The sequence below is a fragment of the Pseudomonas sp. FBCC-B1667 genome (genome assembly GCF_059133255.1).
Genome location: NZ_CP101437.1, coordinates 5620476 through 5733648, shown reverse-complemented (window position 1 = coordinate 5733648; position 113173 = coordinate 5620476). Strand labels below are relative to the sequence as shown.

Here is a 113173-nt window from a genome sequence, read left to right as displayed (position 1 = left end):
GGCAGGTGAGTGGGGCTAAATGAAGAAATTCATCAGCGCATTCAGACCAGGTTGTTAGCGTTGTATAGCCGAAGTGTTGTTTTGAGTTTTCGCGAAGCAGTAGTGTGTCAATGCTTTTTATCGCGATGTTTTCACTTATAAGCTCTTGGATTTTTGCATGCCTATCATTTGTGATGATAGTGGTGGGCACTGAGAATCCTAACTTTGCCGCTCTGCGTAATTGATAGGGTTTCGATTCTGCTTGATATGTTGCAGCGGGGTGGTTGTACCATGCTGCCTCATCAAAAAGCATTAAGCCTCGCATAAATGCACCCCACTGTGATTGCTTCAGTTGCTCCTCTGGGGGCAACGCTTTGTTTGGGGTGTTTCTAAGGAAGGTCGGTTGTCGCCACCATACTGTTTTTAGAGAGCTATCAATATGCCAAGAGTGCTGGTTATGATGGCATGTCATAGTGGCTTTTATAGGGTCTACTGTAATCGAGAGGTCGTCCAGCGCATCACGATTTATTCGCAGAAATGATATGCCCTGATTGGTGAGGTTGTGGCAAATACGATCAGTAGGAAAATCTAACAGAGAGGAAAGAATCAGAACGCTTGGCTTGTTGTTTGACATAAAACTATTGGCCTTTCTGATCTTCGCCGGTTTCTATATCGTTTTTCTTAGTGCTCTGTGCATGTCGTGGGTCGTACGCAACAAGCCCTGTTGCGTTGCGCCAAACGCCTGAATCAAAATCGTAGGTTGCGTCTTCTGGCCCAGAAATATCCCGGTGTTCAGTGGTTTTTGCTTTACGTTGTAGGATGTGCATTTTTCGATATCCTTATTCATGTTTTAAATAGTCATATGGTGTGTTTTGCTCAAACAACTACGTCGCCATATCAGGACGTAGTTGTTTGCTGCTATCGGCATTTATCGTATGGTTTCGTTTTTTATGCAAGCGAGCGCCCTCATCATTCAAGCCGCTGCTCGAAATGACTCGTCATCCTCCTGCGTTAATGCCCTTGCATTTACGACATAAGCGCGGCCTTTAGGCATGCCAGGTAAAGTCACGGACTGAGCGGCCTTGCCATCGGCGCTAGGCTCCAGAATCCCCCGTGCGACCAGCTCCCGGTTCACGTTGCGAAGGTTCATCCCCTTGAACACTTCATCGCGCCACGTGGTGCTAAGGAAATAGTAAGTCACAGAGGTATATAGGGTGTCGCCAAAGCCGTGTTCCATCGTTCGACGGAACCCAAGACGATCAGCGGTGCGCGGGGCGTGATCGTCTGTCTTCGCTGCGATGGCGTCCCAACGAGTGAACCGACTTTCACCGTAGCGTTCCACCATGCCGCGCAGCCTGGCAATAATCGCGTCACCTTCCAGATTGCCCGCGCCACCACGTTCAGCCAGCCAGGCGTCAAGGCACGCACGGGCGGCGGTCGTGGCGGTGCCGTCCGGCCAGCCTGTAACACCTAGCGCGGTGGCCAGTTCGCCAGCGGCAGCGGCCAACCCGAAGCGAGCGGCTGCGCGTTGTGCCTGGCCACTGGCGTTGGCAGGGAGCGCACGGCTAACTAAGCTTTCCAGCGTATGACGGAGTATCACCCGGAACCCTTCCAGCTTTCCGGGCTCACAGAGGGCCGACAGGAAAGCGACCAGCGGGGTGCCATAGTGTTTTCCCACTCTGGCCTTGAGGGCATCAGACAGGGCCGCTGCATCTTCAAAGCCATGCAGGGCCTCAAACAATCCCATCCCTTTCCCCGCGTCAGCCGGCACGGCCAGCAAGCGTACTTCCATACCGGCTTTCAGTTCCTTATGTGCCTCGGCCATGTGTTGCGCCAACGTCTTTTCCCCGGTCGAGAGAAACAACAAACGCCACTCTTGAACCTGTCGGCCCGCCTGGCCTCGGTCATTGGCACGAGCTTTCCCTGTACCGTTGCCCAGCATGTAAACCGTTTCGCCGATGATCCGAGGGTCACACATGCCAATTTCATCAAGCACCAGCAGCCCGTCCGAGTGGGCGGCGGCGATGGACTCCAGGGCATTGTCTGTCGAGCGCCAAGAACGCACCAAGCGTGGCCCGCCATACACCGAGGCAGCGACCTGCAAGTGTGTGGTCTTGCCGCCTGAGCTGTCGCCGTACAGATGGAAGCCGCCCGACTCTTGACCCAGCAAGTGCAGCAAGGGGCCAGCGAAGGCAACGCACGTGACAAAGGTCAACCGATTGTTCCCGACACAGAGCGCGCCAATCTGTTGTTGCCATTGCTCCAAGGTGCCTGACTGTTCTATTGGCGGCATCTGAGCTCCCGCCTCATAGAAGTGAAGGTGTTCCGCACTGGTGCCGACCTGCTCACCTGGCAACAGGTAGGCGTTTCCATGCCAGCCGAGGCGTGTAACCAAGCGTGCTCGTTCGGTGCTGTCGAAGCCTTGCAGGTAGCTTTGCAAATCGTTGCGGGCGTTCCGGCCTGAACGGCTCCCCGCCAGGCGAAGGCCCATGTCTACCAATGGCCCTAGCACGTCCTTGCCGAAGTCGCCCGCCATGCTGCGCTGGGGAATATTCCAGCGTTTCTTATCGTTGTCCGGGTCGTCAAACTCAACCAGCAATCCCCAGTTTTGGCCCTTGTCATCACGGGTGCGGGCCAGAATTTCCAAGCGAGAACACACCGGGCGTGCTTCACCATCGTCGCCAGCATAGAACACGCCCTCGGGTGTAAGTCGGAATCCGCCCGGCAAAGTTTCTGCTTTCGGTTTACGGAAGGGCTTGCGGTTGCTGGAGGGCTCGGCTTTTGTTGCCTTGGTGCTGGTGCTGGTGCTGGTGCTGGTGCTGGTGCTGGTCGCCGTTGGCGCCAGGGCGAACAGCTCCCCCGTGCGCTCCAGTTCGGCCAGGTGAGCAGGTGTCCAGCCCTTTGTTTGTGCGTCGGCGGCATCGTCGCCTTCGGCCCATTCACCACCTTCGGAGAAGGTAGGCCGCTCACCATCAAGGCCAGGACGTTTACTAAAAACGGTCAATGCCAGCATCCGAACAGAGCGCGCGCCTAGCTTGTGAAGGTGCTCGGCCAGTTCATCCATGCAACCAAGCCCCGGTGCGTCGTTATCAGGCCAGAGCAGCACGTCACGCCCGGTCAGCGGTCTAAAATCAGCTTTGCGCCAGGAGTTCGTGCCGTTGGGCCAGCAGGTAGCAACGTGCTCGGGAAGTAGCTGAGCGGCGGCGTCAGAGGACTTCTCGCCCTCGACCACGACGACAGGTGCGCTAGGGCGTTGCGCCAACTGATCGAGGTGTAACAGGGGGCGCGGATCTGGCAAGCCTTGCCAGCGCCACTGATGAGTGCCGGGCGTACCCTTGCACCAGGTCAGCGGCGCGAACACTTTTCGCGGGGTGCCGCTTTCATCTGGCCCCAGATCAAAGCGATAGAGCACCATCAGGGGAAGGGACTCGGCGCTTTTATAAATCCACACCTTTGACGGTGCCCCATGCTGACGATGCTTGGCCGGAACTTTGCGCATCGCTTCATCAGGGATCGGTAGCACCGGCACCCACTCGGGCGCCTTGGCTTTGCTGGAGGCGACTGGATCGGGGCCGCTACTCGCGGTCACGCTGAGGAAGTCCGCGAGCTTATTGCAGGCCTCTACGTCGGTGCCACCATCCAGATAGCGCACCAGGTCAATCAGGTCGCCACCTTTATCACCGGTTGCGAAGTCCGACCATGTGCCTTTGCTCAGGTTCACCTTGAACGATCCGGCGTGTTTGTCTGCGCGGGTTGGGTTTGGGGCGGTGTATTCCTTGCCGCCGTCTTCGCGTTTTCCGTTGGGCAGCCAGCGAGCCAATACCTGGTCAATGGCCCTCAGGGAGGCGGCTTTCACATCTGCGAAGCTGGGGCGCTTATTCTTCATTTGGCACCTTTGCTAGCGATAAAAACACTGGTCGTCACATCATCAACAAGGGCTTTAGCCATCTCATTCAAATAGTGTACGGCCCATAATGCGGCCCCCGGATCCTCCAGTTCGCAAGCGGCCATGACGGCTAGCTTGTTTGCGCAGTCCATCAGGCAAGACGCATGCTCTAAGGCATCACTGACAGGCACCTCAGGGTTTACTTTGAACAGACTCTGTCCATCAAGATTGCAGCCTGAGAAGCTTGTGACCCCGGCTGTTTCGGGTTCAGCTCTAAGCTGTTTCATTGCGCACCCCCGGCGATTTCCAAGGCTCGCGCCTTGCTCATGTGCTGGTTGTAGCGAGCCAGTCGAGTGGCTAGGCTCGAGTTTGCGTGAAGGGCAGACATAGCCATGGCCCGGTGCGCTGCGGCTCGACTGGAGTTGCTGGACGGTTTGAGGGCGTGCATGGGTGGAGCTCCTTCTTAAGTGGGAGCTGCCACGGTTCGTCGCCAAACGAATTAGGGTGGCAGCTGTGCGCAGGTTGGCGAACCGGGTAAGAAGGAACCCGGCAGACCCGAAGGTCTCCCGCGCACAGCCGCCATAGAGCGAAAATGCGGGCACAAAAAAAGCGCCTGCAATCGATATGGTGGCGCCTGTGCGCCTTCTTAAACTCGGGTCGCCAAACCCGGTCGCTGAATTTGCAGCGACGTGCAGAGAGTAGCGCGACGATTGATTGCGCGCAACCACAGACAAAGCTTGCGCTGCCGTTCGGCACGGCCTAAATTTAATCGACATATTGATTCACCTCTAACGCCTCCGGTTGCAGCCGGGGGCGTTTTCGTTAGTGCAGGGTGACAGGGCGAGTCAGAGACAACCAGCTCAGGTGCTGGCCTTCACGGGACTCTGAGCGCATGTGCTCCAGGGCGATGGGGTTAGCCAGCAGGTTGGGAATAAGCTGTTGCGCATCCTCGATCATTACACCCGCTGGCACCTCGACGGCCAGCAACACCCATTCCAATGTCGGCCAGGCCAACAGCAGAACATGGGCGCCTTCGGCAATCGCTCGGTCACGAAGGGCGCGCAGGCGTTCCCGCCCCTTGGCTGCCATCACTGGTAGGGCCGGAATAGCAGCGCCTTCGGGCTCATCAAGGACGTTATGAGGTAGGAATATCGGCATCATGCGGCCCCCTGCATCAGAGTTAACAATGGTGGGTCGCCAGCTTCGCCACGTAGCCAGGCGCCAATCCGTCGATCTTCTGCGTACTGGCGGGCATATTCGTCCTGCAGGAAGCTGCGCCGGGCCGCAACGTTTTCCAGTATATGTTTCGGCAATTCGTCGGTCGGCGTCTCCACTTGTAGGTCTTGCTCATTCCAAGGCCGTTCAATGGATTGCACTGTACGTGAGCAAAGGTCTTGGGCTGCGGCATAGCTGGCCTCCGCAGCTTGACGCTCGGCCTGCAAATCAGTCTCCATATAGGCGGCCCAGTTAGCTAAGTCATTGGCATAACCTGCTTCGAAATCAACCAGCCAGTACGTCACCCATTCACCAAGCCCTGTCGCGGTGAGGGCGTTTCGCTGCGCCTTCTTCATTGCGAACATGCCGGAGCCGACCACCGTGGCGAATTCACGCTGGATCGCATGGCGTTCTAACAGTGGCGGCAGTTCCCATGGATTGGCCTCAATGGGCAACACCAGGCCGTCAGGATTGAAAAAGAAGGCTTCACGCTCCCGACCATTCCAGCTCACTCCGGCAATGGTGCGCTGACGCCAGTTGTTTTGATTCGGTTGATACAGGTTGAAGCCGATGCGGTAGGCATCGAAGAAAGGGCCCTTGAACGGAGCGCGACGGTAAGTCATGCGGCCACCCCACGGGCGGCGATGCGCCCACGAATCCAGTTCTGCACCTCACTGAGTACGAATGCCACTGGGGCGCCACGGGCGGTGCTGTTGCTCAGTGGTACTGGTTTTGGAAAGCTTGGATCATCTTTCAAGCGTTTGTAGACAGTGGCGCGAGCTAGTCCCGTCAATGCCTCAAGTTCCGGCATGCGAATGAGCGTAGTCGCGGGATCGAACGCATGGGCAGGAGAGGCAGCTCCTATGCCGGAGTAGGTGCGCAACGGCTCGACGTTGGCTGGCAGACTGGAGGCAGCAGAGGATGCCGATGGCATCTGGTGTTGGCTTGTCTCAGGCATCACACCACCCCCGGCTGATTCGTCGTGGTGCGCGTGCACTGCCTATCTTGAAGCCATTGAGCCAGATCGTTGCGATGGTAGCGTATGCGGGCACCACAGCGAATGAAGGGCAGCGAATGCCGCCCCGTGCTGCGCCAGGTAGCCAGGGTTTTGGCGGACAGCCCCAACACCAATGCTGCTTGCTCTGGCGTGAGTAGATCGGCAGGGTTCAGAGTTACGTCAACGCTGGCTCGCGGGTGCTGCATCGCTGCCATGGGCGTTGTGAGTGGCTGGGATTGCATGTAGTGCCTCCGGGTTTGCTGTAAGTCCACGGGGCACACGTTATTTTTCCAGCCGGAAGCGTGCTTAGTTCACTTCCCTTTTTTTGCTCAAAGCAGGCACGACTCCGCCAACCCTTAGAATTGTTCTAACCTGTTTGGCGCTCAACCCCTCAGCGGCAGCGGTGTCGCTGATAATTCCTGCAAGGCTACGAAGTGCGCGACCTTCTGCAATTAGGCGTTTACCAGCGTCACAAATTGCCTTATCGCGGTCAGCGTTTTCTGCGCGCCGGGACTCTCCTGACTTAACACCACCTTTGACTTGAAGGGACAGCAGCGCCGCCTTGAGTGAGTCACTGCCTAGTGCCACCAATGTTGTCAGGTGCCAGCCCAGTGCATTCAACTCCGCTTCACTCAAAGGCCCGACGCTGGCCTTTTCTGCAAGATCATGCGCAGTTCGCGCCGCCATACGTTTGATACCTGCTCGCATAAGCGGCTGATCACCGGAATCAGGTAGCTGTTCATGACTTAAGTCACGCAGTACCCGGACAAACCCTGTGATAGGGAATGGCATCAAAGCTGGGTTTTTCAAAGCCGCTCTACGGAAGAACTCATCATCCTTCAAGCTCTCACCCATGAGATTGATTAACCATGGCAGATAGAATGGGGCGGGCTCGAAGCCCAATGGGGCATAGGGTGTGTTCAGGTAATCCCAGTGCCACCTAATCCCGTCGATCAGCACACCAATGTACTCAAGCTCGGGCAACAGGCTGTCGTCCATTTACGCCCCCTCGCCCCGGAGTCCACGCGCCAAGCCCGCGCTGTAACTCGCTGCCCAATGCTGGTGATGGTCGTGTGAACAGCGGCCTACAGGGGAGAGCTGGGGCTGTGTTGTGGTCTCGCTGGCACGAAGTATGTGCCGGTTGGGCCAGGCCACAGCGCCGGTTTGGTAGGTCGCTCGTTCGGAACACCATTGGTGATCTTGCAGCTTGGTGTTCCGGCTTTTTTCAATTGGTGTTCCATGGCTGTACGCCTTGTTTTGCGGGGCTTGCAGCGATTTAAGAACACGAAGAACACCTAGAACACCGGTTTTCTTAGGGGTATGAAAATGCATGTTTATACCGCCTTGCCGAATTGGCCTTGCACTACATTGCCCTTTTCCAGTCTTTCAAGGTGGTCGGCGTACCACTGCATCATCGTCGTGCGTTGAGCGAGGTATTGGGCCTTGTTATAGATCCCTCGTACACCAGGTGCTTTGTGGCTGAGTTGGGCCTCAATATGGTCGGCATCAAACTCGTGTTCGTTCAGGATGGTACTGGCGATATGACGGAAGCCGTGGCCGGTTTGTCGCCCCTCATATCCCAGACGACGCAGAGCCATCAGAAACACCGTATCGCTACGGGGTTTGGTGCGGTCGCTTCTTCCAGGGAACAGCAATGGGTAGGCGCCGGTCAGGATATGAAGTTCTTTCAATACGTCGACGACCTGACGGCTGAGCGGCACCAGGTGTTCAAGTCCTTTCTTGCGGCCCTTGCGCTCTACTGGGATTGTCCACAGCTTCTTATCAAGGTCGAATTCTTCCCAGCGAGCCTCTCGCAGTTCGCTGGGGCGGACAGCCATAAGGGTCAGCAGACGAAGGCCAAGCTGAACGTCCAGTGCGTGGGGGTATGAGCGAATAGCCCGGAGCAGGGCGGGCAACTCATCAATGCTAACGTGCGCGTAGTTCTCTGCCTTGCCGGATGCCAGAAACTTATGCACCCCTTCGAGCGGGTTGTTCACTGCTCTGCCTGTCACGCGGGCCAGGTCGTACACATCTTTGCAGTAGGCCCGCACTCTGCTCATCTGCTCAAGGATGCCCTGCCGTTCAAGACCACGTAACAGCTCCATCCACTCCATTGACAGAATGCCGGTGTAGAGCCGCTTGCCGAAGGTGGGGAACACGTGACGCTCCAAGGCTCCCATAACTCGTTTGGCGGTGCCAGCATCCCAAGAGTTGAGCCGAGAGGTGTGCCATTCCCGCGCCAGCGATTCAAAGGTGTTATTGCTGGCCGCCAGATCGGCAGCCTGACGGGCCTGTTTGGTTGCTATCGGATTCTTGCCCTCAGCCGCATCGGCGCGCAGTTCGGCAGCCTTCTGTCTGGCCAGCGCCCCACCGACCTCTGGATAACCACCTAGCCCAAGCCAACTCCACTTGCCTGCCGGCGTCTTGTAGCGCAGTTGCCAGGACTTCTGGCCGTCAGGCTTCACACGGAAATAAAGGCCGTTACCATCCTGCTCCCGGTACTCCTTGGTGTCGGGCTCCAGGCCCGCTAGGGCGGTATCAGACAGCGGGCGGCGCTTGATTTCGGAGCGCTTCATTGGCTTGTATCCCCTCGGTTCGATTTTTCATCAAGGATACACAGGGGGATACACGACGGGAAGGTATAGGGGTAGATAAGGAGATACAGCCAGAAACAAGAAAGCCCGCACTAGGCGGGCTTCTTGAGATTGTTTATAGACTCATGGAGACATCTGTAAACAGGTACTTGGTGGCTACACAGGGACTTGAACCCCGGACCCCAGCATTATGAATGCTATGCTCTAACCAACTGAGCTATGTAGCCAAGTGGCGCGCATTATTGGCTTGGAACGATGATGTGTCAAGCGTAAATCTAAAATATTTCTCTACGCTTTCAACTGCTTATCCTCCTGACCCGAAAAATCGGGCCGGAGGAGGGCATCAACTGAGCTGAAATCTCCCGGTATTCGCGCTCAGGGCCTTGCTGCCCTGGCTCAAGGTGTCTGCTGCCAGGTTCACCGCCCGCGCGCCTTCCAGCAACCTGACCGCCGCTTGATCGACCTGCTGAATGTTGCCGCTGACTTCATCGGCGGTGCTGGCCTGTTCTTCCACGGCGGTCGCGATGTGCGCCAGGGTGTCGGTCACGCCTTGCACCGCGAGGGCAATTTCCCCCAGGCGTTCGCCCAGGCCGGTGACGCATTGAGCGTCACTTTGTGCCTGACTACACGCCGCTTCCATCAGGCTGACCGCCTCATTCACGGTGTTGCGCAGGCTGTCGACCGTGCCGGCAATTTGCGCGGTGGAGGATTGGGTGCGTTGCGACAGGCTGCGCACTTCATCGGCCACCACGGCAAAACCGCGGCCTTGTTCGCCGGCACGAGCAGCCTCGATAGCAGCATTGAGCGCCAACAGGTTGGTTTGCTCGGCGACCCCGCGAATGGTGTCGACCACCAGCTGAATCTGTTGCCCTTGCTCACTGACCCGGCCCAGTGCCGCGGCCGTGTCGTTCAAGCGCTGATTGAGCTGCTGAATGCTTGCCGTAGTGCGCTGACTGTCTCGGCTGCTGTCGGCGGCAATACGTTGGGTGTGCTGAGCGCTGCCTGAGGCCTGTTCGCAACTCTGGGCGACCCCTTGAGAAGTCGCCGCCAGTTGTGTGGCCGCCGCGGCGATCTGGCTGATTTGCAATTGCTGTGCTTCGACTTCACCGAGTGCGCCACTGGAATGATGGTTGAGCGTGCGCACCGCGTTGCTCACCTGCAAGGTTTCGTGATCGACCCCCTGCAAGCTGTTGCGCAATTGCACCACAGCGACGTTCAGGGCGGTGCTGATGGCCGCCAATTCGTCACGGCCCTGTACAGGCGCTTGCAGGCTCAGATTGCCGTCACGCAGCGCCTCGGCCAGCAGCGTGATGCCGCTGGCGCTGCGCCGGATCGAGGCTTGCAGGCAAATGAACAGGTACAGCGCGGCCAGCAGGAGGCAGCCAAAAATTGTCGCCACCAGAATGAATTGGCGAATTGCCGAGTCGTGGTAGTAATCCAGACGCTGATCCAGCGACATCAACGATTGCTGGCGCAGAGTTGCAAGGTCCGAGAGCAAAGCGTCGAGGTTGCGTTCGAATTCTTCCGGCTTGAGGCTGATGCTGCCGCCAAACACGCCGTCATCCAGCACCTTCAGGCTCGCGTCGAGGTGTTTGAGGTTGTCATGGTATTGCCCGGCCCAACTTTGCAAAGCGCTGGGCAGTCGCGCTTCCAGGAGCGTGGCGGTTTTCACCAGTTGCTCGCGGGCATCGCCGATACGGCCGCGCAAGTCACGCAGTTGCAGGCGGCTTTGCAGGGTGAACTGGCCCGACACCACGGACGCTTGGCCGACAGCGGCCAGGCGGCCGACCCGTTCGATCAGGTCTGGAGCGTGCTGGGTGGATATCTGCGTCAGCAGATAGGTTTCCAGCCACGGTGCGAGCGTCAGGCGATTGTCCATGGCGATCTGTTCGCGCAGGGCTTGCAGGGCGCTCAAGGCGTTGGTGAAACGGTCGTAACCGTCCGGCCACCAGCCGACGCCGCTGAGGCTTTTCGAATCCAGGCCATTGAGGGCAGTTTGCAGGGCTTGATAGCGGGCCAGCGTTTCGCCCTCGGCGCCTTCGACTTTCAACGCGTTGCCGAGGTCTGAGGTGGCTTGCGCGACGGCAGGCTGCACCGCATCAAATGCGCCCATGGCAGCGAGGGTCGCGGGCGTTGGCTGACGATTGGTTTCCGTGGCGCGCCAGCGAGCCGCGCGATCACGCTGGGCGGCGAGCAGGTTATCCAGAGCATCCAGAGCAAGCAGCTGCCGGACCCCTGCACGTTCGCCGGAGATGAGGCTGAGTTTGGCGCGATAATCCTGACCGATCATTAACAGGCTGCCGGCCAGCGGCAGGATAAACAGCAGGAACAACAGCTGAAATTTTCGTGCGAAGCCAAAACGCCCCAGCAACCCGATCCCCGGTGATAAAAACGACATGCCCCATGACTCCTCTGGACACCACGCACCATCGGCGTGCGTCGAGGTCGTTGCGACCGCGACTCGTGCCCTTTTAAAAGGCCTCGAAAGTTCACCCTCGCCGGCTCTGTAGGCCGACTCTGTAGCGAAACTTCCCATTCTCGGTCCCCTTTGTAAGAGGCCCGCGTTGAAGGTGTTAAACAAGGCAAGATTCAGACCATGGCGTTGCGCTATCACCTCTCGGGCGATGAAAGATTAGTTCGTTAGCTGGCTAAGGGGATGGCGCTCTCGCACCGAAAAATGGCACATTGACGCACTTGCCCGCGTGCACCCATCTGCTGTACGGAAATATTCATGGCTATCAGCAACGCTCAGACCGGCGCGACGTCGGCACCCGCGACCCCACAAAGCAGCCCGTTGGTCATGCGCATCATTGGCGCAGTGGCGCTGGCGCACCTTATCAATGACCTGATCCAGTCAGTGCTGCCGTCGATTTATCCGATGCTCAAGGCCAACTATGGCCTGACCTTTACCCAGGTCGGCTTGATCACGCTGACCTTTCAGCTGACCGCTTCGCTGTTGCAGCCGTGGGTCGGTTACTACACCGACAGGCACCCAAAACCCTGGCTGCTTCCCGCCGGGACGGTGTGCACGCTGATCGGCATTGTGATGATGTCGATGGTCGGCACCTTTCCGTTGATTCTGTTGGCGGCGGGGCTGATTGGCATCGGCTCGTCGACCTTTCACCCGGAGGCTTCTCGCGTGGCGCGACTGGCATCGGGTGGACGATTTGGTCTGGCGCAATCAACCTTTCAGGTCGGCGGTAATGCCGGGTCGGCGTTCGGTCCGTTGCTCGCGGCTGCGATCATCATCCCGTACGGTCAGGGGAATGTGGCCTGGTTCGGGCTCTTCGCCGTGTTCGCGCTGTTCGTGCTCTACCGGATCAGCCGCTGGTACGCCAATCACTTGAACCTGTTCAAGCTCAAACAAGGCCAGGCGGCGACTCACGGTTTGTCGAAGGGCAGGGTGATCAGTGCCTTGGTGGTGCTGGGTTTGCTGGTGTTCTCCAAGTACTTCTACATGTCCAGCCTCACCAGTTACTTCACGTTCTACCTGATCGAGAAGTTCGACCTGTCTGTGGCCAGTTCGCAGTTGCACCTGTTCCTGTTTCTGGGGGCGGTTGCGGCGGGGACCTTCTTCGGTGGACCGATCGGCGACAAGATCGGGCGTAAGGCGGTGATCTGGTTCTCGATCCTCGGTGTCGCGCCGTTCACGTTGCTGCTGCCGCACGTCGACTTGTTCTGGACCAGTGTCCTGAGCGTGATTATCGGCTTCATCCTCGCCTCGGCGTTTTCGGCGATTGTGGTGTACGCGCAGGAGTTGGTACCGGGGAATGTCGGGATGATTGCCGGGGTGTTCTTTGGCTTGATGTTCGGTTTTGGCGGGATTGGTGCGGCGCTGCTGGGCCATCTGGCGGATGTGCATGGCATTGAATACGTGTACTTCCTGTGCTCTTTCCTGCCGCTGTTGGGTGTGTTGGCAATCTTCCTGCCAAGAACCAAAAAGGCCTGATCCAACACTCCTACAGTAGTTTTTTGGTGTGACGAGGGATTATTTCAGGCACAAAAAAGCCGCGTCTAAACGCGGCTTTTTCTTGGGCGGGTGCTTCGTCAAATAACTTAGACGTTGAAACGGAAGTGCATTACGTCGCCGTCTTTAACGATGTAATCCTTGCCTTCCAGACGCCATTTTCCGGCTTCTTTGGTGCCGGCTTCGCCTTTGTACTGGATGAAGTCGTCGTACGCGATCACTTCGGCGCGGATGAAGCCTTTTTCGAAGTCGGTGTGGATCACGCCAGCGGCTTGTGGTGCGGTGGCACCGACACGCACGGTCCAGGCGCGGACTTCTTCAACACCGGCGGTGAAGTAGGTCTGCAGGTGCAGCATCTCGTAGCCAGCACGGATCACGCGATTCAGGCCAGGCTCTTCGAGGCCCAGGGCTTCGAGGAACATGTCTTTCTCTTCACCGTCTTCGAGTTCGGCGATTTCGGCTTCGATCTTGTTACAGACCGGAACCACCATGGCGCCTTCTTCTTCGGCGATGGCCATGACGATGTCCAGCAGCGGGTTGTTCTCGAAACCGTCTTCAGCAACGTTGGCGATGTACATGACCGGCTTGGTGGTCAGCAAGTGGAAGCCACGAATCACGGCCTTGTCGTCGGCGCCCATGTTCTTCATCAGCGTGCGCGCAGGCTTGCCGAGGGTGAAGTGAGCGATCAATTGCTCGAGCAGGCCTTTCTGGACCACGGCGTCCTTGTCGCCACCCTTGGCGTTGCGAGCGACTTTCTGCAGTTGCTTTTCGCAGCTGTCGAGGTCGGCGAAGATCAGTTCCAGGTCGATGATCTCGATGTCGCGCTTCGGGTCGACGCTGTTGGAGACGTGAATCACGTTCTCGTCTTCAAAGCAGCGGACCACGTGTGCGATGGCATCGGTTTCACGGATGTTGGCGAGGAACTTGTTGCCCAGGCCTTCACCTTTCGAAGCGCCGGCTACCAGGCCTGCGATGTCGACGAATTCCATGGTGGTCGGCAGGATGCGCTTTGGGTTGACGATGGCCGCCAGGGCATCCAGACGCGGGTCCGGCATCGGCACGATACCGGTGTTCGGCTCGATGGTGCAGAAGGGGAAGTTCTCCGCCGCGATCCCGGATTTGGTCAGGGCGTTGAACAGGGTGGACTTGCCGACGTTAGGCAGGCCGACGATGCCGCAATTGAATCCCATGGTGTTTCCCCTCGGAGTAGAGTCAGGCCTTCTGGCTGTGCAGGTTTTTCATCGCGCGGTTCCATTCCCCGGCGAGGATATCCGGCAGCACGCCGAGGGCAAAGTCGATGCTGGCATCGAGTTTTTCCTGTTCGGCGCGTGGCGCACGACCCAGGACGAAATTTGAAACCATACTGGCAACGCCCGGGTGGCCAATGCCAAGCCGCAAGCGGTGAAAGGTATTCTGATTGCCCAGTTGCGCAATGATGTCGCGCAACCCGTTGTGACCGCCATGGCCGCCGCCCTGCTTGAGCTTGGCAACGCCCGGAGGCAGATCGAGTTCGTCGTGCGCCACAAGGATTTCTTCGGGCTTGATGCGGAAGAAACCCGCCAGAGCTGCGACGGCCTGGCCGCTACGGTTCATGTACGTGGTGGGAATCAGCAGACGAACATCCTGACCCTGATGCGAATAGCGCCCGGTCAGGCCAAAATATTTGCGATCGGCGACAAGGTTGACCCCTTGTGCGTTCGCGATGCGCTCAACAAAAAGGGCCCCTGCGTTATGCCGGGTCTGTTCGTATTCAGCGCCTGGATTTCCCAGGCCAACGATCAGTTTAATGGCAGTCACGATAGGGGCCCTTCCTTGGAGTGGTGGATGACATCGCCGCAATCAGTGTGTGCGGCGAAAGTGGACGAAAATTGCTCATTTACCATTATGTAAACTCCGCGTTCTCGCCCGCTTTCTCGCTACGTTCCAGTCCGCGATGTTCCAATCACTCCGGCGTACAGAGTGAAATTACTCTGCAGCGCCTTCTGCAGCTTCTGGAGCAACACGTGGAGCGTGAACGTTGGCAACAGCCAGGTCGTTACCGTGAGCCAGAGCAACAAATTCAACGCCTTTAGGGGCGGTGATGTCGGACAGGTGAATGATCGAGCCGACTTCGGCGTTAGCCAGGTCAACTTCGATGAATTCAGGCAGGTCTTTTGGCAGGCAGGTCACTTCGATTTCAGCAACAACGTGCGAGATCTCGCCGCCTTTCTTCACTGGAGCAGCTTCGTTGACGAAGTGCACTGGAACGATAGCGGTCAGCTTTTGGCCGGCTACTACACGTACGAAGTCAGCGTGCAACACGTGGCCTTTGGCCGGGTGACGCTGCAGAGCCTTGATGATTACGTTTTGCTTGGTGCCACCAACGTTCAGCTCGATGATGTGGCTGTAAGCCGCTTCGTTTTCGAGCAGTTTGGCAACTTCTTTAGCCAGCATGCTGATGGATTCAGGGGCTTTTTCGCCACCGTAAACTACAGCGGGTACCAGGCTTGCGAGACGACGCAGGCGGCGGCTCGCACCTTTCCCCAGGTCGGAACGCACTTCAGCATTCAGAGTAAAATCGTTCATGTTGTATCTCCAAAATAACCACATTCGCCCCAGCGTTTGCGACCAGCGCTAAAGGCGATATGGGCAAAAAAGCCCCGCCCCGACAGGAATGCCGGGGCGGGGCGCTTTTCGTCAACGAGACATTCGAGAAGGGCAGGGCCCTTAGCGGAACATCGCGCTGATCGATTCTTCATTGCTGATGCGGCGGACCGCCTCGGCAACTACCGGCGCGATATCCAGTTGACGGATACGCGAGCAGGCTTGTGCAGCAGCGGACAACGGGATGGTGTTAGTCACCACCAGTTCGTCCAGCATGGAATTTTCGATGTTTTCGATCGCCCGACCGGACAGCACAGGGTGTGTGCAGTAGGCGAAAACCTTGGCAGCGCCATGCTCTTTCAAAGCCTTTGCCGCGTGGCACAGGGTGCCGGCGGTATCGACCATGTCATCGACCAGAATACAGGTACGCCCTTCGACATCACCGATGATATGCATCACTTCAGAGTGATTGGCTTTCTCACGGCGTTTGTCGATGATCCCGAGATCCACGCCCAGGGATTTGGCAACAGCACGTGCACGCACGACGCCACCAATGTCCGGGGACACGATCATCAGGTTTTCGAAGCGCTGATCTTCAATGTCATCCACCAATACAGGGGAGCCGTAGATGTTATCTACCGGAATATCGAAGAAACCCTGGATTTGGTCAGCATGCAGATCAACCGTGAGAACACGGTCGATGCCGACTACGGTAAGCATGTCAGCAACGACTTTCGCGCTGATAGCCACACGTGCGGAACGCGGACGGCGATCCTGACGGGCATAACCAAAGTAAGGAATAACAGCAGTGATACGAGTAGCCGAGGAGCGGCGGAAGGCGTCAGCCATCACTACCAGTTCCATCAGGTTATCGTTGGTCGGAGCGCAAGTCGGCTGAATAATGAAGACATCTTTACCGCGGACGTTTTCATTGATCTCGGCTGTAATTTCGCCGTCGGAAAACTTACCGACAGAAATGTCACCGAGAGGGATATGCAGCTGACGTACGACACGCCGAGCCAGATCGGGGTTGGCGTTCCCCGTAAAGACCATCATCTTGGACACGCGCAGTACCTGAAGGCTGAGGGTAACCTGGATGAGTATAGGAAAATGGCAGGGGCGGCTGGATTCGAACCAACGCATGGCAGGATCAAAACCTGCTGCCTTACCGCTTGGCGACGCCCCTGTATCTGTTGCAACGATTACCCAGTAATCGGTTCTTTTAGAGCAGACTTCGCAGCTTGCGATGCAACATCGAAACGTTGCTTCCTTTTGCTACAAACCCTGTAAGGGTCTCTGTAAGAAGGGCCGAGACTTTATCAGCTTCAGCTTTGCTTGGGAAGCCCCCAAACACACAACTTCCAGTGCCGGTAAGTTTTGCCTCGGTAAATTTACCTAACAAATTCAATGCGTTACGTACCTCTGGATAACGCCTTGCTACTACCGGCAAGCAGTCATTACGACTGTTTCCCTTGGGAACGGGGCGCACTTTAATGGGAGGAGAGTTACGTGTCAACAGCGGATCGGAAAAAATTTCTGCTGTACTTACAGATACTTGCGGTACCAGCACGACATACCACGGTTCTTCGGGGTCTACGGGGGTCAGTTTCTCCCCTACGCCTTCGGCAAAAGCGGCGTGGCCACGCACGAAAACCGGAACGTCGGCGCCCAGCTTCAGGCCCAGCGCAGCCAGTCGATCCTCGTCCCAGCCCAGTTGCCACAGATGATTCAGGCCCAGCAACGTGGTCGCGGCATTGGAACTGCCGCCGCCGATGCCGCCGCCCATGGGCAGGATTTTTTCGATCCAGATATCGATGCCGAGCGCACAGCCGGATTGTTCCTGAAGTTGCTTCGCAGCCTTGACGATCAGATTGCTGTCGTGGGGAACGCCGTCGAATTCGGTGTGCAAGCGGATCACGCCGTCGTCGCGCACGGCGAAGGTAATTTCATCGCCGTAATCGAGGAACTGGAAAATCGTCTGCAGCTCGTGATAACCGTCTTCACGGCGACCGAGGATGTGCAGCATCAGATTGAGTTTGGCCGGGGAAGGTAACGTCAAGCGGGGTACGGTCATGTTCACTGCCCCAGCTTGCGTGGTTGCCATTCCTTGATCACCAGCGTGACGTCAAGGTCGGTGCCGTGCAGCTTGATCTTTTCAGGCAGCCAGAAACCGTTTTGTTGCGTGTAACTGGTGTATTCGACTTGCCAGCCGTCCTGTTCCAGGCTGGCCAGGCGGCTGTCGGCATCCAGGTTCAGCTTGCTTTTGCTGTCCGGCGCCGGAAGCCCGCGGACCCACCAGGCCAAGTTGGACACCGGCAATTTCCAGCCCAGTTGTTCTTCCAGCAGGACTTCCGGGTTCGGTGCGTCAAAGCGCCCCTGATTGGCCACTTCCAGCGAGACCTTGCCAGGTCGGCCGGTCAGGCGCGCGGCGCCGCGACCCAGCGGGCCGGACAGGCGGATATCGTAGTAATCCTGACGTTGCAGCCAGAACAGGGTGCCGCTGCCCGAATCCTTGGGGGCGCGGATGCCGATCTTGCCGTTGATCTGCCAACCATCGAGGGCGGTCAATTGCTGTTTGTGTTCACGCCATTGGGCCGGGTTGCCGTGACCTTCGACGGATTCGCGAGCACCGAAGCCCGCACAACCGGCGAGCAGGGCGATAAAGCTGAAAACGATGATGTGGCGCAAAAACATAATCTTAAAGAGTCTCTGATCCGGTCAGGCGCTTGATGGTGCCGCGCAGGGTAGGGCTATCGGGTTGTTCCTTGAGGAATTTGCCCCAGACTTGTTTGGCTTCGCGCTGTTTGCCATTGGCCCACAGCACTTCACCCAAGTGGGCGGCCACTTCCTGATCGGGGAAGCGCTCCAGTGCCTGGCGCAAGTAGCGCTCGGCTTCATCGAGATTACCCAGGCGGAAGTTCACCCAGCCGAGGCTGTCGAGCACCGCCGGGTCTTCCGGATTGATCTGATGAGCCTGCTCAATCAAGGTCTTGGCTTCGGCGTAGCGCGTGGTGCGGTCGGACAACGTGTAGCCAAGCGCATTGAGTGCCATGGCATTGTCCGGGTCGCGCTTGATGATCAGGCGCAGGTCTTTTTCCATCTGCGCCAGGTCATTGCGTTTTTCCGCCTGCATGGCGCGGGTGTACAACAGATTCAGATCGTCCGGGTATTGCTGCAACGCTTTGTCCAGGACAGCCCAGGCCTTGTCGCCCTGATTATTGGCGGACAGTGTTTCGGCTTCGATCAGGTACAACTGAATCGCGTAATCCGGCTGCTCGTCGCGCTCGGCGGCCAGGCGGCGCTGGGCTTCGGCGGTCTTGCCGTTGTTGATCAGAATGTCGGTCTGGCGCAATTGGGCCGGCAGGTAGTCGTTACCCGGGCCGACTTTGGCGTACTCGATCAGCGCACCTTGAGGATCGTTGCGTTCTTCGGCGATACGGCCGAGGTTCAGGTGGGCAGAGTCGACGTGGCTTTCGCGGGCAATCAGGTCTTCAAGCAGGCTCTTGGCCTCGTCCCAGTCCTTGGCTTCCAGGCAGACCAGTGCCAGGGAATAACGCAACTCGTCGTCTTCAGGGTATTGCTGCACCAGGCTGGAAAACTCGGTTTTGGCGTCTGCCATGCGGTCCTGCTCAACCAGCATCCGCGCGTAAGTCAGGCGCAGGCGCTTGTCGTCCGGGTATTTCTTGATGCTTTTTTGCAGCAGCGGCAAGGCTTCGTCGCCGCGATTGAGCACTTGCAGCAGGCGCGCGCGCAACAGGATCGGGGCGATTTCGCCGTCGTCTGGCGGATTGTCTTCCAGCAGGGTCAGTGCACCTTTGGCGTCACCGTCCTGTTGCATCAACAGGGCCTTGCCAAATATCAGCTGGCTGTTTTTCGGATGGCGCTGCAACAAACGGTCGAAACTTTTCATCAAGCCGTTGCGCGTGTCCTGGTCGGTGTCGGCAGCGGACAGGGCAAGGAAGTCGAAATGCGTGTCGCCTTTGCCTTGCAGGACTTTCTCCATGTAGACCATGGAGTCGTCATAACGCCCGGCGCGCGCCAGTTGCACGGCCGCCGCGCGTTGCGCTTCGAGGTCGTTCGGGGCGTTTTTTGCCCAGATCAGCGCGGTGTCCAGGGCGGCCTGGTCGGCGCCCAGGTACTCGGCAATGCGAAATGCCCGCTCGGAGATGCCCGGGTCCTGGGTGTTGATGGCCTGGGTCACGTAGTTGTCCAGCGCAATGTCGAAACGATTGCGTTGGCCAGCCAGTTCGGCGCTCAACAGGCTGAAGACGGTTTCTTCACTGAATGAGCTGTAAACCTTGGGCTTTTCAGGGGCCGGAGTGCTGTCTTCAACCGGCGAGGTACCGTCCGGCGACACGGGTGCCAAGGCCTGGCAGCCGCTGAGGAAGACAAAAGCGAGGAGCAACGCGGAAGATCTATTCATATAGGAAGAGGACGACTAACCTGCGGTCGGATCATCATGACACAAGCCTTCGGCCAAACATAACCGAGTCTCAATCGAGGCCTTTATAGAGGCAGGACATTGGGACAATAGTCAGCGGTAGTTGTTCTGGCTGTGGCGAAGTAGGACAATTGCCGGCTTCACGTCACCATCAGCGACCTTGAATGGCCTTCCTTGCACTCGGTATCAACCACAAGACTGCGTCAGTAGACGTCCGCGAGCGCGTGGCCTTTACCCCTGAGCAACTGGTGGAGGCCTTGCAGCAGCTCTGCCGCCTCACCGACAGCCGCGAAGCTGCGATCCTTTCTACGTGCAATCGCAGTGAACTCTATATAGAACAGGATCACCTTTCGGCGGACATCGTGTTGCGCTGGCTGGCCGATTATCACCATTTGAGCCTCGACGAGCTGCGTGCGAGCAGTTATGTGCACGAAGATGATGCGGCAGTTCGTCACATGATGCGGGTCGCCTCCGGGCTCGATTCGCTGGTGTTGGGCGAACCGCAGATCCTCGGGCAGATGAAGTCCGCGTACGCCGTGGCGCGTGAGGCGGGCACCATCGGTCCATTGCTCGGGCGTTTGTTTCAGGCGACCTTTAACGCGGCCAAGCAGGTGCGTACCGACACCGCTATCGGCGAGAACCCGGTGTCCGTGGCGTTTGCCGCGGTCAGCCTGGCCAAACAGATTTTCAGCGACCTGCAACGCAGCCAGGCCTTGCTGATTGGCGCCGGCGAAACCATCACCCTGGTCGCCCGCCATCTGCATGAATTGGGCGTGAAACGCATCGTCGTCGCCAACCGCACGCTGGAACGCGCGAGCATTCTGGCCGAGCAGTTCGGTGCTCACGCCGTGTTGCTTTCGGACATCCCGGCTGAGCTGGTGCGCAGCGACATCGTCATCAGCTCTACCGCCAGCCAGTTGCCGATCCTTGGCAAGGGCGCGGTGGAAAGCGCGCTGAAGCTGCGCAAGCACAAGCCGATCTTCATGGTGGACATCGCCGTTCCGCGCGATATCGAGCCGGAAGTCGGCGAACTCGACGACGTTTACCTGTACAGCGTCGACGATCTCCACGAAGTGGTCGCCGAGAACCTCAAGAGTCGTCAGGGCGCCGCCCAGGCGGCGGAAGAGATGGTCTCGGTCGGTGCCGAAGATTTCATGGTGCGCCTGCGCGAACTGGCGGCGGTGGATGTGCTCAAGGCTTATCGTCAGCAAAGCGAGCGCATGCGCGACGAAGAATTACAAAAGGCCCAACGCCTGCTGGCCAACGGCACCAGCGCCGAAGACGTGCTGGTGCAACTGGCGCGCGGCCTGACCAACAAACTGTTGCACGCGCCTAGCGTGCAATTGAAAAAGCTCTCTGCCGAAGGCCGCCTCGATGCGCTGGCCATGGCTCAAGAGCTCTTTGCCCTGAATGAGGGCTCATCGGATAGCTTTTCGGATAAAAAAACGCAATGAAAGCGTCACTGCTCAATAAGCTGGACATCCTCCAGGACCGTTTCGAGGAATTGACCGCGTTGCTTGGCGATGGCGAAGTCATTTCCGATCAGACCAAATTCCGCACCTATTCCAAGGAGTACGCGGAAGTCGAGCCAATTGTCGGCACCTATAAACAGTTGCTCAAAGTGCAAGGCGACCTCGAAGGCGCCCAGGCACTGCTCAAGGACAGTGACCCGGACATGCGTGAAATGGCCGTGGAAGAAGTCCGCGAAGCCAAGGAGCAATTGATCGAGCTCGAAGCCAGCCTGCAACGCATGCTGCTGCCGAAAGACCCGAACGACGGGCGCAACGTGTTCCTTGAAATCCGTGCCGGCACCGGCGGTGACGAGGCGGCGATCTTCTCCGGTGACCTGTTCCGCATGTATTCGCGTTACGCCGAGCGTCGCGGCTGGCGGGTGGAAATCCTCTCCGAAAACGAGGGCGAACACGGTGGCTATAAAGAAGTCATTGCCCGGGTTGAAGGCGACAACGTTTACGGCAAGCTGAAATTCGAATCCGGCGCGCACCGCGTGCAACGGGTGCCGGCCACTGAATCCCAGGGCCGCATCCACACCTCGGCCTGCACCGTGGCGGTGTTGCCCGAGCCGGACGAGCAGGAAGCGATCGAGATCAACCCGGCGGACCTGCGGGTCGATACTTACCGCTCCTCCGGCGCCGGTGGCCAGCACGTCAACAAGACCGACTCGGCGATCCGTATCACCCACTTGCCGTCCGGTATTGTCGTGGAGTGCCAGGAAGAACGTTCCCAGCACAAGAACCGCGCCCGGGCGATGTCCTGGCTGTCGGCCAAACTCAACGATCAGCAGACCAGCGCCGCGGCCAATGCCATCGCCAGCGAGCGTAAGTTGCTGGTCGGTTCCGGTGATCGCTCGGAGCGGATTCGTACCTACAACTTTGCCCAGGGCCGGGTCACCGACCACCGGGTCAACCTGACGCTGTACTCGCTCGACGAAATTCTCGCCGGCGGGGTCGATGCGGTGATCGAGCCGTTACTGGCCGAATACCAGGCCGATCAATTGGCGGCGATAGGTGAGTAAATGACGATTATTGCCAGTTTATTGCGCGCCGCCGACTTGCCCGACTCGCCCACCGCGCGTCTGGATGCCGAGTTGTTGCTGGCTGCCGCATTGGGCAAGCCGCGCAGTTTTCTCCACACCTGGCCGGAGCGCATCGTTCCCAGTGAAGCGGCGCTGACGTTCGCCAGCTACTTGCAGCGTCGCCGTGTCGGCGAGCCGGTGGCTTACATTCTGGGGCAGCAAGGGTTCTGGAAGCTGGACCTGGAAGTGGCATCGCACACGCTGATCCCGCGCCCGGACACTGAATTGCTGGTGGAAGCCGCGCTTGAGCTATTGTCGGCCACACCCGCGCAGGTCCTTGACCTGGGCACCGGCAGCGGCGCGATCGCCCTGGCCCTGGCCAGCGAGCGCCCGGCCTGGCAGGTCACGGCGGTGGATCGTGTGCTGGAAGCCGTGGCCCTGGCCGAGCGCAACCGCCAGCGCCTGCACCTCAATAACGCCACGGTGCTGAGCAGTCATTGGTTTAGCGCACTGGAAGGTCAGCGTTTCCAGCTGATCATCAGCAACCCGCCTTACATCCCTTCTTCCGATCCGCATCTGGTGGAAGGCGATGTGCGCTTCGAACCGGCCAGTGCCTTGGTGGCCGGTGACGACGGGCTCGACGATCTGCGCTTGATCGTCGCCCAGGCGCCGGATTATCTGGAAGCGGGTGGCTGGCTGATGCTCGAACACGGCTACGATCAAGCGAGTGCCGTGCGCGATTTACTGCTGACCCGCGGCTTTGAAAACGTCCACAGCCGAATCGATCTGGGTGGACACGAACGTATCAGCCTGGGGCGCGTGCCGTGCTGAATGATCAGGAATTGTTGCGCTACAGTCGGCAGATTCTGTTGCAGCATGTCGACATCGACGGCCAGTTGCGACTCAAAGAAAGTCGCGTGTTGATCGTCGGCCTCGGCGGGCTCGGTTCGCCGGTTGCGCTGTACTTGGCCGCGGCGGGTGTGGGTGAGTTGCACCTCGCCGACTTCGACACGGTCGACCTGACGAACCTGCAACGCCAGATCGTTCACGACACCGACAGCGTCGGCCTGAGCAAGGTTGATTCGGCAATTCGTCGTCTGACCGCCATCAATCCCGAGATCCAGTTGATCGCCCACCGCACTGCGCTGGACGAAGATTCTCTGGTCGCCGCCGTGACAGCGGTGGATCTGGTGCTGGACTGCTCGGACAACTTCTCCACCCGCGAAGCGGTCAATGCGGCGTGTATCGCCGCCCGCAAACCGCTGGTCAGTGGCGCGGCGATTCGCCTCGAAGGCCAATTGTCGGTGTTCGACCCGCGTCGCCCAGAAAGCCCGTGCTACCACTGTTTATACGGGCATGGCAGCGAAGCTGAACTGACGTGCAGCGAAGCTGGCGTCGTCGGGCCGTTGGTGGGGCTGGTGGGGAGCCTTCAGGCGCTGGAAGCCATGAAGCTGCTGGTCGGTTTCGGCGAGCCGCTGGTGGGGCGTCTGTTGCTGATCGATGCGCTGGGCTCGCGCTTCCGTGAATTGCGGGTCAAGCGTGATCCGGGCTGCAGCGTCTGTGGGTCGACACATGCGTGAAGCGCCGATTGGCGTGTTCGACTCCGGCGTCGGAGGGCTCTCGGTGCTGGCCGAGATCCAGCGGTTGCTGCCCAATGAGTCGCTGCTCTACGTCGCCGACTGCGGGAACATTCCCTACGGCGAGAAAACCCCGGAATTCATCCGCCAGCGCTGCAGCGTCATGGCTGATTTTTTCCAGCAGCAGGGCGCCAAAGCCCTGGTGCTGGCGTGCAACACCGCGACCGTCGCGGGCGTTGCCGACTTGCGTCGCGATTATCCGCAGTGGCCGATTGTTGGCATGGAGCCGGCGGTCAAGCCGGCGGCCGCCGCAACCCGCAGCGGCGTGGTTGGCGTGCTCGCCACCACCGGCACCTTGCAGAGTGCCAAGTTCGCCGCCTTGCTCGACCGTTTCGCCACCGATGTGCGCGTCATCACTCAGCCGTGTCCCGGCCTGGTAGAGCTGATTGAAAACGGCGACTTGCACAGCGAGGCATTGCGCCAGTTGCTGACCAGTTATGTCGAACCGCTGCTTGGCGCCGGGTGCGACACCTTGATTCTCGGCTGTACGCACTATCCCTTTCTGAAGCCTTTGCTAAAGCAGATGATCCCGGATGACATCAGCCTCATCGACACCGGGGCGGCTGTTGCGCGGCAACTTCAGCGTCTGCTGGCCGAGCGTGAATTGCTCGCTGACGGGCCGGCGCGTGCGGCCGAATTCTGGACGAGTGCCGATCCGGTTCATTTCAGAAATATCTTGCCGATACTGTGGAATACGGCCGGCGTTGTGAGAAGCTTCGGGCGTTAACAAAAAAATTGGGGCAGTGCGGGTAATTTGGATGAACTTCTAATTAAGCGTCGACTTCTATAGCCTTGAGTTACCAAAAAACCATACGAAATCGTTCGGAAAAGGATGTTTCTAGTGAAGCGACTATTCTGCTTGGCCGCGATTGCGGCCGCTTTGATGGGGCAAAGTTTTACTGCACAAGCGGCAGGCGTGGAGTTCGGGGTCGGTCAGACCACTGAATCAACCATGACCTATCGACTGGGCATGCAATTCGATTGGGATCAGAGCTGGTGGCAAAGCGACGTGGGTCGCCTGACCGGTTACTGGAGTGGCGCCTATACCTATTGGGATGGCGACAAGAGCTCCGGCAACAACAGCCTGTCGTTCTCGCCGGTGTTCGTTTACGAGTTTGCCGGCCAGTCGATCAAACCTTACCTCGAGGCGGGGATTGGTGTGGCGGTGTTCTCCCACACTCAAGTTGAAGACAACAACCTTGGCCAGGCCTTCCAGTTTGAAGACCGATTCGGCTTTGGCCTGCGCTTTACCGGCGGGCATGAGGTCGGGATTCGTGCGACGCACTATTCCAATGCCGGTATGAGCAGTCACAACGACGGTGTAGAAAGCTACTCGCTGCACTACACAATGCCGTTGTAAACACTGTCAATGTGGGAGCGGGCTTGCTCGCGAATGCGCGGTGTATCAGTCAGCATCAATATTGACTGACAGTCCGCTATCGCCAGCAAGCTGGCTCCCACAGCTGCTCTTCACTGGTCTGGGTGTCAGCGATACGCCGTGCTGATCCCCTGGCGCTCTTCGATGCACTCCGGTGCGCCCATCTCGAATTCCCGGCAGATCAACGGGCGTTTCTCGTAGATCGTGCACATCATGCTGTTGCGGTCCAGCGCCGCACACCAGCCGTCGTCCAGACGCAGCATGACTTCCCCGCCCCAATCGTCGGTATCGATAAAACGTTCGGGCACGCCCGTATCGGTGATCAGCATCACTTCAAGCTGACAGCAGCAAGCCGCGCAGGTCGAGCATGTCACGGCCGGCTCGGCGATTTGCGTGTGGGGAATGGTTTTCATGGCGCGCAGTGTAAGGCAGTGGGGCGATGCTGTGTGAAAGGCCGGACGGACGCTAGTGCTGTGTGTTCGAGGCTAACCGATGGGCCATGAAGTGTAGGGCGGGAAATAGCACAGACCACAGTAGCCCGATACCGATCAGGGTTGGCCATTGTCCATAAGGAAACTGCACGCCCGCCAGTTGTCCGCCTGCGTAATAAGACAGTGGCCCGCCGACCGCGCCCAGCACGCTACCGAGCCACCAAGGTGTGGCGGTCCACGCCAGGCAATGGCGCAAAGTCGTTGCCAGCAGCGCCCACAGCAGCATCAGCCACAACGGAATCAATGGCGCGGCGTCGTTGAAATCGAATGCGCCCAGCCAGCGCAATGTACTGTCGACGGTGGTGCCGAGCAGCACAACGCTGAGGATCAATCGACCTTCATCGGCCCAGCGACTTATCCACAGCAGATGAATCAACAGCACCGCCAATGCCACCAGCAACCACAGACTGCTGCCACCGGCCACACAGGCAAACCAGCCGAGCTGAAACAATACGGCATTAGCCACGCGTTCAAGCATCGAAACGGCCCAACAGCGGTGCGGTGATCGCCGAGGGTTTGGCCAACAGCAATTGCGCCGTGCCGATGGTGCGCTCAAGAAAGCCGCCCTCGCAGTAGCACAGGTAAAACTCCCACAGTCGCAGGAAATAGTCGTCGTACCCCAACTCGCTCAAGCGACTGTGGGCCCGTCGAAAATTCTCATGCCACAGGCGCAGGGTTCGCGCGTAGTGCAAGCCAAAATCCTCCATGTGCAGCAAGTTCATGTCGGTGTCACGACTGACGATCTCGAGCATTTTCTGCACGCAGGGCAAGGCGCCGCCGGGGAAAATGTAGCGCTGTATAAAGTCGACGTTGCCCTTGGCCTGTTCGTAGCGTTGTTCGCGAATGGTGATGGCTTGCAACAGCATCAAGCCGTTGCTTTTGAGTAAGTGCGCGCATTGCTTGAAGTAAGTCGGCAGAAAGCGGTGACCGACCGCTTCGATCATCTCGATCGATACCAGTTTGTCGTACTGGCCGGTGAGGTCGCGGTAATCCTTGAGCAGCAGCGTGACCCGGCCTTGCAGGCCAAGGGTTTCGATTCGTTGAGCGGTAAACGCGAACTGCTCTTTGGAGAGCGTGGTGGTGGTGACCTTGCACCCGTAATGCTGTGCCGCGTAAAGCGCCATGCTGCCCCAGCCGGTGCCGATTTCCAGCAGGTGATCGCTGGGTTTCAAGGCAAGTTTCTGGCAGATCCGTTCGAGTTTGTTCAACTGCGCCTGTTCGAGGCTGTCTTCGGGGCTAAGAAATTGCGCCGCGGAATACATCATGGTCGGATCGAGAAACTGCTCGAACAGGTCATTGCCCAGGTCGTAATGGGCGGCGATGTTTTTCTGCGAACCCTTGCGGGTGTTGCGATTGAGCCAGTGCAGTGCTTTAACGAAAGGTCGGCCGAGTTTTGCCAGGCCACCTTCCAGCGCATCCAGTACATCGAGGTTGCTGACTAAGACGCGCACCACGGCGGTCAGGTCCGGCGAACTCCAGTAACCATGGATGAACGCTTCGCCCGCGCCAATTGAACCGTTGCTCGCCACGCAGCCCCATGCTGCGGCGTCGAGAATATGAATCTCCCCGATCAAATGGCTGCCGGCCGTGCCGAAGACATGCCGCTCGCTGTCTTCGACAACCACCAGTTGCCCGTGTCTGAGTGCTGCAAGCTGCCGGAGCACGCCACGGCGCAGCAACGCGCTCGTCAAGCCGTGGGTGACGGGTAGTGTGGCTTTGGCCAAAATGCTAGAGGACTTCATGACGGCGATCCTTGGAGGGAACTGTGGCGGTTCGAAAGCTTCGATCGGCAGCCCGATGAGCAAAGATCGGGGCACGTTTGAGCAAAAGACGCAGCGCCTGCCAGTAAATCGCCAGGCAGGTTTTCGCAGTCATCCAGGGAAACTGCCGCAGGTAACGGTGCAGGCTTGTGCGGTTTAACGCTTCGCGATGCAGGTTAAGCGTGGCGTCGAAGAGTTTCAGTTCGCCCTGCCAGTCCGCCATGTGCACGCCCAGTGAGTTGGCGACTGGGCTGAAACTCATTCGGTATTCCAGATCCCGTGGCAGAAACGGCGATACATCAAATGCCTTGGTCACCACGAAATGCTGATGAAAATCGAACCGGTTCTCGGGTGACCGCGCTGGCAACACATAGAGAAAGCGCTCTCGCCACGGCGTGTTAGTGACTTCGCAGACAATCGCAGCCAGTTGCCCGTCGGCTTCATGGCAATAGAAGAAACTCACCGGGTTGAACGACAGGCCCCAACTGCGGGCCTGTGTCAGCAGGCAGATCGGCCCTTGCGGGGCATGGCCGATGGCTTCGCTGACTTGCAGGCGGACCGCGTCAATCAGGCGCATGCCCTTGCCGGTAAACGTTTTCAGGTAGTCCGTTTCGCGAAACGAGAAGGGCGCGAAGCGGCTGCTGCCGCACAGGGGCGACAAGCCGAGCACGGTGTCTTGCTCGTCGAGGTCCAGGTACAGCAGGCCGATCCGATAGCGGAATGCGTGGTGCCTTGGGGCAAATCTCCGATGGGCAATCCAGCCGCTGTAGAGAGCGCTGTTCACAGCACTTCCCCAAAGGAGCGGGCGACTCGCAGGGCGCTGACCACTCCGTCCTCATGGAAACCGTTGGCCCAATAAGCGCCGCAAAAATGGCTGTGCTGCGCGCCATCCAGTTCATCCCAGCGCTGTTGAGCGGCGGCGGCGGCCAGGCTGTATTGCGGATGGGCGTAGGTGAAGGTGCCGAGCACCTTGTCAGGGCTGATGCCGGCGCTTTGGTTGAGGCTGACGCAGAACGTGCTATCGCTCTGCAAACCTTGCAGGATGTTCATGTCGTAGGTGACTGCGGCGAGTGTGTGACCGGCGCCCCCGAGGCGATAATTCCAGCTGGCCCAGGCCCGTTTGCGCACGGGCAGCAAGCGCGTGTCAGTGTGCAGCACCACTTCGTTATCGGCGTAGGGCAGGGCGCCGAGGATTGACCGTTCGGCATCGCTCGGCCGGGCCAACAGTTTCAATGCCTGATCGCTGTGGCAAGCGAACACGACTTTATCGAAGCGTTCGCTGCCAGCGGCACTGTGGATAACCACGCCCGCGTCATCACGCTCGACGCGCGTCACGGGGCAGTTGAGACGAATCTTTTCGCGAAATGAGGCGGTCAGTGGTCCGACGTAGGCATTGGAGCCGCCTTCAATCACGCACCATTGCGGGCGATCGCTGATGGACAGCAGCCCGTGGTTCTTGAAAAAGCGGACAAAAAATTGCAACGGGAAACCGAGCATGTCCGCCATGGACATCGACCAGATCGCCGCCCCCATTGGCACGATGTAATGCAGGATAAAGCGCTCGCCGTAGTGTCCGGCCTTCAGGTAATCGTCCAGCGTGGTGTCGGCGGTAATGAGCCCTTGCGCCAGGTCGCGCTGGGCTTCTTTATTGAAGCGCAGAATGTCGCGCAACATGCCCCAGAATCCTGGCGACAACAGGTTACGGCGTTGGGCGAACAGGCTGTTCAGGTTATTGCCGTTGTACTCAAGGCCGGTGTCCGGGTCCGTCACCGAGAAACTCATTTCAGTCGGTTTGAAACCCACCCCGAGCTGGCTCAGCAGGCGGATGAAATTCGGGTAGGTCCTGTCGTTGAAGACAATGAAACCTGTGTCTACCGCATAGCGCTGGCCATCGACCGACACGTCAACCGTGTGGGTGTGACCGCCCGGCCGGTCTCCGGCCTCGAACAAGGTGATCTCATGCCTGCGATTAAGCAGGTACGCGCAGGTCAACCCCGAGATGCCGCTGCCGATGATGGCGATGTTCATGGTAGATCCTGGATCGGCGGAGAGCTGCGTACCATGCGTTTGCCGATGGCCAGTTGCACCGCGTTGGGCATTTTCGACAGCGGCCACAGCGCCGCCATGAACAGGCCCGGAAATGCGATCTCCAATGGCCGGTTCTTGAGTTTGGCGAAGATGTGCCGTGCCGCTTTACCCACTGGCCAACTGAGCGGCATCGGGAAGTCATTCTTGGCCGTCAGCGGTGTCTCGACGAAGCCCGGACTGACGATAGTGACTTCGATGCCTTCCTGCGCGAGATCAATGCGCAGCGATTCAAACAGGTAACGCAGCCCTGCCTTCGATGCGCCATAGGCTTCGGCGCGCGGCAGTGGCAAGTACGTTACGGAGCTCGCGACGGCCACCAGATGAGGGGCGGTGCCTTTGCGCAGCAACGGTAGCGCTGCCTCGATGCAATAGGCGCTGGCGAGCAAATTGGTGCGCACCACGTGTTCGACGATCGATGAATCAAATTGCTTCACGTCCACGTATTCGCAGGTGCCGGCGTTGAGAATAACTGTGTCCAGCGAGCCCCAGTCTTGCGCAATCTGCTCACCGATTTCACGCACCCGTTGGCTGTTGGTCAGGTCACCGGGCACCACAAGCACTTGCCCGGGATAGCGCTGGGACAAGACCTTCAACACGGCTGTCGAGCGTGAACTGACGGCCACGTGAGCGCCGCTCTTGAGTATTTCCTCGGCCAGCGAGGCGCCAATACCGCTGCTGGCGCCGGTCAACCAATAACGCCGTGGAGAGGCGAGGCTCATCCCATTCTCCTTTTCAGCCAGGCAATCGCCCGACCCAGTACGGGTAAATGTTCGTAAATCAGCGCGCCGGCATCGAAGTAGTCCCGATGCCGATACACCTTGTCGCGCCAAAGCAGGTGCGAGCAACCTTCCACTTGAATCAACTGTCCGTTGGCCAGGCGTGGGTGGCGGTAACTCATGACCCAGCGCAGATAGCCTTCGCCTTCGCGGATCTGGTCGAAACCGTGAAAGTCGAAACGCAGGTCAGTGACATTGGTATAGAGCTCGGTGAAGTAGCTGCGCAGTTGCACCAGACCCTGTACTTCATGCAGCGGATCAGTGAATTGCACATCATGGCTGTAGAGCTGATTGAGGAGCTGCAGATTGTCCTTGTCCAAGGTCGCAAACTGCTGGGCAAAACGCCGCAGGAAATCACTCATGGCGACCTCCGGCCTGTTGCCGCGAAGGCAGGCTCTTGAACGCGGCCAGCGCTCGTTGTCGGGACGTGCTCAGATTGACGATCGGCGATGGATAATCCGCCGCGCCGAACAGGCCGCCGAGGTTGGCCGGGTTGTGTACATCCCGTTTGTCCAGCCTGGCCAGTTCTGGCAGCCAGTGCTTGATAAACACACCCTCGGCGTCGAATTTCTCCGATTGGCTCACCGGGTTGAAAATCCGGAAGTAGGGCGCCGAATCGGTGCCGGTCGAGGCGCTCCACTGCCATCCACCATTGTTCGCCGCCAGGTCGCCGTCGATCAAATGCCGCATGAAAAAGCGTTCGCCTTCGCGCCAGTCAATCAGCAGGTTCTTGGTCAGGAACATCGCCACGACCATGCGCAGCCGGTTGTGCATCCAGCCGGTTTCAAGCAATTGACGCATGGCGGCGTCGATGATCGGCAGGCCGGTGCGCGCTTCTTGCCACGCCAACAGTTCTTCCGGAGCGTTGCGCCAGGCGAGGGCTTCGGTTTCCGGTCGGAAGGCGCGATGGCGCGATACCCGCGGGTAACCCACCAGGATATGTTTGTAGAACTCACGCCAGAGCAATTCGTTGATCCAGGTGACAGCGCCGACCTTGCCGCTTTCGAACTCGCCCTGATTGCTTTGCAAGGCGGCGTGCAGGCATTGGCGGGGAGAAATCACCCCGGCGGCAAGGTAGGCCGAGAGCTGGCTGGTGCCGGGTTTGGCCGGGAAGTCGCGTTCGTTTTTGTAATAGTCGATCTGAACGTCGACGAAGGTCTCCAGGCGACGCCGGCCTTCGGTCTCTCCGGCTGGCCAGAGTTTGCGCAAGCCGTCACTCGGCGTTTCGAAGCCTTGGATGTCTGATGGAATGTGGTCGCTGTTGATTTTCAATGGCGCCTGGATGGCCGGCGCAGCGATCAGCTCCGGCAGAGACCGGCGCAATCTGTCATAGCAGACCTTGCGGAACTGGCTGAAGACCTGAAAGTAGGTATCGGTCCTGGTCAGCACGGTGCCGGGTTTGAACAGCAACTGATCGAGGTAGCTATGGAAGGCGATGCCGTGGGCCTTCAGCGTTTCGGCGACCGCCGTATCACGACCGCTTTCGTGAACGCCGTACTCCTCGTTGACGTGCACGGCGTCGATCTTCAACTGCTGACACAGGTCGAGCAGGACTGCCGGCGCTTCATCCCAGCGCGAGGACTTGCGAATCAATAAGGGAATGTTCAGTTCGCCCAATGCGCGACTCAGTTCGACCAGGTTGCGCAGCCAGAAATCTACTTTGCACGGCGCATCGTCGTGTTCCAGCCACTGCTGCGGACTCAACAGATACACCGCCACCGTTGGGCCGTGTGCAGCCGCAGCCGAGAGGGCTGTGTTGTCGTGTAGGCGCAAATCGCTGCGCAGCCAGATCAATTGCATGGTGGTGTCCGCACGATTCATTAAATTAGCCCACGCTGAACCAAATCCTGATGCGCCGATAACGGGTCTTCGGCGAAGGACAAATCAGCGATTTCAGACGTTCTTACGGACAACTCGGCGTGGTGGATGCATACCGTTGGTCCGGCAATCATTTTTGGGCAACTGACTCCATTCAGTAGTTTTGGCAGCTGCGAAAGGTTTATGGCTTTGCTGGAATACAGCAGTACGCCGCGGGCTTGCAAATGATCGACCGCCATCGCGAGTTCGCCGGCGGGCAGCGGCCAGTCGAACACCTCCACCGGGCAATCGGCGCTGCTGATCAGCCACGCGGTGAGCCACAGCTGAGGTTCCAGCGGCACATCGGAGTGATTGATCAACAGCAGGGGCGCGGCGCGCAACTGACGGTTGTTATGGTAGATGCGTGCGCCGAATTTGCTGCGCAACCAGGAATAAACGAACGCCCGCTCCATCTGCGCGCCGAATTGGCCCTGCCAGCGCAGGTCCAGTTCTGCCAGCAACGGCATCAACAGGAGCTCGCATAAGGTGCGCGGTGGGTACAGCGCCATGGCTTGATTGACGGTGTCATCGAGGGTGCGTTCGTTCAGTTGCGATACCGCGTGCAGCAGCGTTTGGCGCAACACCTGCCAATCGTTTTCAACGGGTTCGCTAAACGCTTGCGGCGTGTCCAGCAGTTGCTTGACCTGGCTGACGGCCACACCACGGTTAAGCCACGTGAGGATCGTCAGGATGCGTTGAACCTGTTCGGCAGAAAACAGCCGATGGCCCTTGGGTGTGCGATGTGGAACGATCAGGCCATAACGCCGTTCCCAGGCGCGAAGTGTCACGGCGTTGACACCGGTCTGGCGCGCCACCTCACGGATCGGCAGCCAGCCGTCGTCCAGCGCCTTTTTAAAGTCGTCGCCGAGGTCTTCGCTAGCGCTGGTGTCGAGTTTGGATTTCATTTAGATCGCATTTCGCAGGCTGAGGTTTTCCGGGTGCGGTTGCAGGTAAACCTGTTGCGCAATGTAAGGATCCGGGTACTGGCGAAAGTAGTGCTTGAGCAGGGTCAATGGCACCACCAGCGGCACGATGCCTTGGCGGTATTGGCCGATGACGTGCTGCATTTCCTGTTTGTCCTCAGGGCTGATGACCTGCTTGAGGTAGCCGCTGATGTGTTGCAGGACGTTGGTGTGGGTGCGCCGCGTGGCGCATTTTTTCAAGGCCGCCATTAGTTCGCTGAAATAGCGCGGGCCCAGTTCTTCAGGATCGGACTGGCCCATGTTGCCCAGTAGATTGCCCAGGGTTTTGTACTGCACCGGGTTATGCGCCATCAGCAAATATTTGTAGCGCGAGTGGAATTCGGTGAGGTCGCGGCGGGTCAGGCCTTTTTGCAGCAATTGCTGCCAGGCGCTGTAGGCAAACACGCGCGTCAGGAAGTTTTCCCGCAGCACCGGGTCGTTGAGTCGGCCGTCTTCCTCGACCGGCAGGTCAGGGTGCAGTGCGCAGAACGCCTCGGCATAGAGGCCTCGTCCGCCGCCTTCTGCCGGTACGCCGTTGGCTTGGTAGACCTTCACGCGTTCCAGGCCACAGGAAGGGGATTTTTGCATGAAGATGTAGCCGCAAATGTCGCTCAACTGACGCGCCATTGTCTGGCCGTACTCGGTGAGCTGTCGGGTGACATTAAGCTCGGCGTGAACGCTACCGACCGCTTGCGGATGTTGCGGGTCGCCCACCAAGCGGATGGGCTCCCGGGGAATGCCGAGGCCGATGGCCACTTCAGGGCATACCGGGACAAAATCAAAGTAGTCAGCAAGGGTGCGACTGCACAGGCGTGATTCCTTGTGCCCGCCGTTATAGCGAACCTCGGCGCCCATCAGGCAGGCGCTGATGGCGATTTTTGGTCGTGTCGCTGGCTGATCGCTCATCGAGGCACCTCGAATCTAGACTTGTACAGAGATTGGTCTCTGTACAACATAATCCTCATCATAGATTCAAAGGTGTACAAGTCAATTTTTTTGTATAAGTTTTCGGGTTCTACTTCCAACCCAATTGCCAGATGTCGTCGTTCTTGAGGGTTCGCCAATCCAGACGTTCACTGCGCTGGGTCAGCACCGCCTGTAACTCGACTTCCAGCACCGTGCCTTCCTCGTCACGAAATACCTCGGTCACCAGAAAGTGCTTTTCGCGGTGTTGCGGATGGGCTGCTGTCCACTTCGACAGCAGCAATTTGCCGGGATCGATGCGGTTCACTGCAAATGCTCATGCAAACGGCGAGCTACTTCCTGACCGCTCAGCCAGGCACCTTCGACACGTCCGGACAAGCACCAGTCGCCGCACACATACAGGCCCAGGTCGGCATCGGCGAGTGCGCCCCATTCATGGCTGCTGGCGGGGCGGGCATAGAGCCAGCGGTGGGCGAGGCTGAAGATCGGGGCGGGCATGGAATCGTGCAGTAGCTCGGCGAATGCGCCGTGCAGTTGCTCGATCACCGCTTCCTTGGGCAGGTCAATGTGTTGCCGGCTCCAGGCACTTGTGGCGTGCAGCACCCACGTATCCATGGTGTTGTCGCGCCCTGGTTTGCTGCGGTTACGAGCCAGCCAGTCGAGGGGGCTGTCCTGTACGAAGCACCCTTCCATGGGCGTCTCCAGCGGCGTTTCGAACGCCAGGGCGACGGCCCAGGTCGGGTCCATTTTCACCCCGGCAGCGGCCCCGGCCAGCTTAGACGCCGCGGCCAGCAATGCCGTGGCTTGAGGTGCTGGCGTAGCGATCACCACATGACTGAACGGACCGTGAGTGAAGCCTTCGGCGTCCTGCAGGTGCCAGTGTTCTTCGCCGCGATAGACCTCAGTAATCCGGCAAGCAAACTGCACTTCCAGATCGCCGAGCAGGCCGCGGGTGATAGCGCTCATGTGCGGCGTGCCGACCCAGCGTGTCTGTTCGTCCGGTGACAGGTTGAGCTGTCCGCCGTGGTAGGTGTAGAGCTGCGGCGTCCATTCGGCGACCCAGCCGTTGGCTTGCCAACGCTGGACCTCGGTGACGAAGCGCCGGTCGCGGGCTGTGAAATATTGCGCGCCCATGTCCAGGGCACCCGCATCGCTGCGTTTGCTCGACATGCGTCCGCCACTGCCGCGGCTTTTATCGAAAAGTTGCACGACATGCCCTGTCTCTGTCAGGGCTTGCGCGGCGGAGAGCCCGGCGATGCCGGTGCCGATGATTGCGATAGGTACAGTCATAGGGGCCTCGTTACCTTTCTGTACAGACTACGCCGTGGTTCAAACCTGTACAATATTGTTTTTTGGTATAACTTTTAGCGTTCTCGATCTGACAGCTTGGCCTATTGTTAAACACAGAGCCTGCCCGATACCAAAGATCCCTGCTTATAAAAATAGACTAGTGATCAGGGTTAAATGCCACGCGAGGAAGAAGTCATGCACATATTGCTGACCGGCGGTACTGGTTTGATAGGACGTCAACTCTGCAGACACTGGTTGAGTCAGGGGCACAGCCTGACAGTCTGGAGTCGCAAACCTGAAAAAGTCGCAAAAATCTGCGGCACTCAAGTCAGGGGGATTGCCCGGCTGGAGGACCTCGACCAGGTGCCGCTGGACGCGATTATCAATCTGGCCGGTGCACCGATTGCCGATCGGCCCTGGACTCACAAACGCAAGGCATTGCTCTGGAGTAGCCGCATTACCCTGACTGAAACGCTGTTGGCGTGGCTGGAAAAACGCGAGCAAAAGCCCTCGCTGTTGATCTCCGGCTCTGCGGTGGGCTGGTATGGCGATGGGGGGGAGCGTGAATTGACCGAGGCTTCGCCCCCGGTCATCGATGATTTCGCCAGCCAGTTGTGCATCGCCTGGGAGGAAACCGGACTGCGTGCCGAGGCCTTGGGAATTCGTGTGGTGCTGATTCGTACCGGGTTGGTGTTGTCGGCCGAGGGCGGCTTTTTGTCACGGCTGCTGCTGCCGTTCAAATTGGGGCTGGGCGGGCCGATCGGCAGTGGCCGGCAGTGGATGCCATGGATTCATATCAACGATCAAATCGCCCTGATTGATTTTCTTCTGCATCAGAAAGACGCCAGCGGTCCCTATAATGCCTGCGCGCCCAAACCGGTGCGCAATCGCGAATTCGCCAAGACGCTGGGTAGCGTGCTGCACCGCCCTGCGGTCCTGCCAATGCCGGCCCTGGCGTTGAAAGTGGGTCTTGGCGAATTGTCATTGTTGTTGCTGGGAGGGCAGAAGGCCTTGCCGGTTCGCGCACTGGACGCGGGTTTCACTTTCCAGTTCACCGATTTGCGCGCGGCCCTGGACGATCTGTCCAGCCGCCTTTGAAATAGGACGTTGCATGACCGATCACGCATTGCTTCTGGTTAACCTGGGTTCACCAGCCTCCACCTCGGTGGCGGATGTGCGCAGCTACCTCAATCAATTTCTGATGGACCCGTATGTGATCGACCTGCCTTGGCCGGTGCGACGCTTGCTGGTGTCGCTGATCCTGATCAAGCGCCCGGAGCAGTCAGCTCACGCCTACGCGTCGATCTGGTGGGAGGAGGGCTCGCCCCTGGTGGTGCTCAGCCGGCGTCTGCAACAAGCCGTGACGGCGCAGTGGACCCAGGGTCCGGTTGAACTGGCGATGCGTTATGGCGAGCCGTCGATTGAAACGAAACTGGTGCAGCTGGCCGCCCAGGGCCATAAGAGAATTACCCTGGCGCCGCTTTATCCGCAGTTCGCCGACAGCACTACCACGACGGTAATCGAAGAAGCCAAGCGCGTGCTGCGTGAGAAAGGACTCGACATACAACTGTCGATTCTCCAGCCGTTTTACGATCAGCCGGAATACCTCGATGCACTGGTTGCTTCGGCCAGGCCCTATCTGGAGAAGGATTACGATCACTTGTTGCTGAGCTTCCACGGTTTGCCGGAGCGGCACCTGACCAAGCTCGATCCGACGGGGAAGCATTGTTTCAAGAACGAGGATTGCTGCAAGAACGCTTCGCCAGCGGTAGTAGCCACCTGCTATCGCGCGCAATGCCTGCGCACGGCGTCGGAGTTTGCCAAGCGGATGGCCTTGCCGGACGGCAAATGGTCGGTGTCGTTTCAGTCGCGTCTGGGACGGGCCAAGTGGATCGAACCCTACACCGAAGCGCGCCTCGACGAACTGGCCAAGAGCGGCGTGAAAAAAATTCTGGTGATGTGCCCGGCGTTCGTGGCTGATTGCATTGAGACGCTGGAAGAGATCGGTGATCGCGGGCGGGAACAATTTTGCGAAGCGGGAGGTGAGGAGTTGGTGCTGGTGCCGTGTCTGAACGATGACCCGCAATGGGCGCGGGCGTTGAGTGCACTGTGCGAAAGAGCGCCGTTGGCCCTTTAAAAGCTTCGCGAGCAAGCCCGCTCCCACATTAGATTGTCGGTATATACAGGTTTTGTGTTCGACACCGATCAAATGTGGGAGCGGGCTTGCTCGCGAAAGCTATCTAACAAGCAGCGAAGAATTTAAGCCTTACAACAGCGGCTCATCCGCCTTCTTGTGCTTCCAGCTGTCATTTCCTGGCAGCAACAGGTTCAGCGCAATCGCCACCACCGCGCACAGCGCGATGCCTTTGAGGCCGAAGTCGTCCGGGCCAGTCCCGGTGCCAACGAGCACGCCACCAATCCCGAACACCAGTGTCACCGACACAATCACCAGATTGCGTGCTTCGCCCAGATCGATCTTGTGGCGAATCAGCGTGTTCATGCCCACGGCCGCAATCGAACCGAACAACAGGCACAGAATTCCGCCCATCACCGGCACCGGAATGCTTTGCAGCAGCGCGCCGAACTTGCCGACAAACGCGAGGCTGATGGCAAAGATCGCCGCCCACGTCATGATTTTCGGGTTGTAGTTCTTGGTCAGCATCACTGCGCCCGTTACTTCGGCGTAGGTGGTATTAGGTGGACCGCCGAACAGGCCGGCTGCGGTGGTGGCAATGCCATCACCGAGCAGGGTGCGGTGCAGGCCGGGTTTCTTCAGGTAATCGCGACCGGTCACGCTACCGACGGCGATTACGCCGCCGATGTGCTCGATAGCCGGGGCCAATGCTACCGGAACGATGAACAGAATGGCCTGCCAGTTGAACTCCGGCGCGGTGAAGTGCGGAATGGCAAACCACGGGGCAGCGGCAATCTTCGCGGTATCCACGACACCGAAGTAGAAGGCCATGGCAAAACCGACCAGCACGCCGGAAATGATCGGCACCAGGCGGAAAATGCCTTTGCCGAACACCGCGACGATCAGGGTCGTCAGCAGCGCAGGCATCGAGATCAGCATCGCCGTCTGGTAATGAATCAGCTCAGTGCCGTCGCCAGCCTTGCCCATCGCCATGTTGGCGGCAATTGGCGCCATGGCCAGGCCGATGGAGATGATCACTGGACCAATGACTACCGGTGGCAGCAAGCGGTCGATGAACCCGGTGCCTTTTATCTTCACGGCCAGGCCGAGAAAGGTGTAGACGAAACCGGCCGCCATCACGCCGCCCATGGTCGCAGCAAGGCCGAACTGGCCCTTGGCGAGAATGATCGGGGTGATGAAGGCAAAGCTCGACGCCAGGAACACTGGCACCTGACGCCCGGTGACGATCTGGAACAGAATCGTCCCCAGGCCCGCGGTGAACAGCGCGACGTTCGGGTCGAGGCCGGTAATCAACGGCATCAACACCAGGGCGCCGAAGGCCACGAACAGCATCTGTGCACCCGACAGCACCGTGCGCCAGAGCGGATCGTTGAACTCTTGCTGCATGCTCAAGCGTCCTTCTGCTTGGTGCCGAAGATCTTGTCACCGGCATCGCCCAGGCCCGGAATGATGTAACCGTGTTCGTTCAGTCTTTCGTCAATGGAGGCGGTATAGATGGTCACGTCCGGATGCGCCTTCTCCACGGCGGCGATGCCTTCCGGCGCGGCGACCAGCACCATGGCGCGGATGTCGCGGCAACCGGCCTTTTTCAGCAGGTCGATGGTGGCGACCATGGAGCTGCCGGTGGCGAGCATCGGGTCGATGATCATCGCCAGGCGCTCGTTGATTTCCGGGACCAGTTTTTCCAGGTAGGTGTGGGCTTGCAGCGTCTGTTCGTTGCGGGCCACGCCGACGGCGCTGACTTTGGCGCCCGGGATCAGGCTCAGCACGCCTTCGAGCATGCCGATACCGGCGCGCAGGATCGGTACTACCGTAATCTTCTTGCCGGCGATTTTCTCGACCGACACGGTGCCGCACCAGCCTTCGATGTCGTAGGCTTCCAGCGGCAGGTCTTTGGTGGCTTCATAGGTCAGCAAGGCGCCGACTTCCTGAGCGAGCTCACGGAAATTCTTGGTGCTGATGTCTGCGCGGCGCATCAGGCCAAGTTTATGACGGATCAGCGGGTGGCGGATCTCGAGGATGGGCATGGGAAAGGCTCCGGCGGCGGGCAAAAAAACCGGCCTAGATTAATCTATCCGAGGGTGTTGTCCTATAGACATACAGTACGTTAGTCCACAAACGCTTGATCTGGCCGTGAGGGATGCGTACCTTTGCCCGCTTTTCCTGTCCGCCACCCCCCCCCCTTGGAGAGCGCCATGTCCGCTGATCTCGAGCATATCCGTCAAATCATGCGAGAGGCTGACTGCCTGTACACCGAAGCTGAAGTCGAGGCGGCTATCGCCCGCGTTGGTGCACAAATCAACGACCAGATGGCTGAAAGCAATCCGGTGGTGTTCTGTGTGATGAACGGCGGTCTGATTTTCTCCGGCAAATTGTTGACCTACCTGAACTTCCCGCTGGAAGCGTCCTACCTGCACGCCACCCGCTATCGCAACGAAACCAGCGGCGGCGACCTGTTCTGGAAAGCCAAGCCGGAAGTGTCGTTCATCGACCGTGACGTGCTGATCATCGACGACATCCTCGATGAAGGCCACACCCTGGGCGCGATCATCGACTTCTGCAAACACGCCGGCGCGCGCAAAGTACACACCGCCGTGCTGATCGACAAGGACCACGACCGCAAGGCTCGCCCGGACCTGAAAGCCGATTTCGTCGGCTTGCCGTGCATCGACCGTTACATTTTCGGGTACGGCATGGACTACAAAGGCTACTGGCGTAACGCCAACGGGATCTTTGCTGTTAAAGGAATGTAATGCATGACCACGCCAAGCTTTCTTGATCAAACCTTGTTCTCTGAGTTGGCCGAGAAAGCTGCGGCTAATCCTCGTGGGCGTCAGCATCACAATTTCCATCAGATGGAAGACGCTTGTCATCGGATGGCCGTGGGGTTGCAGCCGACTACGTATATTCCCCCTCATCGACACCTGGGTGATGACAAGGCGGAAACGCTGTTGGTACTGCGGGGGCGCCTCGGCCTGTTGATTTTTGATGAGTCTGGAGGCGTCATCCACAGGCGCGTCCTGCAAGCCGCTGGCGAATCGGTGGGCGTGGATCTTCCTCCCGGTGTGTTCCATGGCCTGGTTGTGCTGGAAGCCGATAGCCTGATGTTCGAATGCAAGGCCGGGCCTTATCGGCCAGTCGGGGAAGGCGAGCTTGCTCCGTGGGCGCCACGTGAAGGCGAGGCGGGTGTGGCCGAGTATCAGGCGTGGATGCGCGCGCAGTTTGATTGAGCCGTACGCTCAATTTTCCCCGGCCAGCCAGCGTTCGCTTTTGCGACGAGCCTGTTCCAGGTTGTTCACGTAGGCCAACTGACGCTGTTCCCGATGGATGCCCGCGCGCCTGAGCTTCAGGCGCACCCGGGGAGCGGTCGCCACCAGAATCAGGCCGATGCCGTCCGTGCGGTAATCCCTCAGGATATTGTCGAAGGCCGCCAGTGCCGTCATGTCCAGCATCGGTACAGCGCTCATCTCGACGATCACCACTTTGACCTCCGGGTTGAATTTGCGTAGCACTCCCAAGGCTTTTTCAGCGGCGCCGAAGAACAGCGGCCCGCGTATCGCATAGCAACGAACATGCTCCGGCATGTCCTGTAAGGCCTGATGGAAGCCGCGAGGCAGTTCGGCGGTGTCGGTGAGATCGCTCATGCGTTTGATAAATAACCCGGCGGCCAGCAGCAGGCCGACGGCGACGGCCATCACCATGTCGAACAATACCGTCAGACTCAGGCAGGTCAGCAAGACCAGCACGTCGCTGCGAGGTGCGATGCGCAAGGTATGGAGAACGTGCCGGGCCTCGCTCATGTTCCACGCCACCATGATCAGCAGTGCTGCCAGTGCCGCCATTGGCAAGTAGCTGAAAAGCGGTGCGAGGACGAGTATTGCCATCAGCACCACGGCGCTATGAATAATGGCGGCCAGTGGCGAAAAGGCGCCGCTGCGCACGTTGGTGGCACTTCGGGCAATGGCTGCCGTGGCGGTAATGCCACCGAACAAGGGGGCGATCAGGTTGCCCAGTCCCTGGCCCAGCAGTTCTGCGTTGGGGTCGTGTTTGCTGCCGGTCATGCCATCCGCCACGACCGCACACAACAAGGATTCGATGGCGCCGAGCATGGCAATGGCGAACGCCGGCGCCAGTAACTGACGGATCAAGTCGTAAGACAGGTGCAGCGGCTGGCCGTCGGGGCCGGGTAGATTCCAAGGCCAATCGAAGCTTGGCAGGAACGGCGGAATGCCGGGATGGCTGACGCCGTCGACCATATAGCTGAAACGCTCACCCAATGTCGCCACCGCCAGCCCGCCGTGCTCCAGCGCCAAGCCCAGGAACGCGCCGATGGTCAGCGCCACCAGATGCCCCGGAATCCTCGGCACCCACCGAGGCCAGACAATCAAAACGGCCAGGCATGTGAGGCCGATTATCCCGTCCCCGAACCGGGCGCTGGGCAACGCCAGAATCAATACGCCCAGTTGTTCGATGTAGTGTTCTGCTTGGCCGGCGGTGTTCAGGCCCAGCAAATCCTTCAATTGCAGGGTGGCAATGACAATGCCGATCCCGGCGGTAAAGCCCAGGGTGACCGGGTACGGAATGTACTGAATCAACCGTCCGGCTCGAATCAGCCCCAAGGCAATGAGGATGACGCCGGCAAGCATGGTGCATAGCAGCAGGCCGCCCAGGCCATATTGTTGGGTGATGGGCAGCAAAATGACCACGAACGCAGCGGTCGGCCCGCTGACATTGAAACGCGAACCGCCTGTCAGGGCGATCAGGGGTGCAGCGATCAGTACCGTATACAACCCTTGCTGGGGCGGTACACCCACGGCAATCGCCAGGGCCATGGCCAACGGGATGGCGATAATCCCTACCGTCACCCCGGCACTGATGTCGCCGCGTAAGCGCCTGAGGGTGTAGCCGGCGCGCCAGGTCTGACGCCAGGCCGCAAACAATGGGGGGACGGAGAACGTCATGCACACTCCCTGGAAGACGATGCACTGTTGGACGACGGCTGTAAGCTCGTCCAGCATGGCCAGCCTCGTACTGCGAAGTATTGACCTATATCGCCAATTCGCACGGTTGAGCCTCATGCTAGAGTGCTCGGCCTCGTCTTCGGAGCCGTTCATGAGCCTTTTGATCCGCCGCTGCGCCGCCCTGTTACTGACCCTCAGTCTGCCACTGGCGGCAGCCCCGGCACCGATGCACGCACAGTATCTGCCACCCGATGACCTGACGCTGCGCGGCGCAGAGCCCGAGCAGCAGCAACTCCTGCAGGTCACCGAGTATTCCGTGGTCGTCGGCAGTCAGCGCCAGTCCAATCAACAACCGATTCCCGTCACGTCTCCGGTGCTGATTCGCCTCAAGGGCAAATCCTTGAACAAGGGCGCGACCATCAATCAGGTGTTGGTCAACTTCGATGGCGAAAGCAAAAGCCTGAAAAAGCCGGTCTACGACGACAAAAGCAAAACCCTGACGCTGTTTTACCCGATGGCGCAGTACCGCGTGGTCATCGACTTGTTGCGCAATGACACGGTGTATTGCCAGTTCCTCAGCTATGCCAACGGCCATGTCTGGGCCGATTTGCACACCGGCGCCACTCGCGCGCGTTGAGCCCGGCGTCAAGGGAGGGGTAAACTGCCCGCCCCGTGAAATGTTTGCGAGCTGGAGTCGGCAATGCGTAAAGATAAGAAACAGGTGATTGGTGACGAGATCGGTGACGAGCAGATCAAGTTGTTTCTCGATTTCGAGCCAGTCGACGCCACTTCGCCGTCGCTGCACAAGTTGATCAAAGCCTACCGCGGCCTGCGTATCGATGACTTCGAACGCTTTCTGACGTTCTTCGTCGAAGCCGGCCTGGACCTGGACGGCAAGGATGAGCACGGTAATGACTTCGTCGCCCTGATCAAGGATCAGCGCAATGCAGCCGAGTACATCGAGCTGATCGCCAAGGCCCGCGGTTAACCTATTGCCCTGAATCTGTGGTGTTTGTGCTGACCCCTTCGCGAGCAAGCCCGCTCCCACTTTAGATCGGCGTACACAAATCAAATGTGGGAGCGGGCTTGCTCGCGAAGAGGCCGGCACAAGTGATGAAGATCTTGGATCATCCGTCTCACCGGCCATAAAAAACGCCCCGCTCTCACTGAGAGCGGGGCGTTTTTTATGGGGCCCAATCACGCGTAGCTTTCGGTCTCGTTACTGGCTTCAACCAGTTCCAGCGCGATGTTGTTGTGCGCGTTGATCTTGCGATACAGCGCCGCATCGGTCTCCAGGACCTTCTCCCGAGCCGGGAAGATTTCAGCCAGTTTGGCCGCCCATTCACCAGACGCTTGGGTCGGGAAGCATTTTTCGATCAGCTCAAGCATGATCGAAACTGTCACCGAAGCACCAGGCGAGGCGCCGAGCAGGGCGGCAAGGGAGCCGTCCTTGGCCGCGACCAGTTCGGTACCGAATTGCAGGACGCCACCCTTTTTCGGGTCTTTCTTGATGATCTGCACCCGTTGGCCGGCCACTTCCAGGCGCCAGTCTTCGGCTTTCGCTTCAGGGTAGAAGCGGCGCAGGGATTCCAGACGCTGTTCCATCGATTGCATCACTTCGCTGACCAGATACTTGGTCAGGTCCATGTTGTTTTTCGCCACGGCCAGCATCGGGCCGATGTTGCCAGCGCGAACCGACATTGGCAGGTCCATGAAGGAACCGTGCTTGAGGAACTTGGTGGTGAACCCGGCGTAAGGTCCGAACAACAAGGACTTGCTGCCGTCTACAACACGGGTGTCCAGGTGCGGCACGGACATCGGTGGCGAACCCACGGCGGCCTGGCTGTACACCTTGGCCTGGTGGTGCTTGACCACTTCCGGGTTGTCGCAACGCAGCCACTGACCACTGATAGGGAAGCCGCCGAAGCCTTTGCTTTCTTCGATACCCGAAGCCTGCAACAGCGGCAATGCCGCGCCGCCAGCGCCGAGGAAGACGAATTTCGCGTCGACGTCACGGGTGTTGCCGCTGTTGACGTCCTTGATGCTGACCGTCCAGCCACCGTTGTTGCGCTTCAGGCCGGTCACTCGCTTGCAGTATTTGACCTGTGCGTCGGGCGCGCTGGTCAGGTGCTTGAGCAGTTGATTGGTCAGGGCGCCGAAGTTCACGTCTGTGCCATTCATCACGCGGGTTGCCGCGACGACTTCGTCGGCCGGACGGCCCGGCATCATCAGCGGCATCCACTCGGCCATTTTGGCCTTGTCTTCGGTGTATTCCATGTCCGCGAAGGCATGGTGCTTGCTCAGCACCTTGAAGCGTTCCTTGAGGAAGGAAACGCCACTGTCACCTTGCACGAAACTCAGGTGCGGCACCGGGCTGATGAACGACTTGCAGGAGCCGAACGTGCCTTTTTTGGTCAGGTAGGACCAGAACTGCTTCGACACCTCGAACTGGGTGTTGATGTGCACGGCTTTCTTGATGTCGACGGTGCCATCGGCAGCCTGTGGCGTGTAGTTGAGCTCACACAGCCCGGCGTGACCGGTACCGGCGTTGTTCCACGGGTTGGAACTCTCCGCAGCACCGGAATCCATCAGCTCGACGACTTCCAGCTTGATCGCGGGGTCGAGCTCTTTGAGCAATACCGCCAGGGTGGCACTCATGATGCCGGCCCCAACCAGTACTACGTCGACTGCTTCGTTATGCGCCATTTAACGCGTCTCCAAAATCTGCAGCACCAAATTGTCGGCATGGCTGCCAGGTGTTCAGGGGCGTGTCAGTGATGCCCCAGGTACCCATGGCAGTATCGCCATGTCCGAATCTTCGCAATTTTTTGCAACTTCGACGGACGCTACCGGCCGGGTCAATGAGGGTTATGAACTCATTTGAACGCGCGACTGGCAATTCGACTTATGGTCGATACATCCGTTTGTGCAACCAAATCCGTAGCGGACAGGCTTCAGGCTCCGGTATTCGAGGAACGCTCGGTCCTGTGTCGTTGGGCTGTTTCAGACGCTAATGGTGCATGTTCAGACGCAAAACTATTCATTTGCTCGCCACACTCTTGTGAAGTTGTGAAAACCCGTTTTTTTCACGCTCTTTTGAAGACGTGAACCTCAAAAAAGGGCTGTCCCAGCCTGGCACTGTGCCCGGATGGATTGCCGTCATGGGGGTACATGGCAGGCAAAACGGGCAAACAGCTCAGTGACCGAGCGTAATGACAGCTCTGCAGATTCGCGAAAAGCGGGGTTTTTGCTCAGGGAACAGCAAGCGCGCCAGCTTCACTCGATCTGTGTGGGCGGCTCTCTGTGGGCGGTGCGGGGTGTCAATACCAGGGCATTGACGATGCTGCGAGGCCCGATCAGGAGACGTCCTTATAATCGGGGGGAGATTGTATCTAAGAAACGCAGGGAAATGGACGTGTTTAATGACTTTTATTAGGCGTTCGGTCAGGTGGTCAACAGATGTTGCACTCGTGCGCGTGGCTGGCGGGTGCTCACGCGTGCGCCAGGTGGCAGTGGTTGATGCAACCAGTTAAGACGGATTTCTTCGATTTCGACCCAGCTCTCACCCATCGGCTGGAGGCTGCACTGCTTGAACGCCTGGCAATGACCATTGCTGTCCAGCAGGGCAAAGCAACGGTGCAGCGGGCGTGGTGTGAACAAGGAGAAGAGATAGCGCATAGCGAGGTACCTGATGAGGGAACTGCCGAGAAGATTGCCTACGAGCCGTTACGTGCCAGTGTATGGGCGATGACAGATGTGTGACAGGAACCGCTTTTCCAAGGGGTTGTCAGACATTTCAGTATTGATTGAAGGCCACTGGTTAGCCGCAGTGGCCCACCGCTATACTGCCGGCCTGTTTGTGCCTGATTCTGGAGAGAAGCGCATGTTGCAACGCCTGTTGTTCGGTTTGATCACTGTGACCAGTTTGACCCTTGTCGGCTGCGCCCACAGCCCGCAACAACTGAACCCTGAACCCAAGCTGACAACCCAGCTGGCGCCGGTCGGCCATGGCCAGCCAGTGGTGGTGCGTGTGGTGGACGGGCGTCCGTCGCCAACGCTGGGCACACGCGGCGGCCTGTACCCGGAAACCAGCGCGATCACCGTGCAGGGCGCGCAGATTCTGCCGAAGCTGCAGGCGCAGTCCGAAGCGGCCGTACGGTTGCTGGGCTTTACCCCAACCAACAATGCACCGGGCGCACCGCAAATCACCGTGACCCTGACCGAGCTGAAGTATCAGTCGCCTAAAGAAGGCATGTTCGTGACCGAAGCAACTATCGGCGCGACCTTCCGCTCCGATGTGCAGAACGCCAATCGTCGTTACAGCGGTCGTTACGGTGCGTCGCTGGACCAGCGCTTCGGTATGGCGCCGAACCAGGAAACCAACACCAAGCTGGTCAGCGATGTGTTGAGCGATGCGTTGACGCGCCTGTTCAAGGACCCAACCGTGGGTCAGGTTCTCGGCGAATAACCATTCGCGGGAATCAAAAAAGCCCGGAGCCAGCAATGGCCCCGGGCTTTTTCATTATGTGTACACCGAATACTTGTAGGAATGTTGGGTGTCAGGCGGCTTCGGAGTAGAAGTCCAGCACACTCACACCGGTCAGCAAGTCCGTCTCCGGTAAATCCGCATGTTGATGTCCGCCCAGCGCGCAATACACCAGCCAGTGACGATCCTGAACGTTGAAGGCGAGGCTTCCCACAAGGTTTTGTTGTTCATCGCTCGGGGCAATGAGGTAGAGGCGATCCTGGTTTTCAGCGTGAAGCATGACGATATCCGTGTCTGTTTTCGTGGGGCGCGAGACTGACGGATTCAGATGACGAAGCTGTGACTCGGGTCAGGAATCTGCCAAATGGTCAGTTATTTGTCGTAAAGCGAGTGCAGGAGGAGAGGCTTTCGGTAGAATCCGCGCCGCAGTCGTCGGTCCGGCGCCTGCCACACCTGTTTTGTTTGAGGTCCGTGATGTCGCTGCATTTGATGACGCTGTTTACCGCCCATCCCGCCAAGCTGATCAATCTTCTGGCCTTGCTGCTGGCCTTCCCCGGCAGTTGGCTGCTGCATGCCACCCGTCGCCGCGAACAACGCGCCATGGCCAGTATCGTGTCCCAGCGCCAGAGCCAGCCCAGCGTCGAGCCGACCCTGGATTGGGCGACCTTGCGCATGAACCGCTTTTTCTATCGTTTCGGGTTCGCCTGCCTGGGGCTGGCGTTGCTGGTGTCGTGGATCAGCACGCGGGTCTGAAATGTCTGGCATGGGATCTGTGGTGAGGGGGCAAGCCCCCTCGCCACACAAGGGCGCCGTTGTCGTATCCAGTCGGAAGCCTTACAGCGGTAACCCGGCTTTCACCCGGTACTGATTGCGCACTGGCGTCGCATATTGCAGCACCAGGAACGGACGATGTTCCTCGGGGCAGCCTTCCAGGCGCTTGTTCCACTCTTCCTGCGCCTTGGCCAGTTCGTCGGCCGCAAACACTTCAGACGCTTTGGGCACCTGCAATTGCGGGTCGGCGTCTTTCCATTGGGCATAGGCCAGGTAGTGCACCGGGAACAGGCGGTAGCCCCCGAGAATCTGCTTGTCCATCTCGATCGCCAATTGCTTGGTGTCTTCGAAGAGCTCGGTGATCGGCGCGGCGAAGTTTACGTGCACGCGGCCCTTGTAGCCGGTGATGCCCTTGGCGATGCTCACATCGTCCTCGCCCGGCACTTTGGTGTAGCTGCCGGTGGTCGCACGGATGAACAACTCGCGGGCCTTGGCCTGATCGCACGGGTCGTATTCATAACTGATCGACACCGGGGTGACGTTCAGCGATTGAATGACTTCGCCGAACGGCTCGTCCTTGCGGCACATGTGGAACATTTTGAGGATGGCCGACTCGGTACGGTCGTCGCCGTCTTTCGCCCGACCTTCTGCCTGGGCTATCCAGATCGAAGCGCAATCGTTGCGGATCGAGTGGTTGATATAGGCTGACAGCAGTTGATACGCGGCCATCTTCTCGCGACGACCGGTGATCGAACGGTGCACGATGAAGCTCTTGTTCAGGCGCATCAGGTCGCTGACGAAAGGTTTTTGCAGCAAGTTGTCGCCAATCGCGATTCGCGGTGTCGGCAGGCCGGCGTGGTACACGGCGTAGTTGACGAAGGCCGGGTCCATCACGATATCGCGGTGGTTGGCGATGAACAGGTAGGCGCTACCGGATTTGAACTGCTCGACGCCGGTATAGGTGACACCGTCTGTTGCGCGTTCGATGGTGTGGTCGACGTACATCTCGACCTTGTCCTGCAACGTGGCCACCGAATGCACGCCGGCGAACTCGCGGCGCAGCCGATGAGCTATAAGAGGTTTGAGCATCCAGCCGAAAGCACCGGCAAAACGCGGGAAGCGGAAGTGGGTGAGGATATCTAGAAACGCCTTGTCGCCAAGCAACCTGTCCAGTACCGCTGGGACTTCGCTGTCGTCGTAAGGTCGGATGGCATCGAATTCGCCCATCATGCTCTCTTGTTAGAAACGGCTAGGGTAAGTAAAGGTTTTGATCAAAAACCGGCAGGGCACGGTCTGAAAATTAGCCAGACAAAAATAGCCCTGCAAATAGACCGGCGATTATACGCACAAGTCACCTGGGAGACTGCGATGCTGGAAAGCGCACTGTATGAATGTCCGTATTGTGGTGAAGAAGTCGAGACGACGGTGGATTTGTCCGGGGGCGATCAGACCTATATAGAAGACTGCCAGGTGTGTTGTCGGCCGATCACGTTCGTATTGCAGGTTCATGACGATGCTTGGTTTCTGGAAGTTTTCAGCGAGAACGAATGAGGGGCGCCCATGCAGCGAATCTACGAGCCGGAAAACCTGATGGAAGGTGAATTGCTGCAAGGCATGCTCGCCAGCGAAGGCATCGAGGCGCATCTGGTGGGGCGTGATTTGCTTGGCGGGACGGGTGAACTGCCGATTTTCGGCCTGCTCGGGTTGTCGGTCGATAACGACCAGGCCGAATACGCCCGGGAGCTGATCACCGCGTACAATGCCGCGCTGCCGTTGCCCGGTGATGAACCGGACAGCTTTCCCGGCACCTTGGTCTGTTAGGCTGACGTTCGTTTTATTCAGAGCCGTGTTGCCCCATGTGTGGACGTTATGCCCTGTTTCGCTGGAACCCCGCCTTCGCGGCCCTGCCTGGCTTCCCCGCCGATCAGCAGGCCCAGTGGAATATTTCTCCCAACGATTCGGTGTTGATGCTGCGTGCCGGTGCCGACGGCCAGCGTGAACTGGCCCGCGCCCGCTGGGGCCTGACGCCACCGTGGCTGACCGATCTGTCCCGCACCCCCGCCCATGCCCGGGCCGAAACCGTTGCCGAGCAACCGATGTTTCGCCAGGCTTTCCGTGAGCGTCGCTGCCTGCTGCCGGCCAACGGTTTCTATGAATGGCGCGGCACTACGCGCAAGCGCCCGTACTGGCTCACTCCGGGGGAGGGCTCTTCGTTGTTTTTTGCGGCGATCTGGGAAGCGTACCCGGTGCAGGAGCAGGTGTGGTTGAGCACAGCGGTGATCACGCAGCCGGCGGCGAGTCAGCGTCGACCGTTGATTCTGGACGAAGCGGGGCAGGCGGCGTGGCTGGATCCCAAGACGCCGTTGCATACCTTGCAGGCCTTGCTTGCCAGTGAACCGGCGGCGTTGCGCGAGCGGGTGCTGGCGAACCTGGTGAATGATCCGAAGCTGAATGCGCCGGAGTGTCTGACCCCAGGCTGAGTGATGTGGTGATTGTTCCGGCCCCTCGCGAGCAAGCCCGCTCCCACACTTGATCTCCTGTGATTACAAAACAGGCGAACCATGGAGATTTAATGTGGGAGCGGGCTTGCTCGCGAAGGGCACTTTGAATCAGACCTTGAACTGATTGATCAACCGCCGCTGCTGTTCAGCCAGCTTGGTCAGGTCCGCACTCGCCGCGCTCGATTCATCTGCCCCGCCAGCCACTTCATTGGCCACTTGCCCGATGTTGATCACGTTACGGTTGATGTCATCCGCCACCGCGCTCTGTTCCTCGGCCGCGCTGGCAATCTGCGTGTTCATGTCGTTGATCACCGACACTGCCTGAGTAATGGTCTCCAGCGCCTCGGCCGCTTTCGCCGCGTGCAGCACGCTTTCGTCCGTGCGGTTCTGGCTGTCCTCCATGACCCGCACCACGTCGCGAGTGCCTTGTTGCAGTTGCTGGATCATGGTCTGGATTTCTTCGGTGGCCTTCTGGGTTTTCTGCGCCAGGTTGCGCACTTCGTCGGCCACCACTGCAAAACCACGGCCTTGCTCACCGGCACGGGCCGCTTCGATGGCCGCGTTCAAGGCCAGCAGGTTGGTTTGCTCGGCGATCCCGCGAATGGCCGTGAGGATCGCGTTGATGTTTTCACTGTCTTTGGCCAGGGTTTGCACCACACCCACCGCCTTGCCGATCTCTACTGCCAGCACGCCAATCGAGTTCGAGGTGTCCCGCACGATCTGCATGCCCTGCGCCGCCGCCTGGTCGGCATGGCTGGCGGCTTGCGCGGCCTGGGTCGCGTTGCGCGCCACGTCCTGGGCGGTGGCGGTCATTTCATGCACCGCCGTGGCCACCTGATCGATCTCGGCCATTTGTTTCTGCACGCCGATGTTGGTGCGAATGGCGATGTCGGCAGTGTGTTCCGACGAATCACTGACGCTCTGCACCGAGGTCACGACCTGGGTGATCATTGCCTGCAACTTGGCCAGGAACGTGTTGAAGCCTTTGGCAATCGAGCCCAGTTCGTCTGCGCGATCACTGGTCAGGCGGCGCGTCAGGTCGCCTTCGCCTTTGGCGATGTCATCGAGCATGGCCACCATTTGCTTGAGCGGTCGGGCAATGCCGTGGCCCACCAGCCAGATCACCAGCAGGCCGATACCGGCGATCAGCAAACCGACCATGGCCATGCCGAAAGTGTCGGATTTGCGCTGTGCATTCAGGTCGCCCTGGAGTTTTTGCAGGTCGGCCATCACCGCGTTCAGTGGCAGTTGCAGCATCAGGGTCCAGCGCGCGTCGGTCTGGCCGATGCCGAATGGCAGGTACAACTCGATCCGGTCGTGGGCCTTGTCGACGGTGTAGGTCACTTCGCCGCGCTTGAGATTGCCCATGTTGGCGATCTGCTGGCTGTCGAGGATGTCGCTGACCTTCTCGCCAAATTTGCTCGGGTCCTTGGTGTAGGCCACGATTCGGGCGTTACCGCCGATCAACGCCATTTCCCCTGCGCCGCTGTACAGTTTCTGGTTCGCGCCCAGGAGCATTTCCTGAATGAAGTTCACCGACAGGTCGGCGCCAACGATGCCCTGGAAGGCACCGTTGAGCATGATCGGTTCAATAAAGGAGGCGAGCATGACGATTTTGTCGCCGACCTTGTAGGGCGCGGGGTCGATCACGCAGGATTTTTTGGTTTCCTTGGAGCACAGGTAGTACTCGCTGGCGCGTACGCCGGTGGACAGGGTTTTCTGGTCGTCGACGTCCACCAGTTTGTCCAGCCCGAGGGTGCCGTCATCGTTGCGGAACCACCACGGCAGAAAGCGTCCGTTGCTGGTATCGATGCCAGTCACTGTGGTGTCGACGTAGGCGGCATCGTTGTGGTCGAGGGCGTTCTTTTCCCAGCCGATGTAAGTGCCGAGGATCTTCGGGTTCTTGACCACGTTTTCCTTGATCAGGCTGATCAACTGCTCACGGCTCACATTCAGCTGAGGCTGGCCGTCGGGCCCCGGTGTGCCGATCAGGGCGTTGACCCGCACCAGTCCACCGGCAATCAGCAGCGGCGCTTCGAGTTCACGCTGGATCTGGCTCACCTGGGTTTGTGCCAGCGACGTCAGACGTTGTTCGATGACTTGCTCGAATTGAGCCTGGGTCCGTTGCTGGACCATGTCTTGCGTCCGGGCGCCGGAGAACAACGCGTACAGCACGAGTGCGGCGACTACGCTAAGTACGATGGCGCCGGCGAGGGCGGCCACGGAAAACTGGATCGACTTGAATTTCATGGGGGCTCCGCACGCAAGAGGACGTCTGCGGAGGTGTATCGGCAGCGGGGTGGACAGCCATGAGCGGGGGTGGGCGAAATGGCTGTTTTGGACGTGCCCGTGTCGCAATCAGAAAGGTGCCGAACCTTTGTGGGGCAAGGCAGTCAGTGCTGTATGAATTTTTTGCTACTGCCGTCGTCCCGAGTCGGGTGACGGCTTTATAGGAGTGCGGTGATGAACAAGTCTCTGGTGGCGTGCGTGTTGGGTTCGGCCTTGCTGCTGAACGGCTGCGAGACCGTCAATACAACCAGTGCAGGTGAAGTCGGTGTGGTGCGCAAGCAACACATGACCACATTGTTGTCGAGCGCTCAGGTCAATCAAGCCTACGCGCAGGACTACAAGCAGACCCTGGGGGATGCGAGTAACAAAAACATCCTCGACAAGACCAGTACCGAGGCGGCGCGCGTGCAGGCGATTGCCGATCGGCTCATCGCCCAGGCGCCAACGTTTCGCCCGGATGCGGCGCAATGGCAGTGGGAGGTCAACCTGATCAAGAGTGACGACCTCAACGCCAATTGCGGCCCAGGCGGCAAGATCATTGTGTACACCGGGCTGATCGACAAGCTGCAACTGACTGACGATGAGCTGGCTGCAGTGATGGGGCATGAAATCGCTCATGCCTTGCGCGAGCATGGCCGTGAGGCACTTTCCAAATCCTATGGCTTGAATATCGCGCAGCAAGTGGCGATAGCAGCGGGTGCGCCCGCGTCGATTGTCGAGGTGGGGAATAACGGCGTGAGCCTGTTGATGACCTTGCCCAACAGTCGCACCAATGAAAACGAAGCTGACCTGATCGGCCTGGAGCTGGCAGCACGAGCGGGCTACAACCCGAATGCGGCGATCACTCTGTGGGAAAAAATGAGCAAGGCTGATGAGGGGGCGCCGCCGGAGTTTCTCAGCACTCACCCGTCTTCCAGCAGTCGGACCGCGGCGTTGCAGTCGGCGATTCCGAAGGTGATGCCGTTGTACGAGAATGCGCGCAAATCCTGAATCTGTCGTAAGGCTGCTGACGCCTTCGCGAACAGGCCCGCTCCCACATTGGTACGAGATCTACTGTGGGAGCGAGCGGGCTCGCGAAGAACGATAACGCGGTCTTCCGACCTACTCAATCAAACCCAACCGCTGCTCTGCATCGCCTTGTACACCGCAACAATCGCCAGGATGAAGAACGCCGATGCCGCCAGTCGACGGATCAGGGTCAATGGCAGCTTGTCCGCCGCAAAGTTACCGGCCAGCACCACTGGCACGTTGGCAATCAACATACCGGCGGTGGTGCCGATGATGACCAGCCACAGATCCGGGTATTGCGCCGCCAGCATCACGGTAGCGACCTGGGTCTTGTCACCCATTTCCGCCAGGAAGAATGCAATCAGCGTGGTCAGGAATGGCCCGAACTTGCGCGCGGTGCTGACGTCGTCGTCCATCTTGTCCGGAACCAGGGTCCACAAGGCGGTCGCGGTGAAGCTGGCGGCCAGGATCCAGTGCAGTGTCGCATTCGAGAAGAAGCTGCCGAACCAGGCACCGACCGCACCGGCGGCTGCGTGGTTGGCCAGGGTCGCGGCGACGATGCCGGCGATGATCGGCCATGGCTTGCGAAAACGGGCAGCGAGAATGAGCGCGAGCAGTTGCGTCTTGTCGCCGATTTCGGCCAAGGCAACGATTGCGGTAGGAACGAGAAGTGAATCGAGCATCATCAGGGTTTTTCCTAAGGGGCGGGTCGACACGGCTATGACACGTACAGCCTTCCCGCCCCGGGTAAGGTGTTCGTGTCATAGGTCTTGTCAAACCCGGCGATCCGTCTGATGCGGACGCTTGGGTCGCATACGCCATGGTCTGAGGACCAAGTATGTTGACGTATGCCGGACGAGCATGGCGCTCGTGGGAGACTACTCCCCTAGGACGGAGCGGATTCTGCCTAGGCAAAATCCGTTAGGCAAGCACTTATTTCTCAGCCGCGTTTGGCCCGGTAGATTCGGAAACCCTCTCCCTCGGCCTTGATGGCGCACACGCCGAGGTGTTCCTCGATCAGCGGTTGATACTTCAGGAAGCTGTTGGCGACCAGGCGCAGTTCGCCGCCATTTTTCAGATGTTTGGCTGCTTTTCGCAGCAAGTTTTCCGTAGCGAAGTAATCGGTATGGACACCGACATGGAACGGCGGGTTGCTCAAGATCGCACTCAAACCCATTGGTGCGGCGTCGATCCCGTCGCCGGTAATCACCTCGGCTTCCAGGCCGTTGGCGGCCAGGGTCAGGCGACTGCTGGCCGCTGCAAACGCATCGACGTCGAGCAATGTCACCTGATTGTGCGGATAACGGCGCTTCACTGCCGCGCCCAACACGCCCGCGCCGCAACCGAAGTCCAGCAAGTGGCCGCTTGGAAGCTTGTCCAGATGCTCCAGCAACAGCGCGCTGCCGCGATCCAGGCGACCGTGGCTGAACACGCCCGGCAGGCTGATGACTTTTAATGGCCCTTCAGCCAGTGGCAATTCATAGGTCTGCGCCAGACTTTCCAGCGACCTGGCTTCCGGCGCGTTGGCCACCGTGACCAGCCAAAGCTGGCAATGACGGGCACTGTCGAGCTTGCGCGGTTTGCCGAACGGGTTCAGTTGTTTGGCGGCGCCTTCGATGCCACTGCGTTTTTCACCGACCAGGTACAGCTCACGGCCGGCCAGGCGCGAGGCGAGGGCGTTGAGGATGTAATCAGTCAGGTCCTTGGACTTGGGCAGAAACACCACCGCCGTCTCGAACTCACGCTCGGGGGCGTTTACGCCAAAATGACTGCGCTCGGCGAAACGGGCGTCCAGCGCGGCCTGGTCGCCGGCGTGCCAGCACCAACCGTGGGCAGCGGGCAGTCGGCCCAGCAGATCGTCTGCGGGCAAACCGGCCAACAACACCGAACCCTGAAATAACTCAGGCTGACGAAGCAGTACTTCACTGCGCGGATCCATACTCTGCTCCTTGAAAAAAAGTGCGGCAGTTTATCAACTGACGACCCGCAGCGCTGTACCGCTGAAGTAAGCCTGCGCGTTTTCGGTCAATTGCCCCACGATTCGCTGCCGTGCTTCGCGACTGCCCCAAGCGTTGTGCGGGGTGACGATCAAGCGCGGAATGTCTGCGGCCAACAAAGGATTGCCGGCCGTCGGTGGCTCGACGCTCAGCACATCGGTGGCCGCGCCGCCCAGATGACCGTTGCGCAAGGCATCGGCCAACGCCTGTTCATCGATCAAGCCACCGCGCGCGGTATTGACCACGAAGGCGCCGGGTTTCATCGACGCCAGTTCACGGGCACCGATGAAGTGGCGGGTATGTTCGTTGAGCGGGCAGTGCAGGGTGAGGGCGTCGATCTGCGGCAGCAGTTGATCAAGCGGCAAACGATCCGGCCGAGCAGGGCGCCCCGGGATCTGACCCAGCAGCACGCGCATGCCGAATGCTTCTGCCAAGCGTGCGACGGCGCCACCCAGTTCTCCATGGCCGAGCAGGCCGAGGGTTTTGCCTTCCAGCTCAACAATCGGGTAATCGAGCAGGCAGAACTGTTTCGCCTGCTGCCAGCGACCTTCGCCCACGGCTTTTTGATAGTCGGCCAGGCGCGTGGCGAGGTTGAGCAGCAACATGATCGTGTGCTGCGCCACCGACGGCGTGCCGTAACCCTGGCAGTTGCAAACGGTAACGCCATGGGCGCGGGCGGCAGCGAGGTCGACGTTGTTGGTGCCGGTGGCGGTGATCAGGATCAGCTTCAGGTCGGGGCTGGCGGCGATGGCGTCGGCGTTGATCAGGATCTTGTTGCTGATGGCCACCGTGGCGCCTTTGAGGCGTTCGATCACTTGATTCGGCATGGTCTGGGCGAACAGCTGCAAGTCGTCGAAACAATCACGCAACGGGCTGAGATCGAGGTCGCCGAGGTCCAGGGACGGGTGGTCGAGGAAAACGGCGCGGCGAGAGTTCGTCATCAACTGTACCTTTTGTGCATTGAACTGAAGGCGTAATCTGCCGAGCCTACCAGATGAAACAAATGGTTACGCAGTATCAGCCTGCTCGCGATCACGGAGTGTCAGTTGACATTTGTGTCACCTGATTAACTGCTATCGCGAGCAGGCTCACTCCTGCAGGGGGTGGCGTTAACCTTGTGAGTTTCATTTCGACCGATCTACCCCAAAGGAGCCCCCATGTACTGGACAGAGTTCTTGACCGTTGCCCTGATTCACTTGCTCGCCGTGGCCAGTCCCGGCCCCGACTTTGCCGTGGTGGTGCGTGAAAGCGTGACCCACGGTCGGCGTGCCGGCACCTGGACGGCGCTGGGCGTCGGCACCGCCATTTTCCTGCACGTGGGCTATTCGCTGCTCGGCATCGGCCTGATCGTGTCCCAGTCGATCGTGCTGTTCAACGCGCTGAAATGGGCCGCCGCCGCGTACCTGCTGTACATCGGCTACAAAGCCCTGCGCGCGCAGCCGGCCAAAGCGGTCGACGACCATCTACACAAGGAAGCCGGCGAGCGCACCGCCCGGGGCGCTTTCACCTCCGGTTTCGTGACCAACGGCCTGAACCCGAAAGCCACGCTGTTTTTCCTGTCGTTGTTCACCGTGGTGATCAACCCGCATACGCCGCTGGCGGTGCAAGCCGGTTATGGGGTTTACCTCGCGGCGGCGACAGCGCTGTGGTTTTGCCTGGTGGCGCGGCTGTTCAGCCAACAGCGTGTGCGCGCCGGTTTTGCCCGCATGGGCCACTGGTTCGACCGCACCATGGGCGTGGTATTGATCGCCATCGGCGTGAAACTCGCGTTCACCGAGATGCATTGATAGCGGGTTGATCCTCGATATCCTGCAAATGCTGGCGCAAAGCTAGCATTTGGACGGCTCTGCAAATCATTCCTTTGGCTGATTTGGCTGACATTGAAGGGCACTAAAGTGCTTTCATTCAGCCAACACCGTGCAGCCAGAAAAGGGATTCATATGTTGCAGACTCGCGTTATCCCCCCAGCCGAAGGCGCTTACCAGTATCCGCTGCTGATCAAACGGTTGCTGATGTCCGGCGCTCGTTACGAGAAAACACGCGAGATCATTTACCGCGACCAGCTGCGTTACAGCTATCCGACCCTGATTGAACGGGTCGCGCGGCTGGCCAATGTACTGACGGCCGCCGGGGTCAAGGCCGGGGATACCGTGGCGGTGATGGACTGGGACAGCCATCGCTACCTGGAATGCATGTTCGCCATCCCGATGATCGGCGCGGTGATCCACACCATCAACGTGCGCCTGTCGCCGGAACAGATCCTCTACACCATGAACCACGCCGAGGACCGCTTCGTGCTGGTCAACACCGAGTTTGTGGGGCTTTACCAGGCGATTGCCGGGCACCTGACCACGGTCGAGAAAACCCTGCTGCTGACTGATCTGCCGGAGAAAACCGCTGACCTGCCGAACCTGATCGGCGAGTACGAGCAGTTATTGGCGGCCGCCAGCCCGCAATACGATTTCCAGGACTTCGACGAAAACTCCGTCGCGACCACGTTCTACACCACCGGTACGACCGGTAATCCCAAGGGTGTGTATTTCACCCACCGGCAACTGGTCCTGCACACCATGGGGGTGTCGACCATCATGGGCTCCATCGACAGCGTACGCCTGCTAGGCACCAGCGACGTGTACATGCCGATCACCCCGATGTTCCATGTGCATGCCTGGGGCTTGCCGTATGTGGCGACCATGCTCGGGCTCAAGCAGGTGTATCCCGGCCGTTACGACCCGGAATACCTGGTGGAGCTGTGGCGCAAGGAGAAGGTCACCTTTTCCCACTGCGTACCGACCATTTTGCAAATGATCCTCAACGCCAAAGCGGCGCAGGAAACGGACTTTGGCGGCTGGAAAATCGTTATCGGTGGCAGTGCGCTGAACCGCACGCTGTACGAGTCGGCCAAGGCCAAGGGCATCCAGTTGACGGCGGCGTATGGCATGTCGGAAACCGGGCCGCTGGTGTCCTGTGCTCACCTCAACGATGAATTGATGGCGGGCAGCGAAGACGAACGCACCACCTATCGCATCAAGGCCGGCGTGCCGGGCCCCTTGGTGGAGGCGGCGATCGTCGACACCGAGGGCAACTTCCTGCCCGCCGATGGCGAAACCCAGGGCGAGCTCGTGCTGCGTGCGCCATGGCTCACCGAGGGTTACTTCAACGAACCGCAGAAGGGCGCCGAGCTCTGGGCCGGGGGCTGGCTGCATACCGGCGACGTGGCGACGCTGGACGCCATGGGCGTCATCGATATCCGTGACCGCATCAAGGACGTGATCAAGACCGGTGGCGAATGGATCTCCTCCCTGGACCTCGAAGACTTGATCAGTCGCCACGTTTCGGTACGCGAAGTAGCAGTGGTGGGCATCGCCGACCCGCAGTGGGGGGAGCGCCCGTTCGCCCTGCTGGTGCTTCGCGAAGGGCATGAGATCGGGGCCCGGGAACTGAAGGAACACCTCAAGCCGTTCGTGGAATTGGGGCACCTGAGCAAGTGGGCAATTCCTAGCCAGATTGCCCTTGTTACTGAAATTCCCAAGACCAGTGTCGGCAAGCTCGACAAGAAGCGCATCCGCCTCGACATCACTGAATGGCAGGCCAACAACAGCACCTTCCTCTCGACGCTTTAAGCGCCTCCTGGCGTGCCCAAAAGGGTACGCCAGGCCCACCAAGCAAGCGCTTGGCTTGTGTAATCCGAATTTTCAGCCATCCTTGCCGTGCCGACAGGTGTCGGACTGGCGAAAGGACTGTTCCAGAGTGGCCGGCAGCTGCAAATCACACTTTAGAGGGATCAAGCTCTACTACCTGCTGGCTATAGTCCGCTCAAGGATTTTTAAGAACGGAGCAAACGCACAAAACGGGGCGATGCAATTTTGGAGTGACTTCGGGACGCCTTGGCTCCCCGTCATCCACAACGTTTTTAGAAGTGCTCACTGCCATAACAATAATGCACATGGAGTAGCGTCGATGACATCAGTAAACAAGTTCTGGCGCCGGGCGAAATTGCCCCTGGCGGTCAGTCTCGCCTCTTCGCTCGCCGGGCCTGCATTCGGCGTCAGTTTCAACGTTGGTGAAATCGAAGGTCAGTTCGACTCGTCGCTGTCGCTGGGTATGAGCATCTCGACCCAACAGCCGAACAAGAACCTGATCGGCGTCAACAACGGCGGGCATGGCCTGTCCCAGACCTCCGATGACGGTCACCTGAACTTCAAGAGCGGGCAAGCATTCTCGAAGATCTTCAAGGGCATCCATGACCTTGAATTGAAATACGGCGATACCGGCGTGTTTGTCCGGGGCAAATACTGGTACGACTTCGCGCTGCAAGATACCAACCTGGAATTCAAGAACGTCGAAAACGACGGCCGTAAAGAGGGCGCCAAGTCCTCTGGCGGGCAAATCCTCGACGCCTTCATCTACCACAACTACACCGTTGCCGATGAGCCGGGCTCCGTGCGTCTGGGCAAGCAGGTCGTGAGCTGGGGTGAAAGTACGTTCATCGGCGGCGGCATCAACTCGATCAACCCGATTGACGTATCCGCGTTCCGTCGTCCAGGTGCCGAGATCAAGGAAGGCCTGATCCCGGTCAACATGTTCTACGTGTCCCAAAGCCTGACCGAAAACCTCTCGGCCGAAGCGTTCTATCAGCTGGAGTGGGACCAGACCGTTGTCGACAACTGCGGCACGTTCTTCTCCCAGCCAGACATCGTCGCCGACGGTTGCGATAACAACCTGCGCGTGCTGAACAAGCGCTCGCAAATTCCGGCCATCGCGCTGGGCCCGTTGGCTGCAAACGGCGTTAACGTCAACGAGGAAGGTGTACTGGTCCAGCGTGGCGGCGATCGTGATGCGCGCGACAGCGGCCAGTGGGGCGCGTCCTTCAAGTACATGTTCGACCCGCTGGACACCGAGTTCGGCGCCTACTTCATGAACTACCACAGCCGTGCGCCGATCTTCAGCGCCACCGGTGCGCCGCAGTCGGTTTACAACGGCGTGGCGGCATTGCCAGGCCCGTTCCAGGCCTTGGGCCCGCTGCTGGTCGCGGGTAACTCGAAATACTTCATCGAGTACCCTGAAGACATTCGCCTGTACGGCTTGAGTTTCTCCACCACCCTGCCTACCGGTACGGCGTGGAGCGGTGAGATCAGCTACCGTCCGAACGCACCGGTGCAGTTGAACTCCACGGACATTCTGTTCGCGGGCATTCGTCCTTTGGGCAACAACAACCCGAACAACCCGTTGACCAACGCTTCGTTGCTCTCCGCCGCGCCGGGCACTGACCTGAACGGTTATCGTCGCAAAGAGGTCACCCAGTTCCAGACCACCCTGACGCACTTCTTCGATCAAGTCATGGGCGCCAGTCGTCTTACGCTGGTCGGTGAAGTGGGCGTGACCCATGTCGGTGGCCTGGAAAGCACCTCTGACGTTCGTTATGGCCGCGATCCGGTCTACGGTCCGGGTGAGTTGCCCGCCTCGGGCGCTCTGGACACCTGTGTTGCACTCAATACCAGCACCATCAACGGTGCCGGTCCGGGTACAGCCACCAACAACCGCAGCCGCAACTGCACCAACGAAGGCTTCACCACAGCGACTTCGTGGGGCTACCGCGGTCGTGCGATCTGGGAATACAACGACGTGTTCGCCGGTGTGAACCTCAAGCCGAACGTGGCCTGGTCCCACGACGTGAGCGGCTACTCGCCAGGCCCTGGCGGCAACTTCGAGGAAGGTCGTAAAGCAGTGAGCCTGGGCGTCGATGCCGAATACCAGAACACCTACACCGCGAGCCTGGCTTACACCAACTTCTTCGACGGCAAGTACACCACCGTAGATGATCGCGACTTTGTTGCGCTCAGCGTCGGCGTGAACTTCTAAGCACTGATTTTTGAGGACGAACACACCTATGAAAATAACAAAAAGTCTGTTCCACGCCGGTGTTCTGGGGCTTTCGCTGCTGGCAACCAGTGTGATGGCGGCGGTCCCTGCGGCCGAAGCCGACAAACTGGGCAAGAGCCTGACGCCGATGGGTGCCGAGATGGCGGGCAACGCCGACGGTTCGATTCCGGCCTGGAAGCCACTGCCGAAAAATGCAGGCGCTGTTGACAGCAAAGGTTTCCTGTCCGACCCGTTCGCCAGTGAAAAACCGCTGTTCACCATCACCGCGCAGAACGTCGACCAGTACAAAGAGAAACTCGCCCCGGGCCAGTACGCGATGTTCAAGCGCTACCCGGAAACCTACAAGATGCCGGTTTACCCGTCCCATCGCGGCTCCACCGTGCCGGATGACGTGTTCGCCGCCATCAAGAAAAACGCCACCGCAACGACCCTCGTGTCCGGTGGCAACGGCCTGGAAAACTTCGAAACCGCCATACCGTTTCCGATTCCGAAAAGCGGCGTTGAAGTCATCTGGAACCACATCACCCGCTATCGCGGCGGCAGCGTGACCCGTCTGGTGACTCAGGCCACGCCACAGCCGAACGGTTCTTTCAGCCTGGTGTACTTCGAAGACCAGTTCGTTTTCCGCGACAAGATGAAGGACTACGACCCGAAAAACCCGGGCAACATCCTGTTCTACTTCAAGCAGAAAGTGACCGCGCCGGCACGTCTGGCCGGTGGTGTGCTGCTGGTGCACGAAACTCTCGACCAAGTGAAGGAGCCGCGTTCGGCGTGGGTCTACAACGCCGGTCAGCGTCGCGTGCGTCGTGCACCACAAGTGTCCTATGACGGGCCGGGTACCGCGGCGGATGGCCTGCGTACCTCCGACAACCTGGACATGTTCAACGGTGCACCGGATCGCTACGACTGGAAGCTCGAAGGCAAGAAAGAGATGTACATCGCCTCCGACAGCTACAAGCTCGACTCGCCGAACCTCAAGTACTCCGACATCATCAAGGCCGGTCACATCAACCAGGACCTGACCCGTTACGAGCTGCGCCGGGTCTGGCATGTGGTCGCCACCTTGAAGGAAGGTCAGCGTCACATCTACGCCAAACGTGACTTCTACATCGACGAAGACACCTGGCAAGCCGCCGTGATCGATCACTACGACGGTCGTAACCAGCTGTGGCGTGTGGCAGAAGCCCATGCTCAGGATTACTACAACGTTCAAGTGCCGTGGTACACCCTGGAAACCCTGTACGACCTGCAATCGGGTCGCTACCTGGCGTTGGGTATGAAGAACGAAGAGAAGTCCGCGTATAACTTCGGCTTCACCGCTACCACCAGTGACTTCACACCCGCAGCACTGCGTCAGGACGGGGTTCGCTAACCGGTACTGAACAGAGGCTACTCAAAACGCCCCGACTGGTTCGGGGCGTTTTTTTTGGCGTTCAAAAAGCCGTTGTAGCAGCTGCCGAGACTGCGAGGCTTCGAAGGCGGTGTGGATGCCGGGTGGGCCGACATCTCTGCTTGTAGACTTTTTGTAGCCATTTGTAGCAATAACCTTCATTCCCTATCCGTTTACCGCTAGTCTGCGGACATCTGCAACGCCGCCATCCGCAATTCAAACAAGAGCCGGCCATGACTGATCTGTCCCCACCCCCGGGCCCCGCAAGCGTTTCCGTCGCCGCATTGGACGGGCGTTTTTTTCGGCCCCCGTTGCCCGACGGCCATGTGCTGCGGCCTCGTCTGTGCGAGCGCCTGAGTGCCGGTCTCGGTGGCAGGCTGTTGCTGGTCAGCGCACCTGCCGGGTTCGGCAAGAGTTCATTGGCGGTGGAGTTCTGTCAGGGGCTGCCGGCTCATTGGCAAAGCCTGTGGCTGGGGTTGAGTCCTCGAGACAGCGACCCGGGGCGTTTCCTCGAACGATTGCTCGAAGGGCTCCAGGATTATTTTCCGACACTGGGCAGCCAGGCGTTGGGGTTGCTGAAAATGCGTCAGCGCCATCAGCCGTTCGCCTTTGAAGAGTGGCTGGACGGGTTGCTGGACGAGTTGGCCGTTCACCTGTCGACGAGTACGCCTTTGCTGCTGGTGCTCGATGATTACCACCTCGCGCAAGGCCCGGTACTGGATCGTTGTCTGCAGTTTTTCCTCAATCATTTGCCTGATGGCTTGCTGGTCATGGTCACCAGTCGACAGCGCCCGGACTGGCACCTGGCCCGTTTGCGCTTGTCGCGCCAACTGCTCGAACTGCATGAGCAGGACCTTCGACTGACCCATGACGAAGCCCTCACGTTGCTTGATCGCCACAGCAGTTCGTTGTGTGGCGAAGCAATGGAAAGCCTGATTCAACGCAGTGAAGGCTGGGTTGCGGGGCTGCGATTCTGGTTGCTGGCGGCCTCCGAGGTGGGCACTGAGGGTGCATTGCCGCGGTCGCTGCACGGTGGGGAGGGGCTGATTCGCGATTACCTGCTCGAAGAGGTCATCGATTGCCTGCCGGCCGACGTGCAGCAGTTCCTTTACGACACGGCACCCCAGGAACGTTTTTGCAGTGAGCTCTGCGACGCAGTTCGCGAAGCGCATGACAGTGCCGAAATCCTGCGTTTCCTCCAGGCACATCAAGTGTTTCTGGTGCCGCTGGACGAGCATGGCCACTGGTTTCGCTATCACCATCTGTTTTCCGACCTGCTGCGCACCCGGCCCACCGCGCAGACGGTAGTGCCTGCTGCCAGCCTGCATTTGCGCGCGTGTCGCTGGTTCAATGCGCAGGGGCTGCTCGACGAAGCGGTTGAACAGGCGTTGCGTGCCGGGCATCTGGACGTTGCGGCCAACCTGGTGCAAAACCTCTCCGAAGAACAACTGCTCGCCGAGCAGAACGTTGGCATGTTGCTGCGCTGGAAAATGGACTTGCCCGACAGTTTGCTGATCAGCACCCCCAGGTTGATCGTGCTCTATAGCTGGGCGTTGGGGCTGGCCTGTCAGCTGGACGCTGCCGAGGAACTGGCCGCCCATTTGAGCCGCTTTCTGCCGGCTCCTTCGGCCACCGCGCAGAAGTCGATGCTGGCGCAGTGGCTGGCCCTGAGCGGCATCATTGCTCGCGGGCGTGGCAACCGCGACCTGACACTACTTTATTGCACTGAAGCGCTGCAAAGCCTGCCGGGCAAACGCTACGGGCAACGGCTGATGTGCCTCTCGACCCTGTCCAACCTGGCCATCGCCGACGGTGATTTGTGGCGTGCGCGCAATTTGAACCGTGAGTCGCTGGAATTGGCGCAGCGGGTCGGCAACCCGTTGTTTGAAGCACTGGCCCATTACGACCGTGCTCGTGTGCTGCAAGCGCGTGGGGAAATCCTGCGTTCGCTGCAGGAAGTCCGTCAGGGGCTGCAACGTCTTCAGGGGCTGTCGCCGCAACGGCTTTACGCCGTACGTGCACGGCTGACCCTGTATGAAGGTTTCCTCCTGGCCATGCAGCTGCAACCGCAGGTCGCGCGGGCCCGTTTGCAAGCCGGTTTGAGTGAAGCACGGGCCTGTCGCGATATCAGCGTGTTGCTCGGTCATTGCGTGATCGCCCGACTTGAGGGCAATAGCGGCGAGTTCGCCAAAGCCTTCGCCGAACTGGCCGAAGCCGAGCGGCTGATGCACATCTGGGACGTGCCACCGATTTACTATCTGGCGATGATCACCCTGGTCAAATGCGAACTCTGGCTGGCGCAGGGGCGCACCGACCTGGCCGAAGCCTGGCTGGCGCGCCTGGGCCAGACCTACAACGGCGAACACGCTGCAGCACCGCCGGAGTTTCATCCACAACTGCCGTTGCATATCGAGTTGCAGCAGGCCTGGCTGGAAGTCATTCAAGGCCAACCGATGCTCGCCGAGGGCCGGTTGAATGCGTTGCTTGAGCATGGGCAGCGAACCGGACGGCAATTGCTCTGCGCAATGGCGCTGACCCAAAAAGTCACCTTGTTACTGATCAGCGGGCGGGAGCCCGAGGCCCGCAAGGCGCTGGCTCAGGCGCTCGAGGCGGCGGCCGGTGGCGTCTTGCAACCCTTCGACGGGTTGCTCGCAGAACATTCGGAGTGGATGCATGGGCAACTTCAGCTGTGTCCCCCTACGACTTTTTCGCACAACCTTGCGGAACACTTGCCGATCTTAGCCGTTCGTCCGGCGGTGGAGCCATGTGCGGGAGCCGAGCAGCTCAGCGCCCGTGAACTGGCGGTACTGCGCCTGATTGCCCAAGGTTGTTCGAACCAGCAAATCAGCGATCAACTGTTTATTTCGCTGCACACGGTTAAAACCCATGCCAGCCATATCAACAGCAAGCTTGGGGTGGAGCGGCGTACGCAGGCGGTGGCGCGGGCGAAAGAGATGGGCTTGTTGATTTAACAAACGGATCGACGCTCACCACAGCGCACAACGTAAAACGCCCCGAGCAGTCGGGGCGTTTTTTTTGCTCCCGGCCTGCTTTACGGGCTGGAAGCGGTTCAGGCGGTGAACCCGTCAGGCCACCATATCGTTGGCACTGAAGGTGTTCACACCGACCAACTGAATCTCGAAGTCCGTTCCGGTACCACCGCTGACATTGCCCGAAAGCACATGGTCAACGAAGCGTACTTGTCCGGCGCCGGTGAAGTCGGCAGCACCAATGAAGGTGAAGCCTTTGTCGAACCCGGCGTTCGGGAGGTTGGCGTCGAAGCCGGTCAGGTCGATCTTGTCGCCCTGCAGGCTGTTGAAGTCGGTGATGACGTCACGGTTGGCGCCAATCCCCATTTCATTGACGGCGCGGAACACAAACGTGTCGGTACCCAAACCTCCGGTGAGGGTATCGGCGCCGGCCCCACCGATCAGGATGTTGTTGCCAGCGTTACCGATCAACGTGTTGTTCAGCTCATTCCCGACGCCATTGATGCTTTTGGCACCCAGCATCGTCAGGTTCTCGACGTTGGCACCCAGGGAATAATTGACCCAGGAGAACACGGTGTCGATTTCGGTTAGCGAAGCACCATGCTCGATGACGGTGTCACCGATATTGTCCACCAGGTACATGTCGTTGCCGGCACCACCGTCCATGAGGTCTGCACCGCTCTTGCCGTCCAGCACGTTGTTGCCGGCATTGCCGGTCAGCGTGTTACTCAGTTCGTTGCCGACGCCGCTGGTGCTGTTGGCGCCCAGCAAGGTGAGGTTTTCGACGTTGGCGCCCAAGGAATAGTCGATCCAGGAGAACACGGTGTCGATTTCGGTGAGTGAAGTGCCGTGCTCGATGACGGTATCGCCGATGTTATCCACCAGATACATGTCGTTTCCAGCTCCGCCATCCATGATGTCAACGCCGCCCATGCCATCCAGAACGTTGTTGCCAGCGTTGCCGGTCAGCGTGTTGTTCAGTTCATTGCCGACGCCACTGATACTTTCTGCGCCCAGCAGGGTCAGGTTCTCGATGTTGGCGCTCAGGGAATAGCTGATCGAGGCAAGCACGGTATCGATTTCGCTGAGTGAAGTGCTGTGCTCGATGACGGTATCGCCGCTATTGTCGACCAGGTAAATGTCATTGCCCGCACCACCGTCCATGATGTCGGCGCCGCCCCTGCCGTCCAGTATGTTGTTGCCGATATTGCCGATCAGGATGTTGCTGAGTTCGTTGCCGGCAACGCTGATGCTTTCTGCGCCCAGCAATGTCAGATTCTCGACGTTGGCGCCCAGGGAATAGTTGACCCAGGAGAGCACGGTATCGATTTCGGTCAGCGAAGTGCCGTGTTCGATGACGGTATCGCCATAGTTGTCGACCAAGTAGGTGTCATTCCCCGCGCCGCCGTCCATGGTGTCGGCTCCGCCCCTGCCGTCCAGCACGTTGTTGCCGGCATTGCCGATCAGCGTGTTGTTCAATTCGTTACCGGCCACACTGATGTTGCCAGAGCCCAGCAATGTCAGGTTCTCGACATTGGCGCCCAGGGAATAGTCGACCCATGAGAGGACGGTATCGATTTCTGTCAGCGATGTGCCACTCTCTATGACGGTATCGCCATAGTTGTCGACCAGGTAGGTGTCATTCCCCGCGCCGCCGTCCATGGTGTCGGCGCCGCCCCTACCGTCCAGCACGTTGTTGCCGGCATTGCCGATCAGCGTGTTGTTCAGTTCGTTGCCGGCAGCGCTGATGCTCTCAGCGCCAAGCAGCGTTAGGTTCTCGACGTTGGCGCTCAGGGTATAGTGGGTCCAGGAGAGCACGGTGTCGATTTCGCTGGGCGAAGCGTTTTGTTCGATGACGGTGTCGCCGGCGTTATCGACCAGATAGGTGTCGTTGCCGGCACCTCCGTCCATGACGTCCGCGCCACCGCGGCCATCCAGAACGTTGTTCAACGCATTCCCGGTCAGTTTGTCGTTATAAACAGATCCAATGGCATTTTCGATCTTGGCGCCGAACGCGATCGCCAGCCCGTCGTTGACCGCGGTCATGTTTGTATAGTCAACGAATGCTTTGCCGATCTGGCTGTAGGTGCCCTCATTCAAGTTGATGGACACGGCAGCCAACTGGTTGCTGCCATCAATTGTATCGTTGCCGCCGGCATCCCAGATCGTCTCGAAAATCGACTGATCCGCGGCCCATGTGTAAACGTTATCCCCGGTTTGCCACAGGTTGTTGGCGCCGTACAGGCTTTGGATCGCCAGAATGTCGAGCGGCATCGGGGTCGTAGGCAGATACGAGTACGAGTTGTTGTAACTCATCACAGTGAAGTGAACATCGTCCAGCGCAGTATCGAGCAGCGTGGTATTGGTCGAGCTCACGTCAAAAGGATGCTTGAGCCCCAGTGCATGGCCGATCTCATGCACGAACGTCATGTAGTCGTAGGTGCCTTTGACCGGGTTTGGATTGTTCGTTTCCGTGCCGATCCATACATCACCGCCGCTGGGTGCATTGGTAGGGAAGTAGGCCCAAGCCGCAGTCTGGTTATCCATCAACTGGTAACCGCCGAATCGCAAGTCGCCGACATTGCTGATGGTGTCGCTGGTCAGCGTGAAGTTGAGATTGGCGACCGAACTCCACATGCTCAATGCGCTGGTAATCGCGGTCTGCTGTGTCGTCGTCAGCGCATACAGCGCTTTGTACTCATTGTCAGGACTGTAATTGGTAACAAAGTACGAAGTGTTAGGCGCCATAAAGCTGTAGCTGAGGTTGGTGGGGCCCAGAGGGCTCCAGTCTGACCCTAGCCAGTAGGTGCCCGAAATGAGGCTGTCGATGGCTTTGACACCAGTCAGTGTTGACGCAAAAGTAAACGAGTAAGTCGACGGCGTAGGCATGCTGATTTCCTGAGTGCGCTGCGGTCCTTCCCGAATGCGACCGCTACAAAAATGCAATTCTGCACCAGAATCGCTAGGTTTGATATCATATGGCCACTCCTTTTGTTTTGCTGACGTCAAGTCATTGGCCTGGCGAAGTGTATCGGCCAGTGGCGTAGAATCCTGAAGCCATGTTCAATGCCTTCTGTCCAATACAGGCCATCGATTTCCCATGACCGTCACAAGTCCTGCCCTGATTCGCGAAACCTTCCCCGTCGGCCCTTTGCAGTGCAACTGCACAATCATCGGCGATCCAGTCAGCAAAAAAGCGATCGTAGTCGACCCAGGCGGCAATCATGAATTGATTCTGGCGCGCCTCGATGCTCTGGGCCTGAAGGTCGTCAGCATCATTCATACCCACGCGCATCTGGATCACTTCCTGGCCTCCGGCCAGCTCAAGGAGAAAACCGGCGCAACCTTGCACTTGCACCAAGAAGATCAGTTCCTTTGGGACAATCTGGAGATGCAATGCCAAATGTTCGGTGTGCCTTACACGCCGGTGCCATCGCCGGATCGCTGGCTGGCCGATGACGAAGAGCTGGCCTGCGGTTGCGGTGTGGCGATCCACACGCCGGGGCATACGCCAGGCTCCATGAGCTTCTGGTTTTCAGAGGCTAAGCTGCTGATTGCCGGTGACACATTGTTTCGTCGTGGGGTAGGGCGCACGGATTTATGGGGTGGCGATCAGGCAACCATCGTGCGTTCGATCAAGCAGCGACTGTATACCCTCGACGAAGAAGCGATCGTGGTCACCGGGCATGGTCCAGACACGCGCCTGGGTGATGAAATGCGCGAGAACCCGTTCGTGCGAGCCTGATTTGTAACACTGGGAATTTTTGACCGGCGCGACGATCCAACGCCCGCTAAGGTCCAATGCTTCAGTCCGTTGCACCACAGAATGAAAAAAGTAGGAGCTCTTAATGTTCACCACGCGTCGTTTGATTATTGTCGCTACCGCAGTGGCCTTGCTGTCTGGCTGTGCTTCGCCCAACCCTTACAATGGCCAGCCTCAGGGACAGGCTGATACCGGCTCTCAAGGCATGAGCAAAACTGCTAAATACGGCGGGCTCGGTGCCCTGGCAGGTGCACTGGCCGGCGCCGCAATCAACCACGATAACCGTGGCAAGGGCGCGTTGATCGGCGCAGCGGTAGTGGGTGCTTCCGCCGCCGGTTACGGTTACTACGCCGACCAGCAAGAGAAAAAGCTGCGCGCCAGCATGGCCAACACCGGGGTTGAGGTGCAGCGCCAAGGCGATCAGATCAAGCTGATCATGCCAGGCAACATCACGTTCGCCACCGACTCGGCGAACATCGCCCCAAGCTTCTATCAGCCGTTGAACAGCCTGGCGGGCTCGCTCAAGGAGTTCAACCAGAACCAGATCGAGATCGTCGGCTACACCGACAGCACCGGCAGCCGCCAACACAACATGGACCTGTCCCAGCGTCGTGCGCAGAGCGTGGCGACTTACCTGACGTCGCAAGGCGTGAGCGGCGCCAACCTCTCGGCTCGCGGTGCCGGCCCGGATAGCCCGATTGCCAGCAACGCTGATGCCAATGGTCGAGCACAGAACCGTCGGGTTGAAGTCAACTTGAAAGCGATTCCGGGTCAGCAGTATCCTCAGTAACACCGTTATACGTTTACTAACCTGACTGAACCCCAGGCGTAAAAAAGCCCGCCCGATCCTCAACAGATCGGGCGGGCTTTTTTGTTGCGAAACCTGATTACTTCCTCAGGCCGTAATGCTCATCGAGCATGCCCGGCGCGTTCGGTGATTTGGGGGCGTAGTCGCGAGGCGGCTCCTGATTGCGTGGTGGCGTCAGGCGTTCACGCGGGGCCGCTGCCGCGTCGGCGTGCAGCGAGGCCAGCAGGCGTTGGCGAGTCTGCTCGTCCAGGGCCAGGCGGTTGGCGCCCTCGGCGAGGTGATCCTGCACTTCCTGGTAGCTCTGAGTCAGCTTCTTGACCAGGGTGGCAGTGCTGTTGAAGTGGGTCACCACCTCATTCTGATAACTGTCGAAACGTTCCTGAATGTCATCCAGCTGACGTTGCGTGCTGCTCGGCGCGGCATTCGGCACCAGGCGAGCGATCAGGAATCCAATGGCGACACCCACAACCAGGGCAAGAGTCGGTAACAACCAAACTAAGAGCGAGTGTTCCACGAGTCCTTCCTCTATAAACGGCTTTGCTTTACGTTAACGGCTCGAACCTGCGCTGTATACCGCGATTCACTCGCAATAGATTGGCACAGACAATTTGCTAGACGAGTCGACCCGATTCGAGGTCACGGAGTTCCTTCCTTGCTTATGCGCGAAACCCCTGTAGTGATTGATGGCCCGGTGGGTCAACTGGAAGCCCTTTATTTGGATAACGAGCAGCCGCGCGGCCTGGCGCTGATCTGCCATCCGAACCCGGTGCAGGGCGGCACCATGCTCAACAAAGTAGTCTCGACCCTGCAGCGCACCGCGCGCGATGCCGGTTTGATTACCTTGCGTTTCAATTACCGTGGCGTCGGCGCCAGCGAAGGCTCGCACGACATGGGCACCGGCGAAGTTGATGATGCCCAGGCTGCGGCGCAATGGCTGCGAGAAAAACATCCGGATCTGCCGCTGACTCTGTTCGGTTTCTCCTTTGGCGGTTTTGTTGCCGCCAGTCTCGGCGGACGTCTGGAAGCCTTGGGTGAACAACTGCAACATTTGTTTATGGTCGCGCCGGCAGTCATGCGCCTGGGTGATCAGGATCAACTGCCGCATCAGGGCCAGTTGACCCTGATCCAGCCGGAAACCGACGAAGTGATCGATCCGCAAGCCGTCTACGACTGGTCCGCGAAACTCGAGCGTCCCCATGAGCTGCTGAAAGTGGCAGAATGCGGACACTTTTTTCATGGCAAGCTGACCGATCTCAAGGATCTGATCCTGCCGCGTCTTTCGAAATGATTGCAGTCTGACAAGCGATTACCCATGACGACTCGTACCCGTATCCTCACCGGCATTACCACCACCGGCACGCCGCACCTGGGCAACTACGCCGGCGCCATCCGCCCGGCGATCGTCGCCAGCCGTGACAGCAATGCCGATTCGTTCTACTTCCTGGCCGACTACCACGCCCTGATCAAATGCGATGACCCGCTGCGTATCCAGCGCTCGCGTCTGGAAATCGCCGCGACCTGGCTGGCCGGTGGCCTGGATGTGGACCGCGTGACGTTCTATCGCCAGTCCGACATCCCGGAAATCCCTGAGCTGACCTGGCTGCTGACCTGCGTCGCCGCCAAGGGCTTGCTCAACCGCGCCCACGCCTACAAGGCTTCGGTGGACAAGAACGTCGAGACCGGCGAAGACCCGGATGCCGGCATCACCATGGGCTTGTACAGCTACCCGGTGCTGATGGCCGCGGACATTTTGATGTTCAACGCGCACAAGGTGCCGGTCGGTCGTGACCAGATCCAGCACGTGGAAATGGCCCGCGACATCGGCCAGCGCTTCAACCATTTATTCGGTCGGGGCAAAGAATTCTTCACCATGCCTGAAGCGCTGATCGAAGAAAGCGTTGCCACGTTGCCCGGCCTCGACGGTCGCAAGATGTCGAAGAGCTACGACAACACCATCCCGTTGTTCAGCAGTGCCAAAGAGATGAAGGACGCGATTTCGCGGATCGTCACCGATTCACGCGCGCCGGGCGAAGCCAAGGACCCGGACAACTCGCACCTGTTCACCCTGTTCCAGGCGTTTGCCACCCCGGCGCAGTCCGATGAATTCCGCAGCGAATTGTTGCAAGGCCTGGGTTGGGGGGAAGCGAAGAGTCGTCTGTTCCAGTTGCTGGACAGCGAGCTGGGCGAATCCCGCGAGCGTTATCACCAGTTGATCGAGCGTCCGGCAGACCTCGAAGACATGCTGCAGATCGGTGCCAAAAAGGCCCGTTCGGTGGCGACGCCGTTCCTTCACGAGCTGCGTGAAGCGGTCGGCCTGCGTTCTTTCGTGGCCCAGACTCAAGTCGCCGCCACCACCAGGAAAAAAGCTGTGAAAGCCGCACGTTTTGTCAGTTTCCGTGAAGACGACGGCAGTTTCCGCTTCCGTTTGCTGGCCGCCGATGGCGAGCAATTGCTGCTGTCGCGCAACTTCGCCGACGGTAAAACCTCCGGGCAAGTGACCAAGCAACTGCAAGCGGGCCAGCCTCTGGACGTGCGCAGCGAAGACCGGAGCTTCAGCGTCTGGCTGGAAGGCGAGTGCGTGGCAGACAGCCCGGCATTCGCTGACAGCGCTGCGCGTGACGTCGCCATCGCCGCCCTGCGCGTTGCGTTGACGCCGGTTCAGGAATAAATCCGCGGCTCGACCCGACCAAGGGCCGATTGCCATTCCCCCGGGCCGTCGCTACAGTGACGGCCCGTTTTTGTTGCCTTGCTAACGAATTATGACGCCCCTAGAACGATATCAAGCTGATCTGAAGCGCCCGGAATTCTTCCATGATGCTGCGCAGGAAACTGCTGTGCGCCATTTGCAGCGTCTGTACGACGATCTGGTCGCGGCCTCGCAGAGCAAACCGGGCCTGTTTGGCAAACTGTTTGGCAAGAAAGAGCAGGCGCCGGTCAAGGGCCTGTACTTCTGGGGCGGCGTGGGTCGCGGGAAGACTTACCTGGTCGACACGTTCTTCGAAGCGCTGCCGTTCAAGGAAAAGACCCGGACTCACTTCCACCGCTTCATGAAGCGTGTGCACGAAGAGATGAAGACCCTCGGCGGCGAGAAGAACCCGCTGACCATCATCGCCAAGCGTTTCTCCGACGAGTCGCGAGTGATCTGCTTCGATGAGTTCTTCGTCTCCGACATCACCGACGCCATGATTCTTGGCACGCTGATGGAAGAGCTGTTCAAGAATGGCGTGACCCTGGTCGCGACCTCGAACATCGTGCCGGACGGCCTGTACAAGGACGGCCTGCAACGCGCTCGCTTCTTGCCGGCCATCGCTCTGATCAAGCAGAACACCGACATCGTCAACGTCGACAGCGGCGTCGATTACCGTCTGCGTCATCTCGAGCAAGCGGAGTTGTTCCACTTTCCGCTGGACGAAGCTGCTCAGGAAAGCCTGCGCAAAAGCTTCCGCGCGCTGACGCCGGAATGCACGGCCGCGGTCGAAAACGACGTACTGATGATCGAGAATCGTGCCATCCGCGCGGTACGTACTTGTGATGACGTGGCTTGGTTCGACTTCCGTGAGCTGTGTGACGGCCCACGCAGCCAGAACGATTACATCGAACTGGGCAAGATCTTCCACGCCGTATTGCTCAGCGGTGTCGAGCAGATGAGCGTCACCACTGACGACATCGCCCGTCGCTTTATCAACATGGTCGACGAGTTCTACGACCGTAACGTCAAGCTGATCATTTCAGCCGAAGTCGAGCTCAAAGATCTCTACACCGGCGGTCGCTTGAACTTCGAGTTCCAGCGCACGCTCAGCCGTCTGCTGGAGATGCAGTCGCACGAATTCCTGTCCCGGGCGCATAAACCGTAGGGCGATTCGGAAACAAAAAAAGGGCTTGCATTTGCAGGCCCTTTTTTTTTGCCTTTTACAGGCGTGCTGATCGGGCGCTTATGCGGCTTGCTGAAACTGCTGCCGATACTGGTTCGGCGACAGTTCCGTGTGCTGGCGGAACAGCCGCGCAAAGAAGCTTGCATCGTCGTATCCAACTTCATAGCTGATGGTCTTGATGCTCTTGCGGCTGCCGGACAGCAGGCCCTTGGCGGTTTCGATGCGCAGGCGTTGCAGGTAATGCAGCGGCTTGTCACCAGTTGCGGTCTGGAAGCGGCGCATGAAGTTGCGGATGCTCATGCCGTGTTCGCGGGCGACGTCTTCGAAGCGGAATTTGTCGGCGAAATGCTCTTCGAGCCAATGCTGGATCTGCAGGATGATCACGTCCTGGTGCAGCTTTTGACCACCAAAACCGATGCGTCCAGGGGAATAGCTGCGCTGCACTTCGTAGAGGATATCTCGCGCCACCGCCTGTGAAACATTGGCGCCGCAGAAGCGTTCGATCAAGTAGATGTAGAGGTCGCAGGCCGATGTGGTGCCGCCGGCGCAATACAGGTTGTCGGCGTCGGTCAGGTGCTTGTCCTGATTGAGCTGAACCTGCGGGTAGCGCTCGGCGAACGCACTGAAGAATCGCCAGTAAGTGGTCGCTTCCTTGCCATTGAGCAGGCCGGCCTCGGCGAGCCAGAACACTCCGGTCGCTTCGCCGCATAACACCGCGCCGCGGGCATGTTGCTCGCGCAGCCAGGGCAGGACCTGTGGATAGCGTTTGCAGAGTGTCTCGAAATCGTCCCAGAAGGCCGGGAGAATGATGATGTCGGCATTCTCCAGGCCGCCATCCACCGGAATGATCACATCGCTGAAACTGTGAACCGGCTTGCCGTCGGGGCTGACCAGCCGAGTTTCAAACGCTGGTGTCAGGCCCTGGCCGAGCTGTTTTCCATAGCGCAGGCTGGCCAGATGAAAGAAATCTTTGGCTTGCAGGAGGGTGGAAGCGAAAACCCGGTCGATCGCCAGGATGCTGACGCGCCGCAGGAGCGTGGAGGCTTGCTTAGACATAATTCAACTTTATTTTTATAAGGGAAAGTGGTCATCAAACGGCTGGATCGTCTTATTTTTTGTCTGATGTGTCCAGTGTCCTGTGTCGGTAGTGAGGCTTAGTCTCTGAAGGTTCATACCTTCTAACAATAACGACAGGTGCCGCATGATCCCCAGAACCTTGTTCAGCTCCGAGCACGAACTTTTCCGCGACAGCGTGCGAACGTTCCTCGAAAAAGAGGCTGTGCCGTTTCATGCGCAGTGGGAAAAACAAGGCTATATCGACCGAAAACTCTGGAACAAGGCAGGGGAGGCGGGGATGTTGTGTTCGCATCTGCCGGAGGAATACGGCGGGTTGGGGGCGGACTTTTTGTACAGCGCGGTGGTGATCGAAGAGGTCGGACGGCTGGGGCTGACCGGGATCGGTTTCTCCCTGCATTCGGACATTGTGGCGCCTTACATCCTGCATTACGGCAGTGAGGCGCTGAAGCACAAGTACCTGCCGAAACTGGTTTCCGGCGAGATGGTTACGGCGATCGCCATGACCGAGCCGGGGGCCGGTTCCGACCTGCAAGGGGTGAAGACCACCGCAGTGCTGGACGGTGACGAGTACGTCATCAACGGTTCGAAAACCTTTATCACCAACGGCTTTCTGGCGGACCTGGTGATAGTCGTGGCCAAGACCGATCCCAAGGCTGGCGCCAAGGGTACCAGTCTGTTTCTGGTCGAAGCCGATACCCCCGGTTTCGACAAGGGCAAACGCCTGGAAAAGGTCGGGATGAAGGCCCAGGACACGTCGGAATTATTCTTTCAGGACGTTCGGGTGCCCAAGGAAAACCTGTTGGGGCAGGCCGGAATGGGCTTCGCTTACCTGATGCAGGAATTGCCGCAAGAGCGCCTCACCGTGGCTATCGGCGGGCTGGCGTCGGCTGAAGCTGCGCTGCAATGGACGCTGGATTACACCCGCGAGCGCAAGGCGTTCGGCAAGGCGATTGCCGACTTCCAGAACACGCGCTTCAAACTGGCTGAGATGGCGACCGAAATTCAGATTGGCCGGGTCTTCGTCGATCGCTGTCTGGAGTTGCACCTGCAAGGCAAGCTGGACGTGCCGACGGCGGCGATGGCGAAGTATTGGGGCACGGACCTGCAATGCAAGGTGCTCGACGAGTGCGTGCAGTTGCATGGCGGTTACGGCTTTATGTGGGAATACCCGATTGCCCGGGCGTGGGCGGATGCGCGGGTGCAGCGGATTTATGCGGGGACCAATGAAATCATGAAGGAGATTATTGCGCGGTCGCTGTAATTTGCGGTGACTCGACTTGCTCGCGAAGGCTTTTTATCAGGCGATCAAGGCGCCGGGTTCGGGTGATCCTTGTGAATCGCCTCAATCCCTTCCAGCACTTCATCCGACAGCTTCAGCTCGAAGCTCGCTAAATTGCTTTCAAGCTGCTCCATCGTCGTCGCGCCGATGATGTTGCTGGTGACGAACGGTTGCTGAGTGACGAATGCCAGTGCCATCTGCGCCGGGTCCAGGCCGTGTTCACGCGCCAGTGCCACGTAACGGCTGCACGCTGCTTCCGACTGTGGGTTGAAATAGCGGCTGAAGCGGCTGTAGAGGCTCAGGCGGCCTTTCGGTGGGCGGGCGCCACCTTCGTACTTGCCCGAGAGGAAACCGAACGCCAGCGGTGAGTAGGCGAGCAAGCCGCATTGTTCGCGAATGGCAATTTCTGCCAGGCCGACTTCGAAGCTGCGGTTGAGCAGGTTGTACGGGTTCTGGATCGACACGGCACGCGGCCAGCCACGGGCTTCGGCCAGGGCGAGGAAGCGCATGGTCCCCCATGGCGTTTCATTGGACAGGCCGATGTGGCGGATCTTGCCGGCCTTTACCTGTTCGTCCAGCGCTTGGAGAGTGTCTTCCAGCGGCGTGAGGTTGGCTTCGCTCTTGTGCTTGTAGCCCAGCTGTCCGAAGAAGTTGGTGCTGCGTTCCGGCCAGTGCAGTTGGTAGAGGTCGATGTAGTCGGTTTGCAGGCGCTTGAGGCTGGCGTCAACGGCTTCGGTGATGTGCTGGCGGTTGTGGCGAAGATTTTTGTCGCGGATATAGTCGATGGTGTTGCCGGGGCCGGCGATCTTGCTGGCCAGGATCCAGTCGGCGCGATCGCCGCGGCTTTTGAAGTAATTGCCGATATAGCGCTCGGTGGTGGCGTAGGTTTCGGCCTTGGGTGGCACCGGGTACATTTCGGCAGTGTCGATGAAATTGATCCCGGCACTTTTGGCCCGTTCAATCTGCGCGAAGGCTTCAGCCTCGCTGTTTTGCTCGCCCCAGGTCATGGTTCCGAGGCAGATGGCGCTCACGTTCAGATTGGTTCTGCCTAGCTGGCGATAGTCCATCAGGTACTCCTTGGGCAAAACAATCATAAAAGCAGGTTGAATTATTTTTCGCAATCTGCATAATTGCGCACCTCTTTCTGCAGTGGAAGTGATGCGCCGCCGCCGAAGAATCTTGCCGTTGAACGGACGCGCCGACCCGAGCCCCCGAAAGCGTCTGTATCCGGCTGCCTTTGACTTGTCAAAGTACGCACTATTCAGTAAGATCCGCCGTCTAATTTACAGGGCGGCCCCTGAGGCTATAAAGAATGAAAACTTTTACTGCTAAACCGGAAACAGTACAGCGCGACTGGTTTGTCGTCGACGCTGCAGGTCAGACCCTGGGTCGTCTGGCCACCGAAATCGCGAGCCGTCTGCGTGGCAAGCATAAAGCTGAGTACACTCCTCACGTTGACACCGGCGATTACATCGTCGTTATCAACGCCGAGCAGATTCGTGTAACCGGTGCTAAAACCACCGACAAAATCTACTACTCCCACTCCGGTTTCCCGGGCGGCATCAAGTCGATCAACTTCGAAAAGCTGATCGCTAAAGCCCCTGAGCGCGTGATCGAGACCGCGGTCAAAGGCATGCTGCCTAAGAACCCGCTGGGTCGCGACATGTATCGTAAGCTGAAAGTCTATGCGGGCGCTGTACACCCTCATACTGCTCAGCAGCCCCAAGAACTGAAGTTTTAACGGAATAGTTCATTATGTCGGCGACTCAAAATTACGGCACTGGCCGTCGCAAGACCGCAACCGCACGCGTTTTCCTGCGTCCGGGCACTGGTAACATCTCCATCAACAACCGTTCGCTGGATAATTTCTTCGGCCGCGAAACTGCCCGCATGGTAGTTCGTCAGCCGCTGGAATTGACTGAGACTGTCGAGAAGTTCGACATCTACGTCACCGTGATCGGCGGTGGTGTAAGTGGTCAAGCTGGCGCAATCCGCCACGGTATCACTCGCGCACTGATGCAGTACGACGAAACCCTGCGTGGCGCTCTGCGCAAAGCTGGCTTCGTAACTCGCGATGCTCGTGAAGTTGAACGTAAGAAAGTCGGTCTGCGTAAAGCGCGTAAGCGTCCGCAGTACTCGAAGCGTTAATTCGCTTTCACGTTCAAAAAGAGCGCCCAGCCTCCTCACGGAGCTGGGCGTTTTTTTATGCGCGCGATTTATCAAAGAATTGCGCTGTGACAACTTGCCACAGCCGTAGAGCCCCTATACTGCAAGGCTTGGCAGTGGAGCCCTTGGGTAATTACCTTGTCAGAATTGGGGCTTTTCATTACCATTCGGCAAAATTTTTATAAGTACATAGATTTACTTAGTAGATGCCTGATTTAACAGGCCACAAAAGCTGATGGGAGAGGACTGAATGAGCAATGACGGCGTGAATACAGGCCGGCGTCGCTTCTTGGTAGCAGCCACATCCGTGGTGGGTGCTGCAGGAGCGGTGGGGGCTGCGGTCCCGTTCGTGGGGTCATGGTTTCCCAGTGCCAAGGCGAAAGCCGCAGGTGCACCGGTGAAAGTGAATGTCAGCAAAATCGAGCCAGGTCAGCAGATGATTGCTGAGTGGCGCGGCCAGCCGGTATTCATTGTCCGCCGTACTCCGGAAATCCTGACGAATCTGAAAAAGATCGAAGACCAGCTCGCCGATCCTGATTCCAAGCAATCGACGCAACCGGCCTATGTCAATCCGGAAACGCGTTCGATCAAGCCAGAAATTCTGCTACTGATCGGCATTTGCACGCACTTGGGTTGTTCGCCTACTTTCCGTCCGGAAGTGGCACCTGTGGATCTTGGTCCGAAATGGGTGGGTGGCTATTTCTGCCCGTGCCACGGTTCCCATTACGATCTGGCTGGTCGCGTCTACAAGTCGCAACCTGCGCCTTTGAACCTGCCAGTTCCCCCGCATTCCTATGAGACCGATGAGATTATTGTCATCGGCGTCGATACGGAGAAAGCGTGATGAGCAAGTTCATGGATTGGGTTGATGCGCGCTTTCCCGCGACCAAAATGTGGGAAGACCATCTCAGCAAGTATTACGCCCCGAAGAACTTCAACTTCTTCTATTTCTTTGGTTCCCTGGCGCTGCTCGTTCTGGTTAACCAGATCGTCACCGGTGTCTGGCTGACCATGAGCTACACCCCGTCGGCAGAAGAGGCGTTTGCTTCCGTCGAATACATCATGCGCGACGTCGAGTACGGCTCGATCCTGCGTCTGCTGCACTCCACTGGCGCTTCGGCGTTCTTCATCGTGGTCTATCTGCACATGTTCCGTGGCTTGCTCTACGGTTCGTACCAGAAGCCGCGTGAGCTGGTGTGGGTTTTCGGCATGCTGATCTACCTGGCGCTGATGGCTGAAGCCTTCATGGGTTACCTGCTGCCGTGGGGCCAGATGTCCTACTGGGGTGCCCAGGTGATCATCTCGCTGTTCGGTGCGATCCCGGTAATTGGCAACGACCTGACCCAGTGGATCCGTGGTGACTACCTGATTTCCGGTATCACCCTGAACCGCTTCTTCGCTCTGCACGTTGTTGCCCTGCCGATCGTGATTCTCGGTCTGGTGGTGCTGCACGTTCTGGCGTTGCACGAAGTCGGTTCGAACAACCCGGATGGCCTCGACATCAAGAAATACAAAGACGAAAACGGCGTACCGCTGGACGGCATTGCCTTCCACCCGTACTACACCGTGAAAGATATCGTCGGCGTGGTGGTGTTCCTGTTCATCTTCTGCTCGATCGTGTTCTTCTTCCCGGAAATGGGCGGTTACTTCCTGGAGAAACCGAACTTTGAAGTGGCGAACGCCTTCAAGACCCCAGAGCACATCGCTCCGGTCTGGTACTTCACTCCGTTCTACGCGATTCTGCGGGCGGTTCCGGACAAACTCCTGGGCGTTATTGCCATGGGCGCGGCCATCGCTGTGCTGTTCGTCCTGCCGTGGCTGGACCGCAGTCCCGTCAAGTCGATGCGCTACAAGGGCTGGATGAGCAAGATCTGGCTGTGGGTGTTCTGCATCTCGTTCGTGATTCTGGGCGTGCTGGGCGTATTGGCTCCGACCCCAGAGCGGACGTTGCTGTCGCAGGTCTGCACCTTCCTGTACTTCGCCTACTTCATTCTGATGCCGTTCTACACCAGGCTCGAGAAGACCAAACCGGTTCCGGAAAGGGTGACTGGCTGATGAAAAAGTTATTTTTTGCACTGATTCTTGCTGCTTTGCCTGTCCTGTCCTTCGCGGCTGAACACGGTGGTCCTGAGCTGGAAAAGGTCGACATCGACGTTTCTGACAAAGCGGCCTTGCAAGATGGCGCGCGTACCTTTGCGAACTATTGCATGGGCTGCCACAGCGCCAAGTTCCAGCGCTACGAGCGCGTCGCCGACGACCTGGGCATTCCCCATGATCTGATGCTCTCGAACCTGGTGTTCACCGGCGCCAAGATTGGCGACCACATGAGCATCGGCATGCAGCCGGCAGACGCCAAGGCCTGGTTCGGCGCGGCGCCGCCCGACCTGACACTGGTGGCACGTGTTCGCGGTACTGACTGGCTTTACGGCTATCTGAAGTCGTTCTACGAAGATCCGTCGCGTCCATGGGGCGTGAACAACAAGGTTTTCCCGAACGTCGGTATGCCTAACGTCCTGGCGGGCCTGCAAGGTCGTCAGATCATCGGTTGCAAGCAGGTTCAGATCGTCGAAGACGGCAAGAAGCAGTTTGACCCGCTGACCGGTACGCCTTTGACGCATGAAGCCTGTGATCAAATGACCATCGTGCCGAAAACGGGTGCCCTGACCGAAGAGCAGTTCGATGAGAAGGTCAAGAATCTGGTAACCTTCCTGGCTTACTCGGCTAACCCGGTTAAGTTGCAACATCAGCGCATTGGTACTTACGTCTTGCTGTACCTGGCGTTCTTCTTCGTGTTCGCTTATCTGCTCAAGCGCGAATACTGGAAAGATGTGCACTGATAAAGATTCAAGCAGTTGCTGTTAATCGCGCGCGCCCAAGGGCGCCTCTGAAGGTGTAACGAGTCTGGTGATCCAGGCGTTACGGGAGGCGTCCTCTGGGCGCGCTCGCTTTTCCGCTTTCGATAATTTCAACAAGCGAGGAGGACCGCCATGGGCGTGACCAATCGGTTGGCCTGTTACTCCGACCCCGCCGACCACTATTCCCACCGGGTGCGTATCGTACTTGCAGAGAAGGGTGTCAGCGCCGAGATCATTTACGTGGAAGCTGGTCGCCAGCCGCCTAAACTGATTGAGGTGAACCCTTACGGAAGCCTGCCCACCCTGGTCGATCGTGACCTGGCATTGTGGGAGTCGACCGTGGTGATGGAATATCTGGATGAGCGTTACCCGCACCCGCCCTTGCTGCCGGTTTATCCTGTGGCGCGTGCAAACAGCCGCCTGCTGATTCATCGTATTCAGCGCGACTGGTGTGGCTTGGTGGATCTGATTCTGGATTCGAAGACCAAGGAAGCTGCCCGCGTCGTCGCTCGTAAAGAGTTGCGCGAGAGCCTGACGGGCGTGTCGCCGTTGTTCGCCGACAAGCCGTTTTTCCTCAGTGAGGAACAAAGTCTGGTGGACTGCTGCCTATTGCCAATACTCTGGCGCTTGCCGATTTTGGGTATTGAACTGCCGCGGCCGGCCAAGCCGCTGCTTGATTATATGGAGCGCTCGTTTGCGCGTGAGGCTTTCCAGGCAAGTCTGTCTGGTGTCGAACGCGATATGCGCTAAGGCTTAAGGAGCCGCTATGAACTCCAGTCGACCTTATCTGGTCCGCGCGCTCTACGAGTGGATTGTGGACAACGATTGCACCCCGCACATGCTGGTCAATTCGGAATACCCGTCGGTGCAGGTGCCTCAGGGCTTTGCCAGTGACGGTCAAATCGTATTGAACGTATCGCCACAAGCCGTGCGTCACCTGCACATGGACAACGAGGCGGTCAGCTTCGAAGGGCGCTTCGGCGGTGTGCCACACACCCTGTACGTGCCTATCGCCTCGATCCTGGGTATTTATGCCCGGGAGAACGGCCAAGGCATGGTGTTCGATCTTGAGTCGCCTATGGACGACGAGGAAGAGATCGAGCCGGATGATGATATTCCGCCACCCGACAGCGAGCCGCCGCGTCCCAGCGGTCGACCCAGTTTGAAAGTGGTGAAGTAATAAAAAAGGCGATCCGAGAGGATCGCCTTTTTTATTACTTCAGGAGTGAGCCTGCTAGCGATGGCGGCCTCAAGGCCACCACCGCAAGTAGTGCTCATGCAGTATCAGTCAATGTACTCAAACAACTTCACAATCTTCTGCACACCGGAAACGCCCTGCACCAGGTTGGTCGCCTGTGTGGCTTCCTGCTTGGTCAGCAGACCCAGCAAGTAGACGATGCCGTTTTCGGTCACCACCTTGATGCGCGAGCCGGGGATGTTGGCGTCTGCGAGCATCTGGGTCTTGATCTTGGTGGTCAGCCAGGCGTCGTTCTGGCGTGCCAGCAGCGAGGAGGGCGGCAGGATCTGCAATTCGTTGTGGACGGTTTTGACCCGTTGCACAGCGGCAGCGGCCTGCTCGGCCTTGGCCTTGAGGTCTTCGCGAGGCGTCTGCCCGGCGAGCAGCACCACACCGTTGAAGCTGGTGACGACAATGTGCGAATCGTTGTCCAGGGCCGGGTCGGCCTTGGCCACGTTCACGCCGACTTTGGTATCGATCAGGGAGTCGTCGATCTTGCTGCCGAAGGTTCGCGTGCCACGGTCATCTTCAATCGGCGCTTCGCGGCTGGCGTTAACCACCGAGGTGCAGCCGCTGATGCCGATCAGGCACAGGGTCAAGGCCATCAGGCCTAGGCGATTAGAGGTCATTCTTCACTCCCGAACAGTTGGCTGTCGATCAGATCGCAAAGGCAATGGATCGCCAGCAGGTGGACTTCCTGAATACGTGCGGTGACATTGGCCGGTACGCGAATCTCGACGTCTTCGGGCAAAAGCAGTGACGCCATGCCGCCGCCATCGCGACCGGTCAATGCTACGACAATCATTTCGCGATCATGTGCGGCCTGGATCGCCTGAATTATGTTTGCCGAGTTGCCGCTGGTGGAAATCGCCAGCAATACGTCGCCGGGCTGGCCAAGGGCGCGGATCTGTTTGGAGAAAATTTCGTTGTAGCTGTAGTCGTTGGCAATCGAGGTGATGGTCGAGCTGTCGGTGGTCAGCGCGATGGCTGGCAGACTCGGGCGTTCACGCTCGAAGCGGTTGAGCAGCTCCGACGAAAAGTGCTGGGCATCGCCGGCGGAACCGCCATTGCCGCAGGAAAGCATTTTGCCCTCATTGAGCAGGGCGTTGACCATCACTTGGCTGGCTTGCTCGATGTGCGGTGCAAGTACGTCCATCGCCATTTGCTTGGTGTCGATACTGGCCTGAAAAAGCTGGCGAATTCGGGATTGCATGTCCATCTGTGTGACCTTAATTAGCGCGGCTACTCGGCACATGAATGTGCAGCCCGCAAAGCAAAGAGCAAAAGTGTTGGGTGTAGGTGTCCGGTTCGGGGCGCAAGCGATCAGCTGTCGAAGGCATTCTGAATCCAGTTCAACTGATCAAGGTTGCTGTCGATGGCAACCACGTCGAAGCGGCAAGGGGAATTGGCCCAACGCGACTCGCGCTGAAGAAAATACTGCGCGGCGAAAATCAGTTTTTGCCGTTTGCGCTCATCGATGCTGTCGAGCGCGCCACCCCATTGGGTGTTTTTTCTGTAGCGGACTTCAACGAATACTACTGTATCGCCATCTAGCATGACCAGATCAAGCTCGCCGCGTTTACACAGCCAGTTCTGCGCCAGCAGGCGCAGACCGTGTTGTTGAAGATGCTCGAGCGCATGGCGCTCGGCATCTTGACCGCTTTGCTGGCGTGACCTGTCAGGCATCAGTTCGGGGTGTCCGGCAGGCGTTGAACCTGCCCGTTGACGAACTGGGCCCACGGCAATTGGCGCACGACGCGTTGGTTCTGAGTCATGCCCAGGCTGCCCGATTGGCCCGAGAGACGGCTGTCCGGCAAGGCCTTGAGCTGTCCAAGGCGTGGCGCCAGTTGGTAGGCATCGACACCCATGGCGTACAAACGGCCTAGACTGCTGGCGGCTTGTGGCCATTGTGCCGTGACCTGTTTGCGCAGTGGGTCATTGGCGTCCAGCAGCCATGGGGTTTCGCAGAAGCGAATGCCGTTCATGTCGTTATACTGATTGACGTCACCGCTGGCACTGAACACGTGGGAAGTGGCGTAAACCGGTACATCGCCTGCGTACTGGAAGTTCAGGGTCGGTTTGATCTGTTGGGCCTGTTGCGGAGTGGCGGCCAGGAAGATGAACTCGATGTCCTGGCGACGCGAAGGCTGGGCAGCGACCTGCGAGCCTAAAGTACTTTGCAGGCTTTTTGCGCGGCCTTCGCTCTGGCGCAGCTGGAACATGTCAGCGATCTGCTGGGCCAGTTGAACCGGTTGGTCGACGCGTTCGGTGGCAACGATGCTGCCGCCGTTAGCTTGCCAGTCCTGGCTGAAGGCACGGAGTACACGATCGCCCCATTCGCCTTTCGGCACCATGATCGCGGCGCGATGCAGGCCATCGGCGCGAGCGCGGCGAGAAACTTCGCGGGCTTCGTCTTCTGCCGCCAGGCCAAACTGGAACAGTTGGGCCGGACCTTGTTCGCCTTCGCTGTAGTTCAGCGCCAGGGTCGTGATTGGCAATTGCGGACGCGAGCTGAGCTGTTTGACCAGCGGCTTTTCCAGCGGACCAACCACCAGTTGCACGCCATCGGCCTGGGCCTTTCGATAGAACTCGTCCATCGACGTCAGCTTGGAGCTGTCATAAAACTCGATGGCCGGTGGCTTCTGCCCGGCTTGTTGTGCCTGGTAGTGAGCCGCCATGAAACCTTCGCGCAGCGCTTTGCCGACGGAGGCCAATGGGCCGTCCTGTGGCAGCAGCAGGGCAATCTTGCTCAAGGGCTGGCTGGCAAGCTCCTTGAGGTTCGCCAATGCCTGCGGCAGATGAACGGCGGCAGGGTGTTTAGGGTTTTGCGCGCGCCAGTTATCAATCGCGGCTTGCTGTTGCTCCAGCGTACCGGCCGATTTCACGGCCAGTGCCAGGCCCATCCAGCCGCCGAGGTCGTCGGAGGTGGTGGGTTGCAGCTGATCGGTAGGCAGTGAGGCGATCAGGGTCCAGATCGCTTCGTGGTTTTTGCTGGCCGCTTCACCGTTCAGCATTGGCGCGATGAAAATACGCTCCCGTGCAGCGGCCAGCGTCTGGCCATCCGCTTCAAGGGCGCGAGCGTGAACAGTGCCGGTGCGAACCTGTTGCTCGACGGGCAATTCACTCAGGCGTTGCAGGCTAGGATGGCTCAAGGCGGTCAGTGCGGCTTTGGGCTGGTTGCGCGCCATCGCCAGTTCCGCCGCCAGCGTACTGGCGAAGACCTGTTGGCCTGGCTTGAGTTGTTCGACCGGAACCAGCTGCAGGATTTGCGCAGACTGGCCGGCATTTCCTTGCTGATAGGCCGCGTCTGCTGCGCTCAAGCGCAACAGGGCGGCTTTTTCCGGATCCTTGCTTTGATTGGCCTGCTCGAGCAGTTGCTCGATACTGGCATCCGGGGTCCGTGGAAGTTCGCCAAGGCTGGAGGAGGGCGAGCTGGCGCAAGCGGCCAGCAAGGCAGCGAGGCAGAGGGCAGTGAACAGCCGCAGGCAAGCGATCATGTAGTGTTCCTGATACTCGATCAAATTAGCGTGGAATTGTACCCAAGCACTGGCCGGGGCGCGATGTTACTGGCGTGAATCGATCAATTTAGCTCGTGTAAATGTTGCAGCACTGCACAATTGGCGGAAAAACCCGGCAAGGGCCAGGCGTATCGCAAGCGCCGCTACGCGCTACAATGTCGCCTTTTACCGATCATGAGGTGTGCGCTTTGACTGCTCCAGGTGCTTTGAATTCCGCTGCCGGCTCGCTTTATGTGGTGGCGACGCCCATCGGCAACCTGGACGACATCAGTGCGCGTGCACTGAAGATCCTGCGCGATGTCGCGTTGATTGCTGCCGAAGACACTCGCCACTCCCAGCGTTTGATGCAACATTTCGGCATCCCGACACCGTTGGCGGCCTGCCATGAACACAACGAACGGGATGAAGGTAGCCGTTTTATCACCCGTCTGCTGGCCGGTGACGACGTGGCGCTGATCTCCGATGCCGGCACGCCGTTGATTTCCGATCCCGGTTATCACCTGGTGCGTCAGGCTCGTGCTGCGGGGATTAATGTGGTGCCGGTGCCGGGTGCCTGTGCATTGATCGCGGCGTTGTCGGCGGCGGGCCTGCCATCTGACCGGTTCATTTTTGAGGGCTTTCTGCCGGCCAAGGCGGTCGGTCGCCGTGCTCGTCTCGAACGGGTAAAGGAAGAGCCGCGCACGCTGATTTTCTACGAAGCACCGCACCGCATCCTTGAATGCCTCCAAGATATGGAACAGGTGTTCGGTGGCGAGCGCCAGGCGCTGTTGGCTCGGGAAATCACTAAGACCTTTGAGACCCTTAAAGGTCTGCCATTGGCCGAGTTGCGCGCGTTCGTCGAGTCGGACAGCAATCAGCAGCGCGGTGAGTGTGTGGTGCTGGTGGCGGGCTGGGCTGCGCCCGAGACCGAAGACGCCGTCAGCAGCGAAGCGATGCGCATCCTTAACCTGTTGCTAGAGGAAATGCCGCTCAAACGTGCAGCGGCGTTGGCGGCGCAAATCACCGGCGAACGAAAGAATGTGCTGTATCAGGTCGCTCTGGATAAGCAGAAGGGCGAGTAAAACCCGACGTGAAGGAGGGGCCAAAGGCGTTTAGCGCTTGTTCTTCCGCCGCTCTGCCGTTAACCTTCGCGGCGGAGAGTCGATCGGACAGTCGCTGCCCTCTATGAAAATTAGGGGGGGGAGGAAAGTCCGGGCTCCATAGGGCGAAGTGCCAGGTAATGCCTGGGAGGCGTGAGCCTACGGAAAGTGCCACAGAAAATAACCGCCTAAGCGCTTCGGCGCCGGTAAGGGTGAAAAGGTGCGGTAAGAGCGCACCGCACGTCTGGCAACAGTTCGTGGCTAGGTAAACCCCACTTGGAGCAAGACCAAATAGGGTCCCAAGGCGTGGCCCGCGCTGGGACCGGGTAGGTTGCTAAAGATGTCCAGTGATGGCCATCGTAGACGAATGACTGTTCAAGACAGAACCCGGCTTACAGATCGACTCTCCACCTTTTTTCCCCTCCCTGTTTGAATCGTTGAACAGGGCGCCAGTAATGGCAATTCCCCTCCGTTCAGAATCATCAGCAGAAGCACTTTCGTAATACCAAAAAAATCTTACTCTTAACAAACTACTTTAACTTCCGAACGCAGCCCTCCGTGCTGATTCAGGTTATTGAGTCGAATGACACGTCAGTTTCCCGTAACACCTCCTTCTACGCTCCTAAATCTCAGTTCTGTAAGGGTTTTCCTTTAATCCGCGCCTTGACGGTGCGGTGGCCGCATTCCTATAGTGTGCGCAAGTGGCGGAAAGTGGCATGAAGTGGGTTTTTTTAACGTAAAACGCTAAAATTTGGAGAACCGCTGACGTGTTTCGCGGAGCTAACGCTATCAGTCTCGATGCAAAGGGCCGTCTCGCCATGCCGAGCCGGTACCGTGACGAGCTCGTTTCGCGTAGTTCCGGTCAGTTAATCGTCACAATCGACGCCGTTGATCCATGTTTGTGTGTTTACCCCCTCGATGAGTGGGAAATTATTGAAACCAAACTGCGCGCACTGCCTTCTCTTCGCGAAGAGAACCGCCGCCTGCAACGTTTACTGATTGGTAATGCCGTCGACCTCGAGCTCGATGGCAGTGGTCGTTTTCTGGTTCCACCGCGTCTTCGTGAATATGCCAAGTTGGATAAACGCGCGATGTTGGTAGGCCAACTTAACAAGTTCCAATTATGGGACGAGGATGCCTGGGATGCGGTTTCTGCCGCTGACCTGGCTGCTATTCAACAACCGGGCGCCATGCCTGACGAACTGCGTGATTTGATCCTGTGACTATTGATAGCGGCTTTAACCACATCACCGTACTGCTTGACGAAGCCGTCGAGGCTCTTGCCGTACGTCCTGATGGCTGCTATCTGGACGGTACGTTCGGGCGCGGCGGTCACAGCCGGCTGATCTTGAGTCAGCTGGGGCCTGATGGCCGGTTGCTTGGATTTGACAAGGATCCTCAAGCAATTGCCACCGGGCAGACGCTAGCGGCCGAAGACGGCCGCTTTGTCGTTGTGCAGCGCAGCTTTGCCGAGCTCGGTTCAGAAGTCGCCGATCGCGGTCTGGCCGGCAAGGTCAGCGGCGTTTTGCTCGACCTCGGCGTGTCTTCGCCGCAGCTCGATGACCCTGAGCGCGGCTTCAGTTTCCTCAATGACGGCCCGCTGGACATGCGCATGGACCCGTCCCGCGGGATCAGCGCCGCGGAGTTCGTCAACACCGCGCCGGTGGAAGAAATCGCTCGTGTGTTCAAAGAGTACGGCGAAGAACGTTTCTCCGGGCGTATGGCCCGTGCCGTGGTAGAGCGCCGCGACATCAAGCCGTTCGAGCGAACCGCTGATCTGGCCGAAGTCCTGAAAGTCGCCAACCCGGCGTGGGAAAAGGGCAAGAACCCGGCGACCCGTGCATTCCAGGGCCTGCGCATTCACGTCAATAACGAATTGGGCGATCTGGAAGCCGGCCTCGAAGCGGCTCTGGAATGCCTGGAAGTCGGCGGTCGCCTGGTCGTCATCAGCTTCCACTCGCTGGAAGATCGCATCGTCAAGCTGTTCATGCGCAAACTGGTTAAAGGTGAAGCCGACAACTTGCCGCGCAATCTGCCGGTACGTCATGTCGCCTTCGAACCGATCATCAAGATCCATGGCAAAGCGCAGTCCGCCTCCGAGGCCGAACTCAAAGCCAACCCACGTTCCCGCAGCGCCGTCATGCGCGTCGCGGAGAAGCTGCGGTGAGCAAGCTTTTCGCCAAGCCCCTGCCCGGCGGAAGCTTTTTCATGCTGCTGCTGTTTCTGGCCGTGCTCGTTTCGGCGATCGGCGTGTCGTACAGCGCTCACTGGAACCGTCAGCTTTTGAACTCGCTGTACAACGAATTGAGCGTGCGTGACAAGGCGCAGGCCGAGTGGGGCCGCCTGATTCTCGAACAGAGCACCTGGACCGCCCACAGCCGTATCGAAGTGCTGGCCACCGAACAACTGAAGATGCGCATTCCCGGCGCCGCTGAAGTGCAGATGGTGACGCCATGATGAAACTCGAAGGGGCAATGTTCCCATGGCGTTTCCGCGTGGTGCTGGGGCTTCTCGGCATCATGGTTGCGGCGATCTCCTGGCGCATCATCGACCTGCAAGTCATCGACCGTGCGTTCCTTAAAGGTCAGGGCGATGCGCGCAGTGTTCGTCATATTCCTATTCCCGCCCACCGTGGTCTGATCACCGACCGAAACGGCGAGCCGCTGGCCGTGAGTACGCCGGTCACCACGCTGTGGGCCAACGCCAAGGAAATGCAAACGGCCAAGGAAAAATGGCCGGCACTTGCGGCGTCGCTGGGTCAGGACCCGAAAGCCCTGGCTGAGCGTCTCGAAGCCCAGGCCAACAAAGAATTCATCTATCTGGTGCGCGGGCTGACCCCTGAGCAAGGCCAGTCAGTGCTCGACCTGAAAGTACCCGGCGTCTACGGCATTGAAGAGTTCCGGCGCTTCTACCCGGCCGGTGAAGTGACCGCGCACATGGTCGGATTTACCGACATCGATGACCACGGTCGTGAAGGGGTCGAACTGGCTTATGACGAATGGCTCGCCGGGGTCGCCGGCAAGCGTCAGGTCATCAAGGATCGGCGCGGAAGGCTGATCAAAGATGTCCAGGTCACCAAAAACGCCAAGGCCGGCAAGCCCTTGGCGTTGTCCATTGACCTGCGCCTGCAATACCTGGCCAACCGCGAACTGCGTAACGCGATCATCGAGAACGGCGCCAAGGCTGGCAGCCTGGTGATCATGGACGTGAAGACCGGCGAGATCCTCGCGATGGTCAACCAGCCGACCTACAACCCGAACAACCGTCGCAACCTGCAACCGGCGATGATGCGTAACCGCGCGATGATCGACGTGTTCGAACCGGGTTCGACCATGAAAGCGATCTCGATGAGTGCCGCGATCGAAACCGGTCGCTGGAAACCGAGCGATACCGTCGAGGTGTACCCGGGCTCCTTGCAGATCGGCAAATACACCATTAAAGACGTATCCAAGACCGAAGGCCCGGTGCTCGACCTGACCGGGATTCTGATCAACTCCAGTAACGTCGGCATGAGTAAGGTTGCGTTCGATATCGGCGGCGAAACGATTTTCCGTCTGGCGCAAAAAGTCGGCCTCGGCCAGGACACCGGCCTCGGCTTCCCTGGCGAGCGTGTCGGCAACCTGCCGAACTACCGCGAATGGCGCAAGGCTGAAACCGCCACGCTGTCCTACGGCTACGGTATTTCCGTGACGGCTATCCAGCTGGTTCACGCCTTCTCGGCGCTGGCCAACAACGGTCGCCTCGCACCGCTGACCCTGATCAAAACCGACACGCCGCCGCAGACCACGCAAGTGCTGCCGGAAGCCGTCGCAAAGACCATGCAAGGCATGCTGACCCAGGTGATCGAAGCCCCGCGCGGCGTGTTCCGTGCGCAGGTGCCGGCGTACCACGTCGCCGGCAAGTCGGGTACTGCACGTAAAACGTCGGTGGGTACCAAGGGCTACGCCGAGAACTCCTACCGCTCGCTGTTCGCCGGCTTCGGCCCGATGAGCGATCCGCGTTACGCAATCGTCGTGGTGATCGACGAACCGACCAAGGCCGGTTACTTCGGTGGTCTGGTCTCGGCGCCAGTGTTCAGCAAAGTGATGTCCGGGACGCTGCGCCTGATGAACATCACGCCGGACAACCTGCCGCCGACGCAAACCGCGAATGCCACCCCCGTTGTTCCGCTGAAAGCCAATGGAGGGCGCGGCTGATGTCTCTAAGTCTGAATAAAATTTTCGCCCACGCCGGCCGTGATCTGTTGATCCGCGAATTGGCACTCGACAGCCGCAACGTGCGCGCTGGCGACTTGTTTCTCGCTGTGCCTGGCGGTCGCTACGACGGTCGTGCGCACATCGCCGACGCGCTGCAACGCGGCGCTGCCGCCGTGGCGTATGAAGTCGAGGGCTCGACCGTATTGCCGATCACCGACGTGCCGATGATTCCGGTCAAAGGCCTGGCCGCGCAGCTGTCGGACATCGCCGGGCGTTTTTATGGCGACCCGAGCCGTCACTTGAATCTGGTGGGCGTGACCGGCACCAACGGCAAAACCAGCGTGACCCAATTGGTGGCCCAGGCGCTTGATCTGCTGGGTCAGCACTGTGGCATCGTCGGCACATTGGGCTCCGGTTTCTACGGCGCGCTGGAAAGTGGCCTGCACACCACACCGAATCCGATTGCCGTGCAAGCGACCCTGGCCGACCTGAAAAAGGCCGGCGCGAAAGCGGTCGCCATGGAAGTCTCGTCTCACGGTCTGGATCAGGGGCGCGTCACCGCGCTGGCGTTTGACGTGGCGGTGATGACCAACCTGTCCCGCGATCACCTTGATTACCACGGCACCATGCAGGCCTACGGCGAAGCCAAGGCCAAGCTGTTCGCCTGGAACGATTTGAAGTGCCGGGTGGTGAACCTCGATGACGATTTCGGCCGGCAACTGGCCGCCGAAAAACGTGAGTCGCGCTTGATCACCTACAGCCTGGAAGACAGCAGCGCCTACCTGTATTGCCGTGAAGCGCAATTCGACGACGAAGGCGTGCGCGCCACATTGGTGACGCCGCAGGGCGAGCACCATTTGCGCAGCGCCTTGCTCGGCCGCTTCAACCTGAGCAACGTGCTGGCCGCAGTCGGCGCGTTGCTTGAGCTGGATTATGCGCTGGACGAAATTCTTAACGTCCTGCCGAAGCTCGAAGGCCCGGCCGGTCGCATGCAGCGCCTCGGTGGCGGCACTCAACCGCTGGTGGTGGTCGATTACGCCCACACCCCGGATGCGCTGGAAAAAGTCTTGATGGCCTTGCGTCCACACGCCAAGGGTCGCTTGCTGTGCCTGTTCGGCTGCGGCGGCGATCGTGATCGCGGCAAGCGTCCGCTGATGGCCGAAGTGGTCGAACGTCTGGCCGACGGCGTACTGGTCACCGATGACAACCCACGTACCGAAGACCCGTCTGTGATCTTCGACGACATCCGCGCCGGCTTCACGGCTGTGGATAAAGTGACGTTTGTGGCAGGTCGTGGGCAGGCGATTGCCCAGTTGATCGCGGGTGCTTCGGCGGATGACGTGATTGTCCTGGCGGGTAAAGGTCACGAGGACTATCAGGAAATCAACGGCGAGCGTCACGACTTCTCCGATCTGGTCGAGGCCGGTCACGCCCTGACCGCTTGGGAGGTGGCTCATGCTTAAAGCCTTGAAACTGAGCGAACTGACCGGCGCATTGAATGGCCAACTGCGGGTGGCCGATGCCACGTTCGATGGCGTCAGCATCGATAGCCGTGCGATCAAGCCCGGCCAACTGTTTATAGCCCTGACCGGCCCGCGTTTCGACGGTCATGACTACTTGAACGACGTGGCCAGCAAAGGCGCCGTGGCTGCATTGGTCGAGCGTGAAGTCGCCGACAGCGCGTTGCCACAACTGCTGGTCAACGACACCCGTCTGGCCCTCGGCCAACTGGGCGCACTGAACCGTGCGGCATTCACCCATCCGGTCGCGGCCGTCACCGGTTCCAGCGGCAAGACCACGGTCAAGGAAATGCTCGCCAGCATCCTGCGCACGCGCGGTCCGGTGTTGGCCACCCGTGGCAACCTGAACAACGACCTCGGCGTGCCGCTGACCTTGCTCGAACTCGCGCCGGAACACACCGCCGCCGTGATCGAGCTCGGTGCCTCGCGCCTGGGCGAAATCGCCTACACCGTGGGCATGGCCAAACCGCATGTGGCCATCCTCAACAATGCCGGCACCGCTCACGTTGGCGAGTTTGGCGGGCCGGAAAAAATCGTTGAAGCCAAAGGCGAAATTATCGAAGGGCTCGAGGCCGATGGCATCGCCGTTCTTAATCTCGACGACAAGGCTTTTCAAATCTGGAAGACCCGCGCGGCCGGTCGCAAAGTGCTGACGTTTGCCCTGAGCAACCTCAGCGCCGACTTCTACGCCAGTGACCTGGACCGCGACGCTCGCGGCTGCCCGGCGTTCAACCTGCACACGCCTGACGGTGTGGAGCGTGTTCAACTGAACTTGCTTGGCACGCATAACGTCGCCAACGCCATGGCCGCTGCCGCTGCCGCTCACGCCTTGGGCGTGTCGCTGTTCGGCATCGCCACCGGCCTGGCCGCCGTGCAACCGGTCAAGGGCCGCACCGTCGCGCAACTGGCCACTAACGGCATGCGCGTGATTGATGACACCTACAACGCAAACCCGACCTCCATGTGCGCTGCCGTTGATATACTCGCCGGCTTTTCCGGTCGCACCGTTCTGGTGCTCGGGGATATCGGCGAGTTGGGCGAATGGGCAGAGCAGGGGCACCGCGAAGTGGGCGAGTACGCCCGCGGCAAGGTTTCCGCGCTTTACGCCGTCGGACCCATGATGGTTCACGCCGTGAACGCTTTTGGCGAGCAGGCCTTTCACTTCAGCACTCAGGCTGAACTGATCAAGGCCCTGGGCGCCGAGCAAGACACCAACACCACCATTTTGATCAAGGGCTCGCGCAGCGCTGCGATGGAAAACATCGTCGCCGCTTTGTGCGGATCCAGTCTGGAGAAACATTAATGCTGCTGCTGCTAGCGGAGTATCTGCAACAGTTCTACAAAGGCTTCGCGGTCTTCCAGTACCTGACCCTGCGCGGGATTCTCGGTGTGCTGACTGCGCTGGTCTTGTCGCTGTGCTATGGCCCGTGGATGATCCGCACCCTGCAGAACCGTCAGATCGGCCAATCCGTTCGCAACGACGGTCCACAGTCGCACTTGTCCAAGTCGGGTACGCCGACCATGGGCGGCGCGCTGATCCTGTCGTCCATCGGCGTCAGCACCTTGCTCTGGGCTGATCTGAGCAACCGTTATGTCTGGACGGTGCTGCTGGTGACTTTGCTGTTCGGCGCGATCGGCTGGGTCGACGATTATCGCAAAGTGATCGAGAAGAACTCCCGTGGCTTGCCGAGTCGCTGGAAGTACTTCTGGCAGTCGGTGTTCGGTCTCGGCGCAGCGATCTTCCTTTATATGACTGCCGCCACCCCGGTGGAAACCACCCTGATCCTGCCGATGCTCAAGGATTACAGCATTCCGCTGGGCGCAGGCTTCATTGTCCTGACCTACTTCGTGATCGTCGGCTCGAGCAACGCGGTCAACCTGACTGACGGTCTCGATGGCCTGGCAATCATGCCGACCGTGATGGTCGGTGGCGGCCTGGGGATCTTCTGCTACCTGTCGGGTAACGTGAAATTCGCTGAATACCTGCTGATTCCTTATGTACCGGGCGCGGGTGAGCTGATCGTGTTCTGCGGCGCGCTGATTGGTGCGGGCCTCGGGTTCCTCTGGTTCAACACCTATCCGGCCCAGGTGTTCATGGGCGACGTTGGCGCACTGGCGCTCGGCGCGGCGCTGGGCACCATCGCGGTGATCGTCCGTCAGGAAATCGTCCTGTTCATCATGGGCGGCGTGTTCGTGATGGAGACCCTGTCGGTGGTCATCCAGGTGGCTTCTTTCAAGATGACCGGTCGCCGCGTGTTCCGCATGGCACCGATTCACCACCACTTTGAACTCAAGGGCTGGCCTGAGCCACGCGTGATTGTCCGTTTCTGGATCATCACCGTGATTCTCGTGCTGGTCGGCCTTGCCACCCTGAAGCTGAGGTAGAAACTCGTGTCTCTGATCGCTTCTGACCACTTCCGCATCGTTGTCGGCCTCGGCAAGAGCGGCATGTCCCTGGTTCGCTTCCTGGCGAACCGGGGCACGTCGTTTGCTGTGGCCGATACGCGGGAAAATCCACCGGAACTGGCCACGCTCAAGCGTGACTATCCGCACGTGGAAGTGCGTTGTGGCGAGCTGGACGTCGAGTTCCTGTGCCGTGCCGACGAGCTCTACGTGAGCCCCGGCCTGGCGCTGGCGACCCCGGCCCTGCAGGCTGCCGCCGCCCGTGGCGTGAAGTTGTCCGGTGACATCGAACTGTTCGCGCGTAACGCTAAGGCGCCGATTGTCGCCATCAGCGGTTCCAACGCGAAAAGCACCGTCACCACCCTGGTTGGCGACATGGCCGCTGCGGCGGGCAAGCGTGTGGCCGTCGGTGGCAACCTCGGCACGCCGGCACTGGACCTGCTCAGCGATGACATCGAGCTGTACGTCATGGAGTTGTCGAGCTTCCAGCTGGAAACCACCGATCAACTGAACGCCGAAGTAGCGACCGTGCTTAACGTCAGCGAAGACCACATGGACCGTTACAGCGGTCTGCCGGCCTATCACCTGGCCAAGCACCGGATCTTCCGTGGTGCCAGACAGTTTGTGGTCAACCGTCAGGACGCCCTGAGCCGTCCGTTGATGGGCGAGGGCCAGCCGTGCTGGACCTTCGGTTTGAGCAAACCTGATTTCAAGGCCTTCGGTATTCGCGAAGAAGACGGCGAGAAGTTCCTGGCCTTCGAATTCCAGAACCTGATGCCGGTGCGCGAGTTGAAAATTCGTGGCGCCCATAACCAGTCCAACGCCCTCGCAGCCTTGGCGCTGGGCCATGCGGTCGGTCTACCATTCGACGCCATGCTCACGGCCCTGCGCACCTTTGCCGGTCTCGAGCATCGCTGCCAATGGGTACGTGATCTGGACGGTGTCGGCTACTACAACGACTCCAAAGCCACCAACGTCGGTGCGGCCCTGGCGGCCATCGAAGGTTTGGGCGCGGACATCGACGGCAAGATCGTGCTGATCGCCGGTGGCGACGGCAAGGGGGCCGAGTTCAATGACCTGCGTGATCCGGTGGCTGCCAATTGCCGCGCCGTGATTCTGATGGGGCGTGACTCCGACAAGATCGGCCAGGCCCTCGGCGATGCCGTGCCGCTGATCCGCGTCGGTTCGCTGGTTGAGGCCGTGGAGCAATGCCGCGCGGCTGCCCACCCCGGTGACGTGGTGCTGCTGTCGCCGGCCTGCGCCAGTTTCGACATGTTCAAGAACTACGAAGACCGTGGTCACCAGTTCGTCCAAGCCGTGGAGGAACTGGCATGAGCCTGAGAAACATCATCAAGCCTTATCCGTCGCCGATCATCACCGGGCGCGGGGTCGACCTCGACTTCCCGATGCTCGCCGGTTGCCTGGCCTTGATCGGCCTGGGGCTGGTCATGATTGCATCGGCCTCGACCGAAGTGGCCGCAGTGCAATCGGGCAGTGCCCTGTATTACATGATCCGCCACCTTATCTACATCGTCCTTGGCCTGGGTGCCTGCGTCATCACCATGATGATTCCGATCGCCACCTGGCAACGCCTGGGCTGGCTGATGCTGCTGGGGGCATTCGGTCTGCTGGTGATGGTGATCATTCCCGGGATCGGCCGTGAAGTGAACGGTTCGATGCGCTGGATCGGTTTCAGTTTCTTCAACGTTCAGCCTTCCGAGATCGCCAAGGTGTTCGTGGTGATCTACCTCGCCGGCTATCTGGTGCGTCGCCAGAAAGAAGTGCGCGAAAGCTGGATGGGCTTCTTCAAGCCGTTCATCGTGCTGCTGCCAATGGCCGGTCTGTTGTTGATGGAACCGGACTTCGGTGCCACCGTCGTGATGATGGGGGCGGCGGCGGCCATGCTGTTCCTGGGCGGGGTCGGGCTGTTCCGGTTTTCCTTGATGGTGGTCCTGGCCGTCGCGGCGGTGGTGTTGTTGATTCAAGTGCAGCCGTATCGAATGGCGCGCCTGACCAACTTTGCCGACCCATGGGCCGACCAGTTTGGTGCCGGTTACCAATTGTCTCAGGCATTGATCGCGTTTGGTCGCGGCGAATGGCTGGGTGTTGGCCTGGGCAACAGCGTGCAGAAACAGTTCTACCTGCCGGAAGCCCACACTGACTTCGTGTTCTCGGTGCTGGCTGAAGAGCTGGGGGCCGTGGGCTCGTTGTGCACCGTGGCGCTGTTCGTCTTTGTCTGTATTCGTGGCATGTACATCGGTTATTGGGCCGAGAAGGCCAAGCAGTTCTTCGCTGCCTACATTGCTTACGGTCTGTCGTTCCTGTGGATTGGTCAGTTCCTGATCAACATCGGCGTGAACGTCGGCCTGCTGCCGACCAAAGGCCTGACCCTGCCGTTCCTCAGTTATGGCGGCAGTTCGTTGGTGATTTGCGGTGCCTGTCTTGGCTTGTTGCTGCGCATCGAGTGGGAAAGTCGAACGCACCTGGGCAGTGAAGAGATGGAGTTCCATGAGAGTGACTTCGCCGAGGAGCCACCCCATGGGCGCTAACGTATTGATCATGGCGGGCGGCACCGGGGGCCACGTGTTCCCGGCACTGGCTTGCGCTCGCGAATTCCAGGCCCGTGGTTACACCGTGCATTGGCTCGGGACGCCGCGCGGCATTGAGAACGACCTGGTGCCGATGGCCGGTATCGAACTGCATCGGATCAACGCCAGCGGCTTGCGCGGCAAGGGCAAATTGTCCCTGCTCAAGGCGCCGTTCATGTTGCTCAAATCTGTCTGGCAGGCGCGGGCGATCATTCGTCAGCTGCGGCCAGTGTGCGTGGTCGGCTTCGGTGGTTACGTGACCGGCCCTGGCGGCGTTGCCGCCAAACTGGCCGGTGTGCCAGTGATCGTTCACGAACAGAACGCCGTGGCCGGTACCGCCAATCGGTTGCTGGTGCCGTTGGCCGCTCGAGTCTGTGAAGCGTTCCCCGACACCTTTACCCTGTCGGACAGCCGTCGGACCACCGGTAATCCGGTGCGCCCCGAGCTGTTCCTCGAAACAGCACGACCAGCCCTGGCCGGTCGCAAGGCGCGTTTGCTGATCCTGGGTGGAAGCCTGGGCGCAGAACCGTTGAACAAATTGCTGCCTGAAGCCCTGTCGCAAGTCGCCCCTGACCTGCGTCCGGAAGTGTTTCATCAGGCCGGTAAAAACCACGATGAAGTGACTGCAGAGCGCTACCGCGCGGCTGGCGTCGAGGCGCAAGTGCAGCCTTTCATCAAAGACATGGCCCAAGCCTATGGCTGGGCCGACCTGGTGGTGTGCCGTGCAGGCGCGTTGACCATCAGTGAGCTGGCCGCCGCCGGTCTGCCCTCGATGCTGGTGCCTTTGCCCCACGCGATCGACGATCACCAGACCCGCAACGCCGATTATTTGGCCCGTGAAGGCGCTGCCTTCCTGATGCCGCAAAGAACGACTGGCGCAGCGGATCTTGCCGCTCGCCTGACAGAGGTCCTGATGCAACCACAACGACTCAACGATATGGCCACGGCCGCCCGCCGCCTTGCCAAACCCGATGCCACCCGTAACGTAGTCGATACCTGCCTGGAGGTGGCCCATGGTTGAGAATCAGAAAGCCATGCCGCAACCGGAAATGCGCCGCATCCGTAAAATCCACTTCGTCGGCATCGGCGGTGTGGGCATGTGCGGGATTGCTGAAGTGTTGTTGAACCTGGGCTATGACGTGTCCGGTTCCGACCTGAAGGCTTCGCCGGTCACCGAGCGCCTGGAATCTTTCGGCGCGCAGATCTTTATCGGCCACCGCGCCGAAAACGCTGCCGCTGCCGATGTGCTGGTGGTGTCGAGCGCCGTCAATACCTCCAACCCGGAAGTCGCGACAGCGCTGGAGCGCCGTATCCCGGTGGTACCGCGTGCCGAGATGCTGGCCGAGCTGATGCGCTACCGCCACGGCATCGCCGTCGCCGGTACCCACGGTAAAACCACCACCACCAGCCTGATCGCCTCGGTGTTCGCGGCCGGTGGCCTGGACCCGACGTTCGTCATCGGTGGCCGACTGAATGCAGCGGGCACCAATGCCCAGCTCGGCACCAGCCGTTACCTGATCGCCGAAGCCGACGAAAGCGACGCCAGTTTCCTGCACTTGCAGCCACTGGTGGCCGTGGTCACCAACATCGACGCCGACCACATGGCGACCTACGACGGTGACTTCAACAAACTGAAGAAAACCTTCGTCGAGTTCCTCCACAACCTGCCGTTCTACGGTCTGGCGGTGGTGTGCCTGGACGATCCGGTGGTGCGTGAAATCCTTCCGCTGGTCAAGCGCCCGACCGTTACCTACGGCTTCGGCGATGACTGCGACGTGCGCGCGATCAATGTGCGTCAGCAAGGCATGCAGACCTTCTTCACCGTGCTGCGCCCTGAGCGCGAGCCGCTGGATGTTTCCGTGAACATGCCGGGCAACCACAACGTATTGAATGCGCTGGCGACCATCTGCATCGCTTCTGACGAGGGCGTCAGCGATGAAGCCATCGTTCAGGGCCTGTCCGGGTTCCAGGGCGTTGGTCGACGCTTCCAGGTCTACGGCGAGCTGCCGGTCGAAGACGGCCACGTGATGCTGGTCGACGACTACGGTCACCACCCGACCGAAGTCGCCGCGGTGATCAAGGCCGTACGCGGTGGCTGGCCGGAGCGCCGTCTGGTGATGGTTTACCAGCCGCACCGTTACAGCCGCACCCGCGACCTGTACGACGATTTCGTCAATGTCCTGGCCGACGCCAACGTCTTGCTGTTGATGGAAGTGTATCCGGCTGGCGAAGAGCCGATCCCGGGCGCTGACAGTCGCAAGTTGTGCAACAGCATTCGTCAGCGCGGTCAGTTGGACCCGATCTACATCGAGCGCGGTGTCGACCTCGCGCCGCTGGTCAAGCCGTTGCTGCGTGCCGGCGACATCCTGCTGTGCCAAGGCGCCGGTGATATCGGTGGTCTGGCGCCAAAACTGTTGAACAGTCCGTTGTTCGCCGGTGCCGTTGCTGCGCCTGCCGTGGGGAAGTTGAAATGACTGCTGCTTACGCCAACCTCGTCTCCACCGTCGCGCCAAAGGATTTCGGCCGCGTCGCCGTGCTGTTCGGCGGCAAGAGTGCCGAGCGTGAGGTTTCGCTGAAGTCCGGTAACGCGGTTCTCGCGGCATTGCAAAGTGCCGGTGTGGACGCATTCGGTCTCGACGTCGGTGATGACCTGTTGCAGCGTTTGCTCAACGAAAAGATCGACCGCGCCTTCGTTATCCTCCACGGTCGTGGCGGTGAAGACGGCAGCATGCAGGGCCTGCTCGAATGCCTGGGCATTCCGTATACCGGCAGCGGCATTCTTGCCTCCGCGCTGGCCATGGACAAACTGCGCACCAAGCAGGTCTGGCACAGCCTGGGTATTCCGACGCCGCGTCACGCCGTCTTGAGCAGCGAGGCCGATTGTATTTCGGCAGCGACGGAACTGGGCTTCCCTTTGATCGTCAAACCGGCGCATGAAGGTTCAAGTATCGGTATGGCCAAAGTGAGTTCTGCGTCCGAGTTGATCGACGCCTGGAAAGCGGCCAGTACCTACGATTCGCAAGTGTTGGTCGAGCAATGGATTCACGGTCCGGAGTTCACCATCGCCACCCTGCGTGACCAGGTGTTGCCTCCGATTGCCCTGGGCACGACGCACAGCTTCTACGACTACGACGCCAAGTACATCGCCAACGATACCCAGTACCGCATTCCGTGCGGGCTGGACAGTACCAAGGAAAAGGAACTCATGGACCTCACGGCGAAAGCCTGCGAGGCGCTGGGTATCGCCGGTTGGGGCAGGGCAGACGTGATGCAGGACGCCGATGGGCAGTTCTGGTTCCTGGAAGTGAACACCGCGCCGGGCATGACAGATCACAGCCTGGTACCGATGGCGGCCCGTGCCGCCGGTCTGGATTTCCAGCAACTGGTTCTGGCGATTTTAGCCGCCAGCATTGCCGGCAATAACGAGCCGCGAGGGTAAGACCATGCAAGGCGCGCAGCTAAGACATCAGCCACCCCCAGCTCCCGGCCGCAAGCCGGTGCCACGGGGTGCCAGCCGAATGGTGGCGAAAGAGCCGATGTCGATGCGCCTGCCGAAAGCCAATTTTGGTTTTCTCAAAGCGTTGTTCTGGCCGGTGCTGTTGGTTGCGCTGGGGTTTGGCACTTACGAAGGGGCGCAACGGTTGCTGCCGTACGCCGACCGCCCGATCACCAAGATCAACGTGCAGGGCGACTTGAGTTACATCAGCCAGCAAGCCGTGCAGCAGCGGATCGCCCCGTACGTGGCGTCGAGTTTCTTCACCATCGACCTGGAGAGCATGCGCACCGAGCTTGAAACGATGCCATGGATCGCCCACGCCGAAGTGCGTCGGGTGTGGCCGGATCAAGTGGTGATCCGCCTGGAAGAACAACTGCCGGTGGCCCGTTGGGGCGATGAATCGCTGTTGAACAACCAGGGCCAGGCATTCACCCCGCGTGAGCTGGCGAACTACGAACACTTGCCACAGCTGTTCGGCCCCCAACGGGCTCAACAGCAGGTCATGCAGCAATACCAGGTGCTGAGCCAGATGCTCAGGCCGCTGGGCTTCTCGATTGCACGCCTGGAGTTGCGAGAACGCGGCAGCTGGTTCCTGACCACTGGTGCCGGCAGTGCCGGTCCGGGGATCGAACTGCTGTTGGGGCGCGGCAACCTGGTGGAGAAGATGCGCCGTTTCATTGCCATCTATGACAAGACGCTCAAAGAACAGATTACGAACATTGCGCGCATCGATCTGCGCTACGCCAACGGCCTCGCTGTTGGCTGGCGGGAACCTGTAGCGCCCACGATAGCCCAACCCGCTGTCGCGAAGAATTAAGAAGAGGCAGGACCCATGGCAAACGTGCAAAGCGGCAAAATGATCGTCGGTCTCGATATCGGCACCTCCAAGGTGGTGGCGCTGGTCGGCGAGGTCTCGGACGACGGCACGCTGGAAATCGTCGGGATCGGTACTCATCCGTCCCGTGGCCTGAAGAAAGGCGTGGTGGTGAACATCGAGTCCACCGTTCAGTCGATCCAGCGCGCTATCGAAGAAGCGCAGCTGATGGCCGGTTGCCGCATTCACTCGGCGTTTGTCGGCGTGGCCGGCAATCACATCCGCAGCCTGAACTCCCACGGCATCGTGGCGATTCGTGATCGCGAAGTCAGCGCGGCCGACCTTGAGCGCGTCCTCGACGCTGCCCAGGCTGTGGCGATCCCGGCTGACCAGCGCGTGCTGCACACCTTGCCACAGGATTACGTGATCGATAACCAGGAAGGCGTTCGTGAGCCACTGGGCATGTCTGGCGTACGTCTGGAAGCCAAGGTTCACGTGGTTACCTGCGCCGTCAACGCTGCACAGAACATTGAAAAATGCGTGCGTCGCTGCGGCCTGGAAATCGACGACATCATTCTTGAGCAACTGGCCTCGGCCTACTCTGTGCTGACCGACGACGAGAAAGAGCTGGGCGTGTGCCTGGTGGACATCGGCGGTGGCACCACCGACATCGCGATCTTCACCGAAGGCGCCATACGCCACACCGCGGTGATCCCGATTGCGGGCGATCAGGTGACCAACGACATCGCCATGGCGTTGCGTACCCCGACCCAGTACGCCGAAGAAATCAAGATTCGCTACGCCTGCGCCCTGGCCAAGCTGGCCGGTGCCGGCGAAACCATCAAGGTCCCAAGTGTTGGCGACCGTCCGCCGCGCGAGCTGTCCCGTCAGGCCCTGGCCGAAGTGGTCGAGCCGCGTTACGACGAGCTGTTCACGCTGATCCAGGCCGAACTGCGTCGCAGCGGCTACGAAGACCTGATCCCGGCCGGCATCGTGCTGACTGGCGGTACGTCGAAAATGGAAGGCGCCACCGAACTGGCCGAAGAGATTTTCCACATGCCGGTCCGCCTGGGCGTGCCGCATGGCGTCAAGGGCCTGGACGATGTGGTCCGCAACCCGATTTATTCCACCGGCGTTGGCCTGTTGATGTACGGCCTGCAAAAGCAGTCCGACGGGATTTCGTTCTCGGGCATCAGCAGCCGTGACAGCTACAGCAATGAAGAACCGAAAGCCGCCTTGCTCGATCGCATCAAGAGCTGGGTACAAGGCAACTTCTAAAGATTTATCGCAGCACCGTTGTAGATACAGGCAGTAGGCGAAAAAACTAGAGAATGTAAAGGAGAGGGAAAATGTTCGAACTCGTAGACAACATCCCCGCAAGCCCGGTTATTAAAGTTATCGGTGTTGGCGGAGGCGGCGGCAACGCTGTCAACCACATGGTCAAGAGCAACATTGAAGGCGTTGAATTCATCTGCGCCAACACTGATGCCCAGGCGCTGAAATCCATCGGCGCGCGTACCATCCTGCAACTGGGTACCGGTGTGACCAAAGGTCTGGGCGCCGGCGCCAACCCTGAAGTAGGTCGTCAGGCCGCTCTCGAAGACCGTGAGCGCATTGCCGAAGTCCTGCAGGGCACCAACATGGTGTTTATCACCACCGGCATGGGCGGCGGTACCGGTACCGGTGCGGCGCCAATCATTGCTGAAGTGGCCAAGGAAATGGGGATCCTCACCGTTGCGGTGGTGACTCGTCCGTTCCCGTTCGAAGGTCGCAAGCGCATGCAGATCGCCGACGAAGGCATCCGTCTGCTGTCCGAAAGCGTCGACTCGTTGATCACCATCCCCAACGAGAAGCTGCTGACCATCCTTGGCAAGGACGCAAGCCTGCTGTCCGCATTCGCCAAGGCTGACGATGTACTGGCCGGTGCCGTTCGCGGTATCTCCGACATCATCAAGCGTCCGGGCATGATCAACGTCGACTTCGCCGACGTCCGTACCGTGATGAGCGAAATGGGCATGGCGATGATGGGCACTGGCTGCGCCAGCGGTCCGAACCGTGCACGCGAGGCCACCGAAGCGGCCATTCGCAACCCGTTGCTCGAAGACGTGAACCTGCAAGGTGCACGCGGCATTCTGGTGAACATCACCGCCGGTCCTGACCTGTCCCTGGGTGAGTACTCCGACGTGGGTAGCATCATCGAAGCCTTCGCTTCCGAGCACGCCATGGTCAAGGTCGGTACCGTTATCGATCCGGACATGCGCGACGAGTTGCACGTGACGGTGGTTGCTACCGGTCTGGGCGCGAAAATCGAGAAGCCTGTGAAGGTCATCGACAACACCGTTCACACCTCGATGGCTTCCCAGCCGCAACAATCGGCGCCCGCTCGTCAGGATCAGCCAGCGGTGAACTACCGTGACCTGGACCGTCCGACCGTCATGCGCAACCAGGCTCAGGCCGGTGCTGCGACTGCCGCGAAGATGAATCCGCAAGATGATCTGGACTACCTGGACATCCCGGCATTCTTGCGTCGTCAGGCTGATTGATGGAATGTATCAGGGCTATGAAGTTGATTGGTGTTCAGCAAAGGTCTGGTCTGCTATCATCGCCAGCCTTTGTTGATACCAGTTCGCAATTTGCGCTGAAGCGGCCCAAGCCATGATTAAACAACGCACACTGAAAAATATTATCCGTGCCACAGGTGTAGGCCTGCACTCCGGGGAGAAGGTATACCTGACCCTCAAGCCCGCGCCTATCGACACCGGCATCGTGTTTTGTCGTGCTGACCTCGATCCTGTGGTGCAGATTCCTGCTCGCGCAGAAAACGTTGGCGAAACCACTATGTCGACCACATTGGTTAACGGTGACGTCAAAGTGGACACGGTGGAGCACTTGCTCTCGGCCATGGCTGGCCTGGGCATCGATAACGCCTACGTCGAGCTCTCCGCGTCCGAAGTACCGATCATGGATGGTAGCGCTGGACCTTTCGTATTCCTGATTCAATCGGCCGGCCTGGAAGAACAGGACGCAGCCAAGAAATTCATCCGGATCCTGCGGGAAGTGACAGTGGAAGACGGCGACAAGCGCGCCACTTTCGTCCCTTTCGAAGGTTTCAAGGTGAGTTTCGAGATCGATTTCGATCACCCGGTTTTCCGTGACCGCACACAAAGTGCAAGCGTGGATTTTTCCAGCACTTCGTTCGTAAAAGAAGTCAGCCGCGCCCGTACCTTTGGTTTCATGAGTGACATCGAGTACCTGCGCAAGCACAACCTCGCACTCGGCGGCAGTGTTGAAAACGCTATTGTGGTCGACGCGGATGGTGTACTGAACGAAGACGGCCTTCGCTATGAAGACGAATTCGTGAAGCACAAAATCCTCGATGCAATTGGTGACCTCTACCTGCTGGGCAATAGCCTGATTGGTGAGTTCAAGGGCTTCAAGTCCGGACATGCATTGAACAACCAGCTGCTGCGCAAGTTGATTGAGCAGACAGATGCTTGGGAAGTCGTGACTTTCGAAGACGCCAGCACTGCACCGATCTCTTACATGCGTCCCGTCGCGGCCGTGTAAGCAAAAAACCTCTCTAGTTTTTAAAGGCTGCCTTCGGGTGGCCTTTTTTTATGGCTGATCGTTCCCACGTTCTCACTGCGTAGCCACCACCCGATTGCGCCCGCCTTCCTTGGCCTGATACAGCGCCTTGTCCGCCGCAAACAGCAACTGCTCCAGACTGATTTCCTTTTCCGTCGTCCAGGTACTGATCCCGATACTGACAGTAATCGGTGTTTCAGCGCCCGCCACAAACGGCATCTGCTCTACCGCCACGCGGATTTTCTCGGCAATCTGCCGGGCCCCCGCATTGTCCGTTTCCGCCAGGATCACCGAAAACTCCTCTCCGCCGTACCGTGCCACCAAGTCCCCGGGACGCCGTACATTGGCGCAGATCACCTTGGCCACCGCCCGCAACGCATCGTCGCCACCCTGATGGCCATGGCGATCGTTGAACGCCTTGAAGTGGTCGGCGTCGACCATCAGCAGCGACAGCGGTTTGCCGGAGCGTTGGGCACGAAACCACTCATGGCGCAGCGTTTGGTCCAGGGTTCGCCGGTTGGCAACACCCGTCAAGGCATCTGTGGCGGCCAACAGCGCCAGTTCCTGTTCGGCGTGATGGCGCAGGCGAAGTTCGCGGCACAGCAACCAGGTCAGCCAGAGCAGCCCGATACACAACACACCGGTCGCACCGCTGATCACCAACGCAGTGCGCTTCCAGGTGGCGAACACCTCGTTGCCGGAGAGCGCGACGATGACCGTCAACGGTAAGTTGCCGACCCTGGAAAAGGTGTACAAGCGCTGTTCATGATCGACGCTCGACACGCTGTCGAAGCTGCCCGTGCCCTCCCGCAGGATGCGCATGACGTTGGGCCGACTGGCGAAATTCTTGCCGATGGGGTCGTTGATCAGGTGAGGCTTTTGCGCGAGCAGAATGCCGTCGTCATTGATGATGCTCAGGGTGCTGCCGTTGCCAATGTCCAGGCTGTTGAACAACTGTTCGAAGTACGCGAGACGCATCGACGCTACGGCGACGCCGAGAAACTCGCCAGTGGACGAGGAGATGCGGCGGCTGAAGCTGATCCGCCATTCCTCGCTGTCGTCGCAGTCGCAGCGAGGCTTGAACGGCCGGCTGATGAACATGCCGGTGTCGCTGTTAAACGCATGGGCGAGGAAATAGTCGCGGTCGGCAAAATTGCCGGGTTTGGGTTCGATCAGCGATGAGTCGGCGAGCACTTCGCCCTGCTTATTCAGCAACAGAATGTCGCCCTTGAAGCGCGCGGTGGTGGAACGGTCGAACAGCACCAGATGGCGAATCTGTGGTGAAACCTGTTTCAGGTCCTCCCGTTGTGAGGCCGCAATCAGGCCTTGCAGGGTCAAATCATAGAGCTCGACGGTGCGCAGTACGTCAGCGTCGATCAACTGCGCAATAGTGGTCGCGCTGCGGGTGGCCGCCTGTTGGGCGTTGGCGTGTTCACGGATCAGCAGGTAGGCAACGATGCTCAGAATCGCGATTACCGTCAGCAAGCTGCCAAGCATCACCATGAGCTCGGGTCGACCGGTCTTGCCTGAAAGGTGTTGAGGGTGGCTCACGGGCATGGGGCGGTTGTCTGCTTGGAGAGCATAAAAAAGGCCAGCAAAACACGCTGGCCTTTACTTATTCAAGCTTAGAAGACATTGAACGTGAACGCACTTGCGTTAGCCCCAACGAAAAAAAGCCGCTGATAGCAGCGGCTTTGAAGACAACTTTTCAAAGGGAAGAGCCGATGAAAAGCGTCGAGGGAAACAGGTGTTCGATGAGTCAGCTGTCTTTCTCAACCCGTTGCTGGGTGGCAGAAGTGGACGCTTGTGGGGTTTGCGCGGCGTCTTGAGCCTTGGCCGTCATTTCGCTCTGATCGTAGGCGGCGGCGCGTGCGGCATTTTGCGCGACGAACGTCTGCGACTCTTCCGCGATTGCGAACGGAGACAGAAACAATGAGGACAAAACGAAAGCGCTGGCAATACCCGTAATGTTGGACATCTATTAGACCTTCTTGCTTGGCAAGTGCTGTTTGGTGCGGGCAAAGATAAGGATCTTGGCCGCTGGGAAACAGAGCCCATCGAAGAAAGGACTGTTGCGCCAGAAGCAACAGTACTCTTGGTAAGTGGACGGTTTTTTGTGCGAGGGCTTGCTGTGGCGAGGGGGCTTGTCGGAACGCCGCACCGCCCCGTTGGGCTGCGAAGCAACCCCTTCTTGTAGCGTGTGTGAAAAAGCGCCAGTGCTGCGCACTGGAACGGGGGCAAGCCCCCTCGCCACAGGGAATTGGGCGGGCTAAACGGGAAGGTGAATGCCGAAGGTATTCATGCCGTGATCGCTGCGCACAAACACATCGCCGCCATGCATCAGCGCAATCGCCTTGACGATCGCCAGTCCCAAGCCATGGTTATTTCCGCTGTTGCTGCGCGAGGCATCCACCCGGTAAAACCGCTCAAACAACCGCGGTAAATGCTCGCTGGCAATCGGCGATCCAGGGTTGGCGACACCAATGCTCACTTGATGCTCCTCGACCTCGATCCGTACTTGAATCACCTGCCCGGGCCCGGTGTGCTGCACCGCATTGCTCAGCAAATTGATCAACGCCCGGCGCAGATGCGCAATCTCGATCCGCACCTGCGCATCACCGCTGACCTGCACCTGAACCTGCGCATCTTCAAGAATGAAATCCAGGTACTCCAGCGTCGTTGCCACTTCTTCGGCGAGGGAAGTGGACGTCAGCTTGGTGGCCTTGCTGCCCTGATCCGCGCTGGCGAGGAACAGCATGTCGTTGATGATTGAGCGCAGTCGCTCCAGTTCTTCGAGGTTGGATTGCAACACTTCAAAATAGTGTTCGGCCGAGCGCCCGCGTGTCAGCGCGACCTGGGTCTGTCCGATCAGGTTGGTCAGCGGCGAGCGCAATTCATGGGCGACGTCGGCGTTGAACGATTCCAGCCGTGAATAGGCTTGTTCAACCCGCTCCAGCGTGGAGTTGAACGAATTGACGAACTGATTCAACTCCGGCGGCAACGACGATAAGCGCAAGCGTCCGGAACGCAGCGGCGGCGCCAGGCGCTGGGCTTCCTGGGACAACTTGATCAACGGCTTGAGGCCAATGCGCGCCACCCAATACCCCAACGCAGACGCCAGCAACACGCCGACAATCGCCAGGCTGATCAGCGCGATCAGCAGGTGATGCTGAGTCTCGAAAAACGTTTCGGTGTCGATGCCGATCATGAAGCGCAGCGGTGGGCGTTGATCCTTGGCCGGGAACTGGCTCACCAGCACTTTCAGCGGGTAGGGATTATCCGGCAACTGCAAGTCGCGCATGCCCAGCGGGCCTTCGGCGAAGGCGCGGATCTGCGGTGTCGGGTTGCCATATTCGAAGTGCGGATCGCCGCTGATAATCCAGAAACTGATGCGCTTGTCTTCCTCGCCAAGCAGCTTGAGCTTGTTATTGATCTTCACCCAGTGCTCGGGCGTGCCGTAACGGCCGACCGTGGATTCAAGCACGCTGTAGCGCGCATCCAGCTCGGCTTCGGGCAACAGACCCAGGCCCTTGTCGACCTGCTGATACAACGCCCAGCCGATCAACAAAAACACCAACAGCGCCACCAGCGTAAACATCCCGCTCAGGCGCAGTGCGATGGAGTTACTGGACACCACGGCTCTCCAGCACATAACCCATGCCACGAATCGTGTGCAGCAGTTTCTCGTCGAACGGCCCGTCGAGCTTGGCCCGCAGACGCTTGATCGCGACTTCGACAACGTTGGCGTCACTGTCGAAATTGATGTCCCAGACCATTTCGGCAATCGCCGTTTTCGAGAGGATTTCGCCTTGCCGACGGGCCAACACGCTCAGCAGCGAAAATTCTTTGGCGGTCAGGTCCAGCCGTGTGCCGGCGCGGGTCGCTTTACGGCTGATCAAATCTATCCACAGGTCGGCGATGCTGACTTGCACCGGTTCGTGGCCGCCGCTGCGCCGGGTCAGCGCTTGAAGGCGCGCCACCAGTTCAAGGAAGGAAAACGGCTTGCCAAGGTAATCGTCGGCACCATCGCGCAGGCCTTTGATGCGATCTTCGACGCGCTCGCGGGCGGTGAGCATGATCACCGGGGTTTGCTTGCGCGCACGCAACGCACGCAGTACGCCGAAGCCGTCGAGGCCCGGCAGCATGACGTCGAGGACGATCACCGCGTAGTCACTTTCCAGCGCCAGGTGCAGGCCTTCTACGCCATCGCGCGCCACGTCCACGGTGTACCCCTGTTCCGTCAGGCCGCGGTGCAAATAGTCCGCGGTTTTTTCTTCGTCTTCGATAATCAGAACGCGCATGACCCCGCCTCAGTCTGTGGTCGCCAACACCGGTACCGGCGAAGGTTTGGGCCTGTGAAATAGCCGCTCAAGCCACAAGTATATGACCGGAGTGGTGAACAGCGTCAGCGCCTGGCTCACCAGCAAGCCGCCGACTACCGCGATACCCAGTGGCTGGCGCAGTTCGGCGCCGGTCCCGTAGCCGAGCATCAGCGGCAGTGCGCCGAGCAGCGCGGCGAGGGTGGTCATGATGATCGGCCGGAACCGCGTGATACAGGCCTGGAAGATCGCTTCTTCCGGTGGCAAGCCACGGTTGCGCTGGGCGTCCAGCGCGAAGTCGATCATCAGGATGCCGTTCTTCTTCACGATGCCGATCAGCAGCACCAGCCCGATCAGTGCCATGATCGAAAAGTCCTGGCCGCAGATCCACAGCATGATCACCGCCCCGAGCCCTGCCGACGGCAGTGTCGAGATGATGGTCAGCGGATGCACGAAGCTCTCGTAGAGCACGCCGAGAATGATGTATACCGCCACCAGCGCCGCCAGAATAAGCCACGGCTGGCTGGCGAGTGAACTCTGGAACGCCTGGGCTGCGCCCTGGAAATTGCCGCTCATGGCGGCTGGCATGCCGATGTCGGCCTTGGCCTGGTTGAGCATGATCACTGCGTCGCCCAACGCCACGCCGGGCGCGAGGTTGAACGACAAGTTGGCGGCCGGGAACATGCCGTCATGGGCTATGGACAATGGACCCACCGTCGGCGCGTCAAATTTGGCCAGCGCCGACAGCGGTACCATTTCCCCGCTCAGGGGCGAGCGCAGATAGAAATAGCTGAGGCTTTCGGCCTTGCCGCGTTGCTGGGTGTCCAGTTCCAGAATCACGTTGTACTGGTTGATCTGAGTCTGGAATTCATTGACTTGGCGCTGGCCAAACGCATCGTACAGCGCTTCGTCGACATCACTGGCGGTCAAACCGAAACGCGCCGCGGCGCTGCGGTCGATACTGATGTGCGTGATGCTGCCGCCCAGTTGCAGGTCGTTGGAAATGTCGCGGAACGCCGGGTTGCCGCGCAGCTTTTCGGTGAGGCGCTGGGTCCAGGTGCTGAGGGTCGCGCCGTCGTTGCTTTTGAGCACGTATTGGTACTGCGCACGGCTCGGGCCGGAGCTGAGGTTAATGTCCTGGCCGGCGCGCAGGTACAACACGATGCCCGGGACTTTCATCAGTTGCGGACGAATCCGGTCGATGAACTGGCTGGCCGAGACGTCGCGGTCGCCGCGTTTTTTCAAGGAAATCCAGAAGCGGCCGTTGGCGATGGTCTGGTTACTGCCCGACACGCCGACCGAGTGGGAAAACGCCGCGACCGCCGGATCCGCTGCGACGATTTCGGCCATCGCCAAGTGTTTTTTCACCATGTCGCCGTAGGAAATGTCGGCGGCAGCTTCGGTGGTGCCGAGGACAAAACCGGTGTCCTGCACCGGGAAGAAGCCTTTCGGAATGAAGACGTAACCGACGATGGCCAGACAGAGGGAAAGACCAAACACTCCGATCATCAACTTCTGATGGGCGAGGGCACGGCGCAGGAGTTTTTCATAGCCGGCCGCCAAGCGTTCGCCGAACGTCGGTTTGCTGTGGGCGTGATGCGCCGGCGCCCGCATGAACAGCGCGGCCAGCGTCGGCGCCAGGGTCAGCGACACCACCACCGAGATCATGATCGTCGACGTCGCCGTCAGGGCAAATTCCTTGAACAGCCGCCCGACCACGCCGCCCATGAACAGCAGCGGAATGAACGCCGCCACCAGCGAGAAACTGATCGAGACCACGGTAAAACCAATCTCGCCGGCACCCTTGATCGCCGCCTCGCGCATGCCGTCGCCGGCCTCGAGGTGGCGGTGAATGTTCTCCACCACCACAATCGCATCGTCGACCACAAACCCCACGGCCACCACTATCGCCACCAGGGTCAGGTTGTTCAGGCTGAAGCCCATGACGTACATCAGGGCAAAGCTGGCGATCAGCGAAACGCCCAGCACCGCGGACACAATCAGCGTCGCCGACCATTGGCGCAGGAACAGCGCCATTACCGCCACCACCAGCATGATCGCGATCAGCAGAGTGATTTCCACTTCATGCAAAGACGCGCGGATGGTCTGAGTGCGGTCGACCAGTACCTTGACCTGCACCGAGGCGGGGAGCATCGCTTCCAGCGCTGGCAACGCGGCTTGAATGCGATCCACCGTCTCGACGATGTTCGCGCCGGGTTGCCGGGAGATCACCAGGTTCACCCCGGGCTTGTCGCCAGCCCAGGCCTGAACGTAGGCATCTTCCGAACCGTTGACGACGTTGGCGACATCCCGCAGGTGAACCGGGGCGCCGTCCTTGTAGGAAACGATGAGCTGGCTGTATTCCTCGGGGTGAAACAGTTGGTCGTTGGTCGACAGCGTGGAAATGCTCGACTCGCCGTACAACGCTCCTTTGGCCAGGTTGAGGCTGGTGTTCTGGATCGCCAGACGGATGTCCGCCAGGGTCAGACCGATGGCCGCCAGTTTGTCCGCCGAGGCTTGAACGCGAATCGCCGGGCGCTGCTGACCGGTGATGTTGATTTGGCCTACGCCATCGATCTGACTGATCTGACGCGAGAGCAGGGTTTCCACCAGGTCGCTGAGTTCAGTGCCGGGCATTTGCGTGGAGTTGACGCTGAGGATCAGCACCGGGCTGTCGGCCGGGTTGACCTTGCGCCAGGTCGGCAGCGTCGGCATGTCCTTTGGCAGTTTGCCGGCGGCGGTGTTGATCGCGGCCTGGACTTCCTGGGCGGCGGTGTCGATGCTTTTGTCGAGGGTGAATTGCAAGGTC

109 protein-coding genes, 2 tRNA genes, 1 other RNA gene, 1 pseudogene and 1 riboswitch (2 of these 114 only partly in view) are annotated in these 113173 nt (G+C 59.3%); of the genes and pseudogenes, 55 read left to right on the top strand and 58 right to left on the bottom strand.

Annotated features, from left to right (window positions below):
* The 13 genes from NL116_RS26525 to NL116_RS26465 form a co-directional block, all read right to left on the bottom strand.
* Window positions 1-613 carry the 5' portion of an MvdC/MvdD family ATP grasp protein gene (locus NL116_RS26525; RefSeq protein ID WP_494374718.1) on the bottom strand. It extends 347 nt beyond the left edge of the window, so the window shows 613 of its 960 coding nt (coding positions 1-613); its start codon is at window positions 611-613; its stop codon lies beyond the left edge, outside the window.
* A gap of 4 nt (window positions 614-617) precedes the next feature.
* On the bottom strand, window positions 618-806 hold the full coding sequence (locus NL116_RS26520; protein ID WP_494374717.1) for a hypothetical protein: 189 nt from the start codon (window positions 804-806) through the stop codon (window positions 618-620).
* Between the two features lie 146 nt (window positions 807-952).
* The gene (locus NL116_RS26515; protein WP_494374716.1) at window positions 953-3865 is read right to left on the bottom strand and encodes a DUF927 domain-containing protein; all 2913 of its coding nucleotides are present in this window, start codon (window positions 3863-3865) and stop codon (window positions 953-955) included.
* Window positions 3862-4152, bottom strand: a complete 291-nt coding sequence (locus NL116_RS26510; protein WP_494374715.1) for a DUF3077 domain-containing protein — start codon at window positions 4150-4152, stop codon at window positions 3862-3864. Before NL116_RS26510 ends, NL116_RS26515 begins: the two co-directional genes overlap by 4 nt.
* A complete protein-coding gene (locus NL116_RS26505) occupies window positions 4149-4313 on the bottom strand; it encodes a hypothetical protein (protein WP_494374714.1) in 165 nt (54 codons plus the stop codon). The genes NL116_RS26510 and NL116_RS26505 overlap by 4 nt, the downstream gene beginning before the upstream one ends.
* A gap of 374 nt (window positions 4314-4687) precedes the next feature.
* Window positions 4688-5026 carry a hypothetical protein gene (locus tag NL116_RS26500; protein WP_494374713.1) on the bottom strand — a complete coding sequence of 113 codons (339 nt, stop codon included), beginning with the start codon at window positions 5024-5026 and terminating at the stop codon, window positions 4688-4690.
* Window positions 5023-5703, bottom strand: coding sequence for a hypothetical protein (locus NL116_RS26495; RefSeq protein ID WP_494374712.1), 681 nt, complete (start codon window positions 5701-5703; stop codon window positions 5023-5025). Before NL116_RS26495 ends, NL116_RS26500 begins: the two co-directional genes overlap by 4 nt.
* A complete protein-coding gene (locus NL116_RS26490; protein ID WP_494378139.1) occupies window positions 5700-5891 on the bottom strand; it encodes a helix-turn-helix transcriptional regulator in 192 nt (63 codons plus the stop codon). The genes NL116_RS26495 and NL116_RS26490 overlap by 4 nt, the downstream gene beginning before the upstream one ends.
* A gap of 146 nt (window positions 5892-6037) precedes the next feature.
* Window positions 6038-6319: a helix-turn-helix domain-containing protein gene (locus tag NL116_RS26485; protein WP_494374711.1), complete on the bottom strand. Its 282-nt coding sequence runs from the start codon at window positions 6317-6319 to the stop codon at window positions 6038-6040.
* 64 nt (window positions 6320-6383) lie between these two features.
* Complete coding sequence (locus NL116_RS26480) at window positions 6384-7076, bottom strand: hypothetical protein (RefSeq protein ID WP_494374710.1); 693 nt, start codon at window positions 7074-7076, stop codon at window positions 6384-6386.
* Window positions 7077-7411: 335 nt separating this feature from the next.
* On the bottom strand, window positions 7412-8653 hold the full coding sequence (locus tag NL116_RS26475) for a tyrosine-type recombinase/integrase (protein WP_258694192.1): 1242 nt from the start codon (window positions 8651-8653) through the stop codon (window positions 7412-7414).
* A gap of 168 nt (window positions 8654-8821) precedes the next feature.
* A tRNA-Met gene (locus tag NL116_RS26470) sits at window positions 8822-8898 on the bottom strand.
* A gap of 116 nt (window positions 8899-9014) precedes the next feature.
* The gene (locus NL116_RS26465) at window positions 9015-11069 is read right to left on the bottom strand and encodes a methyl-accepting chemotaxis protein (RefSeq protein WP_494374709.1); all 2055 of its coding nucleotides are present in this window, start codon (window positions 11067-11069) and stop codon (window positions 9015-9017) included.
* Window positions 11070-11402: 333 nt separating this feature from the next.
* On the opposite strand from NL116_RS26465, the gene NL116_RS26460 reads away from it, so the two are divergent.
* Entirely contained in the window at window positions 11403-12620 is a 1218-nt protein-coding gene (locus NL116_RS26460) for an MFS transporter (RefSeq protein ID WP_494374708.1), read from the top strand.
* Window positions 12621-12727: 107 nt separating this feature from the next.
* Here NL116_RS26460 and ychF read toward each other — a convergent pair whose 3' ends face one another.
* The 8 genes from ychF to NL116_RS26420 all read right to left on the bottom strand — a co-directional run bounded on the left by ychF (window position 12728) and on the right by NL116_RS26420 (window position 19644).
* Window positions 12728-13828 carry a redox-regulated ATPase YchF gene (gene ychF / locus NL116_RS26455; RefSeq protein WP_494374707.1) on the bottom strand — a complete coding sequence of 367 codons (1101 nt, stop codon included), beginning with the start codon at window positions 13826-13828 and terminating at the stop codon, window positions 12728-12730.
* Window positions 13829-13850: 22 nt separating this feature from the next.
* Complete coding sequence (gene pth, locus NL116_RS26450) at window positions 13851-14435, bottom strand: aminoacyl-tRNA hydrolase (protein ID WP_046030136.1); 585 nt, start codon at window positions 14433-14435, stop codon at window positions 13851-13853.
* Window positions 14436-14603: 168 nt separating this feature from the next.
* Complete coding sequence (locus NL116_RS26445) at window positions 14604-15203, bottom strand: 50S ribosomal protein L25/general stress protein Ctc (RefSeq protein WP_494374706.1); 600 nt, start codon at window positions 15201-15203, stop codon at window positions 14604-14606.
* 141 nt (window positions 15204-15344) lie between these two features.
* A complete protein-coding gene (locus tag NL116_RS26440) occupies window positions 15345-16286 on the bottom strand; it encodes a ribose-phosphate pyrophosphokinase (RefSeq protein WP_003208392.1) in 942 nt (313 codons plus the stop codon).
* Between the two features lie 46 nt (window positions 16287-16332).
* A tRNA-Gln gene (locus tag NL116_RS26435) sits at window positions 16333-16407 on the bottom strand.
* Between the two features lie 36 nt (window positions 16408-16443).
* Entirely contained in the window at window positions 16444-17295 is an 852-nt protein-coding gene (ispE, locus tag NL116_RS26430; RefSeq protein WP_494374705.1) for a 4-(cytidine 5'-diphospho)-2-C-methyl-D-erythritol kinase, read from the bottom strand.
* Window positions 17296-17297: 2 nt separating this feature from the next.
* Window positions 17298-17915 (bottom strand): lipoprotein insertase outer membrane protein LolB, encoded by a 618-nt coding sequence (gene lolB / locus NL116_RS26425; RefSeq protein WP_483842798.1) that lies wholly within the window; start codon window positions 17913-17915, stop codon window positions 17298-17300.
* 4 nt (window positions 17916-17919) lie between these two features.
* Window positions 17920-19644, bottom strand: coding sequence for a tetratricopeptide repeat protein (locus tag NL116_RS26420; protein WP_494374704.1), 1725 nt, complete (start codon window positions 19642-19644; stop codon window positions 17920-17922).
* Window positions 19645-19826: 182 nt separating this feature from the next.
* Here NL116_RS26420 and hemA point away from each other — a divergent pair, with 182 nt between their 5' ends.
* The 6 genes from hemA (at window position 19827) to NL116_RS26390 (ending at window position 25192) form a co-directional block, all read left to right on the top strand.
* Window positions 19827-21116 carry a glutamyl-tRNA reductase gene (gene hemA, locus NL116_RS26415; protein WP_494374703.1) on the top strand — a complete coding sequence of 430 codons (1290 nt, stop codon included), beginning with the start codon at window positions 19827-19829 and terminating at the stop codon, window positions 21114-21116.
* Window positions 21113-22195, top strand: coding sequence for a peptide chain release factor 1 (prfA, locus tag NL116_RS26410; RefSeq protein ID WP_494374702.1), 1083 nt, complete (start codon window positions 21113-21115; stop codon window positions 22193-22195). The genes hemA and prfA overlap by 4 nt, the downstream gene beginning before the upstream one ends.
* On the top strand, window positions 22196-23026 hold the full coding sequence (gene prmC / locus NL116_RS26405) for a peptide chain release factor N(5)-glutamine methyltransferase (RefSeq protein ID WP_494374701.1): 831 nt from the start codon (window positions 22196-22198) through the stop codon (window positions 23024-23026).
* On the top strand, window positions 23020-23775 hold the full coding sequence (locus NL116_RS26400) for a molybdopterin-synthase adenylyltransferase MoeB (protein ID WP_494374700.1): 756 nt from the start codon (window positions 23020-23022) through the stop codon (window positions 23773-23775). Before prmC ends, NL116_RS26400 begins: the two co-directional genes overlap by 7 nt.
* The gene (gene murI, locus NL116_RS26395) at window positions 23768-24559 is read left to right on the top strand and encodes a glutamate racemase (RefSeq protein ID WP_494374699.1); all 792 of its coding nucleotides are present in this window, start codon (window positions 23768-23770) and stop codon (window positions 24557-24559) included. The genes NL116_RS26400 and murI overlap by 8 nt, the downstream gene beginning before the upstream one ends.
* Window positions 24560-24673: 114 nt before the next feature.
* Window positions 24674-25192 (top strand): acyloxyacyl hydrolase, encoded by a 519-nt coding sequence (locus NL116_RS26390; protein WP_494374698.1) that lies wholly within the window; start codon window positions 24674-24676, stop codon window positions 25190-25192.
* 125 nt (window positions 25193-25317) lie between these two features.
* On the opposite strand, the gene NL116_RS26385 is transcribed toward NL116_RS26390, so the two are convergent.
* The 12 genes from NL116_RS26385 to NL116_RS26330 form a co-directional block, all read right to left on the bottom strand.
* Entirely contained in the window at window positions 25318-25623 is a 306-nt protein-coding gene (locus NL116_RS26385) for a YkgJ family cysteine cluster protein (protein ID WP_007942663.1), read from the bottom strand.
* A 52-nt stretch (window positions 25624-25675) separates the two neighbouring features.
* Window positions 25676-26179, bottom strand: coding sequence for a DUF2878 domain-containing protein (locus NL116_RS26380; protein WP_494374697.1), 504 nt, complete (start codon window positions 26177-26179; stop codon window positions 25676-25678).
* The gene (locus NL116_RS26375) at window positions 26172-27443 is read right to left on the bottom strand and encodes a class I SAM-dependent methyltransferase (RefSeq protein WP_494374696.1); all 1272 of its coding nucleotides are present in this window, start codon (window positions 27441-27443) and stop codon (window positions 26172-26174) included. The genes NL116_RS26380 and NL116_RS26375 overlap by 8 nt, the downstream gene beginning before the upstream one ends.
* A complete protein-coding gene (locus NL116_RS26370) occupies window positions 27430-28245 on the bottom strand; it encodes a DUF1365 domain-containing protein (protein WP_494374695.1) in 816 nt (271 codons plus the stop codon). Before NL116_RS26370 ends, NL116_RS26375 begins: the two co-directional genes overlap by 14 nt.
* Window positions 28242-29489: an NAD(P)/FAD-dependent oxidoreductase gene (locus tag NL116_RS26365; RefSeq protein ID WP_494374694.1), complete on the bottom strand. Its 1248-nt coding sequence runs from the start codon at window positions 29487-29489 to the stop codon at window positions 28242-28244. Before NL116_RS26365 ends, NL116_RS26370 begins: the two co-directional genes overlap by 4 nt.
* Window positions 29486-30268: an SDR family NAD(P)-dependent oxidoreductase gene (locus tag NL116_RS26360; RefSeq protein ID WP_494374693.1), complete on the bottom strand. Its 783-nt coding sequence runs from the start codon at window positions 30266-30268 to the stop codon at window positions 29486-29488. The genes NL116_RS26365 and NL116_RS26360 overlap by 4 nt, the downstream gene beginning before the upstream one ends.
* On the bottom strand, window positions 30265-30687 hold the full coding sequence (locus tag NL116_RS26355; RefSeq protein WP_494374692.1) for a nuclear transport factor 2 family protein: 423 nt from the start codon (window positions 30685-30687) through the stop codon (window positions 30265-30267). Before NL116_RS26355 ends, NL116_RS26360 begins: the two co-directional genes overlap by 4 nt.
* Entirely contained in the window at window positions 30680-32125 is a 1446-nt protein-coding gene (gene phrB / locus NL116_RS26350) for a deoxyribodipyrimidine photo-lyase (RefSeq protein ID WP_494374691.1), read from the bottom strand. The genes NL116_RS26355 and phrB overlap by 8 nt, the downstream gene beginning before the upstream one ends.
* Before the next feature lie 20 nt (window positions 32126-32145).
* Complete coding sequence (locus NL116_RS26345; protein WP_494374690.1) at window positions 32146-33087, bottom strand: MerR family transcriptional regulator; 942 nt, start codon at window positions 33085-33087, stop codon at window positions 32146-32148.
* The gene (locus tag NL116_RS26340; RefSeq protein WP_494374689.1) at window positions 33088-34050 is read right to left on the bottom strand and encodes a YbgA family protein; all 963 of its coding nucleotides are present in this window, start codon (window positions 34048-34050) and stop codon (window positions 33088-33090) included.
* Between the two features lie 109 nt (window positions 34051-34159).
* Entirely contained in the window at window positions 34160-34375 is a 216-nt protein-coding gene (locus tag NL116_RS26335) for a TIGR02450 family Trp-rich protein (protein WP_494374688.1), read from the bottom strand.
* A complete protein-coding gene (locus NL116_RS26330; protein ID WP_494374687.1) occupies window positions 34372-35358 on the bottom strand; it encodes an NAD(P)/FAD-dependent oxidoreductase in 987 nt (328 codons plus the stop codon). The genes NL116_RS26335 and NL116_RS26330 overlap by 4 nt, the downstream gene beginning before the upstream one ends.
* A gap of 195 nt (window positions 35359-35553) precedes the next feature.
* Here NL116_RS26330 and NL116_RS26325 point away from each other — a divergent pair, with 195 nt between their 5' ends.
* Window positions 35554-36456: a TIGR01777 family oxidoreductase gene (locus NL116_RS26325; protein WP_494374686.1), complete on the top strand. Its 903-nt coding sequence runs from the start codon at window positions 35554-35556 to the stop codon at window positions 36454-36456.
* A 13-nt stretch (window positions 36457-36469) separates the two neighbouring features.
* Complete coding sequence (hemH, locus tag NL116_RS26320; RefSeq protein WP_494374685.1) at window positions 36470-37495, top strand: ferrochelatase; 1026 nt, start codon at window positions 36470-36472, stop codon at window positions 37493-37495.
* A gap of 129 nt (window positions 37496-37624) precedes the next feature.
* On the opposite strand, the gene NL116_RS26315 is transcribed toward hemH, so the two are convergent.
* Together NL116_RS26315 and upp are read right to left on the bottom strand one after the other, a co-directional pair.
* Window positions 37625-38899, bottom strand: a complete 1275-nt coding sequence (locus NL116_RS26315) for a uracil-xanthine permease family protein (protein WP_483842818.1) — start codon at window positions 38897-38899, stop codon at window positions 37625-37627.
* Between the two features lie 2 nt (window positions 38900-38901).
* Window positions 38902-39540, bottom strand: coding sequence for a uracil phosphoribosyltransferase (gene upp, locus NL116_RS26310; RefSeq protein ID WP_045059241.1), 639 nt, complete (start codon window positions 39538-39540; stop codon window positions 38902-38904).
* A gap of 168 nt (window positions 39541-39708) precedes the next feature.
* On the opposite strand from upp, the gene NL116_RS26305 reads away from it, so the two are divergent.
* Entirely contained in the window at window positions 39709-40266 is a 558-nt protein-coding gene (locus NL116_RS26305; protein WP_123435109.1) for a hypoxanthine-guanine phosphoribosyltransferase, read from the top strand.
* 3 nt (window positions 40267-40269) lie between these two features.
* Complete coding sequence (locus NL116_RS26300) at window positions 40270-40743, top strand: WbuC family cupin fold metalloprotein (RefSeq protein ID WP_494374684.1); 474 nt, start codon at window positions 40270-40272, stop codon at window positions 40741-40743.
* A gap of 9 nt (window positions 40744-40752) precedes the next feature.
* Here NL116_RS26300 and dauA read toward each other — a convergent pair whose 3' ends face one another.
* Window positions 40753-42474 (bottom strand): C4-dicarboxylic acid transporter DauA, encoded by a 1722-nt coding sequence (gene dauA, locus NL116_RS26295; protein ID WP_494374683.1) that lies wholly within the window; start codon window positions 42472-42474, stop codon window positions 40753-40755.
* A gap of 151 nt (window positions 42475-42625) precedes the next feature.
* On the opposite strand from dauA, the gene NL116_RS26290 reads away from it, so the two are divergent.
* Both NL116_RS26290 and NL116_RS26285 read left to right on the top strand, forming a co-directional pair.
* The gene (locus tag NL116_RS26290; RefSeq protein WP_494374682.1) at window positions 42626-43111 is read left to right on the top strand and encodes a hypothetical protein; all 486 of its coding nucleotides are present in this window, start codon (window positions 42626-42628) and stop codon (window positions 43109-43111) included.
* Window positions 43112-43174: 63 nt separating this feature from the next.
* Window positions 43175-43462: a PA4642 family protein gene (locus tag NL116_RS26285; RefSeq protein ID WP_090180157.1), complete on the top strand. Its 288-nt coding sequence runs from the start codon at window positions 43175-43177 to the stop codon at window positions 43460-43462.
* A 209-nt stretch (window positions 43463-43671) separates the two neighbouring features.
* Here the strand turns inward: NL116_RS26285 and mqo are convergent, their stop codons facing one another.
* Complete coding sequence (gene mqo / locus NL116_RS26280) at window positions 43672-45180, bottom strand: malate dehydrogenase (quinone) (protein WP_494374681.1); 1509 nt, start codon at window positions 45178-45180, stop codon at window positions 43672-43674.
* A 738-nt stretch (window positions 45181-45918) separates the two neighbouring features.
* Window positions 45919-46152 (bottom strand): hypothetical protein, encoded by a 234-nt coding sequence (locus tag NL116_RS26275; protein WP_494374680.1) that lies wholly within the window; start codon window positions 46150-46152, stop codon window positions 45919-45921.
* Window positions 46153-46357: 205 nt separating this feature from the next.
* Between NL116_RS26275 and NL116_RS26270 the strand changes: the two genes are divergently transcribed.
* The gene (locus tag NL116_RS26270; RefSeq protein ID WP_494374679.1) at window positions 46358-46942 is read left to right on the top strand and encodes a YajG family lipoprotein; all 585 of its coding nucleotides are present in this window, start codon (window positions 46358-46360) and stop codon (window positions 46940-46942) included.
* Window positions 46943-47033: 91 nt separating this feature from the next.
* Here the strand turns inward: NL116_RS26270 and NL116_RS26265 are convergent, their stop codons facing one another.
* On the bottom strand, window positions 47034-47240 hold the full coding sequence (locus tag NL116_RS26265) for a hypothetical protein (RefSeq protein ID WP_494374678.1): 207 nt from the start codon (window positions 47238-47240) through the stop codon (window positions 47034-47036).
* Window positions 47241-47434: 194 nt separating this feature from the next.
* On the opposite strand from NL116_RS26265, the gene NL116_RS26260 reads away from it, so the two are divergent.
* On the top strand, window positions 47435-47713 hold the full coding sequence (locus NL116_RS26260) for a hypothetical protein (protein ID WP_494374677.1): 279 nt from the start codon (window positions 47435-47437) through the stop codon (window positions 47711-47713).
* 81 nt (window positions 47714-47794) lie between these two features.
* On the opposite strand, the gene NL116_RS26255 is transcribed toward NL116_RS26260, so the two are convergent.
* Complete coding sequence (locus NL116_RS26255) at window positions 47795-48958, bottom strand: 1-acyl-sn-glycerol-3-phosphate acyltransferase (protein ID WP_494374676.1); 1164 nt, start codon at window positions 48956-48958, stop codon at window positions 47795-47797.
* A 141-nt stretch (window positions 48959-49099) separates the two neighbouring features.
* Here NL116_RS26255 and NL116_RS26250 point away from each other — a divergent pair, with 141 nt between their 5' ends.
* Genes NL116_RS26250 through NL116_RS26240 form a run of 3 tightly spaced genes read left to right on the top strand, consistent with a single transcriptional unit; the run spans window position 49100 to window position 50211 of the window.
* Window positions 49100-49282, top strand: coding sequence for a CPXCG motif-containing cysteine-rich protein (locus tag NL116_RS26250; RefSeq protein ID WP_494374675.1), 183 nt, complete (start codon window positions 49100-49102; stop codon window positions 49280-49282).
* 9 nt (window positions 49283-49291) lie between these two features.
* Entirely contained in the window at window positions 49292-49552 is a 261-nt protein-coding gene (locus tag NL116_RS26245) for a putative signal transducing protein (RefSeq protein WP_494374674.1), read from the top strand.
* Window positions 49553-49587: 35 nt separating this feature from the next.
* On the top strand, window positions 49588-50211 hold the full coding sequence (locus NL116_RS26240; protein WP_494374673.1) for an SOS response-associated peptidase: 624 nt from the start codon (window positions 49588-49590) through the stop codon (window positions 50209-50211).
* Window positions 50212-50340: 129 nt separating this feature from the next.
* Here NL116_RS26240 and NL116_RS26235 read toward each other — a convergent pair whose 3' ends face one another.
* Window positions 50341-51084: a methyl-accepting chemotaxis protein gene (locus tag NL116_RS26235; RefSeq protein WP_494378138.1), complete on the bottom strand. Its 744-nt coding sequence runs from the start codon at window positions 51082-51084 to the stop codon at window positions 50341-50343.
* Between the two features lie 111 nt (window positions 51085-51195).
* A pseudogene (locus NL116_RS26230) lies at window positions 51196-51393 on the bottom strand (HAMP domain-containing protein); the annotation flags it as partial.
* Window positions 51394-52695: 1302 nt separating this feature from the next.
* On the opposite strand from NL116_RS26230, the gene NL116_RS26225 reads away from it, so the two are divergent.
* A complete protein-coding gene (locus NL116_RS26225) occupies window positions 52696-53511 on the top strand; it encodes a M48 family metallopeptidase (protein WP_494374672.1) in 816 nt (271 codons plus the stop codon).
* Window positions 53512-53630: 119 nt separating this feature from the next.
* On the opposite strand, the gene NL116_RS26220 is transcribed toward NL116_RS26225, so the two are convergent.
* The 3 genes from NL116_RS26220 to NL116_RS26210 all read right to left on the bottom strand — a co-directional run bounded on the left by NL116_RS26220 (window position 53631) and on the right by NL116_RS26210 (window position 56467).
* Window positions 53631-54212 carry a TMEM165/GDT1 family protein gene (locus tag NL116_RS26220; protein ID WP_027925988.1) on the bottom strand — a complete coding sequence of 194 codons (582 nt, stop codon included), beginning with the start codon at window positions 54210-54212 and terminating at the stop codon, window positions 53631-53633.
* A gap of 92 nt (window positions 54213-54304) precedes the next feature.
* Window positions 54305-54429: riboswitch (yybP-ykoY riboswitch) on the bottom strand.
* Between the two features lie 40 nt (window positions 54430-54469).
* Window positions 54470-55468 carry a methyltransferase gene (locus tag NL116_RS26215; protein ID WP_494374671.1) on the bottom strand — a complete coding sequence of 333 codons (999 nt, stop codon included), beginning with the start codon at window positions 55466-55468 and terminating at the stop codon, window positions 54470-54472.
* A gap of 33 nt (window positions 55469-55501) precedes the next feature.
* Entirely contained in the window at window positions 55502-56467 is a 966-nt protein-coding gene (locus NL116_RS26210; RefSeq protein ID WP_494374670.1) for a 2-hydroxyacid dehydrogenase, read from the bottom strand.
* Window positions 56468-56683: 216 nt separating this feature from the next.
* Here NL116_RS26210 and NL116_RS26205 point away from each other — a divergent pair, with 216 nt between their 5' ends.
* The 5 genes from NL116_RS26205 to NL116_RS26185 all read left to right on the top strand — a co-directional run bounded on the left by NL116_RS26205 (window position 56684) and on the right by NL116_RS26185 (window position 65771).
* Complete coding sequence (locus tag NL116_RS26205) at window positions 56684-57313, top strand: LysE family translocator (protein ID WP_494374669.1); 630 nt, start codon at window positions 56684-56686, stop codon at window positions 57311-57313.
* 153 nt (window positions 57314-57466) lie between these two features.
* Complete coding sequence (locus NL116_RS26200) at window positions 57467-59149, top strand: fatty acid--CoA ligase (RefSeq protein ID WP_494374668.1); 1683 nt, start codon at window positions 57467-57469, stop codon at window positions 59147-59149.
* Window positions 59150-59486: 337 nt separating this feature from the next.
* A complete protein-coding gene (locus NL116_RS26195) occupies window positions 59487-61388 on the top strand; it encodes a DUF1302 domain-containing protein (RefSeq protein WP_494374667.1) in 1902 nt (633 codons plus the stop codon).
* A 28-nt stretch (window positions 61389-61416) separates the two neighbouring features.
* Window positions 61417-62781: a DUF1329 domain-containing protein gene (locus tag NL116_RS26190; RefSeq protein WP_494374666.1), complete on the top strand. Its 1365-nt coding sequence runs from the start codon at window positions 61417-61419 to the stop codon at window positions 62779-62781.
* A gap of 251 nt (window positions 62782-63032) precedes the next feature.
* Window positions 63033-65771: a winged helix-turn-helix domain-containing protein gene (locus tag NL116_RS26185; RefSeq protein ID WP_494374665.1), complete on the top strand. Its 2739-nt coding sequence runs from the start codon at window positions 63033-63035 to the stop codon at window positions 65769-65771.
* A 114-nt stretch (window positions 65772-65885) separates the two neighbouring features.
* On the opposite strand, the gene NL116_RS26180 is transcribed toward NL116_RS26185, so the two are convergent.
* Window positions 65886-68678 carry a M10 family metallopeptidase C-terminal domain-containing protein gene (locus NL116_RS26180; protein ID WP_494374664.1) on the bottom strand — a complete coding sequence of 931 codons (2793 nt, stop codon included), beginning with the start codon at window positions 68676-68678 and terminating at the stop codon, window positions 65886-65888.
* A 211-nt stretch (window positions 68679-68889) separates the two neighbouring features.
* Between NL116_RS26180 and NL116_RS26175 the strand changes: the two genes are divergently transcribed.
* Window positions 68890-69534, top strand: coding sequence for an MBL fold metallo-hydrolase (locus NL116_RS26175; RefSeq protein WP_494374663.1), 645 nt, complete (start codon window positions 68890-68892; stop codon window positions 69532-69534).
* 103 nt (window positions 69535-69637) lie between these two features.
* Window positions 69638-70342, top strand: coding sequence for a YiaD family glycine zipper/OmpA-like lipoprotein (locus NL116_RS26170; protein ID WP_494374662.1), 705 nt, complete (start codon window positions 69638-69640; stop codon window positions 70340-70342).
* 97 nt (window positions 70343-70439) lie between these two features.
* Here the strand turns inward: NL116_RS26170 and NL116_RS26165 are convergent, their stop codons facing one another.
* A complete protein-coding gene (locus NL116_RS26165; RefSeq protein WP_494374661.1) occupies window positions 70440-70874 on the bottom strand; it encodes a Z-ring associated ZapG family protein in 435 nt (144 codons plus the stop codon).
* Window positions 70875-71018: 144 nt separating this feature from the next.
* On the opposite strand from NL116_RS26165, the gene NL116_RS26160 reads away from it, so the two are divergent.
* From NL116_RS26160 to zapE, 3 genes are all read left to right on the top strand, one after another.
* Window positions 71019-71648, top strand: a complete 630-nt coding sequence (locus NL116_RS26160) for an alpha/beta hydrolase (protein ID WP_494374660.1) — start codon at window positions 71019-71021, stop codon at window positions 71646-71648.
* A gap of 24 nt (window positions 71649-71672) precedes the next feature.
* Window positions 71673-73028, top strand: a complete 1356-nt coding sequence (locus tag NL116_RS26155) for a tryptophan--tRNA ligase (RefSeq protein ID WP_494374659.1) — start codon at window positions 71673-71675, stop codon at window positions 73026-73028.
* Window positions 73029-73119: 91 nt separating this feature from the next.
* The gene (gene zapE, locus NL116_RS26150) at window positions 73120-74214 is read left to right on the top strand and encodes a cell division protein ZapE (protein WP_027922671.1); all 1095 of its coding nucleotides are present in this window, start codon (window positions 73120-73122) and stop codon (window positions 74212-74214) included.
* Window positions 74215-74292: 78 nt separating this feature from the next.
* Here the strand turns inward: zapE and NL116_RS26145 are convergent, their stop codons facing one another.
* Window positions 74293-75189: a GlxA family transcriptional regulator gene (locus NL116_RS26145; protein ID WP_494378137.1), complete on the bottom strand. Its 897-nt coding sequence runs from the start codon at window positions 75187-75189 to the stop codon at window positions 74293-74295.
* A 244-nt stretch (window positions 75190-75433) separates the two neighbouring features.
* On the opposite strand from NL116_RS26145, the gene NL116_RS26140 reads away from it, so the two are divergent.
* Window positions 75434-76570, top strand: a complete 1137-nt coding sequence (locus NL116_RS26140) for an acyl-CoA dehydrogenase family protein (RefSeq protein ID WP_123435085.1) — start codon at window positions 75434-75436, stop codon at window positions 76568-76570.
* 44 nt (window positions 76571-76614) lie between these two features.
* Here the strand turns inward: NL116_RS26140 and NL116_RS26135 are convergent, their stop codons facing one another.
* Entirely contained in the window at window positions 76615-77655 is a 1041-nt protein-coding gene (locus NL116_RS26135; RefSeq protein WP_494374658.1) for an NADP(H)-dependent aldo-keto reductase, read from the bottom strand.
* A 245-nt stretch (window positions 77656-77900) separates the two neighbouring features.
* Here NL116_RS26135 and rplM point away from each other — a divergent pair, with 245 nt between their 5' ends.
* From rplM to NL116_RS26100, 7 genes are all read left to right on the top strand, one after another.
* The gene (gene rplM / locus NL116_RS26130; protein WP_007905295.1) at window positions 77901-78329 is read left to right on the top strand and encodes a 50S ribosomal protein L13; all 429 of its coding nucleotides are present in this window, start codon (window positions 77901-77903) and stop codon (window positions 78327-78329) included.
* A gap of 14 nt (window positions 78330-78343) precedes the next feature.
* Window positions 78344-78736: a 30S ribosomal protein S9 gene (gene rpsI / locus NL116_RS26125; RefSeq protein WP_002555064.1), complete on the top strand. Its 393-nt coding sequence runs from the start codon at window positions 78344-78346 to the stop codon at window positions 78734-78736.
* 268 nt (window positions 78737-79004) lie between these two features.
* Entirely contained in the window at window positions 79005-79598 is a 594-nt protein-coding gene (gene petA / locus NL116_RS26120) for a ubiquinol-cytochrome c reductase iron-sulfur subunit (protein WP_494374657.1), read from the top strand.
* On the top strand, window positions 79598-80809 hold the full coding sequence (locus tag NL116_RS26115) for a cytochrome b (protein ID WP_494374656.1): 1212 nt from the start codon (window positions 79598-79600) through the stop codon (window positions 80807-80809). The genes petA and NL116_RS26115 overlap by 1 nt, the downstream gene beginning before the upstream one ends.
* Complete coding sequence (locus NL116_RS26110; protein WP_494374655.1) at window positions 80809-81591, top strand: cytochrome c1; 783 nt, start codon at window positions 80809-80811, stop codon at window positions 81589-81591. Before NL116_RS26115 ends, NL116_RS26110 begins: the two co-directional genes overlap by 1 nt.
* Before the next feature lie 150 nt (window positions 81592-81741).
* Window positions 81742-82359: a glutathione S-transferase N-terminal domain-containing protein gene (locus NL116_RS26105; protein WP_027922678.1), complete on the top strand. Its 618-nt coding sequence runs from the start codon at window positions 81742-81744 to the stop codon at window positions 82357-82359.
* A gap of 16 nt (window positions 82360-82375) precedes the next feature.
* Window positions 82376-82789, top strand: a complete 414-nt coding sequence (locus tag NL116_RS26100; RefSeq protein ID WP_212626606.1) for a ClpXP protease specificity-enhancing factor — start codon at window positions 82376-82378, stop codon at window positions 82787-82789.
* A 104-nt stretch (window positions 82790-82893) separates the two neighbouring features.
* Here the strand turns inward: NL116_RS26100 and NL116_RS26095 are convergent, their stop codons facing one another.
* The 4 genes from NL116_RS26095 to NL116_RS26080 all read right to left on the bottom strand — a co-directional run bounded on the left by NL116_RS26095 (window position 82894) and on the right by NL116_RS26080 (window position 86343).
* Window positions 82894-83475 (bottom strand): BON domain-containing protein, encoded by a 582-nt coding sequence (locus NL116_RS26095; RefSeq protein ID WP_494374654.1) that lies wholly within the window; start codon window positions 83473-83475, stop codon window positions 82894-82896.
* Window positions 83472-84065, bottom strand: a complete 594-nt coding sequence (locus tag NL116_RS26090) for a phosphoheptose isomerase (RefSeq protein WP_008025961.1) — start codon at window positions 84063-84065, stop codon at window positions 83472-83474. Before NL116_RS26090 ends, NL116_RS26095 begins: the two co-directional genes overlap by 4 nt.
* A 104-nt stretch (window positions 84066-84169) precedes the next feature.
* Window positions 84170-84532, bottom strand: a complete 363-nt coding sequence (locus NL116_RS26085) for a YraN family protein (RefSeq protein ID WP_081743924.1) — start codon at window positions 84530-84532, stop codon at window positions 84170-84172.
* Complete coding sequence (locus NL116_RS26080) at window positions 84532-86343, bottom strand: penicillin-binding protein activator (RefSeq protein ID WP_494374653.1); 1812 nt, start codon at window positions 86341-86343, stop codon at window positions 84532-84534. Before NL116_RS26080 ends, NL116_RS26085 begins: the two co-directional genes overlap by 1 nt.
* 176 nt (window positions 86344-86519) lie before the next feature.
* Between NL116_RS26080 and rsmI the strand changes: the two genes are divergently transcribed.
* The 18 genes from rsmI (at window position 86520) to lpxC (ending at window position 106027) form a co-directional block, all read left to right on the top strand.
* Window positions 86520-87425 carry a 16S rRNA (cytidine(1402)-2'-O)-methyltransferase gene (gene rsmI / locus NL116_RS26075; RefSeq protein ID WP_494374652.1) on the top strand — a complete coding sequence of 302 codons (906 nt, stop codon included), beginning with the start codon at window positions 86520-86522 and terminating at the stop codon, window positions 87423-87425.
* A 75-nt stretch (window positions 87426-87500) separates the two neighbouring features.
* Window positions 87501-87854: RNase P RNA component class A (gene rnpB, locus NL116_RS26070), an RNA gene on the top strand.
* 356 nt (window positions 87855-88210) lie between these two features.
* Window positions 88211-88666: a division/cell wall cluster transcriptional repressor MraZ gene (gene mraZ / locus NL116_RS26065; protein ID WP_008147486.1), complete on the top strand. Its 456-nt coding sequence runs from the start codon at window positions 88211-88213 to the stop codon at window positions 88664-88666.
* Complete coding sequence (gene rsmH, locus NL116_RS26060; protein ID WP_494374651.1) at window positions 88663-89610, top strand: 16S rRNA (cytosine(1402)-N(4))-methyltransferase RsmH; 948 nt, start codon at window positions 88663-88665, stop codon at window positions 89608-89610. The genes mraZ and rsmH overlap by 4 nt, the downstream gene beginning before the upstream one ends.
* Window positions 89607-89900 carry a cell division protein FtsL gene (gene ftsL / locus NL116_RS26055; RefSeq protein ID WP_123435077.1) on the top strand — a complete coding sequence of 98 codons (294 nt, stop codon included), beginning with the start codon at window positions 89607-89609 and terminating at the stop codon, window positions 89898-89900. The genes rsmH and ftsL overlap by 4 nt, the downstream gene beginning before the upstream one ends.
* A complete protein-coding gene (locus tag NL116_RS26050) occupies window positions 89900-91639 on the top strand; it encodes a peptidoglycan D,D-transpeptidase FtsI family protein (protein WP_494378136.1) in 1740 nt (579 codons plus the stop codon). The genes ftsL and NL116_RS26050 overlap by 1 nt, the downstream gene beginning before the upstream one ends.
* Window positions 91639-93102 (top strand): UDP-N-acetylmuramoyl-L-alanyl-D-glutamate--2,6-diaminopimelate ligase, encoded by a 1464-nt coding sequence (locus NL116_RS26045; RefSeq protein ID WP_494374650.1) that lies wholly within the window; start codon window positions 91639-91641, stop codon window positions 93100-93102. Before NL116_RS26050 ends, NL116_RS26045 begins: the two co-directional genes overlap by 1 nt.
* Complete coding sequence (locus NL116_RS26040; protein WP_494374649.1) at window positions 93095-94462, top strand: UDP-N-acetylmuramoyl-tripeptide--D-alanyl-D-alanine ligase; 1368 nt, start codon at window positions 93095-93097, stop codon at window positions 94460-94462. The genes NL116_RS26045 and NL116_RS26040 overlap by 8 nt, the downstream gene beginning before the upstream one ends.
* Entirely contained in the window at window positions 94462-95544 is a 1083-nt protein-coding gene (mraY, locus tag NL116_RS26035) for a phospho-N-acetylmuramoyl-pentapeptide-transferase (RefSeq protein WP_123435073.1), read from the top strand. The genes NL116_RS26040 and mraY overlap by 1 nt, the downstream gene beginning before the upstream one ends.
* Before the next feature lie 6 nt (window positions 95545-95550).
* Window positions 95551-96897, top strand: coding sequence for a UDP-N-acetylmuramoyl-L-alanine--D-glutamate ligase (murD, locus tag NL116_RS26030; protein ID WP_494374648.1), 1347 nt, complete (start codon window positions 95551-95553; stop codon window positions 96895-96897).
* Window positions 96894-98111 (top strand): putative lipid II flippase FtsW, encoded by a 1218-nt coding sequence (gene ftsW / locus NL116_RS26025; protein ID WP_027922690.1) that lies wholly within the window; start codon window positions 96894-96896, stop codon window positions 98109-98111. The genes murD and ftsW overlap by 4 nt, the downstream gene beginning before the upstream one ends.
* A complete protein-coding gene (gene murG / locus NL116_RS26020) occupies window positions 98101-99171 on the top strand; it encodes an undecaprenyldiphospho-muramoylpentapeptide beta-N-acetylglucosaminyltransferase (RefSeq protein WP_494374647.1) in 1071 nt (356 codons plus the stop codon). The genes ftsW and murG overlap by 11 nt, the downstream gene beginning before the upstream one ends.
* Window positions 99164-100624 carry a UDP-N-acetylmuramate--L-alanine ligase gene (gene murC / locus NL116_RS26015; RefSeq protein WP_494374646.1) on the top strand — a complete coding sequence of 487 codons (1461 nt, stop codon included), beginning with the start codon at window positions 99164-99166 and terminating at the stop codon, window positions 100622-100624. The genes murG and murC overlap by 8 nt, the downstream gene beginning before the upstream one ends.
* The gene (locus NL116_RS26010; protein ID WP_494374645.1) at window positions 100621-101589 is read left to right on the top strand and encodes a D-alanine--D-alanine ligase; all 969 of its coding nucleotides are present in this window, start codon (window positions 100621-100623) and stop codon (window positions 101587-101589) included. Before murC ends, NL116_RS26010 begins: the two co-directional genes overlap by 4 nt.
* 4 nt (window positions 101590-101593) lie before the next feature.
* Entirely contained in the window at window positions 101594-102463 is an 870-nt protein-coding gene (locus tag NL116_RS26005; RefSeq protein WP_494374644.1) for a cell division protein FtsQ/DivIB, read from the top strand.
* A gap of 15 nt (window positions 102464-102478) precedes the next feature.
* Window positions 102479-103738 carry a cell division protein FtsA gene (ftsA, locus tag NL116_RS26000; RefSeq protein ID WP_427630006.1) on the top strand — a complete coding sequence of 420 codons (1260 nt, stop codon included), beginning with the start codon at window positions 102479-102481 and terminating at the stop codon, window positions 103736-103738.
* A 71-nt stretch (window positions 103739-103809) separates the two neighbouring features.
* Complete coding sequence (ftsZ, locus tag NL116_RS25995; protein WP_494374643.1) at window positions 103810-105003, top strand: cell division protein FtsZ; 1194 nt, start codon at window positions 103810-103812, stop codon at window positions 105001-105003.
* Window positions 105004-105115: 112 nt separating this feature from the next.
* Window positions 105116-106027, top strand: a complete 912-nt coding sequence (gene lpxC / locus NL116_RS25990; RefSeq protein ID WP_008060300.1) for a UDP-3-O-acyl-N-acetylglucosamine deacetylase — start codon at window positions 105116-105118, stop codon at window positions 106025-106027.
* 72 nt (window positions 106028-106099) lie between these two features.
* On the opposite strand, the gene NL116_RS25985 is transcribed toward lpxC, so the two are convergent.
* From NL116_RS25985 to NL116_RS25965, 5 genes are all read right to left on the bottom strand, one after another.
* Window positions 106100-107548 carry a GGDEF domain-containing protein gene (locus tag NL116_RS25985; protein WP_494378135.1) on the bottom strand — a complete coding sequence of 483 codons (1449 nt, stop codon included), beginning with the start codon at window positions 107546-107548 and terminating at the stop codon, window positions 106100-106102.
* Between the two features lie 256 nt (window positions 107549-107804).
* Complete coding sequence (locus NL116_RS25980; protein ID WP_059182184.1) at window positions 107805-108023, bottom strand: hypothetical protein; 219 nt, start codon at window positions 108021-108023, stop codon at window positions 107805-107807.
* Window positions 108024-108314: 291 nt separating this feature from the next.
* Window positions 108315-109679, bottom strand: coding sequence for a heavy metal sensor histidine kinase (locus tag NL116_RS25975; RefSeq protein ID WP_494374642.1), 1365 nt, complete (start codon window positions 109677-109679; stop codon window positions 108315-108317).
* Window positions 109669-110346: a heavy metal response regulator transcription factor gene (locus NL116_RS25970; RefSeq protein ID WP_007943491.1), complete on the bottom strand. Its 678-nt coding sequence runs from the start codon at window positions 110344-110346 to the stop codon at window positions 109669-109671. The genes NL116_RS25975 and NL116_RS25970 overlap by 11 nt, the downstream gene beginning before the upstream one ends.
* A 9-nt stretch (window positions 110347-110355) precedes the next feature.
* A protein-coding gene (locus tag NL116_RS25965) for a multidrug efflux RND transporter permease subunit (protein WP_494374641.1) crosses the window boundary here: on the bottom strand, window positions 110356-113173 show its 3' portion. The gene runs 284 nt beyond the window's last position; the window shows 2818 of its 3102 coding nt (coding positions 285-3102); the start codon falls outside the window, past its right edge; the stop codon is at window positions 110356-110358.

Excerpts from the sequence above, each read along its gene's own strand:
- NL116_RS26100 (WP_212626606.1), top strand. The coding sequence starts at position 82,376 with ATGAACTCCAGTCGACCTTATCTGGTCCGCGCGCTCTACGAGTGGATT.
- ftsA (WP_427630006.1), top strand. The coding sequence starts at position 102,479 with ATGGCAAACGTGCAAAGCGGCAAAATGATCGTCGGTCTCGATATCGGC.
- NL116_RS26215 (WP_494374671.1), bottom strand. The coding sequence starts at position 55,468 with ATGGATCCGCGCAGTGAAGTACTGCTTCGTCAGCCTGAGTTATTTCAG.
- NL116_RS26045 (WP_494374650.1), top strand. The coding sequence starts at position 91,639 with ATGTCTCTAAGTCTGAATAAAATTTTCGCCCACGCCGGCCGTGATCTG.
- NL116_RS26160 (WP_494374660.1), top strand. The coding sequence starts at position 71,019 with ATGCGCGAAACCCCTGTAGTGATTGATGGCCCGGTGGGTCAACTGGAA.
- NL116_RS26265 (WP_494374678.1), bottom strand. The coding sequence starts at position 47,240 with ATGCTTCACGCTGAAAACCAGGATCGCCTCTACCTCATTGCCCCGAGC.
- NL116_RS26185 (WP_494374665.1), top strand. The coding sequence starts at position 63,033 with ATGACTGATCTGTCCCCACCCCCGGGCCCCGCAAGCGTTTCCGTCGCC.
- NL116_RS26195 (WP_494374667.1), top strand. The coding sequence starts at position 59,487 with ATGACATCAGTAAACAAGTTCTGGCGCCGGGCGAAATTGCCCCTGGCG.
- NL116_RS26095 (WP_494374654.1), bottom strand. The coding sequence starts at position 83,475 with ATGACCTCTAATCGCCTAGGCCTGATGGCCTTGACCCTGTGCCTGATC.
- lolB (WP_483842798.1), bottom strand. The coding sequence starts at position 17,915 with ATGTTTTTGCGCCACATCATCGTTTTCAGCTTTATCGCCCTGCTCGCC.
- NL116_RS26290 (WP_494374682.1), top strand. The coding sequence starts at position 42,626 with ATGAGCCTTTTGATCCGCCGCTGCGCCGCCCTGTTACTGACCCTCAGT.
- rpsI (WP_002555064.1), top strand. The coding sequence starts at position 78,344 with ATGTCGGCGACTCAAAATTACGGCACTGGCCGTCGCAAGACCGCAACC.
- NL116_RS26190 (WP_494374666.1), top strand. The coding sequence starts at position 61,417 with ATGAAAATAACAAAAAGTCTGTTCCACGCCGGTGTTCTGGGGCTTTCG.
- prmC (WP_494374701.1), top strand. The coding sequence starts at position 22,196 with ATGACGATTATTGCCAGTTTATTGCGCGCCGCCGACTTGCCCGACTCG.
- murI (WP_494374699.1), top strand. The coding sequence starts at position 23,768 with ATGCGTGAAGCGCCGATTGGCGTGTTCGACTCCGGCGTCGGAGGGCTC.
- NL116_RS26170 (WP_494374662.1), top strand. The coding sequence starts at position 69,638 with ATGTTCACCACGCGTCGTTTGATTATTGTCGCTACCGCAGTGGCCTTG.
- NL116_RS26080 (WP_494374653.1), bottom strand. The coding sequence starts at position 86,343 with ATGATCGCTTGCCTGCGGCTGTTCACTGCCCTCTGCCTCGCTGCCTTG.
- ispE (WP_494374705.1), bottom strand. The coding sequence starts at position 17,295 with ATGACCGTACCCCGCTTGACGTTACCTTCCCCGGCCAAACTCAATCTG.
- NL116_RS26175 (WP_494374663.1), top strand. The coding sequence starts at position 68,890 with ATGACCGTCACAAGTCCTGCCCTGATTCGCGAAACCTTCCCCGTCGGC.
- NL116_RS26465 (WP_494374709.1), bottom strand. The coding sequence starts at position 11,069 with ATGTCGTTTTTATCACCGGGGATCGGGTTGCTGGGGCGTTTTGGCTTC.
- NL116_RS26255 (WP_494374676.1), bottom strand. The coding sequence starts at position 48,958 with ATGGGCGAATTCGATGCCATCCGACCTTACGACGACAGCGAAGTCCCA.
- NL116_RS26105 (WP_027922678.1), top strand. The coding sequence starts at position 81,742 with ATGGGCGTGACCAATCGGTTGGCCTGTTACTCCGACCCCGCCGACCAC.
- NL116_RS26260 (WP_494374677.1), top strand. The coding sequence starts at position 47,435 with ATGTCGCTGCATTTGATGACGCTGTTTACCGCCCATCCCGCCAAGCTG.
- NL116_RS26275 (WP_494374680.1), bottom strand. The coding sequence starts at position 46,152 with ATGCGCTATCTCTTCTCCTTGTTCACACCACGCCCGCTGCACCGTTGC.
- phrB (WP_494374691.1), bottom strand. The coding sequence starts at position 32,125 with ATGCAATTGATCTGGCTGCGCAGCGATTTGCGCCTACACGACAACACA.
- NL116_RS26220 (WP_027925988.1), bottom strand. The coding sequence starts at position 54,212 with ATGCTCGATTCACTTCTCGTTCCTACCGCAATCGTTGCCTTGGCCGAA.
- ftsZ (WP_494374643.1), top strand. The coding sequence starts at position 103,810 with ATGTTCGAACTCGTAGACAACATCCCCGCAAGCCCGGTTATTAAAGTT.
- NL116_RS26305 (WP_123435109.1), top strand. The coding sequence starts at position 39,709 with ATGTCCGCTGATCTCGAGCATATCCGTCAAATCATGCGAGAGGCTGAC.
- NL116_RS26420 (WP_494374704.1), bottom strand. The coding sequence starts at position 19,644 with ATGAATAGATCTTCCGCGTTGCTCCTCGCTTTTGTCTTCCTCAGCGGC.
- NL116_RS26490 (WP_494378139.1), bottom strand. The coding sequence starts at position 5,891 with ATGCCGGAACTTGAGGCATTGACGGGACTAGCTCGCGCCACTGTCTAC.
- NL116_RS26500 (WP_494374713.1), bottom strand. The coding sequence starts at position 5,026 with ATGATGCCGATATTCCTACCTCATAACGTCCTTGATGAGCCCGAAGGC.
- NL116_RS26330 (WP_494374687.1), bottom strand. The coding sequence starts at position 35,358 with ATGACTGTACCTATCGCAATCATCGGCACCGGCATCGCCGGGCTCTCC.
- rplM (WP_007905295.1), top strand. The coding sequence starts at position 77,901 with ATGAAAACTTTTACTGCTAAACCGGAAACAGTACAGCGCGACTGGTTT.
- NL116_RS26485 (WP_494374711.1), bottom strand. The coding sequence starts at position 6,319 with ATGCAATCCCAGCCACTCACAACGCCCATGGCAGCGATGCAGCACCCG.
- NL116_RS26270 (WP_494374679.1), top strand. The coding sequence starts at position 46,358 with ATGTTGCAACGCCTGTTGTTCGGTTTGATCACTGTGACCAGTTTGACC.
- NL116_RS26085 (WP_081743924.1), bottom strand. The coding sequence starts at position 84,532 with ATGCCTGACAGGTCACGCCAGCAAAGCGGTCAAGATGCCGAGCGCCAT.
- NL116_RS26285 (WP_090180157.1), top strand. The coding sequence starts at position 43,175 with ATGCGTAAAGATAAGAAACAGGTGATTGGTGACGAGATCGGTGACGAG.
- dauA (WP_494374683.1), bottom strand. The coding sequence starts at position 42,474 with ATGACGTTCTCCGTCCCCCCATTGTTTGCGGCCTGGCGTCAGACCTGG.
- NL116_RS26380 (WP_494374697.1), bottom strand. The coding sequence starts at position 26,179 with ATGCTTGAACGCGTGGCTAATGCCGTATTGTTTCAGCTCGGCTGGTTT.
- NL116_RS26505 (WP_494374714.1), bottom strand. The coding sequence starts at position 4,313 with ATGCACGCCCTCAAACCGTCCAGCAACTCCAGTCGAGCCGCAGCGCAC.
- ychF (WP_494374707.1), bottom strand. The coding sequence starts at position 13,828 with ATGGGATTCAATTGCGGCATCGTCGGCCTGCCTAACGTCGGCAAGTCC.
- NL116_RS26005 (WP_494374644.1), top strand. The coding sequence starts at position 101,594 with ATGCAAGGCGCGCAGCTAAGACATCAGCCACCCCCAGCTCCCGGCCGC.
- NL116_RS26205 (WP_494374669.1), top strand. The coding sequence starts at position 56,684 with ATGTACTGGACAGAGTTCTTGACCGTTGCCCTGATTCACTTGCTCGCC.
- prfA (WP_494374702.1), top strand. The coding sequence starts at position 21,113 with ATGAAAGCGTCACTGCTCAATAAGCTGGACATCCTCCAGGACCGTTTC.
- upp (WP_045059241.1), bottom strand. The coding sequence starts at position 39,540 with ATGCCCATCCTCGAGATCCGCCACCCGCTGATCCGTCATAAACTTGGC.
- NL116_RS26050 (WP_494378136.1), top strand. The coding sequence starts at position 89,900 with ATGAAACTCGAAGGGGCAATGTTCCCATGGCGTTTCCGCGTGGTGCTG.
- mqo (WP_494374681.1), bottom strand. The coding sequence starts at position 45,180 with ATGGCGCATAACGAAGCAGTCGACGTAGTACTGGTTGGGGCCGGCATC.
- NL116_RS26040 (WP_494374649.1), top strand. The coding sequence starts at position 93,095 with ATGCTTAAAGCCTTGAAACTGAGCGAACTGACCGGCGCATTGAATGGC.
- NL116_RS25980 (WP_059182184.1), bottom strand. The coding sequence starts at position 108,023 with ATGTCCAACATTACGGGTATTGCCAGCGCTTTCGTTTTGTCCTCATTG.
- NL116_RS26235 (WP_494378138.1), bottom strand. The coding sequence starts at position 51,084 with ATGGCCGAGATCGATCAGGTGGCCACGGCGGTGCATGAAATGACCGCC.
- NL116_RS26345 (WP_494374690.1), bottom strand. The coding sequence starts at position 33,087 with ATGAAATCCAAACTCGACACCAGCGCTAGCGAAGACCTCGGCGACGAC.
- NL116_RS26115 (WP_494374656.1), top strand. The coding sequence starts at position 79,598 with ATGAGCAAGTTCATGGATTGGGTTGATGCGCGCTTTCCCGCGACCAAA.
- NL116_RS26445 (WP_494374706.1), bottom strand. The coding sequence starts at position 15,203 with ATGAACGATTTTACTCTGAATGCTGAAGTGCGTTCCGACCTGGGGAAA.
- NL116_RS26300 (WP_494374684.1), top strand. The coding sequence starts at position 40,270 with ATGACCACGCCAAGCTTTCTTGATCAAACCTTGTTCTCTGAGTTGGCC.
- NL116_RS26475 (WP_258694192.1), bottom strand. The coding sequence starts at position 8,653 with ATGAAGCGCTCCGAAATCAAGCGCCGCCCGCTGTCTGATACCGCCCTA.
- hemA (WP_494374703.1), top strand. The coding sequence starts at position 19,827 with ATGGCCTTCCTTGCACTCGGTATCAACCACAAGACTGCGTCAGTAGAC.
- NL116_RS26225 (WP_494374672.1), top strand. The coding sequence starts at position 52,696 with ATGAACAAGTCTCTGGTGGCGTGCGTGTTGGGTTCGGCCTTGCTGCTG.
- NL116_RS26520 (WP_494374717.1), bottom strand. The coding sequence starts at position 806 with ATGCACATCCTACAACGTAAAGCAAAAACCACTGAACACCGGGATATT.
- NL116_RS26460 (WP_494374708.1), top strand. The coding sequence starts at position 11,403 with ATGGCTATCAGCAACGCTCAGACCGGCGCGACGTCGGCACCCGCGACC.
- NL116_RS26360 (WP_494374693.1), bottom strand. The coding sequence starts at position 30,268 with ATGAGCCTCGCCTCTCCACGGCGTTATTGGTTGACCGGCGCCAGCAGC.
- NL116_RS26200 (WP_494374668.1), top strand. The coding sequence starts at position 57,467 with ATGTTGCAGACTCGCGTTATCCCCCCAGCCGAAGGCGCTTACCAGTAT.
- NL116_RS26385 (WP_007942663.1), bottom strand. The coding sequence starts at position 25,623 with ATGAAAACCATTCCCCACACGCAAATCGCCGAGCCGGCCGTGACATGC.
- NL116_RS26135 (WP_494374658.1), bottom strand. The coding sequence starts at position 77,655 with ATGGACTATCGCCAGCTAGGCAGAACCAATCTGAACGTGAGCGCCATC.
- NL116_RS26515 (WP_494374716.1), bottom strand. The coding sequence starts at position 3,865 with ATGAAGAATAAGCGCCCCAGCTTCGCAGATGTGAAAGCCGCCTCCCTG.
- NL116_RS26250 (WP_494374675.1), top strand. The coding sequence starts at position 49,100 with ATGCTGGAAAGCGCACTGTATGAATGTCCGTATTGTGGTGAAGAAGTC.
- NL116_RS26010 (WP_494374645.1), top strand. The coding sequence starts at position 100,621 with ATGACTGCTGCTTACGCCAACCTCGTCTCCACCGTCGCGCCAAAGGAT.
- NL116_RS25985 (WP_494378135.1), bottom strand. The coding sequence starts at position 107,548 with ATGGTGATGCTTGGCAGCTTGCTGACGGTAATCGCGATTCTGAGCATC.
- ftsW (WP_027922690.1), top strand. The coding sequence starts at position 96,894 with ATGAGCCTGAGAAACATCATCAAGCCTTATCCGTCGCCGATCATCACC.
- NL116_RS26315 (WP_483842818.1), bottom strand. The coding sequence starts at position 38,899 with ATGCAGCAAGAGTTCAACGATCCGCTCTGGCGCACGGTGCTGTCGGGT.
- NL116_RS26375 (WP_494374696.1), bottom strand. The coding sequence starts at position 27,443 with ATGAAGTCCTCTAGCATTTTGGCCAAAGCCACACTACCCGTCACCCAC.
- NL116_RS25970 (WP_007943491.1), bottom strand. The coding sequence starts at position 110,346 with ATGCGCGTTCTGATTATCGAAGACGAAGAAAAAACCGCGGACTATTTG.
- hemH (WP_494374685.1), top strand. The coding sequence starts at position 36,470 with ATGACCGATCACGCATTGCTTCTGGTTAACCTGGGTTCACCAGCCTCC.
- NL116_RS26240 (WP_494374673.1), top strand. The coding sequence starts at position 49,588 with ATGTGTGGACGTTATGCCCTGTTTCGCTGGAACCCCGCCTTCGCGGCC.
- NL116_RS26365 (WP_494374694.1), bottom strand. The coding sequence starts at position 29,489 with ATGAACATCGCCATCATCGGCAGCGGCATCTCGGGGTTGACCTGCGCG.
- petA (WP_494374657.1), top strand. The coding sequence starts at position 79,005 with ATGAGCAATGACGGCGTGAATACAGGCCGGCGTCGCTTCTTGGTAGCA.
- NL116_RS26155 (WP_494374659.1), top strand. The coding sequence starts at position 71,673 with ATGACGACTCGTACCCGTATCCTCACCGGCATTACCACCACCGGCACG.
- lpxC (WP_008060300.1), top strand. The coding sequence starts at position 105,116 with ATGATTAAACAACGCACACTGAAAAATATTATCCGTGCCACAGGTGTA.
- NL116_RS26480 (WP_494374710.1), bottom strand. The coding sequence starts at position 7,076 with ATGGACGACAGCCTGTTGCCCGAGCTTGAGTACATTGGTGTGCTGATC.
- NL116_RS26110 (WP_494374655.1), top strand. The coding sequence starts at position 80,809 with ATGAAAAAGTTATTTTTTGCACTGATTCTTGCTGCTTTGCCTGTCCTG.
- NL116_RS26180 (WP_494374664.1), bottom strand. The coding sequence starts at position 68,678 with ATGCCTACGCCGTCGACTTACTCGTTTACTTTTGCGTCAACACTGACT.
- NL116_RS26210 (WP_494374670.1), bottom strand. The coding sequence starts at position 56,467 with ATGACGAACTCTCGCCGCGCCGTTTTCCTCGACCACCCGTCCCTGGAC.
- mraY (WP_123435073.1), top strand. The coding sequence starts at position 94,462 with ATGCTGCTGCTGCTAGCGGAGTATCTGCAACAGTTCTACAAAGGCTTC.
- NL116_RS26340 (WP_494374689.1), bottom strand. The coding sequence starts at position 34,050 with ATGAGCGATCAGCCAGCGACACGACCAAAAATCGCCATCAGCGCCTGC.
- NL116_RS26090 (WP_008025961.1), bottom strand. The coding sequence starts at position 84,065 with ATGGACATGCAATCCCGAATTCGCCAGCTTTTTCAGGCCAGTATCGAC.
- murG (WP_494374647.1), top strand. The coding sequence starts at position 98,101 with ATGGGCGCTAACGTATTGATCATGGCGGGCGGCACCGGGGGCCACGTG.
- murC (WP_494374646.1), top strand. The coding sequence starts at position 99,164 with ATGGTTGAGAATCAGAAAGCCATGCCGCAACCGGAAATGCGCCGCATC.
- NL116_RS26495 (WP_494374712.1), bottom strand. The coding sequence starts at position 5,703 with ATGACTTACCGTCGCGCTCCGTTCAAGGGCCCTTTCTTCGATGCCTAC.
- NL116_RS26510 (WP_494374715.1), bottom strand. The coding sequence starts at position 4,152 with ATGAAACAGCTTAGAGCTGAACCCGAAACAGCCGGGGTCACAAGCTTC.
- zapE (WP_027922671.1), top strand. The coding sequence starts at position 73,120 with ATGACGCCCCTAGAACGATATCAAGCTGATCTGAAGCGCCCGGAATTC.
- NL116_RS26355 (WP_494374692.1), bottom strand. The coding sequence starts at position 30,687 with ATGAGTGATTTCCTGCGGCGTTTTGCCCAGCAGTTTGCGACCTTGGAC.
- NL116_RS26140 (WP_123435085.1), top strand. The coding sequence starts at position 75,434 with ATGATCCCCAGAACCTTGTTCAGCTCCGAGCACGAACTTTTCCGCGAC.
- NL116_RS26245 (WP_494374674.1), top strand. The coding sequence starts at position 49,292 with ATGCAGCGAATCTACGAGCCGGAAAACCTGATGGAAGGTGAATTGCTG.
- NL116_RS26325 (WP_494374686.1), top strand. The coding sequence starts at position 35,554 with ATGCACATATTGCTGACCGGCGGTACTGGTTTGATAGGACGTCAACTC.
- rsmI (WP_494374652.1), top strand. The coding sequence starts at position 86,520 with ATGTCGCCTTTTACCGATCATGAGGTGTGCGCTTTGACTGCTCCAGGT.